Source organism: Crossiella cryophila (assembly GCF_014204915.1).
Lineage (GTDB): Bacteria > Actinomycetota > Actinomycetes > Mycobacteriales > Pseudonocardiaceae > Crossiella > Crossiella cryophila.
This window is the reverse complement of the sequence record NZ_JACHMH010000001.1, coordinates 9,655,077-9,768,573: the sequence shown is the minus strand read 5'-3', so window position 1 is coordinate 9,768,573 and position 113,497 is coordinate 9,655,077. Positions and strand designations below refer to the sequence as shown.

The 113,497-nt window shown below is 71.2% G+C and carries 104 protein-coding genes and 2 tRNA genes; 62 read left to right on the top strand and 44 right to left on the bottom strand.

Annotation, left to right across the window (positions count from 1 at the left end; translation table 11 throughout):
- The first annotated feature begins 47 nt into the window (after positions 1-47).
- Positions 48-791 (top strand): TetR/AcrR family transcriptional regulator, encoded by a 744-nt coding sequence (locus HNR67_RS41990; RefSeq protein ID WP_185009384.1) that lies wholly within the window; start codon positions 48-50, stop codon positions 789-791.
- A gap of 331 nt (positions 792-1,122) precedes the next feature.
- Positions 1,123-1,716 carry a transglutaminase-like domain-containing protein gene (locus HNR67_RS41985; protein ID WP_185009382.1) on the top strand — a complete coding sequence of 198 codons (594 nt, stop codon included), beginning with the start codon at positions 1,123-1,125 and terminating at the stop codon, positions 1,714-1,716.
- Positions 1,717-2,304: 588 nt separating this feature from the next.
- Here HNR67_RS41985 and glgB read toward each other — a convergent pair.
- From glgB to HNR67_RS41965, 4 genes are all read right to left on the bottom strand, one after another.
- Positions 2,305-4,488, bottom strand: a complete 2,184-nt coding sequence (gene glgB, locus HNR67_RS41980) for a 1,4-alpha-glucan branching protein GlgB (RefSeq protein WP_185009380.1) — start codon at positions 4,486-4,488, stop codon at positions 2,305-2,307.
- Entirely contained in the window at positions 4,485-5,861 is a 1,377-nt protein-coding gene (locus tag HNR67_RS41975) for a maltokinase N-terminal cap-like domain-containing protein (RefSeq protein WP_185009378.1), read from the bottom strand. The genes glgB and HNR67_RS41975 overlap by 4 nt, the downstream gene beginning before the upstream one ends.
- Positions 5,858-7,654, bottom strand: coding sequence for a maltose alpha-D-glucosyltransferase (treS, locus tag HNR67_RS41970; protein ID WP_185009376.1), 1,797 nt, complete (start codon positions 7,652-7,654; stop codon positions 5,858-5,860). The genes HNR67_RS41975 and treS overlap by 4 nt, the downstream gene beginning before the upstream one ends.
- Positions 7,655-7,733: 79 nt before the next feature.
- Entirely contained in the window at positions 7,734-9,704 is a 1,971-nt protein-coding gene (locus tag HNR67_RS41965) for an alpha-1,4-glucan--maltose-1-phosphate maltosyltransferase (RefSeq protein WP_185009374.1), read from the bottom strand.
- A 274-nt stretch (positions 9,705-9,978) separates the two neighbouring features.
- Here HNR67_RS41965 and glgP point away from each other — a divergent pair, with 274 nt between their 5' ends.
- The 3 genes from glgP (at position 9,979) to HNR67_RS41950 (ending at position 13,091) form a co-directional block, all read left to right on the top strand.
- A complete protein-coding gene (glgP, locus tag HNR67_RS41960) occupies positions 9,979-12,564 on the top strand; it encodes an alpha-glucan family phosphorylase (RefSeq protein WP_185009372.1) in 2,586 nt (861 codons plus the stop codon).
- Positions 12,565-12,711: 147 nt separating this feature from the next.
- Entirely contained in the window at positions 12,712-12,921 is a 210-nt protein-coding gene (locus tag HNR67_RS41955; protein WP_185009370.1) for a hypothetical protein, read from the top strand.
- Positions 12,922-12,938: 17 nt separating this feature from the next.
- Entirely contained in the window at positions 12,939-13,091 is a 153-nt protein-coding gene (locus tag HNR67_RS41950) for a hypothetical protein (protein WP_185009368.1), read from the top strand.
- Here the strand turns inward: HNR67_RS41950 and HNR67_RS41945 are convergent.
- From HNR67_RS41945 to glgX, 6 genes are all read right to left on the bottom strand, one after another.
- Positions 13,088-13,591 (bottom strand): TspO/MBR family protein, encoded by a 504-nt coding sequence (locus tag HNR67_RS41945; protein WP_185009366.1) that lies wholly within the window; start codon positions 13,589-13,591, stop codon positions 13,088-13,090. The genes HNR67_RS41950 and HNR67_RS41945 overlap by 4 nt on opposite strands.
- Positions 13,592-13,633: 42 nt before the next feature.
- Positions 13,634-14,779, bottom strand: a complete 1,146-nt coding sequence (locus HNR67_RS41940) for a hypothetical protein (protein WP_185009364.1) — start codon at positions 14,777-14,779, stop codon at positions 13,634-13,636.
- Positions 14,780-15,084: 305 nt separating this feature from the next.
- Positions 15,085-16,446, bottom strand: a complete 1,362-nt coding sequence (locus tag HNR67_RS41935; protein ID WP_185009362.1) for an alpha/beta hydrolase — start codon at positions 16,444-16,446, stop codon at positions 15,085-15,087.
- Between the two features lie 86 nt (positions 16,447-16,532).
- A complete protein-coding gene (locus tag HNR67_RS41930; protein WP_185009360.1) occupies positions 16,533-16,931 on the bottom strand; it encodes a rhodanese-like domain-containing protein in 399 nt (132 codons plus the stop codon).
- Entirely contained in the window at positions 16,928-17,470 is a 543-nt protein-coding gene (locus HNR67_RS41925; RefSeq protein ID WP_185009358.1) for a cysteine dioxygenase, read from the bottom strand. The genes HNR67_RS41930 and HNR67_RS41925 overlap by 4 nt, the downstream gene beginning before the upstream one ends.
- 259 nt (positions 17,471-17,729) lie before the next feature.
- Positions 17,730-19,868: a glycogen debranching protein GlgX gene (gene glgX / locus HNR67_RS41920; RefSeq protein WP_185009356.1), complete on the bottom strand. Its 2,139-nt coding sequence runs from the start codon at positions 19,866-19,868 to the stop codon at positions 17,730-17,732.
- 172 nt (positions 19,869-20,040) lie between these two features.
- Between glgX and HNR67_RS41915 the strand changes: the two genes are divergently transcribed.
- The 3 genes from HNR67_RS41915 to HNR67_RS41905 all read left to right on the top strand — a co-directional run bounded on the left by HNR67_RS41915 (position 20,041) and on the right by HNR67_RS41905 (position 22,603).
- Positions 20,041-20,805 (top strand): ABC transporter ATP-binding protein, encoded by a 765-nt coding sequence (locus HNR67_RS41915; RefSeq protein ID WP_246494034.1) that lies wholly within the window; start codon positions 20,041-20,043, stop codon positions 20,803-20,805.
- A gap of 75 nt (positions 20,806-20,880) precedes the next feature.
- Positions 20,881-21,660 (top strand): enoyl-CoA hydratase/isomerase family protein, encoded by a 780-nt coding sequence (locus HNR67_RS41910; protein WP_185011747.1) that lies wholly within the window; start codon positions 20,881-20,883, stop codon positions 21,658-21,660.
- A complete protein-coding gene (locus HNR67_RS41905; RefSeq protein WP_185009352.1) occupies positions 21,650-22,603 on the top strand; it encodes a class I SAM-dependent methyltransferase in 954 nt (317 codons plus the stop codon). The genes HNR67_RS41910 and HNR67_RS41905 overlap by 11 nt, the downstream gene beginning before the upstream one ends.
- Before the next feature lie 1,193 nt (positions 22,604-23,796).
- On the opposite strand, the gene HNR67_RS41900 is transcribed toward HNR67_RS41905, so the two are convergent.
- The 3 genes from HNR67_RS41900 to HNR67_RS41890 all read right to left on the bottom strand — a co-directional run bounded on the left by HNR67_RS41900 (position 23,797) and on the right by HNR67_RS41890 (position 27,283).
- A complete protein-coding gene (locus tag HNR67_RS41900) occupies positions 23,797-25,386 on the bottom strand; it encodes a ricin-type beta-trefoil lectin domain protein (protein ID WP_185009350.1) in 1,590 nt (529 codons plus the stop codon).
- A gap of 107 nt (positions 25,387-25,493) precedes the next feature.
- On the bottom strand, positions 25,494-26,447 hold the full coding sequence (locus tag HNR67_RS41895; protein WP_185009347.1) for a nucleoside hydrolase: 954 nt from the start codon (positions 26,445-26,447) through the stop codon (positions 25,494-25,496).
- Positions 26,444-27,283, bottom strand: coding sequence for a PfkB family carbohydrate kinase (locus HNR67_RS41890; RefSeq protein WP_185009345.1), 840 nt, complete (start codon positions 27,281-27,283; stop codon positions 26,444-26,446). Before HNR67_RS41890 ends, HNR67_RS41895 begins: the two co-directional genes overlap by 4 nt.
- A gap of 44 nt (positions 27,284-27,327) precedes the next feature.
- Here HNR67_RS41890 and HNR67_RS41885 point away from each other — a divergent pair, with 44 nt between their 5' ends.
- Complete coding sequence (locus HNR67_RS41885) at positions 27,328-28,080, top strand: acyltransferase (protein ID WP_185009343.1); 753 nt, start codon at positions 27,328-27,330, stop codon at positions 28,078-28,080.
- Positions 28,081-28,124: 44 nt separating this feature from the next.
- On the opposite strand, the gene HNR67_RS41880 is transcribed toward HNR67_RS41885, so the two are convergent.
- A complete protein-coding gene (locus HNR67_RS41880) occupies positions 28,125-28,718 on the bottom strand; it encodes an AAA family ATPase (protein ID WP_185009341.1) in 594 nt (197 codons plus the stop codon).
- A 121-nt stretch (positions 28,719-28,839) separates the two neighbouring features.
- On the opposite strand from HNR67_RS41880, the gene HNR67_RS43970 reads away from it, so the two are divergent.
- A complete protein-coding gene (locus HNR67_RS43970) occupies positions 28,840-29,250 on the top strand; it encodes an excalibur calcium-binding domain-containing protein (protein ID WP_221490231.1) in 411 nt (136 codons plus the stop codon).
- Here the strand turns inward: HNR67_RS43970 and HNR67_RS41870 are convergent, their stop codons facing one another.
- The 6 genes from HNR67_RS41870 to HNR67_RS41845 are packed head-to-tail and all read right to left on the bottom strand — an operon-like array spanning position 29,251 to position 35,742.
- Entirely contained in the window at positions 29,251-30,507 is a 1,257-nt protein-coding gene (locus tag HNR67_RS41870) for a glycosyltransferase family 4 protein (protein ID WP_185009339.1), read from the bottom strand. It lies immediately after the preceding gene.
- 33 nt (positions 30,508-30,540) lie between these two features.
- Positions 30,541-32,070 (bottom strand): 1,4-alpha-glucan branching protein domain-containing protein, encoded by a 1,530-nt coding sequence (locus HNR67_RS41865; RefSeq protein ID WP_185009337.1) that lies wholly within the window; start codon positions 32,068-32,070, stop codon positions 30,541-30,543.
- Positions 32,067-32,816: a class I SAM-dependent methyltransferase gene (locus tag HNR67_RS41860; protein WP_185009335.1), complete on the bottom strand. Its 750-nt coding sequence runs from the start codon at positions 32,814-32,816 to the stop codon at positions 32,067-32,069. The genes HNR67_RS41865 and HNR67_RS41860 overlap by 4 nt, the downstream gene beginning before the upstream one ends.
- Before the next feature lie 39 nt (positions 32,817-32,855).
- Positions 32,856-33,164: a hypothetical protein gene (locus HNR67_RS41855; RefSeq protein ID WP_185009333.1), complete on the bottom strand. Its 309-nt coding sequence runs from the start codon at positions 33,162-33,164 to the stop codon at positions 32,856-32,858.
- Positions 33,164-34,840, bottom strand: a complete 1,677-nt coding sequence (locus tag HNR67_RS41850) for an alpha/beta hydrolase (protein WP_185009331.1) — start codon at positions 34,838-34,840, stop codon at positions 33,164-33,166. The genes HNR67_RS41855 and HNR67_RS41850 overlap by 1 nt, the downstream gene beginning before the upstream one ends.
- 56 nt (positions 34,841-34,896) lie before the next feature.
- The gene (locus HNR67_RS41845; protein ID WP_185009329.1) at positions 34,897-35,742 is read right to left on the bottom strand and encodes a DegV family protein; all 846 of its coding nucleotides are present in this window, start codon (positions 35,740-35,742) and stop codon (positions 34,897-34,899) included.
- 262 nt (positions 35,743-36,004) lie between these two features.
- Here HNR67_RS41845 and HNR67_RS41840 point away from each other — a divergent pair, with 262 nt between their 5' ends.
- The 7 genes from HNR67_RS41840 (at position 36,005) to mnmA (ending at position 43,587) form a co-directional block, all read left to right on the top strand.
- Complete coding sequence (locus HNR67_RS41840) at positions 36,005-36,787, top strand: electron transfer flavoprotein subunit beta/FixA family protein (RefSeq protein WP_185009327.1); 783 nt, start codon at positions 36,005-36,007, stop codon at positions 36,785-36,787.
- Between the two features lie 20 nt (positions 36,788-36,807).
- Positions 36,808-37,764: an electron transfer flavoprotein subunit alpha/FixB family protein gene (locus tag HNR67_RS41835; RefSeq protein ID WP_185009325.1), complete on the top strand. Its 957-nt coding sequence runs from the start codon at positions 36,808-36,810 to the stop codon at positions 37,762-37,764.
- A 219-nt stretch (positions 37,765-37,983) separates the two neighbouring features.
- Positions 37,984-38,865, top strand: coding sequence for a GNAT family N-acetyltransferase (locus tag HNR67_RS41830; protein ID WP_185009323.1), 882 nt, complete (start codon positions 37,984-37,986; stop codon positions 38,863-38,865).
- Between the two features lie 28 nt (positions 38,866-38,893).
- The gene (locus tag HNR67_RS41825) at positions 38,894-39,799 is read left to right on the top strand and encodes a lysophospholipid acyltransferase family protein (RefSeq protein ID WP_246492713.1); all 906 of its coding nucleotides are present in this window, start codon (positions 38,894-38,896) and stop codon (positions 39,797-39,799) included.
- A gap of 58 nt (positions 39,800-39,857) precedes the next feature.
- Positions 39,858-41,243 carry an MFS transporter gene (locus HNR67_RS41820; protein ID WP_312989329.1) on the top strand — a complete coding sequence of 462 codons (1,386 nt, stop codon included), beginning with the start codon at positions 39,858-39,860 and terminating at the stop codon, positions 41,241-41,243.
- Between the two features lie 18 nt (positions 41,244-41,261).
- Positions 41,262-42,488 (top strand): cysteine desulfurase family protein, encoded by a 1,227-nt coding sequence (locus HNR67_RS41815; protein ID WP_185009319.1) that lies wholly within the window; start codon positions 41,262-41,264, stop codon positions 42,486-42,488.
- A gap of 7 nt (positions 42,489-42,495) precedes the next feature.
- Entirely contained in the window at positions 42,496-43,587 is a 1,092-nt protein-coding gene (mnmA, locus tag HNR67_RS41810) for a tRNA 2-thiouridine(34) synthase MnmA (RefSeq protein ID WP_185011741.1), read from the top strand.
- Here the strand turns inward: mnmA and HNR67_RS41805 are convergent.
- A complete protein-coding gene (locus HNR67_RS41805) occupies positions 43,571-43,867 on the bottom strand; it encodes a SemiSWEET family sugar transporter (protein WP_221490230.1) in 297 nt (98 codons plus the stop codon). The two genes, mnmA and HNR67_RS41805, sit on opposite strands and share 17 nt — an antisense overlap.
- Before the next feature lie 54 nt (positions 43,868-43,921).
- On the opposite strand from HNR67_RS41805, the gene HNR67_RS41800 reads away from it, so the two are divergent.
- A complete protein-coding gene (locus HNR67_RS41800) occupies positions 43,922-45,094 on the top strand; it encodes an ROK family transcriptional regulator (RefSeq protein WP_185009315.1) in 1,173 nt (390 codons plus the stop codon).
- A gap of 182 nt (positions 45,095-45,276) precedes the next feature.
- Here HNR67_RS41800 and HNR67_RS41795 read toward each other — a convergent pair whose 3' ends face one another.
- Positions 45,277-46,179: a pyridoxal-phosphate dependent enzyme gene (locus HNR67_RS41795; protein WP_185009313.1), complete on the bottom strand. Its 903-nt coding sequence runs from the start codon at positions 46,177-46,179 to the stop codon at positions 45,277-45,279.
- 73 nt (positions 46,180-46,252) lie between these two features.
- On the opposite strand from HNR67_RS41795, the gene HNR67_RS41790 reads away from it, so the two are divergent.
- From HNR67_RS41790 to HNR67_RS41775, 4 genes are all read left to right on the top strand, one after another.
- On the top strand, positions 46,253-47,185 hold the full coding sequence (locus tag HNR67_RS41790) for a LysR family transcriptional regulator (protein ID WP_185009311.1): 933 nt from the start codon (positions 46,253-46,255) through the stop codon (positions 47,183-47,185).
- Entirely contained in the window at positions 47,182-47,667 is a 486-nt protein-coding gene (locus HNR67_RS41785) for a hypothetical protein (RefSeq protein WP_185009309.1), read from the top strand. Before HNR67_RS41790 ends, HNR67_RS41785 begins: the two co-directional genes overlap by 4 nt.
- Before the next feature lie 61 nt (positions 47,668-47,728).
- Positions 47,729-48,106, top strand: a complete 378-nt coding sequence (locus HNR67_RS41780; protein WP_185009307.1) for a VOC family protein — start codon at positions 47,729-47,731, stop codon at positions 48,104-48,106.
- A gap of 2 nt (positions 48,107-48,108) precedes the next feature.
- Positions 48,109-48,486, top strand: a complete 378-nt coding sequence (locus HNR67_RS41775) for a VOC family protein (RefSeq protein ID WP_185009305.1) — start codon at positions 48,109-48,111, stop codon at positions 48,484-48,486.
- 48 nt (positions 48,487-48,534) lie between these two features.
- Here the strand turns inward: HNR67_RS41775 and HNR67_RS41770 are convergent, their stop codons facing one another.
- The gene (locus HNR67_RS41770) at positions 48,535-49,701 is read right to left on the bottom strand and encodes a Fic family protein (RefSeq protein WP_185009303.1); all 1,167 of its coding nucleotides are present in this window, start codon (positions 49,699-49,701) and stop codon (positions 48,535-48,537) included.
- Positions 49,702-49,857: 156 nt separating this feature from the next.
- On the opposite strand from HNR67_RS41770, the gene HNR67_RS41765 reads away from it, so the two are divergent.
- Positions 49,858-50,274: a nuclear transport factor 2 family protein gene (locus HNR67_RS41765; protein ID WP_185009302.1), complete on the top strand. Its 417-nt coding sequence runs from the start codon at positions 49,858-49,860 to the stop codon at positions 50,272-50,274.
- Between the two features lie 52 nt (positions 50,275-50,326).
- On the opposite strand, the gene HNR67_RS41760 is transcribed toward HNR67_RS41765, so the two are convergent.
- Positions 50,327-51,679 (bottom strand): cellulose binding domain-containing protein, encoded by a 1,353-nt coding sequence (locus tag HNR67_RS41760; RefSeq protein WP_185009300.1) that lies wholly within the window; start codon positions 51,677-51,679, stop codon positions 50,327-50,329.
- Between the two features lie 175 nt (positions 51,680-51,854).
- Between HNR67_RS41760 and HNR67_RS41755 the strand changes: the two genes are divergently transcribed.
- The gene (locus tag HNR67_RS41755) at positions 51,855-52,880 is read left to right on the top strand and encodes a methionine synthase (protein ID WP_312989323.1); all 1,026 of its coding nucleotides are present in this window, start codon (positions 51,855-51,857) and stop codon (positions 52,878-52,880) included.
- Between the two features lies 1 nt (position 52,881).
- Here the strand turns inward: HNR67_RS41755 and HNR67_RS41750 are convergent, their stop codons facing one another.
- Entirely contained in the window at positions 52,882-54,081 is a 1,200-nt protein-coding gene (locus HNR67_RS41750; RefSeq protein WP_185009296.1) for an alpha/beta hydrolase, read from the bottom strand.
- A 162-nt stretch (positions 54,082-54,243) separates the two neighbouring features.
- Between HNR67_RS41750 and HNR67_RS41745 the strand changes: the two genes are divergently transcribed.
- Complete coding sequence (locus HNR67_RS41745) at positions 54,244-56,136, top strand: glycoside hydrolase family 9 protein (RefSeq protein WP_185009294.1); 1,893 nt, start codon at positions 54,244-54,246, stop codon at positions 56,134-56,136.
- A gap of 43 nt (positions 56,137-56,179) precedes the next feature.
- On the opposite strand, the gene HNR67_RS41740 is transcribed toward HNR67_RS41745, so the two are convergent.
- Positions 56,180-57,115, bottom strand: a complete 936-nt coding sequence (locus tag HNR67_RS41740) for a YeiH family protein (protein WP_185011739.1) — start codon at positions 57,113-57,115, stop codon at positions 56,180-56,182.
- Between the two features lie 96 nt (positions 57,116-57,211).
- Between HNR67_RS41740 and HNR67_RS41735 the strand changes: the two genes are divergently transcribed.
- The 5 genes from HNR67_RS41735 to HNR67_RS41715 are packed head-to-tail and all read left to right on the top strand — an operon-like array spanning position 57,212 to position 62,266.
- Entirely contained in the window at positions 57,212-58,123 is a 912-nt protein-coding gene (locus HNR67_RS41735) for a LysR family transcriptional regulator (protein WP_185009293.1), read from the top strand.
- Between the two features lie 54 nt (positions 58,124-58,177).
- Entirely contained in the window at positions 58,178-58,849 is a 672-nt protein-coding gene (locus HNR67_RS41730; RefSeq protein ID WP_185009291.1) for a hypothetical protein, read from the top strand.
- 41 nt (positions 58,850-58,890) lie between these two features.
- Complete coding sequence (ligA, locus tag HNR67_RS41725; protein WP_185009289.1) at positions 58,891-61,056, top strand: NAD-dependent DNA ligase LigA; 2,166 nt, start codon at positions 58,891-58,893, stop codon at positions 61,054-61,056.
- Positions 61,031-61,525 (top strand): GNAT family N-acetyltransferase, encoded by a 495-nt coding sequence (locus HNR67_RS41720; RefSeq protein ID WP_185009287.1) that lies wholly within the window; start codon positions 61,031-61,033, stop codon positions 61,523-61,525. The genes ligA and HNR67_RS41720 overlap by 26 nt, the downstream gene beginning before the upstream one ends.
- A 9-nt stretch (positions 61,526-61,534) precedes the next feature.
- On the top strand, positions 61,535-62,266 hold the full coding sequence (locus HNR67_RS41715) for a 3-keto-5-aminohexanoate cleavage protein (RefSeq protein ID WP_246492711.1): 732 nt from the start codon (positions 61,535-61,537) through the stop codon (positions 62,264-62,266).
- A 5-nt stretch (positions 62,267-62,271) separates the two neighbouring features.
- Here HNR67_RS41715 and HNR67_RS41710 read toward each other — a convergent pair whose 3' ends face one another.
- Positions 62,272-63,153, bottom strand: coding sequence for an Lrp/AsnC family transcriptional regulator (locus HNR67_RS41710; RefSeq protein WP_312989318.1), 882 nt, complete (start codon positions 63,151-63,153; stop codon positions 62,272-62,274).
- 54 nt (positions 63,154-63,207) lie between these two features.
- Here HNR67_RS41710 and HNR67_RS46055 point away from each other — a divergent pair, with 54 nt between their 5' ends.
- Positions 63,208-63,987: a Rossmann-fold NAD(P)-binding domain-containing protein gene (locus HNR67_RS46055; RefSeq protein WP_185009285.1), complete on the top strand. Its 780-nt coding sequence runs from the start codon at positions 63,208-63,210 to the stop codon at positions 63,985-63,987.
- Here HNR67_RS46055 and HNR67_RS41700 read toward each other — a convergent pair.
- The 4 genes from HNR67_RS41700 to HNR67_RS41685 form a co-directional block, all read right to left on the bottom strand.
- The gene (locus HNR67_RS41700; RefSeq protein ID WP_185009283.1) at positions 63,984-64,616 is read right to left on the bottom strand and encodes a response regulator; all 633 of its coding nucleotides are present in this window, start codon (positions 64,614-64,616) and stop codon (positions 63,984-63,986) included. The genes HNR67_RS46055 and HNR67_RS41700 overlap by 4 nt on opposite strands.
- Entirely contained in the window at positions 64,613-65,659 is a 1,047-nt protein-coding gene (locus tag HNR67_RS41695) for a sensor histidine kinase (RefSeq protein WP_185009282.1), read from the bottom strand. Before HNR67_RS41695 ends, HNR67_RS41700 begins: the two co-directional genes overlap by 4 nt.
- A gap of 10 nt (positions 65,660-65,669) precedes the next feature.
- A complete protein-coding gene (locus tag HNR67_RS41690; RefSeq protein WP_185009280.1) occupies positions 65,670-67,166 on the bottom strand; it encodes an alpha/beta fold hydrolase in 1,497 nt (498 codons plus the stop codon).
- A 145-nt stretch (positions 67,167-67,311) separates the two neighbouring features.
- A complete protein-coding gene (locus tag HNR67_RS41685; protein ID WP_185009278.1) occupies positions 67,312-67,965 on the bottom strand; it encodes an ACT domain-containing protein in 654 nt (217 codons plus the stop codon).
- 187 nt (positions 67,966-68,152) lie between these two features.
- On the opposite strand from HNR67_RS41685, the gene gatC reads away from it, so the two are divergent.
- The 4 genes from gatC to gatB are packed head-to-tail and all read left to right on the top strand — an operon-like array spanning position 68,153 to position 71,742.
- Positions 68,153-68,449 (top strand): Asp-tRNA(Asn)/Glu-tRNA(Gln) amidotransferase subunit GatC, encoded by a 297-nt coding sequence (gene gatC / locus HNR67_RS41680; RefSeq protein WP_185009277.1) that lies wholly within the window; start codon positions 68,153-68,155, stop codon positions 68,447-68,449.
- A gap of 2 nt (positions 68,450-68,451) precedes the next feature.
- Positions 68,452-69,975, top strand: a complete 1,524-nt coding sequence (gatA, locus tag HNR67_RS41675; RefSeq protein ID WP_185009274.1) for an Asp-tRNA(Asn)/Glu-tRNA(Gln) amidotransferase subunit GatA — start codon at positions 68,452-68,454, stop codon at positions 69,973-69,975.
- On the top strand, positions 69,972-70,241 hold the full coding sequence (locus tag HNR67_RS41670; protein WP_185009272.1) for a hypothetical protein: 270 nt from the start codon (positions 69,972-69,974) through the stop codon (positions 70,239-70,241). Before gatA ends, HNR67_RS41670 begins: the two co-directional genes overlap by 4 nt.
- A complete protein-coding gene (gene gatB / locus HNR67_RS41665; RefSeq protein WP_185009270.1) occupies positions 70,231-71,742 on the top strand; it encodes an Asp-tRNA(Asn)/Glu-tRNA(Gln) amidotransferase subunit GatB in 1,512 nt (503 codons plus the stop codon). The genes HNR67_RS41670 and gatB overlap by 11 nt, the downstream gene beginning before the upstream one ends.
- A 66-nt stretch (positions 71,743-71,808) precedes the next feature.
- On the opposite strand, the gene HNR67_RS41660 is transcribed toward gatB, so the two are convergent.
- Positions 71,809-72,930, bottom strand: coding sequence for a PQQ-dependent sugar dehydrogenase (locus tag HNR67_RS41660; protein ID WP_221490228.1), 1,122 nt, complete (start codon positions 72,928-72,930; stop codon positions 71,809-71,811).
- A 91-nt stretch (positions 72,931-73,021) separates the two neighbouring features.
- On the opposite strand from HNR67_RS41660, the gene HNR67_RS41655 reads away from it, so the two are divergent.
- Positions 73,022-73,945 carry a 2-hydroxyacid dehydrogenase gene (locus HNR67_RS41655; RefSeq protein ID WP_185009267.1) on the top strand — a complete coding sequence of 308 codons (924 nt, stop codon included), beginning with the start codon at positions 73,022-73,024 and terminating at the stop codon, positions 73,943-73,945.
- Here HNR67_RS41655 and HNR67_RS41650 read toward each other — a convergent pair.
- Complete coding sequence (locus HNR67_RS41650) at positions 73,939-74,415, bottom strand: winged helix-turn-helix transcriptional regulator (RefSeq protein WP_185009265.1); 477 nt, start codon at positions 74,413-74,415, stop codon at positions 73,939-73,941. The two genes, HNR67_RS41655 and HNR67_RS41650, sit on opposite strands and share 7 nt — an antisense overlap.
- Before the next feature lie 139 nt (positions 74,416-74,554).
- On the opposite strand from HNR67_RS41650, the gene HNR67_RS41645 reads away from it, so the two are divergent.
- Both HNR67_RS41645 and HNR67_RS41640 read left to right on the top strand, forming a co-directional pair.
- Entirely contained in the window at positions 74,555-75,379 is an 825-nt protein-coding gene (locus HNR67_RS41645; protein WP_185009263.1) for an enoyl-CoA hydratase/isomerase family protein, read from the top strand.
- Between the two features lie 123 nt (positions 75,380-75,502).
- Positions 75,503-76,141, top strand: a complete 639-nt coding sequence (locus HNR67_RS41640; RefSeq protein WP_312989314.1) for a DoxX family protein — start codon at positions 75,503-75,505, stop codon at positions 76,139-76,141.
- Between the two features lie 60 nt (positions 76,142-76,201).
- Here the strand turns inward: HNR67_RS41640 and ilvD are convergent, their stop codons facing one another.
- A complete protein-coding gene (gene ilvD / locus HNR67_RS41635) occupies positions 76,202-78,046 on the bottom strand; it encodes a dihydroxy-acid dehydratase (RefSeq protein WP_185009259.1) in 1,845 nt (614 codons plus the stop codon).
- A 9-nt stretch (positions 78,047-78,055) separates the two neighbouring features.
- Positions 78,056-78,454, bottom strand: coding sequence for a PH domain-containing protein (locus HNR67_RS41630; RefSeq protein ID WP_185009257.1), 399 nt, complete (start codon positions 78,452-78,454; stop codon positions 78,056-78,058).
- 279 nt (positions 78,455-78,733) lie between these two features.
- Between HNR67_RS41630 and HNR67_RS41625 the strand changes: the two genes are divergently transcribed.
- The 4 genes from HNR67_RS41625 (at position 78,734) to HNR67_RS41610 (ending at position 82,711) form a co-directional block, all read left to right on the top strand.
- Positions 78,734-80,560: an acetolactate synthase large subunit gene (locus tag HNR67_RS41625; protein WP_185009255.1), complete on the top strand. Its 1,827-nt coding sequence runs from the start codon at positions 78,734-78,736 to the stop codon at positions 80,558-80,560.
- 4 nt (positions 80,561-80,564) lie between these two features.
- Positions 80,565-81,071 carry an acetolactate synthase small subunit gene (gene ilvN / locus HNR67_RS41620; protein ID WP_185009253.1) on the top strand — a complete coding sequence of 169 codons (507 nt, stop codon included), beginning with the start codon at positions 80,565-80,567 and terminating at the stop codon, positions 81,069-81,071.
- Between the two features lie 29 nt (positions 81,072-81,100).
- Entirely contained in the window at positions 81,101-82,114 is a 1,014-nt protein-coding gene (ilvC, locus tag HNR67_RS41615) for a ketol-acid reductoisomerase (RefSeq protein ID WP_185009251.1), read from the top strand.
- A gap of 243 nt (positions 82,115-82,357) precedes the next feature.
- On the top strand, positions 82,358-82,711 hold the full coding sequence (locus HNR67_RS41610) for a hypothetical protein (RefSeq protein ID WP_185009249.1): 354 nt from the start codon (positions 82,358-82,360) through the stop codon (positions 82,709-82,711).
- A 723-nt stretch (positions 82,712-83,434) separates the two neighbouring features.
- On the opposite strand, the gene HNR67_RS41605 is transcribed toward HNR67_RS41610, so the two are convergent.
- On the bottom strand, positions 83,435-83,878 hold the full coding sequence (locus HNR67_RS41605) for a hypothetical protein (protein ID WP_185009247.1): 444 nt from the start codon (positions 83,876-83,878) through the stop codon (positions 83,435-83,437).
- Positions 83,879-84,174: 296 nt separating this feature from the next.
- Here HNR67_RS41605 and HNR67_RS41600 point away from each other — a divergent pair, with 296 nt between their 5' ends.
- The 6 genes from HNR67_RS41600 to HNR67_RS41575 all read left to right on the top strand — a co-directional run bounded on the left by HNR67_RS41600 (position 84,175) and on the right by HNR67_RS41575 (position 89,533).
- Positions 84,175-85,023 (top strand): helix-turn-helix domain-containing protein, encoded by an 849-nt coding sequence (locus HNR67_RS41600; RefSeq protein ID WP_185009245.1) that lies wholly within the window; start codon positions 84,175-84,177, stop codon positions 85,021-85,023.
- Positions 85,024-85,091: 68 nt separating this feature from the next.
- Positions 85,092-85,301 (top strand): DUF397 domain-containing protein, encoded by a 210-nt coding sequence (locus HNR67_RS41595; RefSeq protein ID WP_185009243.1) that lies wholly within the window; start codon positions 85,092-85,094, stop codon positions 85,299-85,301.
- Positions 85,298-85,591, top strand: a complete 294-nt coding sequence (locus HNR67_RS41590) for a DUF397 domain-containing protein (RefSeq protein ID WP_221490227.1) — start codon at positions 85,298-85,300, stop codon at positions 85,589-85,591. The genes HNR67_RS41595 and HNR67_RS41590 overlap by 4 nt, the downstream gene beginning before the upstream one ends.
- A gap of 159 nt (positions 85,592-85,750) precedes the next feature.
- Entirely contained in the window at positions 85,751-87,349 is a 1,599-nt protein-coding gene (serA, locus tag HNR67_RS41585) for a phosphoglycerate dehydrogenase (protein ID WP_185009241.1), read from the top strand.
- A 211-nt stretch (positions 87,350-87,560) separates the two neighbouring features.
- A complete protein-coding gene (locus HNR67_RS41580) occupies positions 87,561-88,166 on the top strand; it encodes a DUF6461 domain-containing protein (protein WP_185009239.1) in 606 nt (201 codons plus the stop codon).
- Positions 88,167-88,492: 326 nt separating this feature from the next.
- On the top strand, positions 88,493-89,533 hold the full coding sequence (locus HNR67_RS41575; protein ID WP_185009237.1) for a 3-isopropylmalate dehydrogenase: 1,041 nt from the start codon (positions 88,493-88,495) through the stop codon (positions 89,531-89,533).
- 193 nt (positions 89,534-89,726) lie between these two features.
- Here the strand turns inward: HNR67_RS41575 and HNR67_RS41570 are convergent, their stop codons facing one another.
- Both HNR67_RS41570 and HNR67_RS41565 read right to left on the bottom strand, forming a co-directional pair.
- On the bottom strand, positions 89,727-90,548 hold the full coding sequence (locus tag HNR67_RS41570) for a phosphoenolpyruvate hydrolase family protein (protein ID WP_185009235.1): 822 nt from the start codon (positions 90,546-90,548) through the stop codon (positions 89,727-89,729).
- Positions 90,545-91,822 (bottom strand): Tm-1-like ATP-binding domain-containing protein, encoded by a 1,278-nt coding sequence (locus tag HNR67_RS41565; protein WP_185009233.1) that lies wholly within the window; start codon positions 91,820-91,822, stop codon positions 90,545-90,547. Before HNR67_RS41565 ends, HNR67_RS41570 begins: the two co-directional genes overlap by 4 nt.
- A gap of 162 nt (positions 91,823-91,984) precedes the next feature.
- On the opposite strand from HNR67_RS41565, the gene HNR67_RS41560 reads away from it, so the two are divergent.
- The 6 genes from HNR67_RS41560 (at position 91,985) to HNR67_RS41535 (ending at position 98,716) form a co-directional block, all read left to right on the top strand.
- Positions 91,985-93,469 (top strand): aminotransferase-like domain-containing protein, encoded by a 1,485-nt coding sequence (locus tag HNR67_RS41560; RefSeq protein WP_185009231.1) that lies wholly within the window; start codon positions 91,985-91,987, stop codon positions 93,467-93,469.
- Positions 93,470-93,711: 242 nt separating this feature from the next.
- A complete protein-coding gene (gene cimA / locus HNR67_RS41555) occupies positions 93,712-95,349 on the top strand; it encodes a citramalate synthase (RefSeq protein ID WP_185009229.1) in 1,638 nt (545 codons plus the stop codon).
- A 121-nt stretch (positions 95,350-95,470) separates the two neighbouring features.
- Positions 95,471-96,253: a trypsin-like serine peptidase gene (locus HNR67_RS41550; RefSeq protein WP_185009227.1), complete on the top strand. Its 783-nt coding sequence runs from the start codon at positions 95,471-95,473 to the stop codon at positions 96,251-96,253.
- A 9-nt stretch (positions 96,254-96,262) separates the two neighbouring features.
- On the top strand, positions 96,263-97,135 hold the full coding sequence (locus HNR67_RS41545; RefSeq protein ID WP_185009225.1) for a trypsin-like serine peptidase: 873 nt from the start codon (positions 96,263-96,265) through the stop codon (positions 97,133-97,135).
- 84 nt (positions 97,136-97,219) lie between these two features.
- On the top strand, positions 97,220-97,924 hold the full coding sequence (locus HNR67_RS41540; RefSeq protein WP_185009223.1) for a response regulator transcription factor: 705 nt from the start codon (positions 97,220-97,222) through the stop codon (positions 97,922-97,924).
- 9 nt (positions 97,925-97,933) lie between these two features.
- Positions 97,934-98,716, top strand: coding sequence for a fumarylacetoacetate hydrolase family protein (locus tag HNR67_RS41535; protein ID WP_185009221.1), 783 nt, complete (start codon positions 97,934-97,936; stop codon positions 98,714-98,716).
- A gap of 121 nt (positions 98,717-98,837) precedes the next feature.
- Here HNR67_RS41535 and HNR67_RS41530 read toward each other — a convergent pair whose 3' ends face one another.
- Entirely contained in the window at positions 98,838-100,151 is a 1,314-nt protein-coding gene (locus tag HNR67_RS41530; protein WP_185009219.1) for an FAD-dependent oxidoreductase, read from the bottom strand.
- Positions 100,152-100,220: 69 nt separating this feature from the next.
- Between HNR67_RS41530 and gltX the strand changes: the two genes are divergently transcribed.
- From gltX to HNR67_RS41510, 4 genes are all read left to right on the top strand, one after another.
- On the top strand, positions 100,221-101,723 hold the full coding sequence (gene gltX / locus HNR67_RS41525) for a glutamate--tRNA ligase (protein ID WP_185009217.1): 1,503 nt from the start codon (positions 100,221-100,223) through the stop codon (positions 101,721-101,723).
- 92 nt (positions 101,724-101,815) lie between these two features.
- On the top strand, positions 101,816-102,565 hold the full coding sequence (locus tag HNR67_RS41520) for an HAD family hydrolase (RefSeq protein ID WP_312989307.1): 750 nt from the start codon (positions 101,816-101,818) through the stop codon (positions 102,563-102,565).
- A 128-nt stretch (positions 102,566-102,693) separates the two neighbouring features.
- Positions 102,694-102,765: transfer RNA gene (locus HNR67_RS41515), tRNA-Gln, on the top strand.
- A gap of 35 nt (positions 102,766-102,800) precedes the next feature.
- Positions 102,801-102,873: transfer RNA gene (locus HNR67_RS41510), tRNA-Glu, on the top strand.
- Positions 102,874-103,276: 403 nt separating this feature from the next.
- Here the strand turns inward: HNR67_RS41510 and HNR67_RS41505 are convergent.
- Positions 103,277-103,978: an IclR family transcriptional regulator gene (locus HNR67_RS41505; RefSeq protein WP_185009215.1), complete on the bottom strand. Its 702-nt coding sequence runs from the start codon at positions 103,976-103,978 to the stop codon at positions 103,277-103,279.
- 67 nt (positions 103,979-104,045) lie between these two features.
- Between HNR67_RS41505 and leuC the strand changes: the two genes are divergently transcribed.
- The 3 genes from leuC (at position 104,046) to HNR67_RS41490 (ending at position 106,962) form a co-directional block, all read left to right on the top strand.
- Positions 104,046-105,461, top strand: coding sequence for a 3-isopropylmalate dehydratase large subunit (leuC, locus tag HNR67_RS41500; protein ID WP_185009213.1), 1,416 nt, complete (start codon positions 104,046-104,048; stop codon positions 105,459-105,461).
- Positions 105,462-105,471: 10 nt separating this feature from the next.
- Entirely contained in the window at positions 105,472-106,074 is a 603-nt protein-coding gene (gene leuD, locus HNR67_RS41495; RefSeq protein ID WP_185011729.1) for a 3-isopropylmalate dehydratase small subunit, read from the top strand.
- A gap of 234 nt (positions 106,075-106,308) precedes the next feature.
- A complete protein-coding gene (locus tag HNR67_RS41490) occupies positions 106,309-106,962 on the top strand; it encodes an HU family DNA-binding protein (protein WP_185009211.1) in 654 nt (217 codons plus the stop codon).
- Positions 106,963-107,060: 98 nt separating this feature from the next.
- On the opposite strand, the gene HNR67_RS41485 is transcribed toward HNR67_RS41490, so the two are convergent.
- The 3 genes from HNR67_RS41485 to HNR67_RS41475 form a co-directional block, all read right to left on the bottom strand.
- The gene (locus HNR67_RS41485; RefSeq protein ID WP_185011727.1) at positions 107,061-107,966 is read right to left on the bottom strand and encodes an NUDIX hydrolase; all 906 of its coding nucleotides are present in this window, start codon (positions 107,964-107,966) and stop codon (positions 107,061-107,063) included.
- A 5-nt stretch (positions 107,967-107,971) separates the two neighbouring features.
- On the bottom strand, positions 107,972-110,104 hold the full coding sequence (locus tag HNR67_RS41480) for an RNA degradosome polyphosphate kinase (RefSeq protein WP_344965222.1): 2,133 nt from the start codon (positions 110,102-110,104) through the stop codon (positions 107,972-107,974).
- A 584-nt stretch (positions 110,105-110,688) separates the two neighbouring features.
- Positions 110,689-110,901: a hypothetical protein gene (locus tag HNR67_RS41475; RefSeq protein ID WP_185009209.1), complete on the bottom strand. Its 213-nt coding sequence runs from the start codon at positions 110,899-110,901 to the stop codon at positions 110,689-110,691.
- A gap of 113 nt (positions 110,902-111,014) precedes the next feature.
- Here HNR67_RS41475 and HNR67_RS41470 point away from each other — a divergent pair, with 113 nt between their 5' ends.
- Positions 111,015-112,613: an LVIVD repeat-containing protein gene (locus tag HNR67_RS41470; protein WP_185009207.1), complete on the top strand. Its 1,599-nt coding sequence runs from the start codon at positions 111,015-111,017 to the stop codon at positions 112,611-112,613.
- A gap of 243 nt (positions 112,614-112,856) precedes the next feature.
- Here HNR67_RS41470 and cofC read toward each other — a convergent pair whose 3' ends face one another.
- Positions 112,857-113,489, bottom strand: a complete 633-nt coding sequence (gene cofC, locus HNR67_RS41465) for a 2-phospho-L-lactate guanylyltransferase (protein ID WP_185009205.1) — start codon at positions 113,487-113,489, stop codon at positions 112,857-112,859.
- Positions 113,490-113,497 lie beyond the last annotated feature (8 nt).

The following is a 113,497-nucleotide window of genomic DNA, read 5'->3' as shown; positions in this document are numbered from 1 at the left end:
CCCGTCGGCTAGGGTGGCTGTCAACCCGGCGGGACTGAGGACGAGCAATGAGTGGTGCGGACAACCCGCTGCCAAGGGCCGATGTGGTGTGGACCCGCCTTCCAGTGGTGGTGGAGCGGGCTCGCAGGCCGGCCTTGACGGTGGAACGGATGGTGGACGCGGCGGTACGGGTCGCGGACGCCGAAGGGGTGGACGCGGTGTCGATGCGGCGCCTGGCCACCGAGTTGGAGACAGGTACGACATCGCTGTACCGGCAACTGTCCGGAAAGGAGGATCTGCTTGAACTGATGGTCGACCACGTCTACGGCGAGTGTGAGTTGCCGGAGCAGCCCTCCGGCGACTGGCGGGCGGATCTGCACCTGGTCGCCATCGCGGGACGGCGGTTGATGCTTCGACACTCCTGGCTCGTATCCGTGCTGGGCAGTCGCCCACCGATCGGCCCGAATGCGTTGCGGCACATGGACTTCGCGCTCGCGGCGGCACACGGAGCGACTGCCGACGTGACCGAGGCATGTGGACTGGTCGACGCGGTGTCGAGCCTGGTGCTCGGCGGTGTGGTCAACGAGGTCGCGGAGCGGGAAGCCCAGCGGCGCACTGGGCAGGACGAGCAGCAGTGGCGCGACACCGTGGGGCCGTACATCCAGCAGGTGGTGGAGAGCGGTCGCTATCCGGAGGTCACCCGGCGCGTGCTTGAGGCGACGGACCGGACGCACGATCAGCAGTTCGAGCTTGGGCTTGAGTTGTTGCTGGACGGGATCGCGATGCGGATCGCCGCTGGCCGGCGGGCTTAGCATCCCTCGCTGCGGGCTGCGGGCTGCGGGCTGCGGGCTGCGGGCTGCGGGCTGCGGGCTGCGGGCTGCGGGCTGCGGGCTGCGGGCTGCGGGCTGCGGGCTGCGGGCTGCGGGCTGCGGGCTGACTCGAGCCAGCGGGCCCAGTTGACCTGGGTGGGCTGGCGACTGGGGTGTGGGCGCGGCTTTGACTGCGGGCTTGGCCGGGCGCTGGGCACCGGGCGCCCGGCACCAGGTGGTGTGGCTGCGGTATTTCGCTGGCTGGCTGGGAATGCGGCTGGTGTGATGCGGTTCGCGGCTATTGACCGGGCCGCTGGGTGTGGGAGGGGTGGCGGTGACTGGGTTCGTGGCTGAGGCGGAGCTGGCGGATTACCTGGGGGACGACGAGGTCGTCGACTTTCGGAATCCGGTGGTGGGTGCCGTGGTGCGGGAGCTGTGGGCACGGCATGGGGAGGGGTATGCGCGGGCTGCGTTCGAGTGGGTTCGGGATGCGGTGACGCATTCGATGGATGCCGGGGATCGGCGGGTTACCTGGCGGGCTTCGGATGTGGTGTCGCAGGGGACTGGGCTTTGTTATGCCAAGTCGCATCTGTTGGTGGGCTTGTTGCGGGCCAAGGGGATTCCGGCCGGGCTTTGCTACCAGCGGCTGGCTGACGGGGGCGGTGGGTTTGTGCTGCATGGGCTGGTGGGGGTTTGGGTGGCGGAGGAGGGGCGTTGGGCTCGGGTTGATCCTCGGGGGGACAAGCCGGGGGTGTTGACCGAGTACTCCTTGGGGGAGGAGCGGATTGCCTTCGCCGTGGATGCCGCGGTGGGGGAGGTGGACTATCCGACGGTGTATGCGTCGGGGCATCCCGCGGTGGTTGATGTGTTGAAGAGGAGTTCGGACTGTGTGGTGCTGTGCGCGGGTGGGCTGCCCGGGGAACTGTGAGTTCGGGGAAGGGGCGCGCGGCTGAGAAGGGGGAGCAGCGGAGGGCAGGGGCGGGGGTGCGAGCGGGTCGGCGGGCAGGCGAGGCAGGCCGGGCATAGGTAGGCAGGGCGAGTAGGGGGGCAAGCGGCAGCCGGGCCAGACGAGGCCGAGCCCGGCCATGCCAGGTGGAGCGGGCCTGGTGGAGCGGGGCGGGACCAGACACTGCGAGGCGGGGCCGTGCTGGGCGGGGCAGAGCCAGGTGATGCCGCGGGTTAGGCGAGAGCGAGATCGGGGGCAGGTGACGCGACAGGGCAGGCGAGGGCGGGGCCAGATGATGGCCAAGCCCTGGCCCGCCGAAGACCGAGCCGGGCTAAGCCGAGCCGGGCAGGGCCGACCCGAGCCGGGCAGGGCCGACCCGAGCCGGGCAGGGCCGGGCAGGGCCGGGCAGGGCCGGGATGGGCCGGGATGGCCCGGGCCGAGCCGGGATGGGGCGGGGTGGGGCGAGCCGGGGTGGGGTGGGCCTGGCCGGGTTGGGCCGGGTCAGACCAAGCCGGGCCAACCCGAGCCGGCTGGACCAAGGTTGGGGCGGGCCCTGTTGGGGCTGGTTGGTCAGGGGCCTTCGTAGGCGAGCCAGACCACGCCGTTGGGGGGGAGTTGGAGTTGGGCTGAGGCTGGGCGGCCGTGGTGGGGGTGGGGGGTGGCTTGGATTCGGCCTAGGTTTCCTACGCCGGAGCCGCCGTAGGTTTGGGCGTCTGTGTTGAGGATTTCTCGCCAGTGGCCGGGGTGGGGGAGGCCGATTCGGTAGTCGTGGTGGGGCATGCCGGCGAAGTTGGCGATGCAGGCGACTGGGGCGGCGGTGTGGGTGTCGTAGCGGAGGAAGCTGAGGACGTTGCCGGCCGAGTCGTTGGCGTCGATCCAGGAGAAGCCTTCGGGGGTGGTGTCCTGGGTGTGCAGGGGTGGGTGGGCGCGGTAGGTGTGGTTCAGGTCCGCGACCAGTTTCTGGATGCCTGCGTGGTGGGGGTCTTCCAGGAGGTGCCAGTCCAGGGAGCGGGATTCTGACCATTCGGCGATCTGGCCGAATTCGCCGCCCATGAAGAGGAGCTGTTTCCCTGGGTGGGCCCACATGAAGGCGAGCAGGGTGCGTAGGCCCGCTGCCTTATTCCAGTGGTCGCCGGGCATTCTGGTCCAGAGGGAGCCCTTGCCGTGCACGACCTCGTCGTGGGACAGCGGCAGGACGAAGTTCTCGCTCCAGGCGTAGACCAGGGAGAACGTGAGTTCGTTGTGGTGGTACGACCTGTGCACCGGGTCGTGCTGGAGGTAGCGCAGGGTGTCGTGCATCCAGCCCATGTTCCACTTGAAGCCGAAGCCGAGGCCGCCCAAGTGGGTGGGGCGGGTGACGCCTGGCCAGGAGGTGGACTCCTCGGCGATCATCATCACGCCGGGGTGTCGCTTGTAGACGGTGGCGTTGAGTTCCTGGAGGAACTGCACGGCGTCCAGGTTCTCCCGGCCGCCGTGGGCGTTCGGCAGCCACTGGCCTTCCTCGCGGGAGTAGTCCAGGTAGAGCATCGAGGCGACCGCGTCCACGCGCAGGCCGTCGATGTGGAACTCGTCGATCCAGTACAGCGCGTTGGCGACCAGGAAGTTGCGGACCTCGGTGCGGCCGAAGTCGAAGACCAGGGTGCCCCAGTCGGGGTGTTCGCCGCGGCGGGGGTCGGCGTGTTCGTACAGCGGCTGGCCGTCGAACTGGGCCAGCGCCCAGGAGTCCTTGGGGAAGTGGGCCGGGACCCAGTCGACGATGACGCCGATGCCGCGGGAGTGCAGGTGGTCGACGAAGTAGCGGAAATCGTCGGGGCTGCCGAAGCGGGAGGTGGGGGCGTAATAACTGGTGACCTGGTAGCCCCAGGAACCGCCGAAGGGGTGCTCTGCCACCGGCATCAGCTCGATGTGGGTGAAGCCGGTCTGCTCCAGGTAGTCGCCGAGTTCCTTGGCCAGTTCCCGATAGTCCAGGCCCGGTTTCCAGGAACCCAGGTGGACCTCGTACACGCTGACCGGGCTGCGGCTCCAGTCGGTGGCCTCGCGGGTGGCCAGCCACTCCGCGTCCACCCACTCGTGCCGGTCCACCGTCACGATCGACGCGGTGGCCGGCGGCACCTCGGCGGCGAAGGCCAGCGGGTCCGCCTTCTCGTACCAGGAGTTGTCCTGGCCGAGCAGCTTGAACTTGTACTTGGTGCCGGGCTGCACGCCGGGCACGAAGACCTCCCACACGCCACTGGATCCCAGCGAGCGCATGGGCGTGGCCAGGCCGCTCCAGCCGTCGAAGTCCCCGCACACCCGCACACCGCGCGCGTTCGGCGCCCACACCGCGAACGAGGTGCCGGTGACCAGGCCGTTCGGCGTCTCATAACTGCGGTAGTGCGCGCCGAGGGCGTCCCACAGCCGTTCGTGCCTGCCCTCGCCGATGAGGTGCAGGTCCAGCTCGCCCAGGGTGGGCAGCCAGCGGTACGCGTCGTCCACCGTCTCGGTGTGGTCGCCGTAGACCACCTCCAGCCGGTAGTCGCCGGGCTGGTGCGGGACCGCGCCGGAGAACAGGCCGATGTCGCCGACCGGGAGCAGCGGGTACCGACCGCCGTCCTGCAACACGGTCACGGCGCTGGCCTGCGGTTTGAGCGCGCGCACCACCGTGCCCTCGGCGTGCGGATGCGCGCCCAGCACCGAGTGTGGATCGTGGTGCGAGCCGGTCAGCAGCCGCCGCACCTCGTCCGGGTGCGGGGCGCAGGCGTCCAGGCTGGTCACGACGGTTCCTCTCCGGAGGTGATCCTGGCGATGGAGGACAGCGGGATGGGCAGCCACTCCGGCCGGTTCGCGTGCTCGTAGGCCACCTCGTAGACGGCCTTGTCCAACTCCAGCGCGCGCAACAGCTCGGCGTGCTCCCGCGGATCGCCCGCCACCTCGGCGTAGCCCGCGCAGAACGCGGTCCGGTTGCGCTGCGCCCACTCCAGCGCCCGCACGGTCAGCTGGTGGTCGTCGCTGTGCCCGACCAGGCGCTGGTGCGCGGCGTAGTCGAAGGAGCGCAGCATGCCCGCGACATCCCGCAGTGGCGAGCGCAGCCGGGCGCGCTCGGCCGCGGGCGCGGCGGGCTCGCCCTCGAAGTCGATCAGCACCCAGCCGGTGGGCGTGCGCAGGCACTGGCCAAGGTGCAGGTCCGCGTGCACATGCTGCACCTCGATCGGCTCGCCGGCGGCCACCGCCGCGTCGAAGGCCTTGCGCAACGCCTCGGCGTGCTCGGCCAGCTCCGGCACCGACTCCAGCATGCCGTCCAGTCTGCGGTGCATGGCCGCGACCAGCGCGGTGAGTTCCCCCGGCGTGGCCAGCCTGGTCTCGGCCGCCCGCCGCAGGTCAGCGTGCACCTCGGCCACCGCGTGACCCAGCCGCCGCGCCTCGCCGGCGAAGTCGCCGCCGACCTCGTCGGCGTGTAAGTCCGCCTCGGCCATCAGGTCCCGCACGCTCGCGGTGGCCATCGCCCAGCCGTCCGCCGCACCCTCCACAAAGGACTGCAGCATGCCCAGCGTGCCGTCCGGCGCGCTGATCGAGCCCAGCGGCGGCGCGATGTGCGCGCAGCCGGCCGCGGCCAGCACCCGGTGCAGCGTCAGGTCCCGGTTCTCCCCCGGCACCAGCTTGCGGAACAACTTGAGGATGTACTGACTGCCGTAGACCAGCGAGGTGTTGCTCTGCTCCACCCCCACCGGCCGCCCGCGCAGCCCGGTGCTCAGCTCCACGCCGGGCTCCGGCGTGAACCGCAGGTCCTCGACCTCCCGGTCGGCCGCGATCAGCCCGAGCAGCTCACCGGCCAGCTCCGGATCGTGCGCGGCGTCGTAACAGCCCCAGCCGCTCGAGTCGCAGATCCGGTGCGTCTCCAGCCAGTCCGGCAGCTCCGGGCGGGCGCCCAGCAGCAGCTGGTACCGCTCCGGCTCGCCGCCCTGGTCCACCTCGACCACGGCCAGCACCAGCGCGGGATCCGCCGCCCGCAACACGGTCAGCCGCCGGGTGCGCACCCCGAGCACCGGCCGGTCCTTGCCGGCGAACCACCGCTGCCCCGGTAGCCAGTCGGGCAGCGCGCCGGTCAGGGCTTCCGGGAGGTCGGTGAGGTCGAGCCGGACTGAGGTCAACGGGCGTCACCACTTTCTGCCGTGGCGGCGATCTGGAACCAGTAGAAACCGTGCCCCGGCAGGGTGAGCAGGTACGGCAGCTCACCGATCGCCGGGAAGTGCACACCGCCGGTCAGCTCGATCGGGGTGTAGCCCGCGAACGCGGACAGGTCCAGCTCCACCGGCTGCGGGAACCGGGAGAGGTTGTTCACGCAGAAGACCACGTCCTCCGGGTCCCCCTCCTCCTCCGGACTCCAGCGCCGCAGGTAGGCCAGCACGCTCGGGTTGGACGAGCCCAGTTCGGTGAAGGTGCCCAGCCCGAAGGCCGGGTGCTCCTTGCGGACCTCGATCATCCGCCGGGTCCAGTGCAGCAGCGAGGAGGTGTTGTTGAGCTGCGCCTCGACGTTGACCGCCTGGTAGCCGTACACCGGGTCGTTGATCACCGGCAGGTTGACCCGGTTCGGGTCGCACTTGGAGAACCCGGCGTTGCGGTCCGGCGTCCACTGCATCGGCGTGCGCACGCCGTCGCGGTCGCCGAGCCAGATGTTGTCGCCCATGCCGATCTCGTCGCCGTAGTAGAGCACCGGCGAACCGGGCAGCGACAGCAGCAGCGCGGTGAAGAGTTCCTGCTGGTTGCGGTCGTTCTCCAGCAGCGGGGCCAGGCGTCTGCGGATGCCGATGTTGGCCTTCATCCGCGGATCCTTGGCGTACTCCGAGTACATGTAGTCGCGTTCCTCGTCGGTGACCATCTCCAGGGTCAGCTCGTCGTGGTTACGCAGGAAGATGCCCCACTGGCAGCCCGAGGGGATGGCCGGGGTCTGGGCGAGGATCTCCGAGATCGGGAAACGGCTTTCCCTGCGCACCGCCATGAAGATCCGCGGCATCAGCGGGAAGTGGAAGGCCATGTGGCACTCGTCGCCGCCCATCTCGGTGGCGCCGAAGTAGGGGACCACGTCAGCAGGCCACTGGTTGGCCTCGGCCAGCAGCACCCGGCCCGGGTACTCGTCGTCGACGACCTTGCGGCAGCGCTGCAGGAAGGCGTGCGTCTTGGGCAGGTTCTCGCAGTTGGTGCCCTCCTCCTCGAACAGGTAGGGCACCGCGTCCAGCCGGAAACCGTCGATGCCCAGGTCCAGCCAGAACCGCAGCACGTCCAGCATGGCCTCCTGCACCGCGGGGTTCTCGTAGTTGAGATCCGGCTGGTGGGAGAAGAACCGGTGCCAGTAGAACTGCCCGCGCACCGGGTCGTAGGTCCAGTTGGAACTCTCGGTGTCGACGAAGATGATCCGCGCGTCGGCGTAGCGCGAGTCGTCGTCGCTCCACACGTAGAAGTCGCCGTAGGGCCCCTCGGGGTCGCTGCGGGACTGCTGGAACCAGGAGTGCGCGTCCGAGGTGTGGTTGAGCACCAGGTCGGTGATCACCCGGATACCGCGCCGGTGCGCCTCGTCGAGCAGGTAGACGAAGTCGTCGACGTTGCCGAACTCCGGCAGCACCGAGCGGAAGTCGCTGATGTCGTAGCCGCCGTCGCGCAGTGGTGAGGCGTAGAAGGGCGGCAGCCACAGGCAGTCCACCCCGAGCCAGCGCAGGTAGTCCAGTCGTCCGGCCAGGCCCCGCAGGTCCCCGGAGCCGTCCCCGTTGGAGTCGGAGAAGGCCCGGACCAGCGCCTCGTAGAACACCGCGCGCTGGAACCAGCCGGGCTCACGCGGGGCCAGCCGGGCATGCCGGAAGTCCTCCGCCTTGGGCTCGACCAGATGACCGTCCGCGGTCAGCGCCTCGCCGGTGTGCGGCACACCCGCTTGGCCGGGCACAGCAGTCATGGATGCCTCCACACGGGACACTCGGGGCTTGGGCAATGACGACCAGCCTTCGTCAACTTCGTGATCAACAGGTTTCGGTTCAGTAGCGTTGGATGGTCACGACGTGGGCGACCGAGTGGTGCGGTTCCAGCCGGACGAAGTTGCCCTGACCCCAGTCCCAGATGTCTCCGGTGACCTCGTCGCGGGCAACGAAACGCTCTCCCCAGTCCATACCCAATGCGGGCAGGTCCAACCACAACGTGCCCTGCTGGCCGTTGTTCGGGTCCAGGTTGACCACCACCACGACGGTGTCCCCGGTGGCCGGATCCTGCTTGGAGTAGGCGATCAGCGCGTCGTTGTCCACATGGTGGAAGTGCAGCGTGCGCAGCTGGTGCAGCGCGGGGTGCGCCCGCCGGATCCCGTTCAGCCTGCGCAGCCAGGGCTCCAGCGAGCGGCCCTCGGCCAGCGCGGCGGCGAAGTCCCTCGGCCGCAGCTCGTACTTCTCCGAGTCCAGGTACTCCTCGCTGCCCGGCCGCACCGCGGTGCCCTCGTACAGCTCGTACCCGGAGTACACGCCCCAGCTCGGCGAGAGCGTGGCGGCCAGCGCGGCCCGGATGGCGAACATCGCCGGACCGCCGTGCTGCAGCGACTCGTGCAGGATGTCCGGGGTGTTGACGAACAGGTTGGGCGTGGCGTCCAGGCAGTGCTCGACCAGGCCCGTGCCGAACTCGATCAGCTCCTGCTTGGCGGTGCGCCAGGTGAAGTAGGTGTAGTACTGGGTGAAGCCGCGCCGGGCCAGCCCGTACATCCGGGCCGGGCGGGTGAACGCCTCGGACAGGAAGAGCACGTCCGGGTGGGACTGCTTGACCTGCCAGATCAGCCAGTGCCAGAAGTCCGGCGGCTTGGTGTGCGGGTTGTCCACCCGGAAGATCCGCACCCCGTGCTCGGCCCAGTGCAGCACCACCCTGAGCACCTCGGCGTAGATGCCCTGCGGGTCGTCGTCGAAGTTGACCGGGTAGATGTCCTGGTACTTCTTCGGCGGGTTCTCCGCGTAGGCGATGGTGCCGTCCGGCCGCACGGTGAACCACTCCGGGTGCTCGGCGGCCCAGGGGTGGTCCGGCGCGCACTGCAGGGCCAGGTCCAGGGCGATCTCCATGCCCAGCTCACCGGCCCGGTGCACGAAGCCCTTGAACTCCTCCAGCGTGCCCAGCTCGGGGTGGATCGCGTCGTGCCCGCCCTCCTCGGCGCCGATCGCCCACGGCGAACCGGGGTCCCCCGCCACCGCCACCAGGCTGTTGTTCGGGCCCTTGCGGTTGATCCGCCCGATCGGGTGAATTGGCGGCAGGTAGACCACGTCGAAGCCCATGCCCGCGATCCGGTCCAGCGCCGCGGTGGCCGTGCCGAAGGTGCCGTGCACCGGCTTGCCCTCGGCGTCCCAGCCGCCGGTGGAGCGCGGGAACAGCTCGTACCAGGAGCTGTACCTGGCGCGCTGGCGGTCCGCCCACAGCTGCTGCCACTTGCCCTTGGTCAGCAGCTCGCGCACCGGGTGGTCGTGCATGATCCGCCGCACCGGTTCGGACAGCGCCAGCGCGATCCGTTCCGGCAGCTGGCGGGCGGCATCGCGCAGGCCGAGCGCGGCCGACATCAGCTGCGCCCGCTCGTTGCGCCGGTCGGGTCGGCGGGCCACCCGTTCGAGCAGCCGGGCGCCGATCTCCAGGTCGTTGTCCAGCTCGGCCGCGCCCTGACCGGCGCCGACCTTGACCTCCACCGCGTGCCGCCAGGTGGCCCACGGGTCACTCCAGGCGTCGATCCGGAAGGTCCACAGGCCCTCCCGATCGGGGGTGATCACCGCCGCCCAGCGGTCCAGGCCGACGCCGTCCGGGACCATCCGGGTCTGCCGGGACACCCGGTCGCCGGGGCCCTTCCAGGTCACGGTGGCCGCGATCGCGTCGTGGCCCTCCCGCCAGACCGTGGCAAACACCGGAACATGTTCGCCGGCAACGGTTTTGGCGGGGAAACGTCCGCAGTCGATGAGGGGGGAGACCTCGTCGATACCGAGCCGACCAGTCACCGGCGCCGCCCTTCGTCACGCTCAGGATTCGGGTAGTTGCAAGCATGCCTGACTCGATCCAGCTCGCCGTCACCGGGCCAGGCGGCTGGATCACACTTATCGGTTAGCCCGCTGTGCGCTGGCGCACACTCATGATGGGCGGGTTCCCCCGAGCGGTCCAGTCCCGACCAGGGCGCCTTGTGCACAGATTCCGGCCTGTGGATCGTGCAATTGTTTGCAGGCTGCGCTGGGAATGTTGCCACCGGTGCGGGGGCGCGGGATATGGTCCGCGTCCGTGAGAGCTTTGCGTCGCTTCACCGTCCGCGCCAGCCTGCCCGAGCCGATCGCCGCGCTGGGGCGACTGGCGACCAACCTCCGCTGGGCCTGGCATCCGCCCACCCAGGACCTGTTCGCCACGGTCGACCCGGCCATCTGGCAGGACACCGGCGGCGACCCGATCCGGCTGCTCGCCCAGGTCCCGGTGGAACGGCTGCAGAAGCTGGCCACCGACGAGAGCTTCCTCACCCGGACCAGGGCCATCGACGACGACCTGCAGCGCTACCTCGGCCAGCCGCGCTGGTACCAGCGGCGGCAGGAGGAGATCGAGGGCGCCCAGGGCGTCGGCGAACAGACCCTGCCCGCCTCGATCGCCTACTTCTCGATGGAGTTCGGCGTCACCGAGGCACTGCCCAACTACTCCGGCGGCCTCGGCGTGCTGGCCGGCGACCACCTCAAGGCAGCCTCCGACCTTGGTGTGCCGCTGATCGGCGTCGGCCTGCTCTACCGCTCCGGCTACTTCCGGCAGTCGCTGTCCCTGGACGGCTGGCAGGTCGAGCACTACCCGGTGCTGGACCCGCGCGGCCTGCCGCTGGAGCCGCTGACCGAGCCCTCCGGCGCGCCGATCCTGGTGCACGTGGCCATGCCCGCCGGCCGGGTGCTGCGCGCGCGGATCTGGAAGGCCCAGGTCGGCCGGGTGTCGCTGCTGCTGCTCGACTCCGACGTCGAGGACAACGACGACGACCTGCGCGGGGTCACCGACCGGCTCTACGGCGGCGACCAGAACCACCGCATCCGGCAGGAGATCCTGGCCGGCATCGGCGGCGTGCGCGCGGTCCGGGTCTACTGCGAGCTGACCGGGCACCCGCAGCCCGAGGTCTTCCACACCAACGAGGGCCACGCCGGTTTCCTCGGCCTGGAACGCATCCGCGAACTGGTCACCACCGAGGCGCTGGACTTCGACCAGGCGCTGTCCACCGTGCGCGCGGGCACCGTGTTCACCACCCACACCCCGGTCCCGGCAGGCATCGACCGCTTCCCGGTCGACCTGGTGCAGCACTACTTCGGCGCGCCCGGCAACGAGTCCGGCGGCCTGCTGCCCGGCATCCCGTCCGAGCGGGTGCTCGCCCTGGGCGCCGAGCAGAACCCCGGCATGTTCAACATGGCGCACATGGGCCTGCGCCTCGGCCAGCGCGCCAACGGCGTGTCCCAGCTGCACGGCAAGGTCAGCCGGGAGATGTTCTCCGGGCTGTGGCCCGGCTTCGACGTCAGCGAGGTCCCGATCGGCTCGGTGACCAACGGCGTGCACGGCCCGACCTGGGCCGCCACCGAGATCAGCAAGCTGCTCGGTGAGTCCGAAGTGGACAGTGGGGTCGGCCTGCGCGGGTTCGAGCCGGTCACCGACGCGGGGCTGTGGGAACTGCGCAGCACGCTGCGCACCCGGCTGGTCGAGGAGATCCGCCGCCGGGTCAAGGTGTCCTGGCTGCAGCGCGGCGCCTCCGCGCTGGAACTGGGCTGGACCAGCTCGGTCTTCGACCCCGAGGTGCTCACCGTCGGCTTCGCCCGCCGGGTGCCCACCTACAAGCGGCTCACCCTGATGCTGCGCGACGCCGACCGGCTGCGCGAACTGCTGCTGCACCCCGAACGCCCGGTGCAGCTGGTGGTCGCGGGCAAGTCGCACCCGGCCGACGACGGTGGCAAGGCGCTGATCCAGCAGATCGTGCGCTTCGCCGACGACGCGGGCGTGCGCCACCGGATCGTGTTCCTGCCCGACTACGACATGTCCATGGCCCGGTACCTGTACTGGGGCTGCGACGTGTGGCTGAACAACCCGCTGCGCCCGCTGGAGGCCTGCGGCACCTCCGGCATGAAGTCCGCGCTCAACGGCGGCCTCAACCTGTCCATCCGGGACGGTTGGTGGGACGAGTTCCACGACGGCAGCAACGGCTGGGCCATCCCCACCGCCGACGGCGTCAGCGACCCCAACCGCCGCGACGACCTGGAGGCCACCGCGCTCTACGAGCTGCTCGGCAACCAGGTCGCCCCGCTGTTCTACGACCGCGGCGAGGACGGCGTGCCCGCCCAGTGGATGGCCATGGTCCGGCACACCCTGGCCTCCCTCGGCCCGAACGTGCAGGCCTCCCGGATGGTCAAGGAGTACGTCGAGACCTACTACGCGCCGGCCGGCCGATCCGCGCACGCGGTGCGGGACAACGGTTTCGCCGGGGCCAAGGAGCTGACCGGCTACCGGCACCGGATGCAGGCCGCGTGGAGCAGGGTCAAGGTGCTCGACACCGAGTTCGCCACCAACGGCAGCTCCGCCACCCCGGTGCTCGGCGCCACGGTGCCGGTCACCGCCAGGGTCGAACTGGCCGGCCTGGAACCGGCCGAGGTCGAGGTGCAGGCCGTGGTCGGCCGGGTGGACGACGCGGACGAGCTGCGCGACGTGGTCACCGTGCCGATGCGCTACGACGGCGACGGGCGCTACTTCGCCGAGATCGAGCTGCCGTACGCGGGCTCGGCCGGGTACACGGTGCGCGTGCTGCCCCGGCACCCGCTGCTGGCCTCGGCGGCCGAACTGGGTCGCGTGGTGCTGGCGGGCTGAGCGTGCCGCCGCACCACCCCGGGCACGACCTCATCGCGGAGGTGGCGCTCCTGCCGGCCGAACGGGCCGAGCCGGGGCGCCACCACATCGCGGCCGGACTGCGGCCGGTGCCGGGAGATCACGCTGGAATACGCGCCGCGGGCTCAGGTGCTGCTGCCCGATCCGGACGCGGCCGACGGCATTCGGTCCACGCCGGTGACCGCGCACCGGATCGAACTGCGCCGGATCGAACAGGACCGCCGCTCCGGCGCCTTCCCCGAGCCACTGGCCGAACGCCCGGTCGCCTTCGGGATCTTCCACGCCCGGGACGAACGCGGGCGGAGCTGCTACCTGTTCGCGCTCTACCTCGTGCACTGAGCCGGGGCCAGCCCCCGGTGGAAGCCGTGCAGGTGCTGGCCAAGCTGCTGCTCGACGACCTCGGGCTGCCTGCCGACACCCGGATCGAGCTGATCACGCACCGGAACCGGCGGCTGACCGCGGCCCGGCCGCACAAGCCGACCGTGCCCACCCTGCTCGCCACCTGCTAGTTCAGCAGCGCGACCCCCAGGTTCAGCGCGGTCGCGTACAGCAGCCACCCGAAGTACGGCACCAGCAGCCAGGTGGCCGCCCTGCTCACCTTCGCCGCGCTGCACAGGGTCACCCAGACCATCACGTCCAGCACCACGATCAGGATCAGGGCGGGCCAGAGCCATTTGATGGCGAAGAAGATCGGGGTCCAGGCCAGGTTGAACATCAGCTGGGTCCACCACTGCCACAGGCCGCGGCTGACCTCGAGCGGGTGGGTGTCGCGGTGCAGCCACAGCTGCCAGGCGGCCAGTGCGATCAGGCCGTACATCACGGTCCAGATCGGCGGGAACATCCAGTTGGGCGGGGTGAAGAAGGGTTTGGGCGCGGTGTTGTACCAGGCCGCGACGCCCGCTCTGGCCGAGATGCCCGCCACTGCCGCGACCAGGTAGCTGGCCAGCAGGAAACCGACCAGGACGACGACGCTGCGCGGTCCGGAGGTCCAGGAGGCGCGTGGCGGCATGTCTGACAGCAGACCGCATCCGCCAGGTGGCGGCAAGCCGGGTCAGGTGACGCTGAGCCGGGCCCTGGTGCCGGCGACCCTCGGCCACCACGGGGCCAGCGTCTCCGCCTCGTCCAGGGCCAGCCGGGCGGCGCGGTTGTCGCCGGTGGCCATCAGGGCCCTGGCCAGGGTGGCCAGGTCGTCGGCGCGGCTGAGGGTGGCGCCGCTGTGCCGGGCGCCGGAGCGGGCCAGCATGGCGGCCCGGTCGGCGTTGCCCGCGAGCAGTTCCAGCAGGGCCTTGGTGCCGGTGAGCTTGAAGCCGGGGTAGCCGAGCTGTTCGGCGTCGTCGACCGCCTGCCGCGCGGTGGGCAGGCCGGTGGCCGCGTCCAGCTGGCCGACCTCGACCGCGTTCGCGGTCAGCGCGGCCAGCGAGGCCAGCGCGAAGGCCAGGTCCCGTGGTTCCTGGGTGGGGTCGGAGACCAGGCCGATGGTCAGCGCCAGCGCCTCGGCGTAGCGGCCGCGGGCCTCCAGCAGCGCGATCCGGGTGGCGGTGGTGGTGCGTCGGCCGGGGTGTTCCCTGGAGAGTTCGGCGGTCAGCGCCTCCGCGGTCTCCAGGTCGCCGCCGTTGACCGCGTCGATGGCCTCGTTCACCAGTGGCGCGGACTGCCATTCGGCGACCCGGTGCTTGGGCAACCTGGGTAACTGGAACAGCAGCCACCCGGTCGAGGTGGTGCCCGCGTCCCGGCGCGGCAGCAGGCAGTACACGCCCGCGGCCAGCGCGCCGACCGCCAGGCCACGGCCGAACGGGGCGTCCACGACGGCGAAGGTGGCCGCCGCGGCACCGGCGCCGCACACCGCCGACACCGCTCCGGCCAGCCACATCCGGGACTGCGCGGGCGCGGCCCCCGGTCCGACCGAGACGCCGAGCAGGATCGGCAGCACGCGCAGCGACACCGTCCGGCGCGGCGTCCGCAGTTCGTAGACCCGGGCGCCAAGGCCGAGCACCACGTCATGCACCCGCACCCGCAGGGCCAGCGCGCCCAGCAGCAGGCCGAGCTGCAGCGCCATGAGTTCGGCCAGCATGCCGATCACCGCGCCGAGCATGCCGACCACCGCCGGATCGAGCGCACGTTCCAGGGCCACCACGGCGATGGCCGCGGAGGCGATGAACATCCGTCCGGGTCGGATCGGGCGAGTCAGGGAGCCCATGCTTTCGAGACGGTACGCGGTACTCGCCGGTTCCGTCGGGCGTCTGGACGTATCCGAGGGCGACGAGGTGTGCCCGATGGGGCAGTGGCGATCCCCGCTGGTGAGCGTGGGCGTGCTAGCGGGTTCCGGGGCTCACCTGCCCGTTGTGGCGGCCGGACGGGCAGCGGAGAGCGCCCGGGGGCTGGTGCGGACCAGACCGGAACTGGTCAGGGCCGACAGCGGTCGGCCCCGGCCCCGCGGCGCAACCCAATTGCCGCCCGATCGGGCGCGTTCGCGGTGGCCGCGGGGAAAAGGGCTGGACAGCGTCACGGGCAGCGGAACTCCGGCGGCGGCAGCGTGCCGTCGAGCAGGTAGGCGTGCACCCGGTCCCGCACACAGCGCTCGCCGCTGAGGTAGAGGCCGTGCTTGCGGCCGGCCACGGTGATCAGGGAGCTGCCCGGCAGCATCCGGTGCACCCGCTGCGCGCCGTCGTACGGCGTGGCCGGATCCTCGGTCGCGTTGGCCAGCAGCACCGGCGGCAGGCCGGCGGGCTGGAAGCGGTGCGGCGGGTTGCTCGCCGGGACCGGCCAGCCCGCGCACTGCCGGGCCTGGAACCAGACGAACGCGGCGGAGAGCCGGGGTTCGATCCGCTCGGCCCGCCGCACCAGCTCGGCCAGCCCGGTGAAGTCGGCGGGATCGGTTGGCAGGTCCAGGCACAGCTGGGCGCGGCCGGGCTGCAGGTGACCGGGACGCAGCACGTCCGGGCGCAGGAAGCCGGAGCCGTCGCCGCGCAGCGCTTCGGCGAGCAGGTCGAAGCGCTCGCCGAAGAGGTAGAGCATGCTCGCGAGCCGGATGTCCGCAGGCGTGGCAGGCCCCGAGCCGGTGCGGACCAGCCGGTCCCACAGCCGCAGCGGATCACCCGGCACGCAGCGCTGCTCCCGGCACCAGTCCCGGAAGCGGTCCAGCCGCCCGGCCATCCGCCGCGCCCCGCTGAGCATGGATTCGGCGAAGGGCTCGGTGTGGTCGAGCACGCTGTCCAGCGCCATCGCCTGGACCCGGTGCGGGAACAGTTCGGCGTAGGCCTGGCCGACCAGGGTGCCGTAGGAGTTGCCGAAGTAGCGGATCCGCTGCTCGCCAAGGGCCGCCCGGATCGCGTCCACGTCGCGGGCCACGTCGGTGGCGGCCAGGTGCGGCAGCAGGGCGTCGTCGCCGCAGGTCCTGGCGAAGCCACGCAGGCGGGCCTGGTGCGCGGTGTGCTCGAACTGGCTCCCGGTGATGCCTAGGTCGTCGGTGGCGGTGGCCGGATCGCAGCGCAGCGGGGCGCTGGCGCCCAGGCCGCGGACGTCGAAGACGACCACGTCGAAGGACTCGGTCAGCTCGGCCAGCCGGGCCCGGCGGGCCGGGTCGGTGGCCCAGGGCAGGCCGGGGCCGGGGCCGCCGAACTGGGCCAGCACGGTGCCGCGCCGGGTGGCCGGGTCGCGGGCCGGGACGCGGGCCAGTGCGAGGTCGAGCCGGCCGGCCTGGGGCGCGGACCAGTCGCGGGGGACCGGCAGGGTGGCGCACTGGACCTGCTGGTCGCCGCAGGGGGACCAGGACAGCGCGGGCGTGCTGCTCGCCGCGGCGGGCATGGCCGCCGCGGCGAGCAGCACGCCGGTGAGGGACAGGGCGAGCACTGACAGGCGAGGCATGCGACCGAGCCTGGCGGCCGCCGCCGCGCACCGGCTCAGGGACGTCCCGGAGCCGATCCCCGAGCCGGACCCGGGGGTGCTGCTGGTCAGGGCACCGCTGGCGTGCCGCCCGGCACCACCGGCAGACCGGCCGCCTTCCACGCCCGGAACCCGCCGACCAGGTCGGTGGCCCGGCGCAGGCCCAGCCGCCGCACGTCCCTGGCGGCCAGGCTGGAGGAGTAGCCCTCGTTGCAGACGATGATCACTGGCCGGTCGGCGTCGAGGCCCGGCAGGCGCCACTCGCTCCGCGGGTCCAGCCGCCACTCCAGCACGATCCGCTCCACCGGCACCGCGTCCGGGATCTCGCCCTCGGCCGAGCGGTTGGCCAGCGGCCGGATGTCCACCACCAGCGCGCCCGCCTGACGCAACTCCTCGGCGGCCGCCGGTTCCACCCGGTCCAGCACGGACCTGGCCTCGGCCAGCAACTCCTCGACGGTCTGGGTCATCGGCTCTCCTCCAGCGGCGTGCGCGGCTCGGGCACCGCGACGTACTCGGCCAGCGTGGCGTACTCGGTGGTCGGCAGCAGCGGCGGCGAATAGGCGTGCACGCTGGCCGCGCCGGGCACGTTCAGGTTGCGCACCTGGTGCGCGCGGCCCCGGCCGAAGGCGACGGTGGCGCCGGTGGCCCGGTTGGCCGAGCGGATCGGCCCGCCCGGGTAGCGGTAGTCCTCGCGCAGTTCGCCCTGCAGCACGGTGAACGAGCCTGCCGCGCCGCCGTGGTCGTGCGGCAGGGTGCCCTGGCCCTGGGACCAGGACAGCAGCCACAGCTCCACGCCCTCGGTCAGCGCCAGCCGCGCCCACCAGCGTTCCTCGGTGCCGAATTCCAGGATGGACAGCAGCGGCGTGGTCAGCTCACTGGTCACCGTGGTGGTCAGGCCGCGCAGTTCCTGCGGGGTCCACAGCGGGCGGCGCGGGTGCAGCAGATCGTGCAGGTAGGGCAGGTCCAGCGCCGGGTGGATCTCCGGCCGGGCCAGGGAAGTGGTCATGTGCTCGCTCCAGGTCGCGGGTGGCTTCGATGGGTGCGGAGCCAGACGCGGCGCGGCGCAGGCCCGGGACGCGCGCACGCGTGCGGACCTGCGAGAAGGGGGAGAGACGCTGAGCGGAGAGAGGGCTCAGCGGCCGCGCCGCGTCAGCGGACACGCGCCGCTGGCGACCCGGAGCAGGTCGACAGTGCGGTCACGCCACAGCGGCGGGCAGATCATGAGTCGATCGTGCCAGAAACCTGACCCTGTTGTCAGCGCCATCTCATCTGGTGGCCCGCAACAACATCAATGTGCGCCCCGGCACGGGCAGCGGGGTGCCCGGCGCGAGCGGTCCGGGCAGCGTGGGCGCGCCGTCCGGCGACCCGGTGTCGAGTACCTGCTCGAAGCAGCGCGCGTACTCCGGGCCGGGCAGCACGAACTCCACCGGCGCCGGGTCGGCGTGCAGCACCAGCAGCCAGGAGTGGTCCTCCACCAGTTCGCCGGAGCGGGTGTGGCTGCGGCAGTCCGCGCCGTCGATCCACATGCCCAGGGAGTGCCGGGAGCCGTCGAACCAGTCCGTCTCGGCCATCTCCTGGCCGTCCGGGCGCAGCCACACCAGGTCCGGCTCGTCCTCCGGGGTGGCCCTGCCCTCGAAGAACTCGGTCTGCCGCAGCGCGGGGCACTGCCTGCGCAACGCGATCACCCTGCGGGTGAAGGAGAGCATCGCGAAGGCGGGCGAGCCAGGCAGGGTCGGCCCGGTCCAGTCCAGCCAGGAGATCTCGTTGTCCTGGCAGTAGGCGTTGTTGTTGCCGCCCTGGGTGCGCCACAGCTCATCGCCGGCGGTCAGCATCGGCACACCGGTGGCCAGCAGCAGCGAGGACATCAGGTTGCGGGCCTGCCGGGCACGCAGGGCCAGCACCGTGCCGTCGGCGGTCTCGCCCTCCACGCCGTGGTTCCAGGACCGGTTGTCGTTGGCCCCGTCCCGGTTGTCCTCGCCGTTGGCCTCGTTGTGCTTGTCGTTGTAGGAGACCAGGTCGCGCAGGGTGAAGCCGTCGTGCGCGGTCACGAAGTTCACCGACTGCCACGGCCGCCTGCCATCGTCGGCATACAGGTCGGAGGACCCGGTGAGCCGGTAGGCCAGATCGCGGACATCGGTGCTGGTGCGCCAGAAATCCCGCACGGTGTCCCGGAACCGGCCGTTCCACTCCGCCCACTGCACGCCGAAATCGCCGACCTTGTAGCCCTCGCCGGTGGCGTCCCACGGCTCGGCGATCAGCTTGCGCTGGCACAGCAGCGGGTCGGTGGCGATCGCGGTGAGCAGCCCGGCGTGCGGGTCGAAGCCGCCGCCGCCCGGCCTGCCCAGCACGCTGGCCAGGTCGAACCGGAACCCGTCCACGCCGAGTTCGCCCGCCCAGTACCGCAGCGAGTCGGTGACCAGCCGGACCACCGTGGGCGAGCCCGCGTCCAGGGTGTTGCCGCAGCCGGTGAGGTCGAAGCCGCCGCCACCTGGTCCGTGCAGGTAGTAGGCGGGCGCGTCCAGGCCGCGGAAGCTCAGTGTCGGGCCGTCCAGGCCGCCCTCGCAGGTGTGGTTGAACACCACGTCCAGCAGCACCTCGATGCCTGCCGCGTGCAGCGCGCTGACCATCTCCCGGAACTCCTCGACCTCGCGGCCGGGTTCGCTGGCGTAGCCCGCGTGCGGGGCGAGGAAGCCCAGGGTGGAGTAGCCCCAGTAGTTGTGCCGGCCGGCCCTGGCCAGCGCGGGCTCGTCGGCGAAGGAGTGCACCGGCAGCAGCTCCACCGCGGTCACACCGAGCCGGACCAGGTGCTCGATGACCACCGGGTGCGCCACGCCCAGGTAGGTGCCGCGCAGGTGCGGTGGCACGGCCGGGTGCCGCTGGGTGAAGCCGCGCACGTGCAGCTCGTAGACGACCGTCTCCTCCCACGGCACCTCCGGCCGCGGCCCGGTGTCCGGCCCGCCGGGCGCGGTGACCACCGAGAGCGGCACGCTGCCCAGCGAGTCGACCGCGGACGGGATGCCGCTCATCGGGTCCTCGCCCAGATGGCCCAGTGTCGCGTCCAGATCGGTGACGGTGCCGCTGATCCGCCTGGCGTAGGGGTCGAGCAGGATCTTCGCCGGGTTGCAGCGCACCCCTCGGTAGGGCTCGTACGGGCCGTGCACCCGGTAGCCGTAGCGCTGGCCGGGGGTCACGCCGGGGATCAGGCCGTGCCAGACGCCGAAGGTGCGCTGGGTCAGCTCGTACCGGCGTTCCACCAGGCCAGTCGGCCCGTCCTCGACCAGGCACACCTCGACTGCCTCGGCCGATGCCGAGGCCACCGCGAACCGGACGCCGCCGGGTTCGGGATGCGCCCCGAGCGGGAACGGCCTTCCGGCGAGCACCTGGGTGTCGACCTCGGCAGTCATGCCCTTGATCTTGCCTCCTCCGGGGCCGGTTGCGGGAGCGCCGAGCGGTCGGCGTGCCTCCCCGGTGGACGGGCCCGGGAGCGGGATGACAAGAATGGGGTCCGTGACCGAGCACGGCGGGCTGCCGGCCAGCGGGGCCAACGGTGTCGATGTAACCGATCTGGTGGTGCGCATGGACACCGTGGGTGTCCGAAGAGGGCGCACCACGCTGGTCCGTGGAATTGACTGGCGGGTGGAGCTGGACGAGCGCTGGGTGGTGCTTGGCCCCAACGGGGCGGGCAAGACCACTCTGCTGCGGCTGGCCGGCGCCGAGATGCATCCGACCTACGGGACGGTGCACATCCTCGGCGAGAAGATCGGCCGGACCGATGTCTTCGAGCTGCGCCCGCGGATCGGCTTCTGCTCGGCCGCGCTGGCCGCCAGGGTGCCGGGTGAGGAACTGGTGCGTGACCTGGTGGTCAGCGCCGGGTACGCGGTGCTGGGCCGCTGGCGGGAAGACTACGACCAGCAGGACACCCGCCGCGCCGACGAGCTGCTCAAGGCGATGGGCATCGCGCAGCTGGGCGATCGGACCTTCGGCACGCTGAGCGAGGGCGAGCGCAAGCGCACGCTGATCGCCCGCGCGCTGATGACCGACCCGGAGATGCTGCTGCTGGACGAGCCGGCGGCCGGGCTGGACCTGGGTGGCCGGGAGGACCTGGTGGCCCGGCTCTCCGAGCTGGCCATGGACCCGGACGCGCCGGCCATGGTGCTGGTGACCCACCACGTGGAGGAGATCCCGCCCGGCTTCACCCACGCGCTGCTGCTGCGCGAGGGCGGCGTGGTGGCCCAGGGGCTGCTCGACGACGTGCTGACCGAGGACAACCTCTCCGCCGCGTTCGGTCAGAACCTGACCTTGCAGCGCAACGGGGACCGGTTCTTCGCCTGGCGGAAGTGAGCGCCGGAGCCAGCCGGGTTACTGCGCGGTAGCCTTCCTTTCGCAAGCATGGGTCAGCGCGAGGAGGGCACCAGCGTGGGTGAGTTCGTCAGGCTCGAAGTCGACGGTGGGGTAGGCACCATCCGGTTGGACCGGCCGCCGATGAACGCGCTGAACAAGCAGGTCCAGGAGGAGATCCGGGCCGCCGCGGTGGAGGCATCCACCAGGGCCGACGTGCGCGCGGTGATCGTCTACGGCGGCGCGAAGGTCTTCGCCGCGGGGGCGGACATCAAGGAGATGGTGGACATGTCCTACGCGGACATGGCCGCCAGGGCCGGGGCGCTGACCTCGGCGCTGTCCTCGGTGGCGGAGATCCCCAAGCCGACCGTGGCCGCGATCACCGGGTACGCCCTCGGTGGCGGGTTCGAGCTGGCGCTGTGCTGTGACCGGCGGATCGCCGGGGACAACGCCAAGGTGGGGCAGCCGGAGATCCTGCTCGGCATCATCCCCGGCGCGGGCGGCACCCAGCGGCTGGCGCGGCTGGTCGGGCCGAGCAAGGCCAAGGACATCATCTACACCGGCCGGTTCGTCGGCGCCGAGGAGGCGCTGCGGATCGGCATGGTGGACGAGGTGGTCGGGCCGGATGACGTCTACGCCGCCGCGCTGCGCTACGTGCAGCCGTTCCTGACCGGTCCGGCCGCCGCGCTGGCCGCGGCCAAGGCCGCCGTCGACGGCGGGCTGGACAACGACCTCAACAGCGGACTGAAGCTGGAGAGCCACCTGTTCTCCGCGCTGTTCGCCACCGAGGACCAGAAGATCGGCATGCGTTCGTTCGTGGAGAACGGTCCCGGAAAGGCGAAGTTCGTTGGCCGCTGACCCCACCCCCAATCCGCACGCCACGGCCGAGCAGGTCGAGGCCGCCTGGCAGGACCCCAAGCTCGCCAACGTGCTCTACCACGACTGGGAGGCGGGCACCTACGACGAGAAGTGGTCCATCTCCTACGACGAGCGCTGCATCGACTACGCGGTCGGCCGGTTCAAGGCCGCCGCCGGTGACGCCGGGCCGTACAAGCACGCCATGGAGCTGGGCTCGGGCACCGGTTTCTTCCTGCTGAACCTGATGCAGGGCGGCGTGGCCGACAAGGGCTCGGTCACCGACCTCTCGCCCGGCATGGTCGAGGTCGCCTTACGCAACGCCAAGGGCCTGGACCTGGACGTGGACGGCCGGGTCGCCGACGCCGAACGCATCCCGTACGAGGACGAGAGCTTCGACCTGGTGGTCGGGCACGCGGTGCTGCACCACATCCCGGACGTGCAGGCCGCCTTCGCCGAGGTGCTGCGGGTGCTCAAGCCCGGCGGCAGGTTCGTCTTCGCCGGCGAGCCCACCAAGGTCGGCGATTTCTACGCCCGCCGCCTTGGCCGCCTGACCTGGTGGCTGACCACCAACCTGACCAAACTCCCGATCCTGGACACCTGGCGGCGCCCCCAGGAGGAACTCGACGAGTCCTCCAGGGCAGCGGCTCTGGAATCCGTGGTCGACCTGCACACCTTCGACCCGACCGAGCTGGAGCGGATGGCCCGCGCGGCCGGTGCGACCGGCGTCCGGGCCAGCACGGAGGAGCTGACCGCGGCCCTGTTCGGCTGGCCGGTCCGCACCTTCGAGGCAGCGGTGCCGAGGGAGAAACTCGGCTTCGGCTGGGCCATGTTCGCCTACCGCACCTGGCAACGCCTGTCCTGGGTAGACGAGAAACTCCTGACCGGCCTCATCCCCCGCGAAGCCTTCTACAACGTCCTGATCACCGGCACCAAGCCCGAATAGCCCCACCCGCCTCGCGACGAGCGGCCACCCACCGCTCGTCGCGAGCCGAGGCCCGCCGCCCGATAAGCACCCCCCGCTCACCGCACCAGCGTGCTGATCGACACATACCCGCCCACCCCCCTGGGGCACCCTGGCGACATGACGCTGGCTGGGGCCCTGGCGCCCAACGAGGTGCTGACCCGCTACGCGGTCTCCGCCCGCCCAGAATGCCCAATAAGCCCCGACGGCAGACACTGCCAATCCGCCACCGGCGCCCCCATCTGCCAATTCTGCGGCGCCCCCATGTAAACCCCCCCACCCCCGCCCGGCGTGTTGGCCGTTGTCGTACGGAGTGTTGGCCGTTGTGGGACGGCATGTTGGCCGTTATGGGACGGTGGGCGGGCGAAGCCCGGAGCGGGGAGCGTTGGGGGCAGGCGGGCGAAGCCCGGGAACGACGCGGCTAGGCGGTTCACACGCGCCGCGACCGGGCTAAGCCCGCACAGGCGGCCGGGGTGGCTTTTCAAACATCCCCGAGCGGTTCCCCCATCCCCGTCAGCCTGGAGAGGACACACCACATCCCGGCAAGCGGCCGCTTAACCTGCCGCCGCCCTAGCCTCCCAACCGCAACGGCGGTCGCTTGCCGGGATGTGGTTTGGTATCGGAAGGCTGACGGGGATGGGGGAACCGTACGAGCACTGCGGTCTGTGCTCTTGTCTTTGACTTTCCCCCCCATCCTTTGATTCCTGCCCGTCCGGCGAGGACGCCCTTGACTGTCGCTCGGGTACCTCAGCAACAGAGGCCAACAACGCAAAGATCAAGAGCGGAAAAGATGGCCTCGCCGGCCGGGCAGACCACCGGAGGGGGGTGCACAGATCAAGAACCGGCATGAGCAGGTTGCGGGGCGGGGTTTGTGCTGCCGGGGCCGGTTCCAGCGTGGCTCCGAGGGCTCGCGTGTTCTCCGCACGGCCTTCCGCAAGCCAACCACACCTCACCGAGCGGCCCCCGTTGCGGATTCGTGGGCAGGCGGCGGCAGGTTGCAGGGGCCACTCGGCGAGGCGCGGTCAGCAAGCTCCAGGCCGTACGGAGAACACACGAGAACCCTCGTCGTGGGGTTTTCACCCCAAACCCAAACCCCGCCCCGTCCCACAACGGCCAACACGGCGTACAAGAACGGCCAACACTCCGTACGAGAACGGCCAACACGCGCGGGCGGCTTAGTAAGCGCTGGTCGGGATCCAGTCTGAGTGGCCGAACCCGACGCCGCCCGTCTGCGGCTCGAAACTCCAGCTCTGCCCAGGATCCGCCGGGTTGCACGCAGCCAACTGCACCGCCGCCCCCGGAGTCTCCGCCACCGGCGCCAGACACACCGCCGGATTCGCCGTGGACCGCAGCAACCCCTCCACCACCGCCCACCGCTGATTCGCCGCCCCCGTGCACTCCTGCAACTGCGCCGCCGCCCCCGGCGCCACCGCCGGACCCGCCGGACCCACGCACCGATCATGGTTCAGCTCGATGTGCAGCGACGCTGTGGCTGGGTCTCGCCAGAAGCCCTGGTTGCCGCCGCCGGTGCAGTTCCAGGCCAGCAGCCGGTAGCCGACCCTGGTCGAGTAGCCCTCGGAGTCCACGCACAGGCTGGTCTTGGTGTTGCGGAGTTGGCGGAAGTCCAGCAGACCTCGGTACAGCGTCGCGGTGCCGGTGCTCGCCGGATCCACGCAGGTGGCCTCGGACCAGCCGGGGTTGGCGTAGAAGGCCGTCAGGCAGTCGCCGTAGGCGGTGTGGCCGGCTTCGTTGGGGTGGAAGGACTGCTGGCTGCCGACGAAGGTCAGGCCGCGCGCCCAGGGTGTGTCCGTGCAGACCTCGTGGCCGTGCAGGAGGCGGCTGGTGTCCAGGTAGCGGACGCCGGTGTTCTTGGCGGCCTGGCGGACGGCGCGCTCGAACAGGGGGACCACCTTGTTCCGGCCGAAGGCCTGGTCCTTGAGGTAGATCAGGCAGCCGCCCTGGTCCCAGCCGGGGAACTTCGGGTTGTCCTCGACGTCGGGGCTGAACGGGCTCGGGTAGCTGCCGAGCACGAACTGGTAGTCGCCGTCGCCGTAACCCGCGTCCCGCATGGTCTGCCGGACGCTGGCGATGCCCTTCTCCAGCGACGCCTGACTGCTGTTGATCCGCTGCTGCATGACGTCGGTGTAGGTCGGCCAGCAGTTGCCGATCAGCAACAGCCTGCGGCCCGCGCAGTCCTTGGCCAGCGGGCCGAACTCCAGCCCGCCGTGGTCGTTGGCGCCCGACATCAGCCAGATCAGCCGGATCCTGGTGTTGCGGGCCTTGATCGCCAGGCTGTCGCCCTGGTTCAGCTCGTCGAACTGCTTGGAGCCGCTGCGGTACACCAGGTGCGTGCTCTCCGCGCCGGAGCACGCGAGGTTGAACCTCAGTTCGGTGTCGAACCGAGCCTGGTGCACCGCGGCGTCCACCGACCGGTGACAGAAGTTCACCGGTCCGTCCGTGCCGGGTTCGTAGTTGCCGACGCCCTCACCCGAGACCTGGCTGTCGCCGATGCTCACCACCGCGGACTTGCGCTGTTCCAGCGCCCGCAGCTCAGGGCTGCCGTACAGCGCGGTCGACTCGCCCGCGCGGATCTTCTCCAGGTCCGTCGGCAGCTCCGCCACCGCGCGCACCCTGGCCGCGGCGGCCGGGGCCTGGACGGCGAGCAACCCGGCCAGACAGCCCAGCAGCAGGGCCAGGCCGGTCAGTCGGCGGGACGGGACGTCGGCGGCACGGACGCGGGCGGTGGAGCGGGCGGTCGTGAACACCCCACCCTTGTCGCACGTCCGGCACAGCGGTGGAACCCTCGGGGACGCCGGGTCACCCGAGGGATCCACGCATGTACCCGGCAGGTTGACCCTTGCCGGTGCAAGTGTCAGCGCGTAGCCGCTATACCGGCGGTCAGCCGGTCCAGCACAAATCGGCTGACCTCGGCCACGTCGGCGTCCAGCAGCACGTCGATCCGGCGGCCGGTGGCATCGGGCATCCGGTTGCCGAAGGTCGCGCCACGGCCCGCTCCGGTGCCGCAGTCCACCTCCACCGGCAGCGCGGTCCGCCGCAGCATCCCCGGCCGGGCCGCCTCCAGCACGGCCAGCACGTCGTGCAGCGCGACCTCGTCCACCCCGTAGAAGGCCAGGTACTGCCGCCGGTAGTGGTCGACCACCCTGGCCAGCGTCTCGGCCGGACCGCCTGCCGCGGCCAGTTCGGCCAGCCAGGCGCCGTCCACCGCGCAGCGCAGGGTCAGGTCCAGCGGCACCAGGCTGGTCGGCACGTCCTCCTCGACCAGCACCCGGCGGGCCGCCTCCGGGTCGCTCCAGATGTTGAACTCCGCGGCAGGCGTGGTGTTCCCGGCGGCCAGCCCGCCACCCATGATCGAGAGCCGGCCGATCCTCGGCTTCAGCTCCGGGTAGCTGGCCAGCAGCAGCGCCACGTTGGTCAGCGGGCCGATGGCCACGATGGTCACCGGCGACTCGGCCGCGCGCAGGGTGTCGGCCATCAGCTGCACCGCGCCGCGCGGGTCCGGCTTGGCGGCGGGCTCGGGCAGCAGCGCGGACTGGCCGCCCAGGCCGTCCGCACCGTGCCAGCCCTCCGCGCGGAAGGCCGCCGGGTAGACCAGCGGGCGGTCCGCGCCAATGCCGACCGGGATGTCCGCCCGGCCGAGCAAGGTGAGCAGCCGAAGGGCGTTCGCGCTGGTCAGCTCGGGTCCGACATTGCCGAACACGGTGGTCACCGCACGCAGGTCCAGCTCGGGGCTGTTCACCGCGAACAGGAACGCGACCGCGTCGTCGATACCGGGGTCGGTGTCCAGGATCAGCGGCGTCGGGCTCATCCGAGCACCTCCTCGACCTCGGCGCGGGTGGGCAGCGCGGGCTGGGCGCCGTGCCGGGTGGCGGTGAGCGCGCCGACCGCGCAGGCCCGGCGCAGCGCCTCGGTGTCGGAGTGGCCTTCCAGCAGGCTGAGCATCAGCGCGGCGGTGAAGGCGTCCCCGGCCGCGGTGCCGTCCACCGCGGTCACCCGCGGCGGCGCGGCCTCGGCCACGGTCTGCCCGTCCCGGCGCAGCTCAGCGCCCTTGGCGCCGTGCGTGATGGCCACCGTGCGGGCCAGCCCGATGTTGTCGATCTGCTCGAACTCGCTCTGGTTGACCACGACCAGGTCGGCCCGGCGCAGCACCGCGTCCGGCACCGGGCGGGCCGGGGCGGCGTTGAGCGCGAAGAAGCCGGTGGCGTGCTCGGCCGCGGCGACCACGGCCGCCTCCGGCACCTCCAGCACGGTCAGCACCCCGTCCGCGCCGGTGAGCTGCTCCGGGCGCACGCTCAGGTGCGCGTTGGCCCCTGGCACCACCACGATGGTGGTCTCGGCCGACTCGTCGACCTGGATCAGCGCCAGCCCGGTCGGCCCCGGCACCTCGGCCAGCTCGGACAGGTCCACCCCGTCCGCGCGCAGCAGGGCCAGCGCGTCGGCGGCCAGCGCGTCGTCGCCGACCGCGGCCACCAGGCGCACATCCGCGCCCAGCCTGCGCGCGGCCAGGGCCTGGTTGGCCCCCTTGCCGCCGGGGGCCTGGGCGTAGTGGGTGGCGGTCAGCGTCTCGCCGGGACGGGGCAGGGCGGGCAACCGGGCGATGAGATCGAGGTTGACGCTGCCGACAACGGTGATGGATACAGGCACGGCCCCTATCCTGCCTATTACTGGCCCGTTAGGGTCTCGATTTCATGACGAGCATGTGGGGCGCGCCGCTCGCGTCGCGTCTGGGTTCGTGGCGGAAGTCACGGCGGGACCCCCGGCAGGCCAAGTTCCTGACCGTGGCCTCGCTGCGCTGGGTGATCAAGAACCGCGCCTGGACGCCCTGGTACCTGGTCCGCTACTGGCGGCTGTTGAAGTTCCGGCTGCTGAACCCGCACGTGATCCTGCGCGGCATGGTCTTCCTCGGCCGCAAGGTCGACCTGCACTGCCGACCCGGCTACGGGCGGCTGGAGATCGGCCGCTGGGTGCACATCGGCGACGGCAACGCGATCCGCTGCCACGAGGGTTCGCTGCGCATCGGCGACAAGGCGGTCTTCGGCAAGGACAACGTGGTCAACTGCTACCTCGACATCGAGATCGGCGCCTCCACCCTGGTCGCGGACTGGGTCTACATCTGCGATTTCGACCACGTCACCGCGGACATCCACCAGCCGATCAAGGACCAGGGCATCGTGAAGACCCCGGTCCGGCTGGGCCCGGACTGCTGGCTGGCCACCAAGGTCACCGTCCTGCGCGGCACCAGGATCGGCCGCGGTTCGGTGCTCGGCGCGCACGCGGTGGTCAAGGGCGATATTCCGGAGTACTCGATCGCGGTCGGCGCCCCGGCCAGGGTGGTCCGGGACCGGCGCGCGGACTACGAGGCGGACGCGGCCCGGCGCAGCGCCGTGGCCGACATGGCCCGCAAGGCCAAGGAGGCCATGCGGCAGACCCAGGGCGAGTAGACCCGGTCAGGCGGCGCGGTCACCGGCCGCGCCGCCCGGCCTGCTCAGCCGACCTTGATGTGCCGGAGCTGGACCTGCCAGCGCCGCAGCTGGGCGGTCAGCGCGTTGTCCCGGTTGGGCAGCAGCCGCAGCCCGGCCCCCGCGGCCACCAGCTCGGCGACCTCGGCGACGGTGCGGTCCACGGTGGGCACGTGCGTGGCGAAGAGCGGATCGGCCAGCGCGGCGGCACAGCGGTCGTACTGCAGCGCGGCCCAGCCGTTGCGGGTCTCACCCCGGCTGCGCAACCGCCGCAGCAACAACTCCCGGTCCGGCACGACCAGCGTGTGGTGGCTGACCTCGTGCCCGCGCTCGCGCAGCCAGCCGATGATCTCCTCGTAGTAGGCCGGATTCACCAGCGTCATCGGCACGATCACCACCCCGGCCGCGTCCGTGGCGATGCGGTCCAGCATCTCCCTGGTGCCGGTGCGCCACAGCGGGATGTCCTGGAAGTCGGCACGGCTGTCCTTGGGCATCATCCGGTGCATCCCACAGCCGAGGTGCTCGGGATCGGCGACGTGACTACCGGGCAACCGCCGCTGGATCTCGTGCGCGACCTGGGTCTTGCCTGCCCCGAATGTTCCGTTGATCCACAACAACATGCCATCGAAGCTACCCGGACCAGGATCTGGTATCACCCGTTCGGTCCAGCGCTACCCGGCGGAGGGCGGCTTAGGGTGCTGCTTCCTGTCGTCGTCGGGGCTGAACAGCGCGAGGTGAACCGTGGCTGTGTCCCGATTGTGGCTGGTGGCCGGACTGTGTTGGGGAGGCGCGGTGCTCGTCGGTTGTGCCTCGCCGCCCGCGGTGCAACCGCCCCGGGTGCCGGAGACCTCGTTCAACACCACCACAACCACCGCAGCGGCAACCACCACCACGACAACAACTGTTCCGGCGCCCCCGCCGGTGCCGTCACAGCCGCCCCCGCCGCCCGTGCCGCAGACCTCGGCCAGGCCGCCAGCGCCGCCGCGGACCACCCCCAAACCGCCGCCTCCGCCACCGGCACCGAAGACCGACCGGCGATACCGGACCTGCAAGGAGGCCAAGGCGAACGGTCTTGGTCCGTACTACCTCGGCGTTGATCCGGAGTACCACTGGTACAAGGACGCCGACCACGACGGCAAGGTGTGCGAGTAACTACTCCCGGCCGAAGACGTTGCCCGAGGGGATCTTCGGCCGCCCCAGCACCGGATGCGGACGACGGCTGGTCGCCGCGTACACCGCCGCCGTGTCGGCCGCGATCAGATCCCAGTTGAAGTCCGTGGACAGCCGAGCCTTGGCCGCCTTCGCCCGGCGTTTCGCCGCGGCCGGATCATCCAGCACCGCACGCACCGCGCTGGTCAGCCCGTCCAGATCCCCCGGCGTGAACGACAACCCGGTGCGCCCGTCGCGGACCACCTCGCCCAGGCCGCCGGCGGTGGAGGCGACCAGGGGGGCGCCCGCGGCGGCGGCTTCCAGGGCGACGATGCCGAAGGGTTCGTAGCGGCTGGGCAGGATGACCGTGTCGGCGGCGGGGAGCAGGGCGGAGAGGGCCTGGTCGGAGAGGTGGCCGACGAAGTCGACGGCCCGGCGGACGCGGAGTTTGCGGGCCGCGGCGACCAGGTGGGGTTCGTGGATTCCCTTGCCGGCCACCACGAGCCGGGCGCCGGGGTGCGAGCGGCGGATCCGGGGGAGGGCGGCGAGCAGGTCCTGGACGCCCTTCTCCCATTCCAGTCGGCCGAAGAAGAGCAGCAGCGGCGCGCCGCCGGGGGCGTGGGTGGCGCGGGCGCGGGCCACCTCGGTCTGGTCGACGCGCCAGCGGCGGGGTTCGATCCCGTTGTGCAGCACGGTGATCAGCTCCGGCTCGACCTCGAACAGGTGCAGTGCCTCATCGCGCATGGCGGCCGAGCAGGTGATCATGCCGTCGGAGCGGTTGGCCAGCCACCATTCCACCGAGTGGATCTGCTGGTTCAGTGTGTGGGACAGCCAGCCGCTGTGCCTGCCGGCCTCGGTGGCGTGGATGGTGGAGACCAGTGGCGCGTCCGCGGCCTCGGCCAGGGTGATCGCGGCGTGCGCGACCAGCCAGTCGTGCGCGTGCACCACCTGCGGCCGCCACTCGCGTAGCAAGGCCAGGCCGGTACGGGTCATCGCGTGGCCCATGGCCAGCGTCCAGGCGACCAGGTCGTCCTCGAAGGTCAGGTGCGCCGGGTCCTCGGCCACCCTGACCACCCGCACGCCCTCGCCGACGACGTCCTCGCCGGGGTGGGTCACCGCGTCCGTGCCCGCGGGCTGACGGCACAGCACCACCACGTCATGCCCCTGGGCGGCAAGGCTTTTCGCCAGTGCGTGCACGTGACGGCCCAGGCCGCCGACCACCACCGGCGGGTACTCCCAGGACAACATCAGCACGCGCATGCGGACCCGTTCCTCCCCGTTGCTGCCGACAACCTACCCACCGGACCCGGCCCGCAGCCCACGCGCGTCCAGCTGACCGAACAACCCGTCCGGCGCACGCAGTTCCGCGGCCAGTCGCAGGGCCCGTCGCCGATCGCCCTCGGCGAGCAGCCGGGCCAGCTCGTGCGCGTGCCCGCCGTGGATCTTCGCCCGCCGCCGCGCGTAGTCGGCCGCGGAGTCCTTGGTGACCATGAACGCCCAGTCGCTGGACAGGCTCAGCAACGCCTCCCGCACCAGCTGGTCGAAGGCGAGGTCGCGAGTAGTGCCGGTGAGCGAGGAGTCCACTGTGGACAGTACTCGGCGTTGCAGGTCCGCGCCGTCGGTGACCAGGTCGGCCACCTGCTCGCCGTCCCAGACCCGCCAGTCCTTGCCGGACCCCCAGGAGGAGGCTGGCAGATCCACCGGCGTGCCGAGGTGGCCCGCGTCCAGCGCGCCGCGCAGCGTGGTCACCCGCACCCCGGCCTCGGGCAGCGCGCGCAGCACCGCCTCCAGCCAGGCCGGGCCCTCATGCCACCAGTGCCCGAACAGCTCGGTGTCGTAGGCGGCCACCACCAGGCCCGGTTTCCCGTCCCGCGCGGCCAGTTCGGTCAGCCTGCGCACCACGGTGTCCACGAAGTCGGCGGCGTGCCTGGCCACCGCGGTCGCGGCCAGCTCGGGGTCGTAGGGCCGTTTCTGCTCCGGCGGCACGTGTTTCCCGGTGACCCTGGAGGGTTTCAGCCCGGACGGGTGGTCGTAGGTGTGGAAGTCCCGGTACGCCGGATCGCCGGGATACCCGGCCTTGGGCGACCACACCCGGTAGGTCACCTCGAGATCCCGCCCGAAGCAGATCACCTCCGAGGAGCCGACCGGCCGGGCCGCCGCGGTGTCGCCGTGCAGGGCCGGACCGTCCACCAGGAACCGCCGCACCCCGGCCGCCGCGTACCCGGTCTCCATGCCCGGCGCGTACCCGCACTCCGGCGCCCAGATCCCCTCCGGCGCCCGCCCGATCCGGGACGCGGTGTCCGCCAGCCCCAGTCGCAACGCGAAATCCCGCAGCCGCGGATCCAGCAGCGGCTGGAAGGGGTGGGTGGCCGGACCGCCCAGCAACTCGATGATCCCGTTGTCCGCCAACGGTCGCAGCACCGGGGAGAAGCCGTGCCGCCAGCGCGACTCGAACTCGGCCAGCGTGTCCGATGCCTGCCGGTGCTCGGCCGCGGCCAGCTCGCGCAGCAGCGGATCGCCGTGCCGCCACTGGGCGCCGGCGAAGTGCGCGCGGTTGAGCCAGGAGCCCAGCCAGTGGTGGTAGGCGCGTAAGGAGTAGGGATCGTCGAGCTGCGCGGCCAGCACCGGCGTCACGCCCAGCGTCAGCACGTCCCGGCGGCCCTCGGCGGCGAAGCGATCCAGCATCCGCAGCAGCGGCTGGTAGGAGTGCGCCCACGCCTGGTAAAGCCATTCCTCGCCGACCGGCCACACCCCGTGGTGACTCAGCCAGGGCAGATGGCTGTGCAGCACCAGGCTGAAACTGCCGATTGGTTCCGCGCTCACGGCCGCACCGCCACGGCCACCAGGTCCAGGCTGGCGTCGATGTCCTCGGCGTGGATGGCGAAGTCCCCGACCCCGACCCCGGCCACATCGCCCAGCAACGGCTCCGGCCACGGCCCGTCCCCGCCGAGCACCACCGCCACCTGCGCCTCGATGATCGACCCGCCGTGCGCGGCGTCCAGCGCGCGCAGCCGCGGCCCGTGGTGCAGCCCGGCCAGCAGCTCCACCCGGAAACCCGCCGCGCGCAACAGCTCGTCCAGCTCGGCCGCGGCCAGTTCACGGGTGTGGAAGGGGTTCAGCGGGGTGTCCCGGCCAGGGGAGAAGGTGATCCGGTTCGGCGTGGTCAGCAGCAGCCGCCCACCCGGCCGCAGCACCCGCAGGCACTCGGCCAGGAACCCCGGCTGGTCCCACAGGTGCTCGATCACCTGGAAGTTGGCCACCACGTCGATCGCGCCGTCGGCGAAGGGCAGCGCGACCAGGTTCCCGCGCAGCACCGACACCCGCGGATAGCACTTGGCCACGTGCGCCACGGTCAGCTCGTCGTAGTCCAGCCCGACCACCCGCGCGGCCACCGAGGCGATCAGATCCGCCCCGTAGCCTTCCCCGCAGCCGGCCTCCAGCACGGTCGCGCCCGCGCAGTGCGGCAACAGCGCCGCGTAGGCCGCCTCGTGCCGACGGAACCAGTAGTTTTCCTCGGCGATGCCCGGGACAGTGCGCTCACCGGTGAGCGGCAGCGATTCGGCGGTCACCCGTCGTACCCTACCGGTCAGTAACTCCAGGTACGAGGGTCAGCCTCCGGGGAACATGCCCGCGCTGCGCAGATCGGCGTCGCGGTACTGGAGCACCGAGTCCGACCCGGCCTTGGCGAAGCGCCGGTACCGCCGGGGCACCACCTCGGCCGCCTCCCGGATCGAGGCGTCCACCTCCCGGTACTTCGGGGTGAACGCCTGGCCCAGCGCCCCGGCGCCGAGTGCGGGCAGGAACCCGTCCAGCTTGGCCCGCGCACGCTCCCAGTCCCGCAGGTACCCATCCGCGTTGTCCCGCAGCGATCGCATCGAGGTGTCCACCGCACCCAGGTCCATGTCGGCCGAACTCATCAGTTGCCTCCCAGTCCGCCGGTGGTCAGGTTCGCCCAGGGGTTGATCGGCGGGCGCTCGACGATGTCGTCCTGCTCGCCCGCGATCAGCGCGGCGATGTTGTGCACGCTGGTGCTGCCCCTGGCGGTGTACCCGGAGTGGCCGGAACCGGCGGTCAGCGGCCCGGCGTCCTCGCGGTAGCGCGGGGGCACGGAGCCGGTGTCGCCGCTGATGGAGGGCAGGCCGGTGCCGGGATCGCCGCCGAAGACCCCGGGATAGGTGACCGGGTCGTCCGGGTTCTCCTGCACCAGGATCCGGTCAGGGGACAGGCCCACCTCGGCCGGATTCGTGGTGCCGAAGCCGGGGGAGCCCCAGATCGCGGCCCGGTCCACGCCGGTGCCCTGCATCAGGGCCAGGCCGGTGGTGGTGGAGCCGTAGGAGTGGCCGAGCGCGGTGAGCTGCGGGTCCACCGCGCGGGCCCCGTCGACCCCGCGCAGGAAGCCGGCCAGGTTGTCCGCGCCCGCCCGCGCGGCCTTGTCCAGGGCCACCGTCTGCGTCGGGTCGGTGAGGCTGTCCAGGGTGATCTGCGGCGCCTGGTAGCCGAGGAAGGCCACCGTGGCCACGGTCTCGCCCTCCCGGTTGTTGTTCTTCAGCACCGTCTCGGTGCGCTCCTTGAGCACCGCCAGGTCGTTGTCGTAGCTGTCCAGCGAGCCGTCCACGGTGGTGGTCAGGCCGGGAGTGAACACCGCGACCTGGTCGGCGTTGTCCACATCGCCGTTGCCGATGGCCGCCTCCACCCGCTCCTTGTCGGTGGTGAGCAGCAGCAGGCTGCGGCCGTCCTTGTTCGCCACCTGCTCCACCACGTCCAGCGAGGCGAGTTTGGCGTCCAGGATGGCCAGCCGCTTGCGGTGCTCCTCGGCCTCGGCCTGCCGCTCCCAGTACAGGAACGGCTTGTCCGGGTCGTTCTCGTACTGCCGCACCAGCTCGTCCCGTTCGGCCCGCAGCCTGGCCTGTTCCTCGGGCAGCCGGTTCATGTTGGCCTTGTCCCGGTCGGCGAACGGGATGCCGTCCCGGTTGCCGACCAGCTCCGGGTGCTCGGCGATGATCGTGTCCCGCTGCTCGTCGGTCAGGTTCTTCCACCACTGCGCGGTGGCCTCCGGATTGTTGCCCGGCGGCGGTGGCGGGAACTTCGCGGCCGGATCGGGCAGCACGATCGCGGTCTGCCCGCCGCGGATCCGCTCGGCGGCGGAGTCGACCAGTTTGGCCACGTTCTCCGCGACCGCGGTGGCGTAGATCCCCGGCGCGGCGGCCCCGGCGGGGGTGGCGGCCAGCAGCAGGGTCTTGAGGAAGTTCGGCGTGCTCTCCTCGATGTACTGGGCGATGGACTGCTTGGTGCCGCGCACCTCGGCGGCGAAGCGGCCGGCGTCCTCGCCCACCCGGCGCATCTCGTCCTGGACCCGGCGGAACTCGGCGGAATCACGCAGCTTGCCCGACAGCGCCTGCCCGGCCGGATCCGCCCAGATGCCCGGCACCTGGGCGCCGGTGTGCTCGGCCCGGTCGACGGTCTCACTGAGCCGGACCGAGTTGTCCGTCCACTGCCGGGACAGCTCCTCGGCCCGGTCCTCGTCGGTGTCCGGCCACGGCACCTGCACTCGGACCAGCCACCACAGCGGGTTGGACGGCTCGGCGATCGGCATGCCGGAAGTCTCGGATCACCCGGCTGCCTGGAGAACGGGCTGGCAGCAAGCTGCCGTCAGCGCAGCGGGGAGATCGTCACGCCCAGCGCCCCGGGCCCGACGTGTGCTCCTATTATCGAGCTGACCTGCGTCAACAGGAACTCGCGGCCGTAGCTGACCCTGGCCTGGAGCTGTTCGAGCAGGGAACGGGCGCGATCAGGTGAGCCGAAGTGCTCCACCGCCACGTCCACCGGCCGGTCGCCCGCCCGGTCCACCGCGGCCTGCACCAGCTTCTCCAACGCCCGGTCGGCGCCGCGGACCTTGCTGAACGGCACGATCTCGCCGCGGTGCAGGGTCAGCACCGGTTTGATGCCCAGCGCGGTGCCGATCAGGGCCGAGGCGGCGCCGATCCGGCCGCCCTTGCGCAGCCAGTCCAGGGTGTCGACGTAGATGAACTCGCTGGCGTGGTGGCAGCGGAACTGGGCGACGTCCTTGACCTGGGCCACGGTCGCGCCCGCACCCGCCGCCTCGGCCGCGGCCAGCGCGCCGTAGCCAAGGCTCATCCCGCAGGACTGCGAGTCGATGATGTGCACCGGGATCCGGGACTGGGCGGCGGCCTCCTTGGCGGCTTCCAGGGTCTGCGAAAGCTCGCCGGAAAGATGTACGGACACCACGGCCTGCGCGCCCCTGGCCGCGGCTTCCTGATAGGTCCAGAAGAAGGCGGCCGACGGCGGCGGCGAGGTGCGCACCGGGATCTGGTTGCGCATGGCCTCGGCCACCTCGTCCGGCGGCAGGTATGCCTCGTCGCTGGCCTTCTCGCCCACCTGCAGCTGCAGCTGGACCACGGAGATGCCCATCCGTTCGGCCAGCCCCGTCGGCAGGCAGGCCGTCGAGTCAGTGACCACTGCTACTCGCCGGTACATGGCAGGCCACGCTAGACGCCGTATTAAAGGTTTGCATCCAGGGAAGCGGTTTCAGTTGGCTAACTCGCCCCTGTGGGCATCCAGATGGTGAGCACTGTCACGAATCGGGCCTGCTGGGGCCACCTTGCAGGCAGATTACTCACGGGTAACATGCAGGTGGTCGAGGCCACCGTGCGTTAGGGGCTTTCGACGTGGGAAGGTTCGCGAAGATCCTCCCGCACAGGTGGATGCCGTCCTTGGTCTCGGAGGTCGAAGAGGACCCATGAACATCGTCGTCCTGGTCAAGCAGGTGCCTGACACCTATTCCGAGCGCAAGCTCACTGAAGCCGACCACACGTTGGACCGTGACTCGGCCGACGCCGTGCTCGACGAGATCAACGAGCGCGCGGTCGAAGAAGCCCTCCGCATCCAGGAGGCACACGGCGGCGAGGTGACCGTGGTCGCCATGGGCCCCGAGCGCACCACCGAGGCCATCCGCAAAGCCCTGTCCATGGGCGCGGACAAGGCCATCCACCTCACCGACCCCGCACTGCACGGGTCCTGCCAGGTGACCACCGCCAAGGCGCTGGCCAAGCTGGTCAGCGGCATCGAGGGCGTGGACCTGGTCATCGCGGGCAACGAGTCCAGCGACGGCCGCGGCGGCGCCGTGCCGGCCATGGTCGCCGAGGTGCTCGGGCTGCCGGTGATCACCCAGGCCAGCAAGGTCGAGCTGGATGACACCACGGTCAAGGTGCAGCGCGTGACCGACGAGGGCCTGGCCTTCGTCGAGGCCACCCTGCCCGCCGTGATCAGCGTGACCGAGAAGATCAACGAGCCGCGGTACCCGTCCTTCAAGGGCATCATGGCCGCCAAGAAGAAGCCGGTCAGCTCGCTGTCCCTGGCCGATGCCGGGATCGACGCGGGCGAGGTCGGCCTGGCCGCCGCCAGCACCAAGGTCGTCGAGGCCGCGCCGAAGCCCCCGCGCTCCGGTGGCCAGAAGATCGAGGACGACGGCACCGGCGGCACCAAGATCGTTGAGTTCCTGTCCGCGCAGAAGCTCGTCTGAGTAGCAGAGGAGGAAGACCCATGTCAGAGGTACTGGTCCTCGTCGACCACGTGGACGGCGAGATCAAGAAGTCGTCCTTCGAGCTGCTGACGGCCGCTCGCTCACTCGGTGAGCCCAGCGCGGTCGTGGTCGGCTCGCCCGGCACCGCGGCCAAGCTGAAGGAGGCCCTCGCGGGCCACGGCGCGGCCAAGGTGTACGTGGCCGAGTCCGAGGAAGCGGCCACCGTGCTGCTCTCCCCGCAGGTCTCGGTGCTCGCCGAGCTGGCAGGCCGGGTCAGCCCGGCCGCGGTGCTGGTCTCGGCCACCATCGACGGCAAGGAGATCGCCGGTCGGCTGGCCATCCGGATCGGTTCGGGTGTGCTCACCGACGCGGTCGACGTGGCCGCCGACGGCACCGCCACCCAGTCCGTCTTCGGTGGCGCGTACACGGTGAAGTCCCAGGTCACCTCGGGGGTGCCGATCATCTCGGTGCGTCCGGGCGCGATCGAGGCGTCCCCGGCCGACGGCGCGGCCGTCGAGGAGGCCGTCACGGTCCCCGCCGCGGGTGACCGGGTCGCCAAGGTCACCGGCAAGGAGCTGGTGGTCGGCGGCGACCGCCCCGAGCTGTCCGAGGCATCCGTGGTCGTCTCCGGCGGCCGTGGCGTGGGCAGCGCGGAGAGCTTCGCCGTGGTCGAGCAGCTCGCGGACAGCCTGGGCGCCGCGGTCGGCGCTTCCAGGGCCGCCGTGGACTCCGGCTACTACCCGCACCAGTTCCAGGTCGGCCAGACCGGCAAGACGGTCGCCCCGCAGCTCTACATCGCGCTGGGCATCTCCGGCGCGATCCAGCACCGCGCGGGCATGCAGACCTCGAAGACGATCGTCGCGGTCAACAAGGACACCGAGGCGCCCATCTTCGAGATCGCCGACTTCGGCATCGTCGGGGACCTGTTCAAGGTCGCCCCGCAGCTCACCGAGGAGATCGGCAAGCGCAAGGGCTGAGCCCCTGCCGGGCACTTAGCCCGACAGGATGAAGTTGACCTCCGAGGGGGTTCCGGCGCCGGAAACGGCCGCCGGAACCCCCTCGGTCATGTCTCGCCAGCTCACGCGGGTTTAACACTCAGGGTCTCCCCGGAGGCGGCACAGGGTCTTCACCGATTTTCCACCGACGCGTCATCGAATGGACTTTCCTCGGGCCGAATGGGCGGGTACACCGAGTGCATGACGCAGTCCAGACTGCTGGTCAGCACCGCCGCCAAGGGCGCGGACCTGTCCGATGACGCTCCGCGCTACTCCCTACTGGTGGCCAGGGACAGCGAGGAGGTGCGCGCCGCGCAGCGGTTGCGCTACCGGGTTTTCGCCGAGGAGATGGGCGCCAACATCTCCTGCCGCACCGCGGGCGTCGACGAGGACTACTTCGACGAGTTCTGCGACCACCTGGTGGTCAGGGACGACCGGAGTCAGGAGATCGTCGGCACCTACCGGATGCTGCCGCCCGAGCGGGCCGCCGCGGCCGGGCGCCTGTACTCCGACACCGAGTTCGAGCTGAGCGCGCTCAACCCGCTGCGGGAGAGCCTGGTGGAGGCGGGGCGCTCCTGCGTGCACCCGGACCACCGCACCGGGTCCGTGGTCGGGCTGGTGTGGGCGGGCATCGCCCGGTACATGCTGCTGTCCGGGCACTCCTGGCTGGCCGGTTGCGCCTCGGTGCCGCTGACCGACGGCGGGTCCTACGCGGCCAGCGTCTGGGACATCGTGCGCACCCGGCACTACGCGCCCGAGGAGTACCGGGTCACCCCGCGCAACCCGTGGGACCCCGACGGCGTGGAGCGCATCCCGCAGGCCACCCTGCCCGCGCTGCTCAAGGGCTACCTGCGGATCGGCGCCTGGGTGTGCGGACGTCCGGCGCACGACCCGGAGTTCGGCGTGGCCGACATGTACGTGCTGCTGTCCATGCAGCGGGTCGACCCGCGCTACCTGAACTTCCTGCTGGGCCCGGAGTTCGCCCAGCTGCGCAAGGGGCAGGGCGCGCTGCCGCCGGAACCGCGGACCGGGGCCACGCCTTCGGGTAGTGCTCAGCCGCCGGTCAGGCGCGGTTCCCCCTAGGTTCAGCCGGACTGGTCACAGTGAAGCCATGACCGCTGGTCCCGTAGAGGCAATGCACTCCTGGATGCCGCACTCGCCGTGCGGGGCCTGGTGCCTGCCGGCCGGGGACACCTTGCCGAAGGTGTCCCCGGCCCGGCGCGCACTGCGCCTGGTGACCCTGGCCGCGGTGGTCCTGACCGGACCGCTGTGCGCCCTGACCCTGTCCGTGCTCGGCCCCAACGGCCGGGCGGCGGTGCTCCGCGGCTGGTTCCGCATGGTGCTGGGCGCGCTCGGCGTGCGGCTGCGGGTGTACCGGCCGGGCGCGCTGAGCGTGGCCGAGGAGCGGCGCAGGCCGCGCGACCGCGGCGTGCTGGTGGTGGGCAACCACAGCTCCTGGCTGGACATCGTGGCGCTCAACGCGCTGCAGCCGGTGCGCATGCTGGCCAAGGCCCAGGTGCGGGACTGGCCGCTGATCGGCGCGCTGGCCGCCCGCGCGGGCACCTTCTTCGTGGACCGGCCCAAGCTCTCCACCCTGCCGCGGACCGTGGCCGAGGTGGCCGAGGCGTTGCGCGCCGGATCGGCGATCGGCGTCTTCCCCGAGGGCACCACCTGGTGCGGGCAGGCCACCGGGCGCTGGCGGCACGCGGCGTTCCAGGCCGCGATCGACGCGGGCATGCCCGCCCGGCCGGTGGCGCTGCGCTTCGTCGTCGGCGACCGGATGACCACCGCCTCCGGCTTCCTCGGCGAGGAGACCCTGCTGACCGCGCTGCTGCGCACGGCGGCGCTGCGCGGACTGGTCGTGGAGGCATCCGTGCTGCCGCTGATCACGCCGGAGGGCCACGACCGCCGCTCGATGGCGGAAGTGGCTGAGGCTGCGGTGACCGGCGCGCTGGGGCAGGCTCCGGCCCGGCGGCAGGTCGGGCACGGCAGGCCCGGGGTGCCCGTGGCGGCGTGACCTGCGCCGCGGAAAAAGGGCTGGACCTCCACCGCACTGGAGCATGCAGAGTGCTTCCGTGACCTCGACGACGAGTACCCGGCCCCCGTCCGCGCTCTGGGCCCCCGACCGCCGGGCCACCACCACCGGCCTGCTGCTGCTGATCACCCTGGCCGCCTTCGAGGCAATGGGCCTTGGCACCGCGCTGCCCACGATCATCAAGGATCTCGACGGCGCGTCCCTGTACTCCTGGCCGTTCACCGCGTTCCTGGCCGCCAGCATCATCGGCAACGTCTTCGCCGGCCGGGTCTCCGACCGGGTCGGGCCGGTGCCGGGGATCGTCGCCGGTCCCGCCCTGTTCTTCATCGGACTCGTGGTGGCCGGCACCGCGGACACGATGACCCAGCTGCTCATCGGCCGGGCCTTCCAGGGGCTGGGCGCCGGTTCGCAGATCGTCGCGCTCTACGTCATGGTCGCCATCGTCTACCCGGAGCGGGACCGGCCCGCGGTCTTCGGCGCGCTGTCCGCGGCCTGGGTGGTGCCCGCGCTGGTCGGCCCGACCGTGGCCGGGGTGCTGGTGCAGTACCTGCACTGGCGCTGGGTCTTCCTCGGCCTGGCCCCGTTCGTGCTGATCGGCGCGCTGCTGCTGGGCCCGACCCTGCGCGCGCTGCGGGCCAGGGAACGCGCCGACATCCCGGCCACCCCGCGCAAGTGGCTGCCGCTGGCCGCCTTCGCCGCCGGGGTCGGCCTGCCCGCGCTGACCTGGGCCAGCCAGCACCCGGAGTGGTCCTCGCTGCTCATCGCCGCGGTCGGCCTGGTGCTGCTCGCCCCCGCCCTGCGCCAGCTGCTGCCCCAGGGCACCCTGCTGGCCCGGCGCGGCCTGCCGGTGACCGTGCTGCTGCGCGGCATGCTCTCCGGCTCCTTCTTCGCGGTGGAGTCCTACCTGCCGCTGACCCTGACCTCGGTGCACCACTACTCGCCCGCCACCGCCGGCATCCCGCTGACCGTGGGCGCGCTTGGCTGGTCCGCGGCCTCGATGTGGCAGGGCCGCTACCCGGACATGCCCCGGCACCTGCTCATCCAGCGCGGGTTCATCCTGATCGCGATCAGCCTGGCCGCGATGGTCTTCGTGGCGCCTTCCTGGGGACCGTCCTGGCTGTCCATCCCGCTGTGGATGCTGGCCGGTTGCGGCATGGGCCTGGCCATGGCCAGCACCTCGGTCAAGGTGCTCGGCATGTCCGAACCCGGCGACCGCGGCTTCAACTCGGGCGCGTTGCAGATCTCCGACCTGCTGCTCCAGGCCACCTGCGTGGGCATCGGCGGCGTGCTGCTCAACCTGCTGGGCTCGACCACCAACCCGACCACCGCTGTGATCGTGCTCAACCTCCTGATGGCCGGGGTCGCCACAATGGGGGCTTTCCTGTCGACCCGGTCTACCCTTGACGGTGTCAATGCTCGACCCTGACAAGCAGGTCTTCGGCAGATGAGCACATATCTCGACCACGCGGCGACCACCCCGATGTTCCCGGGAGCGGTCGCCGCGATGAGTGAGGCGTTGTCCGGACTGGGCAACGCCTCCTCACTGCACTCCGCGGGCCGTCGCGCGCGCAGGCTGCTGGAGGAGGCGCGCGAGGACATCGCCGCCACCTTCGGCGCCCGGCCGTCCGAACTGCTGTTCACCGGCGGCGGCACCGAGAGCGACAACCTGGCGGTCAAGGGCATCTACTGGGCCCGCCGCCAGGCCGATCCGCGCCGCCGCCGGGTGCTCGTCTCCGCGGTCGAACACCACGCCGTGCTGGACGCCGCCGAATGGCTGGCCACGCACGAGGGCGCCGAGATCACCTGGCTGGAGGCCGACCGCACCGGTCGGATCCGGCCGGAGACCCTGGCAGCCGCGATCGGGACCGACCCGGACAGCGTCGCGCTGGTCAGCGTGATGCTGGCCAACAACGAGGTCGGCACGGTCAACCCGATCCGCAGCCTGGCGCAGGTCGCGCACGGGCACGGCATCCCGCTGCACAGCGACGCCGTGCAGGCCGCCGGGGTGCTGCCGGTGGACTTCGCCGCGCTCGGCGCGGACGCGCTCACCCTCACCGGGCACAAGTTCGGCGGCCCCTACGGCGTCGGCCTGCTGCTGTTGCGCCGGGACACCGCCTGCACCCCGCTGCTGCACGGCGGTGGCCAGGAGCGCGAGGTCCGCTCCGGCACCCTGGATGTGCCTGCCGTGCTCGGCCTGGCCGCCGCGGCCCGCCAGGTCGCCGCCGAACGCGAACACCGCGCCAGCGAACTGCTCGCGCTGCGCGCCGACCTGGCCGCCGCGGTGCTGGCCGCGGTGCCCGACGCGATCCTCAACGGGGACAGCTTCGAGTCCACTGTGGACGGTATGCCGGGGCGGCTGCCCGGCAACGCGCACTTCACCTTCCCCGGCTGCGAGGGCGACAGCCTGCTGATGCTGCTGGACGCCAAGGGCATCGAATGCTCCACCGGCTCCGCCTGCACCGCGGGCGTTGCCCAGCCCAGTCACGTGCTGCTGGCCATGGGCGCGGATCCGGCCGGGGCCCGCGGCTCGCTGCGGTTCTCCCTCGGCCACACCTCGACCGCCGCCGACGTCGCCGCGCTGGGCGCCGCGATCGGACCGGTGGTGGCGCGGGCCCGTAGCGCCGGACTGGCGGGCCTGCGGCGTTCGGTCCGACCCCCGGCAGGAGTCTGAGATGACGATGCGAGTGCTGGCCGCGATGAGCGGCGGGGTCGACTCGGCGGTGGCCGCCGCCCGTGCGGTCGAGGCGGGGTACGACGTGACCGGGGTGCACCTGGCGCTCTCGGCCAAGCCAGGCACGCTGCGCACCGGCTCCCGCGGCTGCTGCACCATCGAGGACTCCCACGACGCCCGCCGCGCCGCGGACGTGCTCGGCATCCCGTTCTACATCTGGGACTTCGCCGAACGCTTCACCGAGGACGTGATCGAGGACTTCGTCGCCGAGTACGCGGCCGGTCGCACGCCCAACCCCTGCCTGCGCTGCAACGAGAAGATCAAGTTCGCCGCGTTGCTGGACAAGGCGATCGCGCTCGGCTTCGACGCGGTGGCCACCGGCCACTACGCCCGGCTGGCCCAGATCGACGGCCGCCCCGAACTGCGCCGCAGCGCCGACGCCGGCAAGGACCAGTCCTACGTGCTGGCCTCGCTCACCCCCGAACAGCTCAGCCACGCCATGTTCCCGCTCGGCGGCTCCACCAAGACCGCGGTGCGCGCCGAGGCCGAGACCCGCGGCCTGTCCGTGGCCAACAAGCCGGACAGCCACGACATCTGCTTCATCCCCGACGGCGACACCCGCAAGTTCCTGCGGAACAAGCTCGGCGCCCAGCCGGGCGAGCTGGTCGACGACGAGACCGGCGAGGTGCTCGGCGGGCACGAGGGCGTGCACGGCTTCACCATCGGCCAGCGGCACGGGCTCGGCCTGGAGCGGCCCGCGCCGGACGGCCGCCCGCGCTACGTGCTGTCCCTGGAACCGGTCTCCGGCACCGTCCGGGTCGGCAGCCGGGAACGCCTCCAGGTCACCGAACTCGTCGGCGACCGGATGATCTGGCCCTCCGGCGTGCCCCTGGACGGTCCGGTGGAGTGCGTGGTGCAGGTGCGCGCGCACGGCGGCATCGCGGGCGCGGTGGCCCAGCTGCGCGGCGAGCAGCTCGTGGTCAGCCTGCGCGAACCGCTCGGCGGCGTCGCCCCCGGCCAGGGCCTGGTGCTCTACCGTCAGGACGCGGCAGCCGGTGACCTGGTGCTCGGCGCGGCCACCATCACTCGGACGCGCTGACCAGCGGTTTGCCCAGCTCGGTGCGCAGCTTGACCGACACCAGCACCGAGATCAGCACCAGCGTGATGGCGTTGGTCGTGATGATCACCGGGTCCTCCCTGGCAATGCCGTAGAGCACCCAGGCGAGCACGCCGAGGCCGAGCGCGACCAGGTACACCCAGGAGAAATCGCGTGCGCTCCGGCGTTGCAGGCAGCGCAGCACCTGCGGCAGCCAGCAGGCCGTGGTCAGCAGACCCGCTAACGAACCAATCACCGTGATCACGTAGATACCCCCTGTCACCAGTGCGGATTTTATTCTCAAGCAGAACAAAGTGAGCGTGGCAGGCTTAGGGGTGTGAGCACAACCCCGTTCACCGAGCCCGCGCCGCAGCGGCTGCTGTCGCTGGTGCACCGGCACGGCCCGCTGACCAGAGCGGAGATCGGTCGCAGGCTGGATCTGGCGCGCAGCGCGACCGGGGTGGCGATCACCGAGTTGGAGCAGCTCGGCCTGATCCAGTGCGGCCCGCCGGTGGAGTCACCGCGCCGCCTGGGCAGACCCTCGCCGCAGGTGTCGGTGCGGCCGCGGCCGCGGGTGCTGGCCGCCCAGGTGCGCTCGCGCTCGCTGACCATCGCCGCGGTCGGCCTTGGCCGGGCACTCACCGACCGCACCGAGGTCGTGCTGCCCCCGGCCGAGCGCACGCCCGAGGCGGTCGCGGACCGGCTGGCCGAGCTGGCCCGCCCGCTGTTGCGTCGCTACCCGGGACTGACCGGGCTGGCCATCGCGCTGCCCGCGGTGCTGGACGCGCCCAACGGCCAGATCCACGCCGCCTTCCACCTGGGCTGGACCGACGTCCCGTTCAAGAAACTGCTCGCCGAACGGCTGCCCGGCCTCGCGCTGTATCCGTGCAACGACGGCCACCTGGCCGCGCTGGCCGAGAGCAGGCACGGCGCGGCCCAGCAGGCCAGGGTGGCGGTGGTGCTGGGCAGCGACGACGTCGGCATCGGCGGCGGCCTGGTCCAGCACGGGGTCACCTTCGACGGCAGTGCGGGCCACGCCCTGGAAGCCGGTCACCTGCAACTGGACACCGCCGAACCCACCCGCTGCCCGTGCGGCGCGACCTCCTGCTTCGAGACCCAGGCCGACGCCCGCGCCCTGCTCAAACACGCGGGCGTGCCCTTCACCGACACCACCGACCCCAGCGCCGCGGTGGCCGCCGTGCTGGCCGATCCCACCCAGACCGCGGCCATCCAGGCCACCGCGGACCGGATCGGCGCGGGCCTGGCCGTGCTGGTGACCCTGCTGAACCCGGACCTGGTCATCCTCACCGGCCAGCTGGCCGCCATGCACGACGCACCCGGCGCCCGCGAACGCATCCTGGCCGGGATGGAAACCAGCCACGTGGCCCGCATCCACCCGGTCCCGGTAACCACCGCCGCCCTACCCACCCCGGTCCTACTCGGCGCGGCCGAACTAGCCCTAGCCCCCCTCCTGGCCGCCCCCAGAACCGCCACCACCGCGACCGGCTAACCCCCACCGCGTGTTGGCCGTTCTCGTACGCCATGTTGGCCGAACTCGTACGCCACGTTGGCCAAACCGGTACGCCGAGTTGGCCCAACTCGCCGCTCGGGCAAACCGGGCGTACCAGTTTGGCCAAGCAGGCGTACAAGTTTGGCCAACACGGTGTACGAGTTCGGCCAACACGCTGGGAGTCAGGCCTCGGGTGTCCAGTCCGTGTTGGCTCCGCAGAGCACTACGCAGGGCGCGTCGGTGGGCACCTCGTCCTTGAGCCACAACGCGAATGGCACCGCCGCCGCGGGCTCAACGGCCAGCCGGAACTCCTCCCAGAGCCGGTCCCGCGCGGCCAGTAGCTCCGCGTCGGACACCAGGTGCGACTCCACTCCGGCATCGCGCAGGATCGCGTGGGTCAGCTCCCCGGCCTGGGCCGCGCCCAGCGCGGACATCGCCACCGAGTCCACCTCGGTGTGCACCGGCCGCCCGGCCGCCAGCGCCGCGTGCAGGCAGTGGCAGCCTTCCGGCTCCACCGCGATGATCCGCCGCCCGGCGCCCAGTGCCAGCCCCGCGGCCAGCCCGCCGCCGCCGACCGCGACGAAGATCGCGTCCACCTCCGGCGCGTCCGCGACGATCTCCAGCCCGACCGTGCCCTGCCCGGCGATCACCGCCGGATCGTCGTAGGCCGAGACGTACAACCCGCCCGGCTCGCCGCCCTCCAGCCGGGCCGCCTGGTTGGCGTCCGGGTAGGTCTCGTGCCGGACCACCTCGGCCCCGGTCTCCTTGATCATCCGGACCTTGCTCTCCGCGGCGAACACCGGCACGTGCACCCGGGTCGGCAGGTCCAGCAGCCGGGCCGCGGTGCCCACCGCGTAGCCGTGGTTGCCGCCGCTGACCGTGGCCACCCGCTCCGGCCGCGGGCCACTGAGCAGCGCGTTCGTCGCGCCCCGCAGTTTGAACGAGCCGGTGAGCTGGAGCTGCTCCAGCTTGAGCCACAGCGGCCTGCCGTCCACCGTCACGCGCAGCATCGGCGTGCGCCGGACGTACGGGGCGATCCGCTCGGCCGCGCTGGCCACGTCCGCCGGGGTCGGGAGTCGAGTCATGGCCTCAGCCTGCCCCCGCCCGGCCTTCAGCAAAAGCGATGTCTGCTCGGGGGTTTGTAGCGATACTTAAGGCATGGACGCCGATCGGTTGCGGGTGCTGGTCGAGGTCGCGCACGCCGGTTCGATCAGCGCGGCCGCCGTCCGGCTGTCCGTGACGCCCTCCGCGCTGTCCCAGCAACTGTCCAAACTGGAGCGTTCGGTCGGCGTCCGGCTGCTGGACCGAGGACCAGGCGGCGTGCGGCCCACCGAGGCAGGGGAAGTGCTGGTACGGCACGGCGAACGGGTGCTCGGCGAGCTGCGCGACGCCGAGGACGCGGTGCGCGCCCTGCTCGGCAGCACCCCGGAACGCATCGCGCTGGGCACCTTCGCCACTGCGGGCGCGCTGCTGGTGCCCGCCGTGCTGGCCGAGTTCCGGCAACGCCACCCCACGGTCCGGCTGGCCCTGCTCGACATCGAGCCGCCCGAGGGCTACGGCCTCATCGCCTCCCGCGAACTGGACCTGCTGATCACCCACCGGTACACCGGCGTCACCCTGCCCCCGCTGGGCGGCACCCGGCGGCACCGCCTGCTCAGCGACCCACTGCGCCTGGTCCTGCCGGCCGGCCACCACCTGGCCGGGTCCGACCCGATCACCCTGGCCGACCTGACCGGCGAGGAGTGGATCAGCGGCAGCCCCGGCGTGCCCAACCGGGTCTGCCTGCAAGCCCTCGCCGCGCGGGCGCGGCTGGAGCTGCACGTGGCCTTCGAGACCCGCGACTACGGGGTGACCCTCGGGTTGCTGGGCGCGGGCGTCGGTGTCTCACTGGTCCCGGCCAGCGTGCTCGCCGCCGCCGACACCCGTCGGCTGGTGGTGCGCTCGCTGAGCGGGCTCGCGCCGGTGCGGGAGGTCTACGTGGTGCACCGGCACCGCCCGCTGCCGCTGACCGCGGAGGTGGTGCGACTGCTCACCGCCGCGGGCGCGAAGATGTCCCGGCAGGTGCGTGGCGAGGAGGACGGAACCCCGTGACCAGACGTGAGGAGCGCTCCTACCGGCGCGCCCAGCTGCTCGACGACCCCAGGTTCGAACGTTTCCGCACCCTGACGGCCCGCCGCCGCCTGGTCGGCGCGCTGATCGCGCTGCTGGTCGCCGAGGCCGCCCTGTTCACCCTGGTGCCGGCCGACCCGCTGCTGCTGCTCATCGCCGCCGCGCTGGTCACCGTGGCCTGCGTGCTGTGCATCGGCCTGCTCAAGGCCTCCACCAGGGGTGTGGAGGAGCTGCCCGAACGCAACCTGGACGAGTACCAGCTCGCACTGCGCGGCGAGGTCTACGCCCGCGCCTACCGGATCGGCCAGGCCCTGCTGTGCGCCGAGCTGGTGGTGGTCGGCGCCTGGCTCGGCTTCGCCCTGCCCAGCCCTGGCAAGGGCGTGGTCATCGTGGCCCTGCTGATCCCGTTCCAGCTCGCGGTCGTACTGCCCACCATGGTCGCCGCCTGGCACCGCAAGGTGTAGCTGTCGATTCGGTCGCCGCCCGTTCGTCGGTGTCCCACAGGACCCGAAACCGGAGGCAACCATGACCCTCACCCTGGGCAGCATCCTGCTCGCCAGCACCAACCCCGACCGCCTGCGCACCTGGTACCGGAAGGCCTTCGACGTCACACCGAACCAGGACGGCTTCCTGGTCTTCGGCGGCGTCGCCGTGCTCATCGACCAGCGCGACGACATCGCGGCCACCCCAGCCGAACCCGGCCGCGTCATCCTCAACTTCCACCTCGACAACGCCCGCGACACCGCCGCCCGCCTGGACTCCCTTGGCGTCACCTGGCTCGTCGAGCTGGAAGAGCGCCACGAGGGCATGCTGTTCGCGACCCTGCTCGACCCCGACGGCAACTACCTCCAGCTCATCCAGTTCAGTGCCGCCTACCTGGCCCGCACCGGCAAGGGGAACTGACCATGCTCGGCAACTCCAAGGCCTTCTCCGGCTTCTCCGTCAACGACCTCCGCACCGCCCGCACCTTCTACGAGCAGACCCTGGGCCTGGCGGTGTCGGAGTTCAACGACATGCTGACCCTGCGCCTGGGGACGGGGGCGGAGGTGTTCGTCTATCCCAAGCCGAATCACGTGCCGGCGGAGTACACGGTGCTGAACTTCCCGGTCGAGGACATCGAGGTGGCGGTGGCTGGGCTGACCGCGCTGGGGGTGCGGTTCGAGCAGTACTCGGGGATGACGGACGATCGGGGGATCGCCTGGGGGTCCAAGGACGGGCGGGGGCCGGATATCGCCTGGTTCACCGATCCGGCGGGGAACATCCTGTCGGTGCTGAAGCTCTGACGGGCGGCAGGCCGCGACCCGCTCGGCGGGCGCGGCCTGCCCTGCCGGTCAGCGCGTGCTCAGCCGCTTCCTGGGCTTCGCACCGGTTCCACCGTTCTGGTAAGGGTTTCGCGGCGGGACCTTCGAGGTGACCACCTGGCTCCGGATCGAGCGCAGCTCCTCGCTGGCCACGTAGATCCGGGACTTGGTCTCCCCGTGCGGCGCCAGCAGGCCACTGGCCACCAGCAGCCGGAGATCGCGTGCGGCCGTGCCCGGCTCCAGCTCCGCGTCCCGGCCGTAGGCCGAGCGGCGGACGGTGAGCCCGACCGAGGCGTCGAACAGCGCCAGCGCGGTCCGCTCGGGCAGTTTCCGCTGGGCCAGCACGGTTTCCAGCTCGCGCCACACCCTGGCCGCGTCGTCTGCCCGGCGCAGCACGGTCTGCGCCTGCATGTGGTGCGCGGTCAGGTTGAACCGGATCCAGGCGCTGGTGTCGCGTTCCGGCCGCCAGTAGCCGCCACCGACCTCGGCGAGCGCCGCGTAGTAAGCGTTGGTGTTGCGCCCCAGCCACTCCTCGATGCTGCTGAACTCGGGGGTGAGGATCTTCTCCCTGGCCAGGATCAGGGTTTGCAGTGCGCGGGCCATCCGCCCGTTGCCGTCCCGGAACGGATGGATCATGACCAGGTTCAGGTGACCCAGCGCGGCCCGGACGAACACCGGGCACTTGTCGTTCACCGCCAGGGAATCGGTCAGCGCGCGCATGAGTTCGGGGACCAGTTCGGGTTCGGGTCCCTCGTAGACGACCTCGTCGTGCTCCTCGTCGTGCACGAAGATCGAACTCCGCCGGTACCGGCCGGGGCTCTTGGCCAGGTCGTGGCCGAGCATCATGAAGTGCAGGCTGCGCAGCAACGACTGGTCGAGGCTGAACTCGGTGTCCTCGGCCAGTTGCTGGACGTAGGTCAGCGCGTTGCGGTAGCCGACGATCTCCAGCGAGGTGAGCCGGTCGGCGTCGAGCGGTTCCTCGTCCTCGATCAGGGCCACCGCGTCGTCGAAGGAGACGTCGTAGCCCTCGATGCTGTTGGAGCCGCGGATGGCCCGCGCCTTCAGGTTGCGCCGGAGCTGCCCCTTCCAGCGGCGCGGCTCGCGCAGGAAGTGCCGGAGGCGCCGCCGGAAGTCGTCGATCTCGTCGATGACCCGGAAGTCCTCTGGTTCCAGCTCGGGCACGCGGAACAGCCTCATGAAGCAATCGTCCAGATTGACGATTCATTCGTCAAGATAAACGGATGAACAGTCAATATCACCACCCGGCCGAGCGATCCAGGCGAGGAAACCCTGACGCTCCGTGTCAGTGGATCGGGTTAGATTCCGGGTGAAGATCCACCCGAGAGGACGCCCGTGCCCACCGAAACCCGTTCCGTCATCGAGGAATTCCTGACCCGCGTCGTCGCAGGCGAGGCGGACCGTATCGCCGAACTGTTCGCCGAGGAGGTCGACTGGCAGCTCAACTGGCCGGCAGGCGAACACCCCACCGTGCCCTGGATCCGCCCGCGCCGCACCCGTTCCGACGTCGCGGACCACTTCCGCGAGATCGCCGAGGCGCACACTCCCGGCGCCCCGCCGAGCCGGGCCCCGGAGATCCTGGTCGACGGGGCGGACGCGGTGTTGTTCGCCGAGATCTCGCAGGTCGCCAAGGCGACCGGGCGGGCCTACACGGCGTTGTGCGCCTTGCGGTTCACCGTGCGGGACGGGGTGATCACGCGCTACCACGTCTACGAGGACAGCCTGGCCGTCGCGGTGGCGCTGGGCGGCTGAGGGCCGACCGGCCCCGTGGGAAGGCTCGGGGCCGGTCGGTTTTCTTCCCCGGTCAGCCGGTGAAGCGCTTGAAGGTGTTGACGAACTCGTAGGTGTCCTGGCTGATGCTGCTGCAGGTCGGCGAGATCCCGCCGCCGGGGCAGCCGCCGTTGTCGCGGCCGACCGACCAGAACGCCAGCAGGCCGATCCGGTTGGCGCCGGCCCAGTTCACCAGCTTGGTGGCGTGGGCGGGCAGGAAGACCTTGCCGTTGTAGTTGCGGCCGATCATGGGGGTGACGCCGAGCATGCGCTTGCGGTCGGCGTCGGACTTCTCCGGCCAGATCTCGGCCAGCTGGCGCAGGGTGCTCTCCGCGGCGGCGATCACCGCATCGCCCCAGTCCGGGCGGCTGGTGCCGAACTCCATCGTCATCGGGTTAACCAGGTCCACCCGGACGCCGTTGGCCTTGGCGTTCTTCAGCAGGTCCACGCCAAGGGCCGGGGTGAGGCCGTAGTCGTCGCCCTGGACCATCAGGGTGAAGGCGACCGTGGTGCCGGGCCGTTCGCGCTGGACCTGGGCCAGGGCCTTGTTCATCGTGTCCAGGTTCACCGACGCCTCGATGTCGATGTCCAGGTGCGTGACGCCCAGGGTGTCGATGATCTTCTTGTAGGCGTTGGCCAGCTCGGTCACCGAAGTGCAGGAGGACTCCAGGTACGGACCCGCCGCGCCGCCGGTGGCCACGATGACGTCACCGCCCTGGGCCTTGAGGTCCCTGATCTGGTTGACGATCCGGGGCTCGTCCAGGTTGATCGTGCCGCCCCACTTGGGATCGCAGCCCGCGTGGCTGCCCAGCACGAAGGCCAGGGTGAAGTGCCGCTGGCCGGTCGCGGCGGCCACCTCGGTCAGGGTCGGGCGCTCCTGGGTGATGTCGATGTAGGGCGCCACCCGCGGGCTGCCACCAACCGGCGGTGGGCCCGAAGTTGTTGTGGTGCTGGAGGTTGTGGTGGTGACCGGGGCGCCGCCCGCGCAGGGCGCGTTGTTGATCCGGCAGTTGGCCGGTTCGCTCGCGCCACTCACCAGGAAGCCGAAAGTCGTTGTGCCGCTGGGGTTCAGCGTGCCGTTGTACTCGCGGTTGGTGAAGGTGTAGCGGGTGCCGGTGGCGGTCTGCTGGGCGTCCCAGTAACTGCCGACGGTGCTCCCGCTGGGCAGGTCGAATTCGACCTTCCAGCCGGTGAACGCGGTGTCGCCGGTGTTGCCGACGGTGAACTTGCCCTGGTAGCCGCCGGCCCAGGAGGAGTCCTTGGCGAAGGCGGCGGTCGGGTTGGCCGCGGCCCCGGCGGGGGCCGAGACGACGAGCAGGCCGCCGATGGCGGTCAGGGTGGCCAGCGCCAGGCCGAGGCCGGCGCGGGCGCGTGCTGGTAGAAGCATGGAATCGCCCTCCGCGTGCAGGGGTGCAGAGTCGGCGGCGGTCCGCGTTGTTCAGGGTTGTGAACCGCGTTGGTCCGAACGTAAGTGGCCTGGACCACTCCGTCAATAGGTCTAGACCATATGGATGGGCGGGGTGTGCGCGGCGACCGGTGCGCGTGGGTGGCAGGCTTGGGCTGTGAAGGTGAACCCCGGCACGGCCACCGGTATTGGCTCGCTCCCCGGAACCGACCCCCTGGAGGCGGCGCGGATCGTGCTCGGGGAACTGCCCGAGCTGACCCACCTGCCCGAGCTGCCAGCCCGCGGCGTCGGCGCGGACATCATCGGCCGCACCGCCGGACTGCTGGTCGACCTGGCGGTGGAGCTGGTGCCCTCGGCCTACCGGGTCAGCGCCCGCCCCGGCCGCGAGCACCGCCGCGCGGTGGACCTGCTGCGCACCGACCTGGACGCCTTCGACGAGGCGTGGGAGGGCGTGTCCCCGCGCTCCTCGGTCAAGGTGCAGGCCGCCGGGCCGTGGACACTGACCTCGCAGGTCGAGCTGGTCCGCGGGCACCGGGTGCTCACCGACAAGGGGGCGCTGCGCGAGTTCACCGCCTCGCTCACCGAGGGGCTGATCCAGCACATCACCGAGGTCGGCGCGCGCACCGGCGCGGACATCGTGCTCCAGCTCGACGAGCCCGGCCTGCCCGCGGTGCTGGACGGTCGGCTGCCCACCGCCTCCGGCTACGGCAACGTGGCCGCGGTGCCCGCCCCGGACGCGCAGGCGTTGCTGGCCGAGGTCATCGAGCGGGTCAAGGGCGCCACCGGCGCCTCGGTGGTGGTGCACTGCTGCGCGCCGCGCCCGCCGGTCACCCTGTTCCGCAAGGCGGGCGCGGACGCCATCGCGCTGGACGCCACCCTGATCGGCAAGGCCCCCACCGCGCTCTGGGACGAGATCGGCGAGACCTGGGACGCGGGCACCACGCTGTTCCTCGGCCTGGTGCCCTCGCTGGAACCGGCCACCCCGCCGACCCTGCGCGCGCTGGCCGAACCGGCGCTGCGCCTGGTCGACCGGCTCGGCTTCAGCCGCGACCTGCTCGCCGAGCGCGCCGTGGCCACCCCGAGCTGTGGGATGGCAGGCGCCTCGATGAGCTGGGTGCGTCGCGCGCTGGCGCTGACCAGGGACCTGGGCAAGGCCTTCACCGAGCCCCCGCAGGGCTGGTGAGCTACCCCCGCTCGGCCAGGAAGTCCGTCACGGCCGAGCGGGCGAGCTGGGTCTGGTAGGAGCCCCAGCCCACGTCGAAGGCGTGATCGGTGTAGGGCAGGAAATGCGCCCGGTGCGGCACGCCCGCCTTGCCCAGCGCCTCGTCGAGCAGCCGGGACTGCGACTGCGGCACCAGGAAGTCCCGCTCGCCCTGCAGGATCAGCGTGGGCGGCAGGCCCGCCCGCACGTAGCTGCTCGGCGAGAACGTCCGGTAGCGCTCGGTCTGCTCGGCCGCCGACCCGCCCAGCACCGTGTTCAGGATCGACCGGCCTGCGTCGGTGCCGTCCGGGCCGGTGGCGAAGGCGATCAGGTCGTAGGGGCCGTAGAAGTCCACCGCGGACCGGATCCGGCCCTCTGGCAGGTCGCAGCTGGGTTTGAAGGCGTCGGTGCCGCTGGTGTAGGCGGTCATCAGCGCCAGGTGTCCGCCTGCGGACTGGCCGAACACCGAGATCCGGTCCGGGTCGATCCGGTACTTGGCCGCGTTCGCGGTGATCCAGGCCAGCGCGCACTTGCTGTCCGACACCGTGGCCTGCCAGGCGGTCCCCGGCGGCACATCGCCAGCCATCCGGTACTCGATGTCGAAGACGGTGAAGCCCTGCCTGGTCAGCAGCCGGTTCCATTCCGGGGTCATGCCCCGGTTGCCGCCGGACCAGCCGCCGCCGTGGATCAGCAGCACCGCCTTGCGTGAGTTGGCGTCCTCACTCGGCCAGATGTCCATGTCCAGCCCGTGGCCGCCGGGTGTGGCGTAACGCACCGTGCGTGCGGGGTCCGGCTTGCCGAAGTTCGCCGAGGCCGCGTTGGCCAGGTACTCGCCGAGCCGGACCTGCACGCCCGCCGCCGCCGCGGTGTCCCCGGCGGCGGCCATCGGCACCAGGCCGGTGGCCGCGGACAGCGCCACGGCCAGCCCGGCCGCGGTGGCGGCCGGCCAGCGGTGGCGGCGCAGCGCGAAACCCAGCACGACCAGCGCGAGCAGGCTGAGCAGCAGCACGTGCAGCGGGTAGGCGCGCAGCAGCGTGGCAGGCAGGAACATCGGCTGGCTGTCGAAGAACATCAACCAGCCGGCCGCCAGTGCGAGCAGCAGGAACAGGATCGCCACCGTGGGCAGGAACCAGCCGCGCCTGCGCGGACTGACCTTGGCGGGCTGGGGGTTCTCATCCGGCATCTTTCCCTTCTAGCACGGGGCCGGGCGGCCGTGCCGACTGAGCCGCTGGACGTCTAGTACGGCTACGCATTGACCTTGGGCGATATGTCCGGGAATACTTTCCGCCCAAATAGAGAACTTTATTAACTATTTGGGCCGCCGGCCCAGGAATGCCGAGGGTTCATGCGTGTTCCTCGCCCTGCCCTGCTCCGAACCGTGGCGGTCACCACCGCGGTGGCCCTCGGTGCGGTGATGGTGAGCGCGGCGTCCGCCAATGCGGCCGCCAGTGGCCAGATCCGGCTCGACGGCGTGGGTTACGCCCACGACGAGACCAAGATCGGTTACCTGATGGCCCCCGCGAGCAGCGAGGGCGCCCGGTTCACGGTGGTCGACACCGCGGGCCGCACCGTGCTCGCGGGCAAGGCCGGGGCCAGCCTCGGTAGCTGGAACGCGGGCTACACCGCCGTGCACCCGCTGGACTTCTCCGCGCTCAAGCGGCCGGGCAGCTACCGGGTCACCGTCTCCGGCGCGGTGCAGGCCAGCTCGGCCACGTTCAAGATCGGCACCGCCAGGGAGCTGTTCGGCCCGATCGCGGACAAGACCTTCGACTTCTACGCCGCCCAGCGCGACGGCGGCGATGTGGTGCCGGGCAAGCTGAACCGCCAGCCCGCGCACCTCAGCGACGCCAAGGCCACCGTCTACGACACCCCGAAGTTCCGGCCGGACGACCAGCTCGCCGAGCCGCTCAAGCCGACCGGCACCACCGTCGACCTCGAAGGCGGGTGGGTGGACGCGGGCGACTTCGTCAAGTTCACCTCCAACACCGCCTACACCATCGGCGAACTGCTGCTGGTGCAGCGCGAGGGCAACCGCGACCGCACCCTGGCCAGTGAGATCGACTTCGGCCTCAAGTGGCTGGACAAGGCCTGGGACGAGAAGTCCAAGACCTTCTACGTGCAGGTCGGCATCGGCGTGGGCAGCCCGGACCTGGGCATCCTCGGCGACCACGACGTCTGGCGGCTGCCGGAGACCGACGACAAGCTCCAGGTGAAGCCGGGCGACGAGAAGTACTTCATCAAGCACCGCCCGGTGTTCCGGGCCGCCGCGCCTGGCGAGAAGATCAGCCCGAACCTGGCCGGTCGCGCCGCGGCCGCCTTCGCGCTGGCCGCCCAGGTGGAGGCCCGCCGCGACTTCCGCAAGGCCAGGTACTACCTGGAGCAGGCCGCCTCGGTCTTCGCCCAGGCCAAGACCACCGACGTCGGCCAGCTCACCACCGCGTTCCCGCACTCCTACTACCCGGAGAACTCCTGGACCGACGACCTGGAGTACGGGGCCACCCAGCTCGCGCTGGCCGGCTACGCCCTTGGCGACCGCCGGGCTGGCGACTGGGCCACCGCGGCCACCGAGTGGGCCAAGGCGTACCTGGGTTCCGGTGACCAGGACACGCTGAACCTGTACAACACCAGCGCACTCGGCCACGCCGACCTGGTGAAGGTGTTGCGCACCAAGTGGGTCCGCAACGCGCAGGTGACCGAGGAGCAGCTCATCGGCGACCTCAAGCGGCAGCTGAACAAGGGCGTGACCCGCGCGGCCACCAGCCCGTTCCGCACCGCGGTGGACATCACCGCCTTCGACGTGGCCACCCGCAGCTTCGGCTACGCGGCCACCGTCGAGCTGTACCGCTCGGTGACCAGGGACCGCAGCTACGACGCCTTCGGCTCGCAGCAGCGCAACTTCGCCCTCGGCGCCAACTCCTGGGGCCTGTCCCTGGTGATCGGCGTCGGCCCGCGCTTCCCGTACTGCCCGCACCACCAGGCGGCCAACCTCTCCGGCAGCACCACCGGCGGGGAGAAGATCCTGGTCGGCGGCGTGGTCAACGGGCCCAACGCGGAGGGGAAGTTCGCCAGCCTCGGCGACCTGCCCGGCGGCGGCGTGGAGTGCACGCACCCGATGGCGGCCTTCGACGGGCAGGGCTCCCGGTTCGTCGACGACGTCCGGGCCTGGCCGAGCAGTGAGCCCGCGATCGACTACACCGCGACCGGAACGCTGGCGCTGGGCCTGACCGCCCTGCGCTGAACCGACGTGCTGGTGGCGGCCTCCTGACCCCGACCGGGGGCCGTCACCAGCCCACCAAGGCCAAGCCCGCCAACGAGATCCCGGCCACCAGCGCGGTGGATCCCGCGCCCAGCACCAACGCGCGGGGTCCGGTGGCCAGCAACTCCTTGAGCCGCACCGTGCTGCCGAGGGCGAACAGTGCACCGGCCATCAGCACCGTCGCCGCGGTCTTGGCCACGTCGAGCACCGGCACCGGCAGGAAACCACTGCTGCGCACCAGGATCATCGCCACGAAGCCGAGCACGAACACCGGCGGCAGCCAGCGCCCCTGACGACGGCCCACGATGGCCACCAGCGGCGCGAGCAGCACCACCCGGCTCAGCTTCACCACCACGGCCACCGACACCGCCGCCGCACCCGCGGGCGCCGCGCCGACCAGCACCTGCGCCACCTCGTGCACACTCGCCCCGGCCCAGCCGCCGGTGGCCCGCGCGGACAGCCCGAGCAGTTCGGCCAGCAGCGGCAGCAGAAGCATCCAGATGCTGCCGAACAGGGTCACCAGCGCCACCGCGGTGGCCACATCCCGGTCCCGGCGTGGCACCACGCCCTCCATCGCGGCCACCGCGGCCGCACCGCAGATGGAGAACCCGGTGGCCACCAACGTGCTCAGCCCGGCGGGCAGGCCGAGCCAGCGCCCGAGCAGCCGGGTGCCCAGGAAGGTGCCCGCGACCGTGGCCAGCACCACCACCAGCATGCCGCCGCCGAGGTCCAGCACATCGGTCACCGCGAGTTGCAGGCCGAGCAGCACCACCCCGGCCCGCACCAGCCGCCTGGCCGCCCAGGTCAGTCCGGGACCGCAGCTTTTCGGCAAGAAACCCAGGTTCCCCGCCGCGATGCCCAGCACCACCGCCACGGTCAGCGCGCTCACCGCGGGCGCCACCGCCGCCACCGCCAGCGCGATCGCCACCGCGATGGCGACCACGGCCAGACCCGGCGCCATTGCCGGGCCACGCACAGAAGTCCTCACCACCTCAGGGTCACCCTCCGTGTGACACTCCGGTAGGCCGTCTTCGGCAGGTCGTCATACCCTCCGGTTATGAGCAAGCCGCCGGACCCGGAGTCACTCGCCCTGCTCGTCCGGCTCGCCGAGCTGGGCAGCCTCGGCCAGGCCGCCACCCAGCTGGGCATCAGCCAGCCCGCGGCCAGCAAACGCCTGGCCACCCTGGAGAAGCGGCTCGGACTAGCCCTGGTCGACCGCAGCACCAGGGGATCCACCCTCACCGAGTCCGGCCAGATGGTCACCGAATGGGCCAAACGGGTACTCGCCGAACTGGACGTGCTGCTGCACGGCGCGGCCGCGTTGCGCGCCAGGGTGGCCGCCGAGCTGAGCGTGGCGGCCAGCATGACCGTGGCCGAGCACCTGGTGCCCGGCTGGATCACCGAACTGCGCCGCGCCAACCCCGAGCTGTACGTGGGCCTCCAGGTGACCAACTCCGCCGCGGTGGCCGAACTGGCCCGCCGCGGCGAGGTCGACCTCGGCTTCGTCGAGTCACCCACCGTGCCGCGCGGCCTGCGCACCCGGCGGGTGGCGGTGGACCGGCTGGCCGTGGTGGTCGCGCCGGGGCATCCGTGGGCGAAACGGCGCAGGCCGGTTGGACCGGTGGAACTCGTGGGTACTCCGCTGGTTGTCCGCGAACGGGGTTCCGGCACCAGGGAAACCCTCGAACGGGCGATGGCACGCACTGGAGTGGGTAAGGTCCGGGCACTCGCCGAGCTGGGCTCCACCACGGCCGTGCGGGGCGCGGTGGCCGCCGGATCGGGTCCGGCGGTGCTCAGCGTGCTCGCGGTCGAGGCGGACCTGGCCGACCGGCGCCTGGTCGAGGTGCCGGTCAGCGGCATCGACCTGCGGCGTGAACTGCGGGCGGTGTGGCCGGCCGGCCGGGTGCTGGCTGCGCCGGCGGCAGCATTGCTGGCAGTCGCGACCCGAGCTTCTCGCCCAGCCCGGTGACATCAACGCTACGGTGGGTTCTGATACCGCGATGAGATGTAAGGAATGGCGGCCATGAAACGGTTCCTGCGCAAACTGCGCGGCGGCTTCGAGCCCGACCCGGTCGAGCCAGCCGACCCGCGGGAGGCCGCCGTGCTCTTCTGGCAGCGCTGGAACGACGAGCTGCTGCCGCAGGTGAGCGCCGCGCTCGGGGACAAGGACCCGGGCCGGGTGGAGAACCTGGTGGTCGAGGCGGTCACCGCGATCCACCCCAACCTGCAGTTCGCCGTCGAACGCGGCCAGCAGGCCATCTACGCGCTGGTGCTCAGTGCCCAGGGCGACCCCGACCTGCGGCCCTACACCGACGCCTGGCTGGCCGCGGCGCCCGATCCAGGGCCGATGTGGGAGTTCTACGACGCGGTCCCGCCGGTGCCCGACCCCAACGAGGTCACCGTCAACCTCGGCGCGCACCGGCTGCCGCTGTCCCAGGTGCGGCTGGCCGCGCTGATCGACGAGGAAGCCGGGCTGGTCGACGTCGCGGTGTTCCACCCCGGCATCGCCGCCCTGGACGACGCGGGCAAGGCCGCGATGACCTTCCTGCCGCTGGACGCCACCCTGGGCGAGCGGCTGGCCGGGGACCGGCTGGGCCGGGTGGAGACCGCCGACGCCGAGCCGGAGGACGCCATCACACTGGTCGAACTGCGTGAACTCGTGCGCGAGCTGGACCGCCGACACTCCGGCCGCTGACCGGCCGGAACTGTCGGTGGGGATGACTAGGCTTCCCTACTGTGACCAGGAACGACAGCAGTGAACTAGCCGTCGCGCCGGAGGGCGTGCAGGACCTGTCCGCGGCGGTGCGTGAGCGCCACGCGGAGCTGGCCCAGGAGATCACCGACCACCAGTACCGGTACTACGTGACCTCCCCGATCGTCTCCGACGCCGAGTTCGACCTGCTCTTCCGCGAGCTGCAACGGCTGGAGGCCGAGCACCCGGTCCTGATCACCCCCGACTCGCCGACCCAGCGGGTCAGCGGCAGCTTCGCCACCGAGTTCGTCCCGGTGGACCACCTGGAGCGGATGCTCAGCCTGGACAACGCGTTCAACGCCGAGGAACTCCAGGCCTGGGTGGAGCGGGTGCAGAAGGAGGTCGGCGCGGACGCGCACTTCCTGTGCGAGCTGAAGATCGACGGTCTCGCGGTCAACCTGCTCTACCGGGACGGGCGGCTGGAACGCGGTCTCACCCGCGGTGACGGCCGCACCGGCGAGGACGTCACGCTCAACCTGCGCACCCTGGCCGACGTGCCCGAACGTCTGGTCGGCACGCCGGAGTACCCGGTGCCGGAGCTGGTGGAGATCCGCGGCGAGGTCTTCTTCACCCTGGAGGAGTTCGCCGAGCTGAACGCCGCCCAGGCTGAGGCAGGCAAACCGCCCTTCGCCAACCCGCGCAACGCCGCGGCCGGCTCGTTGCGGCAGAAGGACCCCAAGGTCACCGCGAGCCGCCCGCTGCGGATGATCTGCCACGGCCTCGGCAAGCGCGCGGGCTTCGAGCCGGAGCGGCAGTCCGACTCCTACAACGCGCTGCAGGCGTGGGGGCTGCGGGTGTCAACGCACACCCGTGTTCTGTCCACAGTGGACGAGGTCACCGCGCACATCGCCTACTGGGGCGAGCACCGGCACGACGCCGAGCACGAGATCGACGGCGTGGTGGTCAAGGTCGACGAGGTCACCCACCAGCGCCGCCTCGGCGCCACCTCGCGTGCCCCGCGCTGGGCGATCGCCTACAAGTATCCGCCGGAGGAGGTCACCACCCAGCTGCTCGACATCCGGGTGAACGTGGGCCGCACCGGCCGGGTCACCCCGTTCGCGGTGACCGAGCCGGTCAAGGTGGCCGGTTCGGTGGTCGCGCGGGCCACCCTGCACAACGCCAACGAGGTCAAGCGCAAGGGCGTGCTGATCGGCGACCGGATCGTGCTGCGCAAGGCAGGCGATGTCATCCCCGAGGTGCTCGGCCCGGTGGTGGAGGCCCGCGACGGCAGCGAGCGCGAGTTCCTGATGCCCACCGAGTGCCCGGAGTGCGGGGCCACGCTGCGGCCGATGAAGGAGGCGGATGTGGACATCCGCTGCCCCAACGCCGAGTTCTGCCCCGGCCAGCTGCGCGAGCGGCTGTCCTACTTGGCGGGCCGGTCCGCGCTGGACATCGAGGTGCTCGGCTTCGAGGCCGCCACCGCCCTGGTCGCCTCCCCGGTCTACACCAACGAACGCGACCTGTTCGACCTGGACGCGGCCAAGCTGATCCAGGTCCCGCTGTTCCGCACCATGGCTGGCGAGCTGTCCGCGAACGGGCAGAAGCTGCTGGAGAACCTGGAGGCGGTCAAGACCCGGCCGCTGTGGCGGATGCTGGTCGCCTTCTCCATCCGGCACGTCGGCCCCAAGGCCGCCCGCGACCTGGCCCGCGAGCTGGGCTCGATCGAGGCCATCGCGGCCGCCGACGAGGAGCGGCTGGCCGCGGTGGACGGGGTCGGCCCGACCATCGTGGCGGCCGTGCGCGAGTGGTTCGAGGTGGACTGGCATCGCGCGGTGGTGCGGGCCTGGGCCGAGGCAGGCGTCCAGCTGGCCGAGCAGCGTGACGAGTCGGTGCCGCGCACGCTGGACGGACTGTCCATTGTGGTCACCGGCAGCCTGCCGGGCTTCTCCAGGGACGAGGCCAAGGAGGCCATCCTGTCCAGGGGCGGCAAGGCGGTCGGCTCGGTGTCGAAAAAGACCAGCTTTGTCGTGGTCGGCGAGGCACCAGGATCCAAGTACGACAAGGCGGTGCAGCTCAAGGTGCCGGTCCTCGACGAGGACGGCTTCCGGGTGCTGCTGGAGTCCGGTCCGGCGGCGGCCACCGAGGTCGCCGCGATCGGTGAGGACGGGAGTGCGCGGGATGGGGATGGGGATTCGGGTCCGCAAGGCTGACCCCGGCGAGATCGAGGCGGTCGGCGAGGTCACCGTGGCGGCCTACGCCGCCGCCGAGGTCATCCCGGAGGGCAGCGGCTACGAGGAGAGACTGCGCGACGCGCAGGCCCGCTCGGACGGCGCCGAGCTGCTGGTCGCGGTGAACGGCGAGGGCACCGTGCTCGGCACGGTCACCGTGGTGCACCCCGGCACGGTCTTCGCCGAGATCTCCCAACCGGGTGAGCTGGAGTTCCGGATGCTGGCCGTGGACCCGGCCCAGCGCGGCCGCGGCATCGGCGAGGTGCTGCTGCGCGCGGTGCTGGAACGAGGCCGTGACCTGGGCGTGAGCCGGGTGGTGATGTGCAGCGCGAAGAACATGACCGCCGCACACCGGCTCTACGAGCGGCACGGGTTCACCCGGTTGCCGTCGCGCGACTTCTCCCCGGTTCCGGGAGTCTGGCTGCAAGGCTTCGTCCGGGAACTCAGCTAGGAGCCAGCGATGCTTCCGCTGCTGCAGTGCTGTCCCAACGGCAACCGACCGGCGGAGGCACACCCCGCCGTGCCCATCACCCCCTGGCAACTGGCCAGCACGGTGGCCGAGGTCGCCGAACTGGGCGTCACCTCGGTGCACCTGCACCCACGGGACGCGGTCGGCCTGGAGACCCTGGCAGGCCCCGAACTGGCCACCGTGGTCGCCACCGTGCGCGCCGCGGCCCCCGGCGTGGAGATCGGCGTCAGCACCGGGGCCTGGATCACCCCCGACCCGGTGCGCCGCGCCGAACTCGTCGCGGGCTGGTCCGGCCTGGCCGCCGGCCGTCCGGACGTGGCCTCGGTGAACGTGCACGAACCCGGCTGGCTGGAGGTCTGCGCGGTGCTGCACCGGGCGGGCATCGGCATCGAACTGGGCGTGTTCACCATCCCCGCCGCCGCCCGCCTGCGCGCCGCGGGCGGCCCACCACCCGGCACGGTCCGGGTACTGGCCGAGGTCCAGGAAACCAACCCGGACCGCTCCCTGTCCGCCGCCACCGCCCTGCTCGACGCCCTGGACTTCCTGCCCGACGACCTGCCGATCCTGCTGCACGGCGAGGAGGCGGGCGCCTGGCCGGTGTTCGCCGAGGCGGCCCGGCTGGGGCTGCCGCGGCGGATCGGGCTGGAGGACACGCTGATGCTGCCGGACGGTGAGACCGCCGCGGACAACTCGGAGCTGATCCGGGCCGCTCAGGAGTACTGACCAGGTCAGGGCAGTGCCGGCCCGGCCCGTTTCACCGTGCGGATCACCGGCGCGGTCTCCGCGGTGTGCACCTCGTCCAGCCCGCCCACCCGCTCGGTCAGATACCGGTACAGCGCCCCGGAATCCCGGCAGGCCACCATCGCGGTCAGGTTCGTCCGCCCGGTGGTGACCGCGCTGAAGACCACCTCCGGGTGACCGGCGATCGCCGCGGCGACCCGGCGCAGCGCCGAGGGCCGGACGGTCAGCCACAGCCGCGCCTCGGCCCGCAGACCCAGTGCCGCCGGGGGCAGGTCCACCTCGAACACCAGCACGCCGGCGGCGCGCAGGCCCTCGATCCGGCGTTTCACCGTGGACTCCGACCAGCCGGTGGCGGTGGCGAGTTCGGTGTGCCGGGCCCGGCCGTCCATGGCCAGTGCGGCCAGCAGCGCGTGATCGCCCTCGTCCAGGGCCACCTCGGGGCCGGACTCGCCGAGCAGGGCGTGCGCGCTGACGTCCAGGACCCGGGTGGTGCGCGGCAGTTTGTCCATCAGCAGGGTGTCCCGGGCGGTGTCGGAGCGGGCCTGGACGTTGCAGGAGATCTCGGTGCCGCCGGAGAGCAGGTGCACCCAGAAGGTGTCCGGGCGGCGGGCCAGCGCGGTGGCGATGGGGTCGGCGGCGTCGGGGGTGCAGCGGATGCGCAGGGTCCAGGAGGTGCGGCCGATCAGCGGGCCGTTGACCGAGCCGATCACGCGCAGCAGTCCGGCCGAACGCAGCTTCTGGTACCGGCGGGCCACGGTGTTCTCCGAGACCTCCAGGGCCGCGGCGATCCGGCGGAACGGGGCCCGGCCGTCCACCCGGAGGTGGTTGACGATTTCCCGCTCCAGCTCGTCCAGCATGACGGATTCCACCGGATCACGGTAAGCCACGGGCGGAAATCCGCACCCCGGGGCGACGCTGGCGGCATGACAACACGGATTCTGGTGACCGGGGCGACCGGCAACGTCGGCCGCCAGCTGCTCGCTCAACTCTCGGCCGTGGAAGTGGTTGTCCCGCAACGAGATCGGGTCGATCTGGCGCGCTCGGAGAGCCTGCGGGAGTGCCTGCGTGGGGTGGACGCGGTGTTCCTGCTCTGGCCACTGCACAGCGGCGCTGCCCTGCCCGGCGTGCTCACCGAGATCGCCCGGCACGCGCGCCGGGTGGTGTTCCTGGGCTCGGGCGGGGTGCGGGACCTCAGCATGGCCGGGCAGGAGGAGTTGATCCGGCGCTGCGGTCTGGAGTGGACGGTGCTGCGGCCGAGCACCTTCGCGGTCAACACCCGTTGGTGGGCCGGGCAGATCCGGGCCGGGGATGAGGTGCGCGGCAGTCACGGCGGGCTCGGGATGGCGCTGCTGCACGAGGCGGACATCGCCGCGGTCGCGGTGCGCGCGCTCACCGCGGACGGCCACCACGGCCGGGTGTACCGGCTCACCGGACCCGAGGTGCTCAGCCAGGCCGCGCAGGTGCGGATCCTCGGCGAGGTGCTCGGCCGCCCACTGCGCTGGGTGGAACTCGACCGCCCGTCCGCCCGCGCCCAGCTGCTCGCCGACGGCCTGCCACTGTCCTTTGTGGACGTCCTGCTGGACGCCTACGCGGCGATGGCGGCCCAGCCTGATCCCGAGATCACCGGTGATGTCGAGGCGGTGACCGGGCGGCCCGCCCGCACCTTCCGGCAGTGGGTGGCCGACCACCGGGCCGGGTTCTAGCCCAGGTCGTGCTCGTGCGCGTAGATCACCGCGTGCACCCGGGTGCGCAGCCCGAGTTTGGCCAGCACCCTGGCCACGTGGGTCTTCACCGTGCCCTCGCCAACGCCGAGTTCGGCGGCGATCCCGGCGTTGCTCAGCCCGCGGGCCAAGGCCCGCAACACGGTCCGCTCCCGCCCGGTCAGCGTCGCCAGCTCCGGTCCCGGCGGTGCGGGCGAGAGTTCGGCGAACCGCCGGACCAGGCTGCCGGTGACCTTCGGATCGATCAGCCCGTGACCCTGGTGGGCGGCCCGGATCGCGGTGGTCAGCAGCTCGGGATCGTTGTCCTTCAACAGGAATCCGGCCGCTCCGGCACGCAGCGCGCGGTAGAGGTAGTCGTCCAGGTCGAAGGTGGTGAGCACCAGGATCCGGGCCGGGGTGCCTGCCAGCTCCTCGATCGCGGCCAGGCCGTCCTGATGCGGCATCCGGATGTCCATCAGCACCACGTCCGGGCGCCGCCAGCGGGTCAGGTGCACGGCCTCGGCGCCGTTGGCCGCCTCGCCGACGATCTCGATATCGGGTTCGGCGGAGAGCAGCAGGCGCAGTGCCTCGCGCACGGGTTGCTGGTCGTCGGCCAGCAGCACCCGGATCATCGCGGCGTCCAGGGCAGCACCGCGTGCACCCGCCAGCCGCCCTCGACCGGACCCGCCACGCAGGAACCGCCGAGCAACTCCGCCCGCTCGCGCAGGCCGCGCAGGCCATGCCCCTCGGCCGAGGCCGACCCGCCGGACCCGTTGTCGGCCACCGTGATCGCCAGTTCCGCCCCGTCCCGCCGCAACTCCACCTCGATCTCCGACGCGCCCGCGTGCCGCACCGCGTTGGTCAGTGACTCCTGCACGATCCGGTAGGCGTGTTGCCCCAGCAACTCCGGCACCGGCGTGTCCGCCCCGCGCACGGTGATCCGCGGCCCGCCATGCCCCAGCCGCGCCGCCAGCTCCGGCAGCCGGTCCAGTCCCGGCTCCTCCCGCAGTGCCGCCAGCAGTTCGCGGGTCTCGGTCAGCGCGGTCGCGGACAGCTCGGTGATCCGTTCCAGCGCGCCCGGCGCGGCCGTCGGAACCCGGCTGCCCGCCATGGCCTGCAACCGGATCGCGGTCAGGTGGTGGCCCACCGCGTCGTGCACGTCGCGGGCGATCCGCAGCCGCTCGTCCGCGACCACCCGGCCCAGTTCGGCCCGCCGCAGCAACGCCGCCGAGTGCACCCGCTCCCGGTGCAGCCGCAACGCGGTCCCGGCCGCGATCGGGGACAGGCCCAGCAGCAGCGCCTCGGTGAGGAACGGGGTCGCGGGTGGGGCGGGCGCGGCCAGGCCGTACAGCACGGTCCAGGTCAGCGACAACGTCACCACCAGCGCGAACCGGTCCCGCCGGTGGTAGACGGCGGAACAGAACGCGGCCGCGGTGACCGTGCGGCCGGACCAGCCGGGCAGGCCGGTGCCCAGGAAGGCGATCACCGCGCAGACCAGGGCCACGCCGACCGGGTACCGGCGGCGCAGCACCAGCGGCAGGCTCAGCGCCAGGCTGGCCAGCACCGGCGGCCAGGACAGCGTGCCGCGTTCCAGCAGCACGCCGCCGAGCAGGGCGAGGAAGGCGGCCCCGGCCAGGAGGGCGTCCTGGCGCAGGGGCCGCGACAAGGCGATCACCGGGTCAGTGTCACGGATTGGCCGGGCAGGTCGTGCCGTTCGGCGGAAGTGCACCGGTGGTCAGGTAGCGGTGCACGTGGTCGCGCAGGCAGCGGTTGGCGCCGTAGAGGTAGTTCGCGTGCGCGCCGTCCACCGCGATGTGCCGGGAACCGGGCAGCTGCGCGGTCAGCCGCCGCCCGTACTCCACTGTGGACACCGCGTCGTGGATCCCGTCGGCCAGCAGCGAGGGCGGCCGGAACGCGGGCCGGATCGGTTGCGGGGCAAAGGGTTTCACCGCCGGGAAGCCGGTGCACTTGAGCACGTTCACCCACGCGTGCCGCCAGCCCAGCAACGGCGCCACGGTCGCCCGGACATCGGCCACGATCCGGCTCACCTCGGCGTACCCGGTGGGGTAGGCGAAGTCCGAGCAGTTGATCAGCCGGTTGACATCGGTCTCCACCGGGATCGACGGCACCCCGACCAGCTTGCCGGCATCACCCGCGTCCGCCTCGGCAATGCCCTCGGCCAGCCGCGGCCACTCCCGCTCGAAGTCCACGAAGGTGCTGGAGATGATCCGCGCGGCCGTGCCCGGCCCGCCGTGCACCGCACTCGGCGCCGGGATCGGCTGCTGTTCGGCACGGGCCACCAGCTCGGTCCACACCCGCACCAGATCCCGCCCGTGCAGCGCGCAGGACGGCGTGCGGTCACACCATTGGGCGAACCGGTGCAGGTTCCGCTCGGTCACCGCGGCCCGGGAGGCCACCCAGTCCCGCTGCGAGCGGTTGGTGTGGTCGTAGACGCTGTCCAGGAAGAACCGCCCGGCCCGCTGCGGGAACAGGGACAGGTAGGCCTGCCCGAACACGGTGCCGTAGGAGTTGCCCAGGTAACGCAACCGGGATTCGCCGAGCGCGGCCCGCAAAGCGTCCAGGTCGTGCGCCACCTGCCAGCTGTCCAGCTTCCCGGCCAACGCTCCGGCCGCGGCCGTGCAGCCCGCGCCGAAGGCCCGGCTGCGTTCGGTGTACTCGCGATGCGCGGCCTCGGACGGGAACGCCCACTCCAGCGGCATCGGGGCCGGGGTCGGACAGCTGATCCCGGCACTGCGGCCCAGGCCACGCGGGTCGAACAGGACCACGTCGAACCACTCGGTCAGGTCGGTGAACTGCGTGCGCAGGTGCGGCAGCAGGTCGAGGATCGCGGCGGGGCCGCCGGGGTTGACCACGATGGAGCCGAGGCGGCGGGACTGGTCGCGGGCGGGGAAGCGGGCCAGGGCGAGGTCGAAGCGCGGGCTGCCGACGGCGGCGTGGTCGGTGGGCAGGGGCAGGGCGGCGCACTGGAGGCCGGGGCCGCAATCCCGCCAGGACAGCGCGGGCGTGGCCGCGGGCGGCTCGATCGACTCGGCGGCGGCGAGGGCGGTGGTGTCAGCGGTGGCCGCGGGGCCCGGGGCGGGCAGGGCACTGGCGGGTGGCGCGATCAGCGCGGCCAGCGTCGCGCCGACCGCCGCGGCGAGCACACGAAAGGTCAAGTTCACCCGCCCAGGCTGTCCGCCCGGACGCTCCCGCCGCGTCTGCAATCCGGCAGACGCGAACCGCCGGAACCCGCGCTAACCCGCCCGGCCCCGCGCCGGTCAGCCGGAATCCGCGCCAGATTGCCGAACCCGGTCGCCGGAACCCGAGCTAGTCGGGCAGCACCACCGCGACGATCCCGGCCAGGTGCGCCAGCCGCGCCACCTCCGCCGCCCGGAACATCGGCCCGCCCGGCCGCCCCACCAGCAGCACCCGCTCCGGGTTGCCCAGTGGCGTGGCCGCCAGCTCCGTGCCCAGCTCCTGCCAGGTCTCCGGCACCCACGGCTCCTCGCCGTCGAGCACCGTCGCCTTGTGCAGCGGCAGCCAGGGCAGCTCGATCGCCTTGGTCTCCGGGGCGGCGCTGCTGGCCGCCAGCCGGTACGGGCCGTCGCCGTTGTCGCCGACCACCACCGCCCAGCCGGCCCGGATGATCCGCGGCACGCCCTCGGTGAACACCGCGAGCCCCTTGCGCGGCTCGGCGGCGACCTCCTCGACCAGCTCCAGCTCACGGTGGGTGTTCAGGATGCCCGCGTACGGCCGGACCGCGTCCACCTCGACGCCCTCGACCGATTCCGCCGCGGTGATCAGCACGTCCGGCAACCGGCCCGATGGCAGCTCCACCACCAGGTCGTCGATGGCCACGCCGACCCCGCGTTCGACCACGTCCACGCTCAGGATGTCGGCCCCGATCTCCCCGAGCGCCGACGCGACCGCCCCCAGGGTGCCGGGACGGTCGGGAAGCTGCACGCGGATCAGGAAGGACACGGCCGCCGATTGTCGCAGACCCGGATGACAACGCCGATTCCGCCGTCCACATGTCGAGAGAACCCGTCCAGTTATCCACAGCGTGACCGTCCGACCAACAACCCGTTCGGGACCGCGCATGGGTGCGCCATAGACTCGCCCCGAACAATGCCCCGCATCCGGGCAGCAACTTTCAGGGAGTCCACCAGTGCCCACCATCTCGCGCGACGAGGTAGCGCACCTGGCCAGACTGGCCAGGCTCGCCGTCACCGATGCCGAACTGGACCTGTTCGCCGGCCAGCTGGACGGCATCATCCAGGCGGTGGCCAAGGTCGGCGAGGTAGCCGCCGAGGACGTCCCGCCGACCTCGCACTCGGTGCCGCTGACCAACGTCTTCCGCGCCGACGAGATCGTGCCCTGCCTGTCACACGAGGACGCGCTCGCCGCCGCGCCCGCCAGCGAAGACGGCCGCTTCCGCGTGCCGCGCATCCTCGGGGAGGCGTGATCATGACTGACCTGACCAGGCTCACCGCGGCCGAGCTGGCCGCGAAGATCCACTCGCGTGAAGTGTCCGCGGTGGAGGTCGCCAAGGCGCACCTGGACCGGGTGGCCGCGGTGGACGGCGCGGTGCACGCCTTCCTGCACGTGGACACCGCCGGTGCGCTGGCCGCCGCCGAGGCCGTGGACAAGTCCATCGCCGCCGGCGAGGCCCCCGCCTCCCCGCTGGCCGGGGTGCCGCTGGCGCTCAAGGACGTGCTCACCACCAAGGGCGTGCCCACCACCTGCGGCTCCAAGATGCTCGAGGGCTGGATCCCGCCGTACGACGCCACCGTCACCCGGCGGCTGCGCGAGGCCGGCGTGGTCATCCTCGGCAAGACCAACATGGACGAGTTCGCGATGGGCTCCTCCACCGAGAACTCCGCCTACGGCCCCACGCACAACCCGTGGGACCTGGACCGCATCCCCGGCGGCTCCGGCGGCGGCTCCTCCGCCGCGCTGGCCGCCTTCGAGGCCCCCCTGGCCATCGGCACCGACACCGGTGGCTCGATCCGCCAGCCCGGCGCGGTCACCGGCACCGTCGGCGTCAAGCCCACCTACGGCGGCGTCTCCCGCTACGGCCTGGTCGCCTTCTCCTCCTCGCTGGACCAGGCAGGGCCGTGCGCGCGCACCGTGCTGGACGCGGCGCTGCTGCACGAGGTCATCGCCGGGCACGACCCGCTCGACTCCACCTCGCTGAACGTGCCGGTGCCGCCGGTGGTCGCGGCCGCCCGCCAGGGCGCCACCGGCGACCTGTCCGGCCTGCGCATCGGCGTGGTCAGCGAGTTCAGCGGCGACGGCTACCAGCCGGGCGTGCTGCGCTCCTTCGAGGCCGCGGTGGCCACCCTGGAGAAGCTGGGCGCGGAGGTCGTCGAGGTCTCCTGCCCCAACTTCACCTACGCGCTGCCCGCCTACTACCTGATCGCGCCCAGCGAGTGCTCCTCCAACCTGGCCCGCTTCGACGCCATGCGCTACGGCCTGCGGGTCGGTGGCGACGACCCGTCGCTGGACGCCGAGCAGGTCATGTCGCTGACCCGCGAGGCCGGGTTCGGCCCCGAGGTCAAGCGCCGGGTCATCCTGGGCACCTACGCGCTCTCGGCCGGCTACTACGACGCCTACTACGGCTCGGCGCAGAAGGTCCGCACGCTCATCTCGCGGGACTTCACCACCGCGTTCGAGCAGGTCGACGTGTTGATCTCGCCGACGACGCCGACCACCGCCTTCCGCATCGGCGAGCGCACCGCCGACCCGATGCAGATGTACCTGGCCGACCTCTGCACCATCCCGGCCAACCTGGCGGGCAACGCGGCGATGAGCGTGCCCAGCGGCCTGTCCGACGAGGACGGGCTGCCGGTCGGGCTGCAGATCATGGCCCCCGCGCTGGCCGACGAGCGGATGTACCGGGTGGCCGCGGCGTACGAGGTCGCGCGCAACGACGCCGAGGGCGGTGCGCAGATCCACCGGGTGCCGGACCTCGCGGCGGGCGTGCGGTGAGCGAACGCAGCGAGCGGGAGGACACCCGCCAGGCGGTCGGCCAGGTGCTGCGGGGACTGGAACTGTTCCCGCTGCCCGACGGCTGGACGCCGATCGAGGCGCTCGCGGTGGTGAAGTGCCTTGATGCCAGCGGCACGCCCACCTGGTGTACCCGGCGCACCGCCGGGATCAACGACGAGGAACTGCTCGGGACGATGGTGCTCCAGTCCGAGCTGCTCAAGCGGGACATCCTGTCCGACTGGGAGGACGACGGCGATGACGACTGACGTCACGGCAGACCTGCTGCCCTACTCCGACGTGGTCGAGCGCTTCGACCCGGTGCTGGGGCTGGAAGTGCACGTCGAGCTGCACACCAACACGAAGATGTTCTGCGGTTGTCCGACACAGTTCGGCGCCGACCCCAACACCCAGGTCTGCCCGACCTGCCTCGGCCTGCCCGGCGCGCTGCCGGTGGTCAACGGCAAGGCGGTCGAGTCGGCCATCCGGATCGGTCTCGCGCTCAACTGCGAGATCGCGGAGTGGTGCCGGTTCGCGCGCAAGAACTACTTCTACCCGGACATGCCGAAGAACTTCCAGACCTCGCAGTACGACGAGCCCATCGCCTTCAACGGCTACCTGGACGTGGTGCTCGACGACGGCGAGATCTTCCGGGTGCAGATCGAGCGCGCGCACATGGAGGAGGACACCGGCAAGTCGCTGCACGTCGGCGGCGCGACCGGGCGCATCCACGGCGCCGAGTTCTCCCTGCTCGACTACAACCGGGCCGGCGTGCCGCTGATCGAGATCGTCACCAAGACGATCCACGGCACCGGTGAGCGCGCGCCCGAGGTGGCCCGCGCCTACGTCAGCGCGCTGCGCGACCTGCTCAAGGCCCTCGACGTCTCCGACGTGCGGATGGACCAGGGCTCGCTGCGCTGCGACGCGAACGTCTCGCTGATGCCCAAGGGCAGCACCGAACTGGGCACCCGCTCGGAGACCAAGAACGTCAACTCGCTGCGCAGCGTCGAGCGGGCCGTGCACTTCGAGATGCGCAGGCACGCCGCGGTGCTGACCAGCGGTGGCGAGGTCATCCAGGAGACCAGGCACTTCGACGAGTCCACCGGCAGCACCAGGGCCGGACGGCGCAAGGAGACCAGCGAGGACTACCGGTACTTCCCGGAGCCCGACCTGGTGCCGATCGCGCCCACCCGGGACTGGGTGGAGGAACTCCGCGCGACCCTGCCCGAACTGCCCTGGCAGCGCCGCAGGCGCATCCAGCAGGACTGGCAGCTCTCCGACCTGGAACTGCGCGACCTGGTCAACGCGGGCGCGCTGGACCTGGTCGCGGCCACCGTCGAGGCGGGCGCCTCGCCGGATGAGGCCCGCTCCTGGTGGGTGGCCTACCTGTCCCAGCAGGCCAACACCCAGGGCATCGAACTGACCGCGCTGGCCATCACCCCTGCCCAGCTGGCCAGGGTGATCGTGCTGGTGGCCGAGGGCAAGCTGACCAACAAGCTGGCCCGCCAGGTCGTCGACGGCGTGCTCGCCGGTGAAGGCGACCCGGACACTGTCGTCGAGGCCCGCGGCCTGGTCGTGGTCTCCGACGACTCGGCCCTGCTCACCGCGATCGACGAGGCACTGGCCGCCCAGCCGGACGTGGCCGAGAAGATCCGCTCCGGCAAGGTCGCCGCGGCGGGCGCCGTGGTCGGCGCGGTCATGAAGGCCACCAAGGGCCAGGCCGACGCCAAGCGCGTCCGTGAACTGGTCCTGGAACGCTGCGGGCAGTAACAGCCCCGAGAACACCGCTGCCCCCGGGGAAGTTCTCCCGGGGGCAGCGGTCGTTCGAAGCCTCGCTCAGTCGTTCCCGCCGCCCCCGCCACCCTGCGGCGGCAGCACGAACACCCGGTCGTCACTGGAGACCGGCTTGCCACCGGCCTTGTTCAGCGTGCCCACCCAGGAGTTGCCGTCCGGCGCCAGGTCGACCCCGCCGAGCTGCCCGTAGACGCCCTTCAACGTGGTCTCCGGCCGCCCGGTGAACGCCCCGGTGTTGCTCAGCGCCAGGTTGAACATGCCGGCGCCCGCGGTCAGCGCCACCGAGAGCCGGTCGGTGTAGGCCGCGCAGCCCGCCACGCCGGGGCGGTCCGGCCAGGTCCAGGCCGGGGTGCCCAGCGGCTTGCCCATGGCGAGCTTGTAGACCACGTCCTGCTTGTCGGTGCGGTCGGTGACCCAGGTGCTGCGGTGGTCGCTGGTGCTGCAGATGCCGCCGGGGCTGGTCAGGCCGTTGGCGATGACCGCGCTGGACGCGGTCGGGTTGCCCTCGGCAGGCTTGCCGGAGGTGGTGATCCGCAGGACCTTGCCGGCCAGCGAGGCCGGATCGTTGGCCGAGTTGCCGTTGCCCGCGTTGCCGGTGGCCACCAGCAGCGCGCCGGTGCGGTCCTTGGCCAGCGCGCCGCCGTTGTTGCGCGGACCGCGCGGGATGCCGGTGAGCACCGGCTTGGGGCCGTCGCCCTTGGCGATGCGCACCACCCGGTTGTCCGCGCCGGTGGTGATGTAGGCGAAGACCAGGCCGTCCTCGACGTAGCTCGGCGAGAGCGCCAGCCCGGTCAGCCCGCCGCCGGTGGCGCCGTCCACCGGGATGCGGGCGAACTCGACCGGGGCCTGGCCGGGCTGGACCTTGAAGATCCGGCCGCTGACCCGCTCGGCGGCCAGCGCCGACTGCCCGTCCGGCAGCACCGCGATCGCGGCCACCTGGTCCAGGCAGGTCGCCACCACGGCGGGGTCGAAGTCCTTGCACCCGTCCGGCGGTGGCACCGGGGTGTTCGGCCGCTGCTGCTGGCCCCCACCGCCGCCGCTCCCACCGCCACCACCTGGCGGCGGACCGCCCTGCGGCTGCAGCCGGGGCTGCTCGGTCCAGTCGGCCTGGCGGACCTCGGGGAAACTCGCGCAGCCGGAGACCAGCAGGGCGAGCGCCACCATCCCGACTAGGGACGTCCGTCGCGTCGAACCCGGGGCTGGCATGGTCCCCAGGGTAGGTGGGCGCAGGTGAACCCGGGGTTAGAGTCGGCAGGTGACCCTGACAGTGCTCTTGCCCGACTACCCGGGGGCCGCCGAGCTGGTCTCCGCGATCGACGGGGTGCGGGTGGTCAGCTACGACCCGCAGGACCAGCTCAGCATGCCGGCCGAGGCGGTCGAGGCCGAGGTCTTCGTGCCCCCGTTCCTGGCCTCGCGCAAACTGGTGCCGCTGGCGAAGACCTTCCCCAAGCTCAAACTGGTGCAGCTGCTCAGCGCGGGCGCCGAGGCGTGGATCGGCGCCTTGCCCGAGCAGGTGAAGCTGTCCAACTGCCGGGGCGCGCACGGCGGCAGCACCGCGGAATGGGTGGTCGGCACGCTGCTGTCGATCTACCGCGACCTCCGCGAGTTCGACGCCGCCCAGCGCGCGGGGGAGTGGTCCTACCACCAGACCGACACCCTCCAGGACAAGCGGATCCTGGTCGTCGGCGCCGGTGACCTGGGCCATCAGCTCGAACGCAGGCTGACCCCGTTCGACACCGAGGTCACCCTGGTCGGCCGCACCGCGCGGGAGGGCGTGCGCGGCGAGGACGAGCTGCCCGACCTGCTCGGCCAGTACGACGTGGTGATCGTGGTGGTGCCGATGACCGAGGACACCCGGCACCTGGTGGACGCCAAGTTCCTGGCCTGCATGGCCGACGGCGCGATCTTCGTCAACGCCGCCCGCGGCCCGGTGGTGGACACCGACGCGCTGCTGGCCGAACTCACCAGCGGCCGCCTGCGCGCCGCCCTGGACGTCACCGACCCGGAACCGCTGCCTGCCGGACATCCGCTGTGGACCGCGCCGAACCTGCTGCTCACCCCGCACGTGGCCGGCAGCGTGGCCGGTCAGCACAAGCGTGCATTCACCATCGTGGCCCGGCAGATCGCCCAGTTCGCGGCGGGCCAGGACCCGGACAACCTGATCCGCGGCAGCTACTGACCCAGCCCGGCCGCCACCGGGTTCCAGACGAAGGCGACGTCGGTGGCCGGGACCTGGTTGCCCTCGTCGTCGTGGAAGGCCACGTGCACCGGCTTGTCCCCGTCCGCGGTGCGGCGCAGCACCGTCGGCCCGCCAGGACGGGGCCGGTGCCGGTCCCCCCACTGCTGCAGCGCGCCCAAGACCAGCCGCAGCTCCCGGCCTGACTCGGTCAGGTGGTAGCTCTCCCGGGGCCTGCTGCCCGGTTCCTGGTAGCCGCGCGTTTCCAGCACGCCTGCCTCCACCAGGGTTTTCAGCCGGTCGCTGAGCAGGTTCGGGGCCAGGCCGAGGGAAGCGCGGATCTCGGAGAAGCGGTGCCTGCCCGCGAAGACCTCGCGCAGCACCAGCAGCGTCCAGCGTTCGCCGAGCACCTGGAGGCTGCGCTCGATCGAACAGGCCGGCTCGTCCTGCCGCCGCCAGGCTTCCTCGACCATCGTGCTGCCTCCTCCGGCCGACCCCCTGGTTAGCAGTTTACAACTCAGCATCCGCCGCACCTGGTGACCGGCTCCGGATCGCGCGCTAGACTCTGGATATAGTTTTGCAAGTCAGATTCGGTGCCCAGGGAGAAACGCCATGTCAGATGCCGTCCAGGTGCAGGAGATCTCGCCCGCCCACTGGCAGGTGACCATCGACAACCCGCCGATCAACGTCTTCGACACCGCGGTCATCGAGGGCCTCGGCACGCTGCTGGACCGCATCGAGGCCAGCGAGGAGCTGCGCGTGGTGGTCTTCGACAGCGCCGATCCGGAGTTCTTCCTCGCCCACTTCGACATGAGCGGCGCCTCCGTCGAGGCCGCCCGCGGGATCGGCCCGTCCGGACTGCCCGCGATCTCCGATCTCCTCACCCGCCTGGCCGCCGCACCGGTGCTCAGTATCGCCAAGATCCGCGGCCGGGCCCGAGGGGTGGGCAGCGAGTTCGTGCTGGCCTGCGATGTGCGGTTCGCCAGCCGGGAGAACGCCGTGCTCGGTCAGCCCGAGGTCGGCGCGGGCGTCATCCCCGGTGGCGGCGGGGCGGAGCGGCTGTCCCACCTGGTCGGCCGCGCGCGGGCGCTGGAGATCATCATCGGCGCCGACGACTTCGACGCCGAGACCGCCGAGCGGTACGGCTACGTCAACCGCGCGATCCCCGACGCCGAACTCGACTCCTTCGTGGACGCCTTCGCCTGCCGGATCGCCTCCTTCGACCGCCGCCCGATCGCCTCGGCCAAACGCCTGGTCGACCGGGTCACGCTGCCTGCCGACGAGCACCTGCTGGAGAGCCAGCGAGCCTTCGGCGCCACGCTGGCCTGGCCGGAGACGCAGGCGCGGGTGGCGGCGTTGTTCCGGAAGGGCCTGCAGCAGCCGGGGGACCTGGAGCTGCGTTTCGGCCACCACCTCAACGGGTTGCTGGCCGACTGACCTCGGCCCCAGCGAGGCCGATCTCACAGGCCGGCGCGCTGACCAGCGCCGTTGCCGCCGCCCCCACCCCCACCCCGCCGCCCGGGTCGCCGAAGTGGCCCGGATCACCTAGCCTGCTTGGGCGTGAGCACTCACGACAGCGGCCCCGGCACCAGCGGGGGCGCGCACCACTTCGACGACGCGGGCTACACGTCCACCGGAACCACGGCGGCGCTGCCCGTTGACCAGGCCGGCGGTGCGGACACCGTGCGGCGCAAGCCCTTCGCGTGGAACGGTGGCGCCGACCTCGGGCTGCTCGTCCTGCGCCTGGTGCTCGGTGGCACGTTCATCGCGCACGGCGCGCAGAAACTCTTCGGCGCGTTCAACGGACCGGGCATCAGCGGATTCGCCAAGTTCCTGGAGTCCTTCGGCTTCCAGCAGACCCGGATCCTGGCCTATGTCACCGGGATCACCGAGCTGGGCGGCGGCGCGCTGATCGTGCTCGGCTTCCTGACCCCGCTCGGCGCGGCCGGACTGCTCGGCGTGATGATCAACGTGGTCACGCTGAAGTGGAACAACGGCTTCTTCCTCGGCTCCACCGGCACCGGTTTCGAGTTCGACCTGGTGCTCGGCGCCCTGGCCGCCGCGCTGCTCTTCATCGGCCCCGGCCGGGCATCCCTGGACAACGGTCGCGCCTGGGCGCGCGTCCCACTCCCGTGGGGCGTGCTCTTCCTCCTGGTCGCGGCAGGCTCCTCGGTGATCACCCTGGTAGTCCTCCGCTAACACCCGAACGACCGCGGGCCCGCTTCCTGTCTCGGAAGCGGGCCCGCGGTCGTTTCGCGCTTATTTACCGGGGTCGCGGACCGCGCCGGTGGCGGCCGAGGTGGCCAGCCGGGCGTAGGCACGCAGGGCCTTGGACACCGGGCGCTGCCGGTCCACCGGCTGCCACGGGTTCTCACTGGCGTCCATCTTGGCCCGCCGCTCGGCCAGCACCGCCGGGTCCACCAGCAGCTCCAGCTTGCGCTGGTGCACGTCGATGACGATCTCGTCCCCGTCCTGGACCAGTCCGATCAGCCCGCCGTCGGCAGCCTCCGGCGAGATGTGCCCGACCGAGATGCCAGAGGAGCCGCCGGAGAAGCGGCCGTCGGTGATCAGCGCGCACACCTTGCCCAGCCCGGCGCCCTTGAGGAACGCGGTGGGGTGCAACATCTCCTGCATCCCCGGCCCGCCGGAGGGGCCCTCGTACCGGACCACCACGACCTCGCCCGGCTGCACCTGCTTGCCCAGGATCGCCGAGACCGCCTGCTCCTGGCTCTCCACCACCCGAGCCGGGCCGCGGAAGACCCACAGCTCCTCGTCGATGCCCGCGGTCTTGATCACCGCGCCGTCCTCGGCCAGGTTGCCGCGCAGCACGGCCAGGCCGCCGTCCTTGGTGTAGGCGTGTTCCCGGTCCCGGATGCAGCCGCCAGCCGCGTCGGTGTCCAGCGAGGACCAGCGGTTCTCGGTGGAGAACGCCTTGGTGGTGCGCACCCCGCCCGGCGCGGCGTGGAACAGCTCCACCGCCTCGGCCGATGGCGATTCGGCGCGGATGTCCCAGGTGCCCAGCCACTCGTCGATGTTCGCGCTGTGCACCGTGTGCACCGCGCGGTTGAGCAGCCCGCCGCGGTCCAGTTCGCCCAGGATGGCCGGGATGCCACCGGCCCGGTGCACGTCCTCCATGTGGTAGTCGGAGTTCGGGCTCACCTTGGCCAGGCAGGGCACCCGGCGGCTGACCGCGTCGATGTCGGCCATGGTGAAGTCGATCTCCGCCTCGTGCGCGGCGGCCAGGACGTGCAGCACCGTGTTGGTCGAGCCACCCATGGCCACGTCCAGCGCCATCGCGTTCTCGAAGGCGGCCCGGTTGGCGATGTTGCGCGGCAGCGCGGACTCGTCGTCCTGCTGGTAGTACCGCTTGGCCAGCTCCACCACGGTGGTCCCGGCCCGCTCGAACAGCGCCCGGCGGGCGGCGTGCGTGGCCAGGGTGGACCCGTTGCCGGGCAGGGACAGCCCGAGCGCCTCGGTGAGGCAGTTCATCGAGTTGGCGGTGAACATGCCCGAACAGGAGCCACAGGTCGGACAGGCCGAGCGCTCCACGATGGACAGACCCTCGTCGTCCACGTCCGGGCTGGCCGAGGCGGCGATCGCGGTGATCAGGTCGGTCGGCGCCTGGGCGACCCCGTCCACCACAACGGCTTTGCCAGCCTCCATCGGCCCGCCGGAGACGAAGACCACCGGGATGTTCAGCCGCAGCGCGGCCATCAGCATGCCGGGGGTGATCTTGTCGCAGTTGGAGATGCACACCAGCGCGTCCGCCGCGTGGCCGTTGACCATGTACTCCACCGCGTCCGCGATCAGCTCGCGGGAGGGCAGCGAGTAGAGCATGCCGCCGTGCCCCATGGCGATGCCGTCGTCCACCGCGATGGTGTGGAACTCCCTGGCCACCCCGCCGGCTTCGGCGATCTTCTCGGCCACGATGTCCCCGAGGTCGCGCAGGTGCACGTGGCCCGGCACGAACTGGGTGTAGGAGTTGGCGATCGCCACGATCGGCTTGCCGAAGTCGGAGTCGGTCATACCGGTGGCGCGCCACAGCGAACGGGCGCCTGCCGCGTTGCGGCCGTGGGTGGTCACGCGGGAGCGGAGCGGGGGCACTGCTCCTCCTTAACGGGGTTCGTCAGTCTTGCCGGGTTCGGTCGTGCCGGACTCGCCGAAGCGGCCGCCACTGGCCTGGGCCAGCGCGTCCAGATCGCGCACCCGCACCGCGGGCAGCGTGACCTCGGACTCGTCGGCCAGCACGGCCTTCACGCCGGAGCGCTTGGTCAGTCGCAGCGAGGCGATCTCCGACCAGGCGATGCTGCGGGCGCCGAACATCGTGCGGATGCGCACCTGTTCGGCGTCGACCACGGTCCTGGTGCGGATCACCCACAGGACCAGTGCGATCGGCACCAGGTAGATCACCTGGAGCCCCGGCGCGCCGAAGGCGAGTGGTGTCGCGCACAGGAACAGCAACGCCACCGGAATCATAGCCGTGGTGGGGATCCGGAAAATCAGTCCGCTCACGGAACCGATCCTCCCACGTGCGTGAACACCCCCTGTCGAAGGTTCCTTGTCCCTCGGTCGTGTCCAACATGCGGGAGTACCGTCCCGCAGAGTTGACGCCTGTCCCGGCCAAGTACTAGCGTCGACAGGGTGCAGCGCAAGACTTTCCTCCTCGTACTTCCCAGGCGCGTCGACGCCTAGGAAGCACTCGTCGACGCGCAACCCTCGTATGGCCGACCCGGGCCGACGAGGGTTTTTTGTTGCCCGTAGCTTGCTCACACCGAACACGAGGCAGACCCGATGACCCAGGTGAGGCCCACGCCGCCGCCCCCGCCGTCCCAGGGGGCAAGACCCCGACCGACCCCGCCTGCCGGCGCCCCGGTCCGGGTGACCGGCGCGCAGTCGCTCGTGCGTTCGCTCGAGTCGGTGGGCTGCGAGATCGTCTTCGGCATCCCCGGCGGCGCCATCCTGCCCGCCTACGACCCGCTGCTGGACTCCACCAAGGTGCGGCACATCCTGGTCCGGCACGAGCAGGGCGCCGGTCACGCCGCCTCCGGGTACGCCCACGCCACCGGCCGGGTTGGTGTGTGCATGGCCACCTCCGGCCCCGGCGCGACCAACCTGGTCACCCCGATCGCGGACGCCTACATGGACTCCATCCCGATGGTCGCGATCACCGGTCAGGTGGCCCGCTCCTCCATCGGCACGGATGCCTTCCAGGAAGCCGACATCTGCGGCATCACCATGCCGATCACCAAGCACAACATCCTGGTGACCGAGGCCGCGGACATCCCGCGCGCGATCGCCGAGGCATTCCACATCGCCAGCACCGGCAGGCCCGGCCCGGTCCTGGTCGACCTGCCCAAGGACATCCTGCAGGCCACCACCTCCTTCACCTGGCCGCCGGAGATGCGGCTGCCCGGCTACCGGCCGACCACCAAACCGCACGGCAAGCAGGTGCGTGAGGCGGCCAAGCTGATCGCCGCGGCCAAGCGCCCGGTGCTCTACGTCGGCGGCGGCGTGGTCCGCGGCCGGGCCAGCGCCGAACTGCTGGACCTGGCCGAGCTGACCGGCATCCCGGTGGTCACCACGCTGATGGCCCGCGGCGCCTTCCCCGACTCGCACCGCTCGCACCTGGGCATGCCGGGCATGCACGGCACGGTGGCCGCGGTGGCCGCGCTGCAGCGCTCGGACCTGCTGATCACCCTGGGCGCGCGCTTCGACGACCGGGTCACCGGCCAGCTGGGCACCTTCGCGCCGGACGCGCAGGTCATCCACGCCGACATCGACCCGGCCGAGATCTCCAAGAACCGCAAGGCCGATGTGCCGATCGTGGGCGATGTGAAGGACATCATCGCCGACCTGGTCCCGGCCGTGCGCGCCGAGTACGACGGCGGCACCAGGGCGGACATCTCCGCCTGGTGGACCATGCTCAACGACATCCGCGGCTCGTTCCCGCTGGGTTATGACTGGCCCTCCGACGGTTCGCTGTCCCCGCAGTACTGCATCGAGCGGATCGGCGCGCTGGTCGGGCCGGACGCGGTCTACACCGCGGGCGTCGGCCAGCACCAGATGTGGGCCGCCCAGTTCGTCAAGTACGAGAAGCCCGCCACCTGGATCAACTCCGGCGGCCTCGGCACCATGGGCTTCGCCGTCCCGGCGGCCATGGGCGCCAAGGCGGGCCTGCCGGACACCGCGGTGTGGGCCATCGACGGCGACGGCTGCTTCCAGATGACCAACCAGGAACTGGCCACCTGCGCGATCGAGGGCATCCCGATCAAGGTCGCGGTGATGAACAACGGCAACCTGGGCATGGTCCGGCAGTGGCAGAACCTCTTCTACTCCGAGCGCTACTCCAACACCGACCTCGGCACGCACAAGCACCGCATCCCGGACTTCGTGCTGCTGGGCGAGGCCCTGGGCTGCGCCGGTCTGCGCGCGGAGACCAAGGACGAGGTCGACTCGGTCATCCAGCAGGCGATGGAGATCAACGACCGCCCGGTCGTGATCGATTTCGTGGTGGGCAAGGACGCGCAGGTGTGGCCGATGGTGGCCGCGGGCACCGGCAACGACGAGATCATGGCCGCGCGCGGCATCCGCCCGCTGTTCGACGAAGACGAGGTGTGAGGCGATGACTCGGCACACGCTGAGCGTGCTGGTGGAGAACAAGCCCGGTGTGCTCGCCAGGGTGGCCGGACTGTTCTCCCGGCGGGGCTTCAACATCGAGAGCCTCGCGGTCGGCCCGACCGAGAACCCCGAGGTGTCCCGGATGACCATCGTGGTCGCCGTGGAGCTGCTGCCGCTGGAGCAGGTCACCAAGCAGCTCAACAAGCTCGTGAACGTCATCAAGATCGTCGAGCTGGACCAGGCCATCTCGGTGCGCCGGGAACTGCTGCTGGTCAAGGTGCGGGCTGATGCCACCGTGCGCAGCCAGGTGCTGGAGACCGTGCAGCTCTTCCGCGCCAAGGTGGTCGACGCCTCGCCGGAGGCACTGACCATCGAGGCCACCGGCACCACCGACAAGCTCGACGCCCTGCTGCGCATGCTGGAGCCCTACGGCATCAGGGAGATGGTCCAGTCCGGCATGGTGGCCATCGGCAGGGGCGCCCGTTCCATCACCGCGACCGCGGTCCGTTGAGATAACGCACGACAGGAGAAGCAAGAGCAATGAGTGTCGAGATCTTCTACGACGACGACGCCGACATCAGCGTGATCCAGGGGCGCAAGGTCGCGGTGATCGGCTACGGCAGCCAGGGCCACGCGCACGCGCTGAGCCTGCGCGACTCGGGCGTGGACGTCCGCATCGGCCTGCCGGAGACCAGCAAGTCCCGGGCCAAGGCCGAGGAGGAGGGCCTGCGCGTCCTCACCCCCGCCGAGGCATCCGCCGAGGCGGACCTGATCATGATCCTGGCGCCGGACACCGCGCAGCGGCACATCTACGCCAAGGACATCGCGCCCAACCTCAACGACGGCGACGCGATCTTCTTCGGGCACGGCTTCAACATCCGCTACGGCCTGATCACCCCGCCGTCCAATGTGGACGTCGCCATGGTCGCGCCGAAGGGCCCCGGCCACCTGGTCCGCCGCCAGTTCGTCGACGGCAAGGGCGTGCCCTGCCTGATCGCGATCGAGCAGGACGCCACCGGCACCGCCCAGGCGCTCGCGCTCTCCTACGCCAAGGCCATCGGCGGCAGCCGGGCGGGCGTCATCAAGACCACCTTCACCGAGGAGACCGAGACCGACCTCTTCGGTGAGCAGGCGGTGCTCTGCGGCGGCGCCAGCGCGCTGGTGCAGGCCGGCTTCGAGGTGCTGACCGAGGCGGGCTACGCCCCCGAGGTCGCCTACTTCGAGTGCCTGCACGAGCTGAAGCTGATCGTCGACCTCATGTACGAGGGCGGCATCGCGCGCATGCGCTACTCCATCTCCGACACCGCCGAGTTCGGCGACCTGACCCGTGGCCCGCGCGTGATCACCGCCGCGGTCAAGGAGGAGATGAAGAAGATCCTGACCGAGGTGCAGGACGGCACCTTCGCCCGGGAGTGGGTGGCCGAGGACGACAACGGCCGCGCCAACTACCGCAAGCTCCAGCAGGAGGGCGAAGCTCACCCGATCGAGGAGACCGGCAAGAAGCTCCGGGCGCTCATGTCCTGGGTCGACCGCCCCATCACCGAGACCGCCTGACGTCTGCAACCAGCACAGAGCGAACGCCGTCCACCCGAGAGTGGGCGGCGTTCGCGCTGTTCAGGGGGTTACGGAGGGTGATCCGAGATCCCACCCGATCAGTTCATTTCAATCAGTAATTTGCTTATTTAGCATGGACTTCACAGTGATCCGCAGTCAGCCGGCGGGGCTTGGGACCTCGGCCCGGCAGCAGGGAGACGGCGGAAGCGCCGCCTCATGACGACGCGGGGAGCGTGCAAAGCCATGACCGGCAACATGACCGGTGGCCTGGACGAGTCTGTCCGAACCCACCTGGCCAAGTTGTTCACCCTCATCCACACCCTCGACGACCCGGACGTGGCCGAGCTGGCCAGGGCAGAGATGCCCCGCCTCATCTCCGCGTTGAAGCTCGTGCTGGACGCGCACGAGCCGGACGAGTACGGCCACTGCAGGCAGTGCCAGCCAGGCAAACGCCGCCACCGCCTGCCGTTCGAGCCGTGCCGCGCCTACGACAGCGCCCAGCGCTTCCTGGCAGTGGAACGCGGCCTCCCCCAGATGCTCGTCCAGGCCCAGCACTCGGCCTTCGCCGACAACCGCCCCCGCCACGCCCTGCACTAGCCCCCACCCGCCACCCCACAACAGCCAACACCCAGTCCCACAACGGCCAACACCCCGTACGAGAACGGCCAACACTCCGAGCAAAGCCCAACCCACCCGGAGTGTTGGCCGAAGTCGTACGCCGTGTTGGCCGTTCTTGTACGCCGTGTTGGCTGTTGTCGTACGCGGGGGTGGGCTGTGTGGGAAGTGTTGTTGCGTGGTGTGGGAAGTAGGGGCTACCCGGGATGCGACGAAGGTCGCTTGCCGGGTGGGCATCGCATCCAGCAGGCTGCGCGGCAGCGGCACGGTGGAGTGCCGTGTGCTGGCGATGCCGTCGACCGCCCGTGCGGTAACCCGGTCATGGTCGATGAAGTGGACGCCGCCGTCCTGCACATCGGTAACGCAAGTTGATGCAACCTGCACAAGACCGCTCCGACGTGTCCAGCGAAGCTGATCCGTTCGGCGGCAGCGCTGCGGGCGTCATCACGCAACGTAGTCAGCGGCAGGGGCCGGACAGCATGATCGGCACGGACCCAGGGATGGTCCGTGCCGACCATGTCCGCCACAAAGTCTTCGTCTCGCCACGCCTCCGGGCCGTCTCAGAGCTTTTGCCCGCCTGGCAAGCTATGGCCTGCCTCGGGATCTCCGGCTCGCCACGGAAAACCCGTTCTGGCGCAACCACTTCCGTCAAGCGCCGATCCGCCGCCCGGCAACCCGGCAGCCCGCCCAGCCGCCCGCCTGGGCTCAGGCCACCACGCCAGGCGCCACCCGCAGGCGATGCCGGGCGCGTTGTACGGGGATGTCGTCCTGGCCCGGCGGGGGGCTACTGGGCCAGGACGACAGCTCAGGGGTGGGGGAGTCCTCGACCAGGCAGAGCTGGACGTAGGCGATCCGCCAGGTGGGGCAGGGCCATTCGCCGCCTAGGCCCCAGGCTGGGCGGCATAAGCGGCAGCGTCGGCGCTTTTTCCGGCCGACGGCGCGGTGCTGGGCGAGCAGGAACTGCCAGCCGTGCACGGTGCGCAGCAGGGCGTTGCGGGCGGTGGGGTCGGACTGCGTCGCGGCGAGTTCGGCCAGCTCGGCGAGCCGGGTGGCCACCGCGCGGTAGCACTCGCGGCCGCGGGTCGTGCAGCGATCCGGCGGCTCGTGCACATCCAGGATGGGCCTGCCTGACGACCACACGGTCTCCACCGCCCCTAACTTGAGTAGTCTGCGTCACCGAGCGCTTACGGTTCGTGGCTGCCGTCGATTTCGGAGAGCGACGACGTGGGTACCTAGCGTGCAAGACGGTGCCCCAGAAATGCAACGTACATACTGCGAAAGACACGATCGGGTGAGAGTGTCGTCCTGCAAACCACAAGCGATTGCAGCTAGCTAGCCTGGGCGGGCACACTGCGCGAGTTCCCTCTCACTGCGCGTCACGGCGGGCGGCCGGCACCGCGCCACGGACGCGCCGCGATCTCGCGAACTTGCCCGGAGGCCAGGAGATGTCCACCAGTCACAGCCCGACCGTGCGCAGAAGGCGGCTGGCCTCCGAGTTACGGCGACTGCGCGAAAGCTCGAACCTCACCTGTGAGGAGGTCGCGGCACACCTGGAGTGCTCCGCGGCCAAGGTCAGCCGGATCGAGACCGGCCGCACCGGGGTCAACCCGCGCGATGTGCGGGACATGCTGGTCCTCTACGGCGTCGAGGGCGAGCGGCAGAACGCGCTGATCGACCTGGCCCGGATGGCGAAACTCAAGGGCTGGTGGCACAACTACGGCGACGTGCTCACCGGCGGGTTCGCCGGGATGGAGGCCGAGGCGTCCTCGATCCGCACCTTCGAGTCCCTCGTGGTGCCGGGGCTGCTGCAGACCGAGCGGTACGCGCTGGCGGTCTTCCGCGCGGTGCGGCCCAAGGCCGCGCCCAACGAGGTCGAGCGCCGGGTCTCCGCCCGGATGGCCAGGCAGGGACTGCTCTCCTCCGACCACGGGCCCAAGTACTGGGCCGTGCTGGACGAGGGCGCGCTGCGGCGGCGGGTCGGCGACGCCGACGTCATGCGCGAACAGCTCGACCGGCTGGTGAAGATGAGTTCGCTGCCGAACGTGGAGATCCAGGTGCTCCCGTTCAGCGCGGGCGGGCACGCGGCCTCCGACGGCCCGTTCGTGATGCTCGGCTTCCCCGATCCGCTGGACCCCACCGTGGTCTACGTGGAGAGCCTCACCAGCGCGCTCTACCTGGAGAAGCCGGAGGAGATCCGGTTGTACAGCACGGTTTTCGACCACGTCCGGGCCGCGGCGCTGGGCACCGAGGAATCGGTCGCCCTGATGGCCGCCATGGCGGAGGAACTCGCATGAGCAGGAGGCAGGCCATCCGGCGCTGCGCTCGACCATCGCACCATCTGTTATCCGGCAAGGAGAAAGTCATGTTGGCCAGCTACAACACCGAATCGCTTTCCTGGCGCGTCAGCAGCTACAGCGGCGGCGGCAACAACTGCGTCGAGGTCGCGCTGCCCGCCGCGGCGGCCGCGGTGCGGGACTCCAAGAACCGCGCGGGCGGCGCGCTGACCTTCACCCGCGCGCAGTGGCACGGCTTCCTCGCCAGCGCCCCGGCCCTGCACGGGTCCCGGGCGTGACTGGGCAGCACCCCAGCACGGCAGTGCCCAACAGCAGAGTCCCGGTCTATGACGACAAGGCCGGGATCCGGGACACGCTCGACTTCTCCCGGGCGCGGTGGCTCTCCGGCGAGGAGGACCCGGACGGCACCGGCAAGGTGGAGATCGCCTTCGTCGACTCCGCGGGGACGACCTACATCGGGATGCGCAACAGCGCGCAGCCCGAGGGGCCGATCCTGGTTTTCACCACCAGCGAATGGGAAGCGTTCCTGGCCGGGGCCAAGGATGGGGAGTTCACCGAACCCTGGTGAGTCCGGGCCCCGGTGAACATCGGGTGGAGCGGGGGTGACCAAGCTCGCCCCCGCCACCTGAAACATGCCGGTAACACCGCAGCTAGACTGCGGCTTTCCCGCTCGGGGCACAACGCGGTGACCCGGACCAAGGCAATCCGTCCTCTCAGGAGCGCACCGGTGACCAACCCCAACCGCCCCGTCGTGCTGATCGCGGAGAAACTCGCGCCCTCGGTGCTGGAGGTGCTCGGCGACGACGTCGAGATCCGGCACGTCGACGGCACCGACCGCACCGCACTGCTGTCCGCGGTGGCCGAGGCCGACGCGCTGCTCGTGCGCTCGGCGACCAAGGTCGACGCCGAGGTGTTCGCCGCGACCAGCAAGCTCAAGGTCGTGGCCAGGGCCGGTGTCGGCCTGGACAACGTCGAGGTGCCCGCCGCCACCGCGCGCGGCGTGATGGTGGTCAACGCGCCCACCTCCAACATCGTCTCCGCCGCCGAGCACGCGGTCGCGCTGCTGCTCGCGGTGGCCCGCAACATCGCCCCGGCCGACGCCAGCCTGCGCAGCGGCCAGTGGAAGCGCAGCGCCTACGGCGGCGTGGAACTCAACGGCAAGACCGTCGGCGTGGTCGGCCTCGGCAAGATCGGCCAGCTCTTCGCCCAGCGGATCGCCGCCTTCGGCACCACGCTGATCGCCTACGACCCCTACGTGGCCCCGGCCCGCGCCGCCCAGCTCGGCATCGAGCTGGTCAGCCTGGAGGAGCTGCTGGAGCGCGCGGACGCGTTCTCCATCCACCTGCCCAAGACCCCGGAGACCCTCGGTCTGATCGGCAAGGAGCAGCTGGCCAAGACCAAGAAGGGCGTGCTGATCGTCAACGCCGCCCGCGGCGGTCTGATCGACGAGGCCGCGCTGGCCGACGCCATCCGCGAGGGCCAGGTCGGCGGCGCCGGCATCGACGTCTTCGTCACCGAGCCGTGCACCGAGAGCCCGCTCTTCGAGCTGCCCAAGGCCGTGGTGACCCCGCACCTCGGCGCCTCCACCGGCGAGGCCCAGGACCGCGCGGGCACCGACGTGGCCCGGTCCGTGGTGCTCGCGCTGCGCGGGGACTTCGTGCCGGACGCGGTGAACGTGCAGGGCGGCGGCGTGGTCGGCGAGGAGGTCCGGCCGTACCTGCCGCTGACCCAGAAGCTGGGCGCGGTGCTGGCCGCCTTCGGCGCCAACAAGGCCCCGGTCTCGGTCACCGTCGAGGTGCGCGGCGAACTGTCCACTGAGGACGTCCGGGTGCTGCCGCTGGCCGCGCTGCGCGGGGTGTTCGCGCACCTGGTCGACGAGCAGGTCACCTTCGTCAACGCGCCCAAGCTGGCCGCCGACCTCGGTGTGGACGTGCGGGTGGTCACCGAGTCCGAGAGCGCCAACCACCGCAGCCTGGTCACCGTGCGCACGGTCGGCGCGGACGGCACCGCCTACAGCGTCTCCGGCTCGCTCAGCGGCCGCAACCAGGTGGAGAAGCTGGTCGAGGTCAACGGCCGCAGCTTCGACCTGCGCGCCGAGGGCCACGTGCTGCTGCTGGAGTACCCGGACCGCCCCGGCGTGATGGGCACCGTCGGCACCCTGCTCGGCGAGGCCGGGGTCAACGTGGAGGCCGCGCAGATCTCCCAGACCCGCGACGGCGCGGACGCCACCATGCTGCTGCGGGTGGACCGCCCGGTCGACGCCGGCGTGCTCGAGCCCATCGGCGCCACCGTTGGCGCGCGCACCGTGAAGGCCATCTCCTTCTGACCTGACCCAGATCGGCCAACACCAGGTACGACAACGGCCAACACCCCGTACGACAACGGCCAACACTCGCGGAGGTCGCTCGAACCGCCGCCGGAGTGTTGGCCGTTGTCGTACGTCTCGTTGGTCGATCTGGGCGGGACCGACGGAAGACCGTGGAGTCCGGCGGGTTCTGGTGGCAGCATTCGGCGTATGTGGATCTCCAGGGGTCGGGATGTTCTCCGGCGTGGGTGACGGCGCCGGGGACTACGCGTGGCTGGCCGAGCTGCCGCTGGGGGCGGCGTTCGCGCTGGCCTTCGTGCGCGGGGTCGACGAGGCCGAGGTGCTGCGCCGGTTCGGGGCCGATCCGGACACGGCCAGGCCGATGACGCTGGACGCGATCGACCGGGCGCAGCAGGACGCGCTGCCCGAGTCGTTGCTGCTGGCCGCGGTGACCAAGGTGGGCGACTGGGTGCTGGTGGTGGAGCCGAACGGGTTCCAGTCCACTTTGGACGAGGTGCTCTCGGTGGTCTCCACCGGCGGCGAGGTGCTCTCGGTCTACCGCAACCTGGACGCGGTCGGGCAGATCAGCCACGCGGTGGACGGCGGTCTGCGCACCGCCTTCGACCAGCTGGTGCCGTACCTGCGCTGGGGCAGCCTGCCGGACGCGCTGCTGCCGGTGATGCTGGCGGTCGGCCTCGATCCGGATGGTGGGACCGCGCCCGATCCGGACGCGGCCGCGCTGGCGCTGGCCGAGCGGGTCACCGGGGTCCGGCTGACCCAGGAAACGCTCTCCGGAACGCTGCCGACGGTGGTGCTCTCCGCCCGCGATCCGGAGTGAGACAGAGCCGTCTACTCACCCAGACGAGTGGACTTTGGGCAAACATCGGGCACGCCCCGCTGGTGACCGGTTTCGCCCCCGGAAGCCCGGTTAGGCTGCCATCCTCCCGCCCCACGGCGGGACTTCGTCGGTTGAGACGGGCTTTCCACCCTTCGAAACGGCCAAAATCGGGCTCCCTTGACGGGGGAAACCCGATCGGGTGTCCCGCAGTACGGGAGAGATCGGTCGGAAAGCGTGTCCGGACTGCGTTTTCCAGCCCCTCAGCCGGTAACCTGCGCGCAACGGTTTGTCCCTGTAGGTGGGGCAACTAGCCAGGAGGTGTGTGCATGCGGCTCGCGGTGATCCCAGGAGATGGGATCGGCCCCGAGGTGATCGCTGAAGCGCTCAAGGTGCTCGGTGAGGTCCTTCCGACCGCGGAGATCACCCGCTTCGACCTCGGTGCGGCCCGCTGGCACGCCACGGGGGAGCTTTTGCCTGAATCCGTGCTCGGCGAGCTGCGCCAGCACGACGCGATCCTGCTGGGCGCGGTGGGCGACCCGTCGGTGCCCAGCGGCATCCTCGAACGAGGGCTGTTGCTGCGCCTGCGCTTCGAGCTTGATCACCACGTCAACCTGCGTCCGGCGCGGCTCTACCCCGGCGTGCGCAGCCCGCTGGCCGACTCGCCAGAGGTCGACATGGTCGTGGTGCGCGAGGGCACCGAGGGCCTCTACGCCGGCAACGGCGGCCTGCTGCGCAAGGACACCCCGCACGAGATCGCCACCGAGGTCAGCATCAACACGCTGTTCGGGGTCGAGCGCGTGGTGCGGGATGCCTTCGCCAGGGCCTCCAACCGGCCGCGCAAGCACCTCACCCTGGTGCACAAGACCAACGTGCTGACCTACGCGGGCCAGTTGTGGTCGCGGGTGGTCGAGGAGGTCTCGCTGCAGTACCCGGACGTCTCCGTGGCCTACCAGCACGTGGACGCCACCACGATCCACCTGGTCACCGACCCCGGCCGGTTCGACGTGATCGTCACCGACAACCTCTTCGGCGACATCATCACCGACCTGGCCGCGGCGGTCACCGGCGGCATCGGCCTGGCGGCCAGCGGCAACATGGACGTCACCCGGCGCAACCCGAGCATGTTCGAGCCGGTGCACGGCTCCGCCCCGGACATCGCGGGGCAGGGCGTGGCCGACCCGACCGCGGCGGTGCTCTCCGTCGCGCTCATGCTCGACCACCTCGGCGAGCCCGAGTCCGCCCGCCGGATCGAGGCCGCGGTGGCCTTCGACCTGGCCACCAGGGACCACACGGCGCCCGGCGCGACCTACGCGGTCGGCGACCGGCTGGCCGCGCTGGTGAGTTCCGGGCAGCGCACCGGAGCCTGATCCCACAAGTCCAAGGAGCCCCGATCGTCCGAAGTGGACGATCGGGGCTCCTTGCGTTGATGGGGTGAAGCCCCCCGTGATGACGGGCAACACGGGGGGCTTCGGGGTCGTCCGGTGGGCTGGCGGGCCGCACCGGACGACTGGCAGGCCGACTCGGGTCCTGGGGGAAACCGTCGACGGCCGGGTCTGGGGGTCAGATCGGGATGTTCTTGAACTCCGCCACCCGCGCGGTCAGCGCGATCTCGGTCGGTAGTCGTTCCATCGAGGAGGCGCCGAAGAACCCGGCCACCCCCTCGGTCCTGGCCAGCACGTACTCGGCGTCGGCCGGATCGGCGATCGGGCCGCCATGGCAGAGCACCAGGATCTCCGGGTTCACCGCCACCGCCGCGTCCCGCATGGCCTGCACCCGGGCCACCGCCTCGTCCAGGGACACCGCGGTGGCCGCCCCGATCGAGCCCTTGGTGGTCAGGCCCATGTGCGGCACCAGCACATCCGCGCCCGCCGCGGCCATCGCGGCCGCCTGGTCCGGGTCGAAGACGTACGGGGCGGTGAGCAGATCCCGTTGCGCGGCAAGGCGGATGAGTTCGACCTCCAGGTCGTAGCCCATCCCGGTCTCCTCCAGGTTGGCCCGGAACACCCCGTCGATCAGGCCGACCGTGGGGAAGTTCTGCACGCCGGCGAAACCGAGTGCGGCCAGCTGGTCCAGGAAGTGCGGCATGACCCGGAACGGATCCGTGCCGCAGACCCCGGCCAGCACCGGGGTGTGCCGCACCACCGGTAACACCTCGCCCGCCATCTCCAGCACGATCGCGTTCGCGTCGCCGTAGGGCATCAGCCCGGCCAGCGAACCGCGGCCGTTCATCCGGTACCGGCCGGAGTTGTAGATGATCAGCAGGTCCGCGCCACCGGCCTCGGCGCACTTGGCGGAGAGGCCGTTGCCCGCGCCCGCGCCAATGATCGGCCTGCCCTGTTCCACTGTGGACCGCAATCCGGCCAGGATCTCGCCACGACTCATCGTGCGGGCCCTCCCGCGAGCGCCGCGTTCCCGGTCCGGGCCCCCGCTGTGATCAACTCGTGCAACCGGTCGGCCATCGCGACGGCGAACTCCGGGTCGTTGATGTGCGCGTCGTGCTCGTGCAGCTCCACCGTGCTGCCGGCCAGCGAGGTGCGCAACACCCCGAACAGGGCGGCATCGGCCACCCGGTCGTCGAAGGGCCCGTCCGCGGCGTCGATCGCGGAGACCCCGCGCAGCGGCACGAACAACGCGGCCGGTCCGGTGGCCGCACGCAGTTTGGCCGCGATCCGCCTGCCCAGCTCCCGGTTCTCCGCCGGGGTGGTGCGCATCAGGGTCACGGTCGCGTTGTGCACGTACAGGTTCCGCTCGGCGAAGCGCTCCGGCACGGTCTCCAGCGGACCGAAGTTGACCATGTCCAGCGCGCCGAGGCTCACCACCTGCGGCAGTCCGGCCCGGCCTGCCGCGGCCAGCCGCTGCGGTCCGGCCGAGAGCACTCCGCCGACCAGGTCGTCGGCCAGTTCGGTTGTGGTCAGGTCCAGCACGCCTGCCAGCAGTCCGCTTCCGGCCAGTGCCTCCATCGACCTGCCGCCGGAGCCGGTGGCGTGGAAGACCAGCACCTCGTAGCCGAGTTCGGTCAGCCGGTCGCGGGCGGCGTCCACCGCCGGGGTGGTGACGCCGAACATGGTCGCGGCCACCACCGGCCGCTGCTCCGCGCCGCGCGGGTCGGCGTTCTGCAGTGCGTGCTCGTAGCCCTGGGACATGCCGGCGATCCCGTTGGCGGCGTTGCGCAGGATCAGCTCGGAGACCGAGTTGAGCCCGGCGATGTCCACCACGCTGTACATCATGGCCAGGTCGATGGCGTCCACGTACGGCGTGGTGTCCCCGGAGGCCATCGTGGACACCAGCAGCTTGGGCACGCCCACCGGCAGCGCCCGCATGGCCGCGCTGGCCACCGCGGACCCGCCGGAGCCGCCGAGGCCGATGATGCCGTGCAGCATGCCCTGCTGGTGCAGACAGGTGACGATCGCGGCCGCGCCGGTGGCCATCGCGGTCAGCGCCGCGCCCCGGTCCCCGGCCGCGCGCAGCTCGCCCAGCTCCACCCCTGCCGCCGCGGCGACCTCCCGGGCGCTGATGTCCGCCCTGGTCAACGGATCGCCGAGGACTCCGGTGTCCACCAGCAGCACCGCGCAGCCCGCCGCGGTGATCCGCTCGGCGAGCCAGGCGTACTCAACTCCCTTGGTGTCCAGGGTCCCGACCAGCACCACGGTCGCCAAGGCGAGCGGCTCCTTCCAGCGGAAGTCCAGCGTGAAGTAACGTCGAATGAGGTGTGCGCGACTACGGAGATGATCATTCCGATACGTTGCGGCCCATCAGATCAGAGACTGCTCCGGTCCGATCGGCCCTGAGCAGGCCAATTCCGCGGAGGTGGACTGCGGGTGTCCGCTCGACTGGGCAAATCCGCGATCAGCGTCACCCGTCTGGCTGGACTACTCCAGGGTTGGACCGAGGAAACCGGGTCCCTGCACCGACGGCTGGCACTCGCGATCCGGCAGCTCGTGGAGAGCGGGGAACTGCCAGCGGGCACCCGGCTGCCCGCCGAACGGGCGATGGCGGTCTCGCTCGCGGTGAGCCGGTCCACCGTGGTGGCCGCCTACGACGACCTGCGCAGCGAGGGCTGGCTGGCCAGCCGTCAGGGCAGCGGCACCTGGGCGCGGCGGCCCGGCATCGACTACCCGGCGCCGGAGTCCAGGGCGGGCGCGCTCGGCCTCGGCCGCAGCGGCGCGGTGCCGGCCCCGCTCACCGGCGCGCACCTGCCCAACCCGCCGGACACCGTGGACCTGTCCACCGGCGCGCTGCCCGGCCTGCCGATGGTGGCCGAGATCGCCGCCACCGTGGGCGCGGCCGACTACGCCGGTCTGCTGGACCATCACGGCTACTTCGTCGGTGGCCTGCCCGAGCTGCGGGTGGCGCTGGCCACCCAGCTGGCCGGACGTGGGGTGCCCGCGGCGGCCGAGGACGTCATCGTCACCAGCGGCTCCCAGCAAGCGGTGGACATGCTCGCCCAGGGGCTGCTGCAACCGGGCGATGAGATCGTGCTGGAGGAGCCCACTTACCGCGGCGCGCTGGAGGCGTTCCGGGCCAGGGGCGCCAAGGTGCTCTCGGTGCCGGTGCGCACCGGGCGGCGCGGTCCCGGCGGGGTGGACATCGAGGTGCTGGAGCGGCTGCTGGAGTCCCGCCGCCCGAAGCTGCTCTATCTACTGCCCACCGCGCACAACCCGACCGGCGCCACCCTCGGCCTGGCCGACCGGCTGCGGGTGGTGCGCGCGGCCGCGGCCACCGGGGTGGCCGTGGTGGACGACGGGTCCACTGTGGACACCTCGCTGAGCTGGCCGCCGCCCGCGCCGCTGGCCGCGGTGGCCGCCGAGCACGGCGTGCCCGCCACCGTGTTCTCCGTGGGCTCACTGTCCAAACTGTTCTGGGGCGGGCTGCGGGTCGGCTGGGTGCACGGGCCGCCGGATCTGATCACGCGGCTGAGCCGGGTGAAGAACGCCGCCGATCTGGGCAGTTCGGTGCCCAGTCAGCTGCTCGGGCTGAAGTTGTTGCCGCACAGCGATCACGCCCGGCGGCTGCGGATGGGCCAGCTCTCCGCCGGGCTGACCGCGGCCGAGCAGGCCGCGCACGAGCACCTGCCCGGCTGGGAGTTCGCCCGGCCGCTGGGCGGGGCGGCGCTGTGGCTGCGCGCACCCGGCCGGGACTCGGTGGCGCTGGCCGCGCGGGCGCGCAAGCACGGGGTGCTGGTGGTGCCGGGGCCCGCCTATTCCGCGGCCGAGGGCCTGCGCGAGTGGCTGCGGGTCGGTTACTCGGTGTCGCCGGAGCGGGTCAGGGAGGGAATCCGCAGGCTGGCCGCGGCCGACGACTGACCAGGGCCTGCCGTCGCGTTGTCCCGCGATCTGGGAGCACCCGTCCGTGTGCTGGATATTCGGTGCGGGTGTGTGGCAGCATCCTTGGCGTGACTTCACGTTTCGTGATCATTATTGACGAGCGCGTCGGGTAGTGCCTCTCCAGCACCCGGCGCGCAGACCTCTCGCATTCGCGGGGGGTCTTTTTGTTTGGCCTTCCGACTGTCGAAACCCGTAGTGCCTCCCGCCACATGGAGCCTCCCGTGACCCGCACCAGCCCGGCCGAGACCCCGCTCGGTGACAGCTTCCACGTCTACGACACGACCCTGCGGGACGGCGCGCAGCGCGAGGGCATCACCTACTCGGCCACCGACAAGCTCGCGGTGGCCCGGTTGCTGGACTCGGTCGGGGTGGGCTTCATCGAGGGTGGCTGGCCGGGCGCGCTGCCCAAGGACACCGAGTTCTTCGCCAGGGCGGCGGCCGGTGAGCTGCAGCTGCGGCACGCCGCGCTGGTCGCCTTCGGCGCCACCAGGCGGCCGGGCGCGAAGGCGGAGACCGATCCGCAGGTGCGCGCGCTGCTGGACTCGCAGGCGCCGGTGATCACGCTGGTGGCCAAGTCCGACCGGCGGCACATCGAACGCGCGCTGCGCACCAGCGTGGAGGAGGCGGCCGCGATGGTCGCCGACACGGTGTCCTTCCTCACCGGGCAGGGCCGCCGGGTGTTCCTGGACGCCGAGCACTTCTTCGACGGCTACGCCCACGACCCGGACTGCGCGCTGCGCGTGCTCAGCGCCGGGGTGGAGGCGGGCGCGGACGTCGTGGTGTTGTGTGACACCAACGGCGGCCAGCTCCCGCTGGGCATCGCCAAGACCGTCGCCGAGGTGGTGGAGCGGACCGGTTTCCGGGTCGGCATCCACTGCCAGGACGACACCGCCTGCGCCGTGGGCAACAGCGTGGCCGCCGTACAGGCCGGCGCCACCCACGTGCAGTGCACCGCGAACGGCTACGGCGAACGGGCAGGCAACGCCGACCTGTTCGCCGTGGTGGCAAACCTGGTGACCAAGCTGGACATGCCGGTGCTACCCACCGCTGCGCTGTCCGAGCTGACTCGCGTTTCCCATGCCCTGGCCGAGATCGCCAACATCGCACCCGACGCCCACCAGGCGTATGTCGGGACAGCGGCTTTCGCTCACAAGGCGGGTCTGCACGCGAGCGCGATCAAGGTGGACCCGGATCTGTACAACCACATCGATCCGGCCACCGTCGGCAACGGCATGCGAGTCCTGGTCACCGAGATGGCCGGCCGGGCCAGTATCGAGCTCAAGGGAAAAGAGCTTGGACTGGACCTGGCCGGCCAGGGGGAAGCGGTCACCCGCACCGTGCGCAAGGTCAAGGAACTGGAGGCCCGCGGCTGGTCCTTCGAGGCGGCCGACGCCTCGCTGGAACTGCTGCTGCGCGGCGAGATGTCCACTCCGGACGGTCCACAGGAGACGGTCTCGCCGCCGTTCGTCCTTGACTCCTACCGGGTTGTGCTCGACCACCGCCCGGACGGCGTGGTGATCTCCGAGGCCACGGTCAAGGTGCACGTCGGCGGCGAACGCGTGATCGCCACCGCCGAGGGCAACGGCCCGGTGCACGCCCTGGACGCCGCGTTGCGCAAGGCCCTGCTGCCGCACCTGCCCTGGCTGGCCTCGGTGCAACTCATCGACTACAAGGTGCGCATCCTCACCGAACAACACGGCACCGACGCGGTGACCAGGGTGCTGGTGGAGTCCTCCGACGGCCAGGCCGAGTGGACCACGGTGGGTGTGCACGGCAACATCGTCGAGGCGAGCTGGCTGGCGCTGTGCGACGCGCTGGCACACAAGGCGATGCGGGTGGAGACGCTCACCACACACTGATGGCCTAGCGTTCTGCCTCAAAGGGAGAAGTCGAATCCCGTTGCAGGACAACGACTTCTCCCTTTGCTTAGCATTCGGCGGCGGCCCAGCGGGGCTGTCGCCGAGCTAGGGGAGAGCAAGAATGCGGATCGCACGGATCGTGCCGGTGCTGGCGCTGGTGGTGGGCGCGGCGCTCAGTGGGGCCACCGCGCAGGCGGCACCCGCGGCGCCGGAACGACTGGCCAGCCCGGTCGCACCGGCCGTCGCGGCTGGGCCCGGCACCAAGGACGCCTGGTACTCCACGACCAACGGCAAGCTGACCTATGTGAACGGGAACGGGGAGAACAGCGAGTGCTCGGCCTCCTCGGTCAACAGCCCGAGCGGCCGGGTCGTGGTGACCGCGGGGCACTGCGTGTACCGGGCCTCCACCGGCGGTGTGTCCACGAACTTCACCTACCACCCCGGGTACCACATGGGTGTGCGACTGCCCGCCTTCACCGTGGCCTATGCCGAGGCGGCGCCGCAGTGGCTGCAGGGTGACTACCGGCACGACTACGCGTTCCTGGTGACGAACGACCTGCCGGACGGCAGGCGGCTGGTGGATGTGGCCGGTGCGCACGGACTGATCATCAACAGCGCCTACCGCCAGCAGGTGCACGTCGCCGGCTACCCGTACCGGATGGAGAACGGCGAGGCCCAGTGGTACTGCTGGGGCACCGCGGGCCGGGAGGCCGGCACCAACCGGCACACGATGGGCTGCGACGGCAACGACGGCGCCAGCGGCGGTCCCTGGCTGCGCAACTACAAGCCCAACGGGCTCGGCGACGTGATCAGCGTGACCAGCACCAACCCGAACAAGATCAACCACGCGCCGTACTTCGGCCCAGAGGCCAAGGCCCTGTACCTGTCGGTCGCCAACCGCTGAGGGGGAGACATGCGTTTGCTTCGAGCTGCCCTGGGCGCGGCCCTGGTGCTGAGCGCGACCCTGGCCGGCGGTGCGTCCGCCGCGCCCGCGGCGAGCGTGGAAATGGCCGTGCACGAGGTGGGCGGGGGTTCCTCGACCATGCGGGTGCCGCTGGCGACACTGTCCGCGCTGTCCGAGAAGGTGCCACCGGCCGCGCCGCGGAAGGCCGCATCGGCCGCCGGGATCTACTCCCTGACCAACGGCAAGACCGCCGCCTGGACCGGTGACGGCAAGATCCAGGGGTGCTCGGCCTCGGTGGTCAACACCCCGAGCAGGCGGGTGCTGGTCACCGCGGCGCACTGCCTGTACCACCACGGAATGGCCCGGCCCTGGATCCAGACGATGCGGTTCGTGCCCGGCCTGGAGCCCGACGCCAACGAGGATCCGTTCGAGCCGATCGGCGGCTTCGAGGCCGCCCGGTTCGTGGTGCCCAAGAGCTGGACGCTGGTCCAGGACCGCAAGTGGGACTTCGGTTTCGTGATCATGAAGGACCGGCCCAACGGCGACCGGGTCGGCGACCTGGTCAGTTCGCACGGTCTGTGGTTCAACGCCCCGCACAGCCAGCAGACCCAGGTCGTCGGTTACCCGATCACCGTGGAACGCGGTTTCCGGCAGGTGTTCTGCGGCGGGATCCCTGGCCGGATCGCGGTGGACGACGCGCACATCATGCGCTGCGGCCTGGGCGGTGAAGCCAGCGGCGGCCCGTGGTTGTACGACTACGACGCGAACGGGCTGGGCCTGGTGATGGGGGTCACCAGCGAACACCACTCCGGCGGCGACAACACCGCGGCCTATTTCGGTGACCTCGCCCGCAGCATCTACGACCAGGTCAAGGATCTGTAGGCACCGGAAGAGCGTGCCGCACAGTCCACACAGGATTGTGCGGTGCGCTCGCTTTCCGGCCCCCGGTTGGTCGACACTGTCCGGATGACGGAGGGCGCGCGCATCCTGGTCGTCGACGACGAGCACTACCTGGCCGACCTGGCCGCCAACGCGTTGCGCCGGGCCGGGTTCCAGGCCGAGGTGGCCGGGACCGGTGGGGCGGCGCTGGCCGTGGGGCTGAGCAGGCGGCCCGACCTGCTCGTGCTGGACCTGCGGCTGGCCAAGGGGCCTGGGGGTTCGCTGGCTGATCAACTGCGCCGGTTCGGCTGCTCGATCCCGGTGCTGTTCCTGCTCGGCCGGGACGCCACCCAGCAGGACAAGATCACCGGATTGTCCGTGCCCGGTGCCGACTACCTGGGCAAACCGTTCAGCCTTGGTGAGTTGGTGGCCCGCTGCCGGGCGGCGTTGCGGCGCAGTACCGGGGCCGGGTCGCCGCTGCTGAGCTGTGCGGGGCTGCGGCTGGACGAGGACGCGCACCTGGTGCTGCGGGACGAGACCAGGGTGGATCTGAGTCCGACCGAGTTCCGGCTGCTGCGGCACCTGCTGACGCACCAGAACCGGGTGCTGACCAAGCAGCACATCCTGGACCACGTGTGGGAGTACGACTACGCGGGCGAGGACTCGGTGGTGCCGACCTACATCAGCTACCTCCGCCGCAAGGTCGACGCCCGGCGCGAGCCGATGATCCACACCATCCCGCGCACCGGCTACGTGCTACGTCCCCCGACGCCGCCTGCCGGGCCGTCGTAGGGTGATCCGGTGCGTATCGCTCGTGTAGCCCACCCCGAGGGCATGGCCTTCGCCGCGATCGAGGGCGACCTCGACGGCCCGGCCGATCAGCTGACCGTGGCCGAGATCGCCGAACACCCCTTCGGCCAGGTCCAGTTCACCGGCAGGCGCTGGCCGCTGGCCGACGTCCGCCTGCTGGCGCCGATGCTGCCCAGCAAGGTCGTCTGCGTCGGCCGCAACTACGCCGACCACGCCAAGGAGATGGGTGGCGAGGCCCCGGCCAGCCCGATCATCTTCCTCAAGCCCTCCACCACGGTGATCGGCCCGAACGTGGCGATCAAGCTCCCGGCCAGTTCCGAGCGGGTGGACTTCGAGGGCGAGCTGGCCGTGGTCATCGGCCGCCCGTGCAAGGACGTCCCGGCGGCCAAGGCCAGGGAGGTCATCCTGGGCTACACCATCGCCAACGACGTCACCGCGCGCGACCAGCAGAAGGCCGACGGCGGCTTCGGCAGGGCCAAGACCTACGACACCTTCTGCCCGCTGGGCCCGTGGGTGGAGACCGTGCTGGACGCGGCCGACGTGGAGATCAAGACCGAGCTGGACGGCGAGGTCAAGCAGGACGGCCACACCGCGCAGATGGTGCACGACATCCCGGCGCTGATCGAGTTCATCTCGCACATCATGACCCTGCTGCCCGGCGACGTGATCCTCACCGGCACCCCGGCAGGCGTGGGCCCGATGCGACCGGGCCAGACCGTCGCGGTCTCGATCGAGGGCCTCGGCACCCTGACCAACCCGATCGCCGCGAGGTAACCCCCCACAACGGCCAACACGGCGTACAAAAACGGCCAACACTGCGTACGACATCGGCCAACACTCGGGGCGGGGTTTTCGCTCTTGGAGTGTTGGCCGGTTTCGTACGGTGTGTTGGCCGTTATGGGCGGTGTGTTGGCCGTTTTTGGACGTCTGGGTGGGCGTTGTGGGGCGGGTTAGGGGTGGGGGTGGGGTGGCGGCGGGCGAAGGTGGGGGCGTGTTCGGGGCGGGGGCCGATGCCGACCACGTAGGCCGGGATGCGCTGGAGGATCGGGAAGCGTTGCATCAGCGCGATGGGTTTGGGCATGCCGGCGCTGGGGTTGATCTGGCTGCTGAGAGTGCGGCTGAGCAGGCGTTTGTGCACGAAGCGCTGCAGGCTCTGGAGTACGACCGTTGGCAGCCAGCGGCGGCGGCGCACCCTGGCCAGGTCGGCGGGGCGGACCCGGCCGCGGCGTAGTGGCGTGGCGAGCAGGCGGGCGGTGGCCACCGCGTCCTGCACGGCCAGGTTGATGCCCACCCCGAACACCGGTGACATGGCGTGCGCGGCGTCGCCGATGCACAGCAGGCCGTCGGTGTGCCAGCGGTGCAACCGGTTCAGCCGGACGTCGAGCAGCTTCACCTCCTCCAGTGACTCCACCGTGTGCATCCGGTCGGCCAGCCAGGGGATCAGCGCGCTGATCCGCTCCCGGAAGGCCTGCACCCCCTCGGTGCGCACCTGGGCGTCCGAGCCCTTGCGGATCAGGTAGGCGGTCTGGAAGTACTCGCCCCGGTCGATCAGCACCGCGGCGTGGCCCGCGGTGAACCGGCCGATGCCGCCTGCCGGGTCCCCGTCCTGCCGGGGCAGCCGGAACCACCACACGTCCATCGGCACGCCGAACTCCCTGGTCGGCAGCCCGGCCGCGGCGCGCGCGATCGAGTTGCGGCCGTCGCAGGCCACGGTCAGCCCGGCCCGCAGCTCACCGCTGATCCCGGTCTCCCGGTCGCGGTGGCGCACGCCGACGACCTTGCCGTTCTCCCTGATCAGCCCGGTGACCTCGGTGTTCATCCGCAGCTCGAACCCGGGTTCACGCCTGCTCGCCGCGGCGAGCAGGTCCAGGAAGTCCCACTGCGGCACCAGCGCGATGTGCTTGTGCCCGCCGGGCAGGTGGCGCAGGTCGCCGATGGGCACGATGCCGTCCGCCAGCTGCACCCGCAGCCGGTCCACCCGCCGCTGCGGCACCTTGGCGAACTCCTCGCCCAGCCCCAGCTCGTCCAGCAGGGTCAGCGTGGACGGGTGCACGGTGTCGCCGCGGAAGTCCCGCAGGAAGTCCCCGTGCTTCTCCAGCACCGTCACCCGCACCCCGGCGCGGGCCAGCAGCAGGCCCAGCACCATCCCGGCCGGTCCGCCGCCGATCACGACGCACCCCGTGGCGCCCTGGTCAGTCATGGTGATCATCCCCTTTTCAACGCTTGTTGAATAAGGTCAGGATCCTCTGGGGCAACCGGTTCGTCAACCACCGATCGGATGAGTAACCTCTCCGCCGTGAATGAGGTCCGCGTGCGCTTCTGTCCTTCCCCCACCGGCACCCCGCACGTGGGGTTGATCCGCACCGCGCTGTTCAACTGGGCCTACGCCCGCAACCAGGGCGGCAAGCTGGTCTTCCGCATCGAGGACACCGACGCCGCGCGGGACTCCGAGGAGTCCTACGAGGCCCTGCTGGACGGGCTGCGCTGGCTCGGCCTCGACTGGGACGAGGGCCCCGAGGTCGGCGGCCCGCACGCGCCGTACCGGCAGAGCCAGCGCCGGGAGATCTACCGCGAGGTGATCGCCAAGCTGGTGGCCGCCGGCGAGCTGTACGAGTCCTTCTCCAGCACCGAGGAGGTCGAGGCGCGGCACCGCGCGGCCGGTCGCGATCCCAAGCTGGGCTACGACAACTTCGACCGCGACCTCACCGAGGAGCAGAAGGCCGCCTTCCGCGCCGAGGGTCGCGAGCCCGTGCTGCGGCTGCCGATGCCGAACGAGGACATCACCTTCACCGACCTGGTGCGCGGCGAGATCACCTTCCCGGCGGGCTCGATCCCGGACCAGGTGCTGGTGCGCGCCAACGGCGACCCGCTCTACACCCTGGTGAACCCGGTCGACGACGCGCTGATGCGGATCACCCACGTGCTCCGCGGCGAGGACCTGCTGCCGTCGACCCCCCGGCAGATCGCGTTGTACGCGGCGCTGCGGCGGATCGGGGTGGCGGAGTACACGCCGCGGTTCGGGCACCTGCCCTTCGTCATGGGCGAGGGCAACAAGAAGCTGTCCAAGCGGGACCCGTCCTCGAACCTGTTCCACCACCGGGACCGGGGTTTCCTGCCAGAGGGCCTGCTGAACTACCTCGCGCTGCTCGGCTGGTCCATCGCCGAGGACCGGGACGTCTTCACCATGGCCGAGATGATCGAGGCATTCGACATCGGCAAGGTCTCGGCCAACCCGGCCCGGTTCGACCTGAAGAAGGCCGAGGCGATCAACGGCAGCCACATGCGGCTGCTCGCGCCGGCGGACTTCCGGGAGCGGCTGGTGCCGTATCTGGTGCAGGCTGGCGTGCTGCCCGCGGAGCCGACGGCTGAGCAGCTGGAGCTGCTGGCGGGGGCGGCGCCGCTGGTGCAGGAGCGGGTCGGGCTGCTGGCCGAGGCGGCCGGGATGCTCGCGTTCCTGTTCGCTGAGGAATCTGAGTTCGAGGTTGAGCCGGAGTCCGCGGCGAAGGCTCTGGGGGCGGACGCTGAGCCGGTTCTCCGGGCTTCGGTGGAGGCGTTGACGGGTCTGGCGGAGTGGAAGACCGAGGCGATCGAGGCGGCGTTGAAGGCCGCGCTGATCGACGGACTGGGGCTGAAGCCGCGGAAGGCGTTCGCGCCGGTGCGGGTCGCGGTGAGCGGTCGCACTGTGTCACCGCCGCTGTACGAGTCCCTCGAACTGCTGGGCCGGGACCGCTCGCTCGGGCGGTTGAACCGGGCGCTGGAGGCGGTCCCCACCGCCTCCTGATTACTCAGGATTACCACTTGACCGTGCCAGCCGGGCAAATGTCACCTCTTTAGCAGTCTCGAACACGGCTGGTACGCGTCTAACCTCACCGGGTGACATCCGCGTTAGCGTTCTCCGCTGCCCCGCAGAAGGTCGGCCAAATCCGAGCAGTGTGCTTCGACATCGACGACACACTGGTCGACTATGCGACTTCGGCCCGGCTCGGTTTGGCCGCGTTACTCGGTCACGACAACGGGTGGTCAGCCTGGGAACGCGCAACGGAATGTCAGTTGGCCCGCCTCATTGCCGGCGAGATCGACTACGACACCATGCGCAAGGAGCGCTCGCGCACCTTCTTCGCCGATCTCGGTGAGTTCATCTCCGACTCAGAGGCAATTGCCCGCGAGGAACGCCGGGTGGCCGCCATGCGCCGCGCCTGGCGGCTCTTCGACGACGCCGGGCCGTGTCTGGAGTGGTTGCGCGGGGCCGGGCTGCGGATGGCCGCGATCACGAATGCCAGCGGGGCGCTCCAACGGGTGAAGCTGGCGGACTGCGGGCTGGCCGAGTACTTCGAGGAAGTCGTCATCGCGGGCGAGCTGGGGGTCGCGAAGCCGGACGAGGTGATCTTCCACACGACCTGCGCCGCACTTGGGATCGCTCCAGAGCAAGCGGTGCATGTGGGGGACCGGTTGGACTTGGATGCGGTCGGCGCCCGGGATGCGGGGATGTACGGGGTGTGGCTCGACCGGAGCGGGGATGGGGTTGTCGATCTTCCGGCACGGGTGTCGGTGATCGGGTCCCTGGAACAGCTTCCGGAGCTGTTGGTGTGCGAGCTGGCGGAGGCCCCGCTGCGAGTGCGTTGAGCTGGGCAGAAGGGGTTCCCGGGGGGTCGATTAGGTATTCGCTGGGATCGTGGTCTAGTATTCATCTCAGCACGGCGGACAGCGACAGAGACTCCGGAACGGAGCCCCTGGGGTTGGCCATCGCGCGATGGGGTATGGTGTAATTGGCAGCACAACGGATTCTGATTCCGTTAGTCTAGGTTCGAGTCCTGGTACCCCAGCAGGAGGAAGCCTAGTAATAGGAATCCTCTAGCTAGGCCCCGTCGTCTAGCGGCCTAGGACGCCGCCCTCTCAAGGCGGTAGCGCGGGTTCAAATCCCGTCGGGGCTACATCGGTGGGAGCGGCCTGATCCGGAAGAACTGGATCAGGCCGCTTTCGCATTTTATCCCGGGGGCTCGAGCCCCCGGACCCCCACGGTGCGGTGGGTTGCGGAACCAGCGGGGTTCTATTGATTTCCATCATTGTTTTGGCCTAGCCCTTCGGGCTGGCCTGTTGCTCATTGTTTTGGGTCCTCTTGTGGGGCTTCTTGGGGATGGTCGCTCATGGGCTCTCGGCCTGGCGGCCGAGTCGTGGGGCTGATGCTGGTTTGCAACCGGGGCGTGATGTGGGTCACGGACAAGAGTGGCCCCAGCTGCTAGGGCAGCTGGGGCCGAGGGGCTGTGCGTGTGTTGGCCGTTGTGGACGCCTTGTTGGCCGTTGTGGGGCGTTCGGGGTGTCCGGAGGGTCTCTGGGCTAGAGGCGGGACTGTAGGGCTTCTGCGGCGGCTAGGAGGTCTGCGGCCCAGCGGGCGCCTGGGCGGCGGCCGATTCTGTCTACTGGGCCTGAGACTGAGACTGCGGCTACTACCTGGCCGGTGCTGTCTCTTACGGGGGCGCTGACGCTGGCTACGCCTGGTTCGCGTTCTGCGACGCTTTGGGCCCAGCCTCGGCGTCTTACGTCCAGGAGGGTTCGCTCGCCGTAGACGGCGTCGGCCAGGACTGCGCGTTGGGTGGTTGGGTCGGACCAGGCGGCCAGGACTTTGGCTCCGCTGCCGGCTGTCATGGGGAGGCGGGAGCCGATGGGGACGGTGTCCCTTAGGCCTGCGGGGGGTTCTGCTGAGGCGACGCAGACTCTTTGGGTTCCGTCTCGGCGGTAGAGCTGGACGCTTTCGCCGGTGATGTCCCGGAGTCTGGGGAGGACGGCTGAGGCGGCGTCGAGGAGGGGATCCGTTACGCCGCCTGCCAGTTCGGCCAGGGCGGTGCCTGGGCGCCAGCGGCCGTCGGGGCCTCGCTGGAGGAGGCGATGGACTTCAAGGCCTACTGCGAGGCGGTGTGCCGTTGCCCTTGGCAGGCCTGTTCTTTGGCACAGCTCGGCCAGGCCGCAGGGGTCTGTTGCCACCGCGTGCAGCACTGCCACTGCCTTGTCGAGTACTCCGATGCCGCTATGCTGTCCCACGAGCCGATACTAACTTCCCGGTATTTGGGAAGTCCAGCGTTGTTTTCTTACCTCGAGCGGAGGAGCGATGGGACGCACGCTCGCGGAGAAGGTGTGGGACGCGCATGTTGTGCGTCGGGGCAGTGGGGCTGAGCCCGATCTGCTGTACATCGATCTCCACCTGGTGCATGAAGTGACCAGTCCGCAGGCGTTTGACGGCCTGCGGTTGGCGGGGAGACCGGTTCGGCGGCCGGATCTCACGATCGCCACCGAGGACCACAACGTGCCGACTGTGGACATCGACAAGCCGATCGCGGATCTGGTGTCGCGGACGCAGGTGGACACGCTTCGGAAGAACTGTCAGGAGTTCGGGGTCCGGCTCCACCCCATGGGGGATCTGGAGCAGGGCATCGTGCACGTGGTCGGGCCGCAGTTGGGGCTGACCCAGCCTGGGATGACTGTTGTCTGTGGGGACAGCCACACGTCGACGCACGGTGCCTTTGGGGCGTTGGCGTTCGGGATTGGGACGTCTGAGGTCGAGCATGTGCTCGCCACCCAGACGTTGCCGTTGCGGCCGTTCAAGACGATGGCCATCACGGTCGAGGGCGAGCTGGCCGAGGGGGTCACGGCCAAGGACCTGATCCTGGCGGTGATCGCGCGGATCGGTACCGGTGGGGGGCAGGGGTATGTCCTGGAGTACCGGGGCAGTGCCATCACCACGCTGTCCATGGAAGCCCGCATGACGGTGTGCAACATGTCGATCGAGGCGGGCGCGCGGGCGGGGATGATCGCGCCGGACGAGACCACGTTCGAGTACCTCGAGGGGCGGCCGCATGCCGCCGAGGGCGCGGACTGGGACACCGCGGTGGAGTACTGGAAGTCGTTGCGGACCGATGACGACGCGGTCTTCGACGAGGAGATCGTGCTTGACGCGGCGGAGTTGGCGCCGTTCGTGACCTGGGGGACGAACCCGGGGCAGGGGCTGCCGCTTTCGGCTTCTGTGCCGGATCCCGAGCTGATCGTGGATGAGGTCGAACGGACTACTGCGGAGAAGGCGTTGGCCTACATGGGGCTGACCGCCGGGCAGCCGCTGAAGGAGATCGGGGTGGACACCGTCTTCCTCGGCTCCTGTACCAACGGACGCATCGAGGACCTGCGCGCCGCCGCCGCCGTGCTCAAGGGGCGCAAGGTGGCCGAGGGCGTGCGGATGCTGGTGGTGCCGGGGTCGATGCGGGTGCGCGCGCAGGCCGAGGCCGAGGGGCTGCACACGGTTTTCAGCGCGGCGGGCGCGGAGTGGCGGCAGGCCGGGTGCTCGATGTGCCTTGGCATGAACCCGGATCAGCTCAAGCCGGGGGAGCGGTCGGCCTCGACCTCCAACCGGAACTTCGAGGGGCGGCAGGGCAAGGGCGGCCGGACGCACCTGGTGTCCCCGTTGGTGGCCGCGGCCACGGCCGTAACCGGACACCTGTCCTCGCCCGCGGATCTGGCCGGAGAGGGGTTCTGAGATGGGTGCGATGAAGCCGTTCACCACGCACACGGGCGTCGGGGTGCCGCTCCGACGGTCCAACGTGGACACCGACCAGATCATCCCGGCGGTGTACCTGAAGCGGGTCACCCGGACCGGATTCGAGGACGGGCTCTTCGCCGCCTGGCGCAACGACCCCGAGTTCGTGCTCAACGCAGAGCCCTTCCGGAACGGCTCGGTCCTGGTGGCCGGACCCGACTTCGGCACCGGCTCCTCCCGGGAGCACGCGGTGTGGGCGCTGGGGGACTACGGGTTCCGGGCGGTGATCTCCTCCCGGTTCGCCGACATCTTCCGTGGCAACTCCGGCAAGCAGGGTCTGCTCGCCGCCCAGTGTGAGCAAAGCGACGTCGAGCAGCTCTGGAAGCTGCTGGAGGCCGAACCGGGCACCGAGGTCACTGTGGACCTCGAGTCGAAGACGGTGCGAGCCAAGGAGTTCCAAGCGCCCTTCCAGGTCGACGACTACACCCGCTGGCGGCTGCTGGAGGGGCTCGACGACATCGGACTCACCCTGCGACACGCCGAAAGTGTTGATGCGTTCGAAAAATCGCGGCCAAGTTGGCTGCCGAGGACCCTTCCGGCCCGCAGCGGCTGAGAAATCCGCCTTCGCCGGACCTGAATCCCCTGGTGGGGAAGGGGATTCAGGTCCGGAAACGGCGGGCCCCGAACCCGCCCATTCCACCGCCCGGAGTACCTCGGACGGGCGGAACTCCGCGCGTCGCAATGGATTTTTGGGCGTGGCGCGTGGAAAGTATTGGCGCTTGGCCTTACCGTTGCCTTCTAGTCGGCCTGAGTTGTAGGGCCGTAAGCGTCCTGGGAGGGACTGAAGGTGAACAAGGCCCAGCTCATCGATGCGCTCGCCGAGCGTCTTGGCGACAAGAAGACCGCCGGCACCGCAGTCGACGGCATCGTCGACGTCATCGTCCGCGCTGTCCACAAGGGTGACAAGGTCACCATCACCGGCTTCGGTGTTTTCGAGAAGCGGGCCCGCGCGGCCCGCACCGCTCGCAACCCGCGTACCGGTGAGACCGTGAAGGTCAAGAAGACCAACGTCCCCGCATTCCGCGCCGGCACCACGTTCAAGAACGTGATCAGCGGCACCACCAAGCTGCCGAAGGCCGCCGCTGCCCCCAAGGCCGCCGCTGCCAAGGCCGCTGCCCCGAAGGCCGCTGCCGCGGCCAAGACCACCGCCACGCGTACCGCGCGGGCGACCGCCACCGCCACCAAGGCGCCGGCCACCAAGGCCGCCGCCAAGCCGGCGACCACCCGCAAGGCTGCGGCTGCGAAGCCCGCTGCCGCCGCCAAGGCTGCCGCCCCCAAGGCCGCCGCGGCTGCGAAGAAGCCGGCCGCCGCCAAGGCGACCACCGCCAAGGCTGCCGCCCCCAAGGCAGCTCCGGCGGCCAAGAAGCCGGCCGCTGCTGCGAAGAAGCCCGCAGCCGCCAAGGCGCCGGCCGCCAAGAAGCCGGCGGCCCGCAAGAAGTGAAGTCACGCCTGAGGCGGTCCTGACACCCAAACCGCTTCGGGAAGACTGAGATAAGGCCCCGCCGGGACGCCGGCGGGGCCTTTCTTTTGTGCCTGGGATCAGTCGCGGACCGGCGGCAGCGGGGTTTCGCAGTAGTCCGCCGCGAGCAGGGTCGGACCGGCCGGATCGGCGTCGAAGGTGAGGATCCAGGTGCTGCCCTTGCGGCTGGGGAACTCGGTCAGCGGCAGGCCGGCTTTGACCGCCAGCCGCTCCACCAACTCCGGGATCACCCCGCCCTGACTGGAGACCACCGCGGCCCCATCGGCGGCGATGGCCAGGAACCGGCGCACCCCCGCGTCCGGGTCCGGCCAGAAGCCCTCCTCGGCCAGCAACCACTCCTCGGTGATAGGCAGCCCCAGCTGCTCGGCCAAGGGCTCCACGGTCTGCGCGCAACGCACCCTGGGAGCCGCGTAGAGGCGCTGCGGGGCGAAGGCCGGCAGCATCCGGCCGAGGCAGCGCGCCTGGTGCGTGCCGGAGGGTGTGAGCGGGCGCAGCTCGTCCGGCCCGGCCCACTTCTCCCGCTTGCCCGCCTTGGCGTGCCGGACCAGCAGCACGGTGCGGACGCGGGCTGGCAGCGCGGTGAAGGCGTCCAGCACCACCCGGTCGTGCTCATAGCTCAGCAGCGCGCGGGCTTTGTCCGCGCTCAGCCAGCGCAGTTCGTCGACCTCTTCGTTCGGGACGAAGTCCCCGCCAATGGCCTCGGCGGAGTAATAGGTGACTCTTTTCGGCCGCGTATTTCCGTCCTTAGTGGACACCTCATAGTGCGCGGCTGGCAGCATCCGGCCCAGTACCGCGTGGTAACCGGTCTCCTCGGCGATCTCCCTGACCGCGGTCTCGGTCAGCGTCTCGCCGGGGTCGCACTTGCCCTTGGGCAGCGACCAGTCGTCGTAGCGCGGACGGTGCGCCACCGCCAGTTCCACGCCTGCCGGGGTTTCCCGCCACAGTGCGGCGCCAGCCGCGTGCAGCGCGCTCACGCCTTGGCCCCGTGCCTGCGCAGCATCTCCTCCTGGTGGTCCAGCACCCGGTCGCCCGCCTGTGGCGAGGGACTCCAGTGCCCGTTGGGTTCCAGCTCCCAGCAGCGGGTGGCCGGGTCCATGCAGGAGTCGAACATCACGTCCAGGTCGTGGGTCAGCTTGGGATCGGCCACCCGGACCATCACCTCGATCCGGCGGTCCAGGTTGCGGTGCATCATGTCCGCGCTGCCGAACCAGTGCTCGTTGCCGCCGCGGAAGTGCACCACCCTGGAGTGCTCGAGGAAGCGGCCCAGGATCGAGCGCACGGTGATGTTCTCGCTCAGTCCAGGGACGCCTGGTTTGAGGGAGCAGATGCCGCGCACCACCACCTCGATCGGCACCCCGGCCTGGGAGGCGCGGTAGAAGGCGTCGATGACCTGTTCGTCCACCAGCGAGTTGACCTTCAGCCGGATCCCGGTCCGCTTGCCCTGCCTGGCCAGCGCGATCTCGGCCTCGACCCGCTCGATGATGCCGCGGCGCACGCCGTAGGGCGCGACCAGCAGGCTGCGGTAGGTGTGCTGGCGGGAGTAGCCGGTGAGCACGTTGAACAGGTCGGTGAGGTCCTGGCCGATGGCGGGTTCGGCGGTGAGCAGGCCGATGTCCTCGTAGAGCCGGGCGGTCTTGGGGTTGTAGTTGCCGGTGCCGATGTGGCAGTAGCGCCGGATGGTGGAGCCCTCCTGACGCACCACCAGCGCGGTCTTGCAGTGCGTCTTGAGGCCGACCAGGCCGTAGACCACGTGCACGCCCGCGCGTTCCAGCTGCCGGGCCCACTTGATGTTGGCCTGCTCGTCGAAGCGGGCCTTCAGTTCCACCAGCGCCACGACCTGTTTGCCTGCCTCGGCCGCGTCGATGAGCGCGTCCACGATCGGCGAGTCACCGGAGGTGCGGTAGAGGGTCTGCTTGATGGCCAGCACGTGCGGGTCGGCGGCGGCCTGTTCGATGAAGCGCTGCACGCTGGTGGAGAAGGAGTCGTACGGGTGGTGCACCAGCACATCGCCCTCGCGCAGGGTGGCGAACACGCTCTTGGGTGTCTCCCCCTCGCTGAATGCCTGGTGCGTGGCAGGCACGAACGGCTTGTCCTTGAGTTCAGGGCGGGCCAGGCCGTAGAGCTGCCACAGGCAGGACAGGTCGAGCAGGCCGGGCACCTCGACCACGTCGTGCGGGTCCACCTCCAGCTCGCGCAGCAGGAGTTCGAGCATGTGCTCGCTCATGGTGTCGGCGACTTCCAGGCGTACCGGCGGGCCGAACCGGCGGCGGGCCAGTTCCCGTTCCAGGGCTTGCAGGAGGTCCTCGTCCCGGTCCTCCTCGACCTCGAGGTCGGCGTTGCGGGTGACCCGGAACACGTGGTGCTCCAGCACGTCCATGCCCGCGAACAGGTCGGTGAGGTGGGCCGAGATGAGTTCTTCCAGCGGCAGGTAGGTCGCGGTGTCGGCGTCCCGGTCGAGTTCGACCCTGACCAGCCTCGGCACGTTGTCCGGCACCTTGACGCGGGCGAAGCGTTCCTGGCCGCCCTCGGGATCCCGCACGGTGACGGCGAGGTTGAGGGACAGGCCGGAGATGTAGGGGAAGGGGTGCGCCGGATCGACCGCGAGGGGGGTCAGCACCGGGAAGATGTGGTCGCTGAAGTAGTTGGTCAGCCGCAGCCGGTCCGGGTCGTCCAGGTCGTCCCAGGCCACGATGCGCACCTGGTACTTCTCCAGTTCGGGCTGGATCTGGTCCAGGAAGGTGCGCGAGTGCAGCTCGACCAGGTCCTGCGCGCGGGTGGAGATGCGGGCGAGTTGTTCGCGCGGGGACAGGCCGTCGGCGCTGCGCACGGACAGCCCGGTCTCCTCGCGGCGCTTCAGCCCGGCCACCCGGACCATGTAGAACTCGTCCAGGTTGGAGGCGAAGATGGCCAGGAACTTGGCCCGCTCCAGCAACGGTTCGGAGACGTCCTCGGCCAGTGCGAGCACCCTGGCGTTGAAGTCCAGCCAGGAGAGTTCCCGGTTGAAGTACCGGTCGTCGGGCAGGTCCTTGATGGTGGGCGGTTCGGTCACCGCGGGCGGCGCGGCCGGGGATGCCTTGGGCGGCGCGGATTCCACCGGCGGCACGACCGGGGTGCCCTGGCGCGCGGTGCGCACGCCCGCGGCGACGCCGTTGGTGGCCGGGGCGGCCGTGGCGGTGGCGCTGGCGGTGCGGCGCTGGGCGGCGGCGGTGCGGCGGGCGGTCGCGGGTTTGGCGACGGGCTTGGCCGGGGTGCGCCGGGCGGTGGTCGGCTTGGCCGCGGCGGGTACGGCGGCCACGGTCTGCGGGGCGGCGGGTTTGCGGTCGGTGGGCAGGGCCACCGCCGCCGGCTGACTGGGTGTGCGCCGGGTCCGGCTCCGCGGGGCCGGGGCGGCCGCGGGTTCCGGTGGGGCCTCGGCGGGTTTGCGGGTGCGCCGGGCCGCGGGTTTCACCGGTTCGGGCGCGGGGGAGTCGGGCGGCGCGGCGGGGGTGGTCTTGCGTCCCCGCTGGGCAGAGGTGGCGGCCTTCGCGGTGGTGTTCCGAGTGGACGATCGGGCGCGACCCGGTTTCGTCGTCGGGTCGGTCGGCTTTTCCTCGCTGCGGTCCGTGCTCACCCGGCCATTGTTGCTGACGGGGAGGGTTATCGCGCCCTGCGCGTGGTGGGAACCGCCTGCTCGGTGTGAACTTCGGATTAAGCGGGCGGAACCGGCGGGCGTACCGCTGTGACCTGGCCCTCCGTCCGGTCCAGGGTCACCCGCTGCCCCGGCCGGGGCGCGAGCCAGCCACCGGCGGCCACCGCGGCGGCCGGGGCGTCGACCAGGAGGCCGTCATCGCGCAGCGCGGTGAGCGATCCGTCGGCGTGCACGGTGTGCACGGTCGCCTGTTCCGGTCCAGGTGATCCCATGCCCCGGGAGCCTAGTGACAACGGCGAATGACCTACGACTAACGGCTGTTGCCGCAGGCCGGGGCCGCTGCGAGGGTGCGGGGAGAGCCGTTGAGGAAGAGGGGATCCCCACGATGAAGACGCTGGTGGTGCTGACCGCCGCGCTGGCCACCGCGCTGACCGGGGGCGGTTTCGCCGTCGCCGGTCCGGCGCCGCAGGCCGCGCCGTTGTCCGCCGCGCAGTCCGCCGCCGCCGAACTGCCCGAACTGCAGGCCGCTTCCGCCAATGTCGAGGTGGTCGACCGGCTGCCCGACACCAAGGGCGCGATCTCGATCAACTACACCACCTACCGCGCAGGCTGGCGGAAGAAGGAGGTGATGTTCGTCAGTGGTGAGTTCGGCCTCAAGTCCTACGACGTGTCCAATCCGGACAAACCGGTGTTCCTGGATCACCTGGAGAACGCGGCGCTGGCACTGCCCGGCGACGATGTGACCAAGCGGTTCTGGGAGAACGAGGACGTCGACGTCGACCACAAGCGCAAGCTGGTCTTCATGGCCCGCGAGCGCAGCGCGTTCGGGCGCCAGGTCGGCGGGGAGCGGCCGACCGGCGTGTACATCCTGGACGCCAAGGACCCGGCCGACCTGAAGCTGCTCAGCTTCGCCGAGATGGGCACCGGGCACACCACCACCTGCGTCAACGACTGCCAGTACCTGTGGACCGCGGGTTACGACGGCACGCCGACGACCGACCCCGACCTGTACAAGCGGTCCGGGAAGATCTTCGTCACCGACATCCGGGACCCGCGCAACCCGAAGACCTCGGCCACCTACGTGGACCTCAACCGCAACCAGGGCAAGACGCACATGACCCACGACGTCCAGGTGGACGCCACGGGCATCGCCTGGGTCGCGGGCACCGGCGGCACCCGCGGCTACCGCACCTCCGGCTGGCACTTCGACCCGCTGACCAAGCGGTTCCGCGAGGCCACCGCGAACAACCCGATCCCGTACGCGGGCGGCGGCGTGCCCACCAAGGACATGCCCAGGGCGTTCAGCCACAACTCGATCCGCCCGGTCGGCGACCGGCTCGACGACGGTCCCAGGCCCTCGGCCAAGCACCCGGCCGGCAGTCTGCTGCTGCACACCGAGGAGGCATTCGGCTCGCCGACCTGCGCCGATCAGGGCCGGTTCGTGATCTCCTCGCTGAAGGGCTCTGGCAAGGGCGAGTCCTGGCAGGCCACCGAGCAGAAGCCGTTCCACCTGGAGACGGTCAGCGTGTGGAGCCCGCACGACCAGGAGGGCACCATCACCGACGCGGGCTGCTCGGCGCACTACTTCGACATCCACGACCGCGTGGTGGCCTACTCCTTCTACGGCCAGGGCACCCGGTTCATCGACATCAGCGACCCGGCCAAGCCGTTCCAGATCGCCTACTACCGGCCGGAGGCGGCGGTCTCCTTCTCGCCGTACTGGTACAAGGGCCGGGCCTACATCGCCGACATCGCCCGCGGGGTGGAGATCGTCAAGCTGACCAAGGGCGCGGACGAGGCGCGCGAGGCCGGCCAGGAGGTCGTGCTCAAGACCAGCAAGCCGGTCGACGGCGCGGTGCTGACCACCACCAACCGCTCCGGCAGGCTGCCGCTGGCACCGGACCCGGACTACGGCTGGGCCTGCCCGATGGTGCTCCGCCGCGGCGGCCAAGGCTGCACCGAAGGCGCCGCCAGCTGCTGCTGACCCGTCCCACCCCAACCAACCCGACGTACAACAACAGCCAACCTGACGTACAAGAACGGCCAACACGCCGTACAAGAACGGCCAACACACCGTCCATTCGGGCCAACACGCCGGAGGCGTTCCCACCCTTCCGGCGTGTTGGCCGTTCTTGTACGCAGTGTTGGCCGTTGTCGTACGGTGTGTTGGCCGTTCTGGGACGGTGTGCTGGCCGTTGGGGGACGGTGTGTTGGGGGTTGTGGGGGGTTAGGCGGCTGGGGTGAGTAGGCGGGCGGTGTGTTCGCCGAGGCCGATGGTGGCGGCGGCGAGCAGGTCCTCGGCGGTGTCCACGTCGCAGCGCAGGGAGGGCCAGGGGCCCAGCAGCTCCGTCGCGCCGGAGGCCGCGTGGGCCGTTGCCGAGCCGGGGCCGAAGCGTGGGTCCAGTGGGCCGTGGCCGGCCAGCAGCAGGGTGGTGCCGGTGCCCTGGCGGTCCGGGCAGAAGGCCCGTTCCGGGGCGGCGGCCAGGGCCGCGTCCAGCTCCTCGGGGCGCAGGGCGGGCAGGTCGGCCTGCAAGGCGCCGATCCGGCAGTCCGGGTGGTCCTGGCGGAGCAGCTCAGCGCCGTAGGCCAGGGCCGCGTTCAGGCCGCCTGCCACATCCGGCACCGTCTCCACGCCCAGGCCGGTGAGCACCTCGGCCACGTGCGGGTCCGAGGTGATGGCCAGCAGCCTGCGCACGCCACGGGCCGCCCGCGCGGCGGTCATGGTGTCGGTCACCAGGGCCAGGGCCAGGCGTTCATGCGCGGTCCGGTCGCCCGCGCCGCCGTCAGCGGCGCCGAGCAGCCTGGACTTGGCCCGGAGCAGAACCTTCACCGGGACCACGAGATCGACACGGTTGGACACCCTGACAT

Excerpts from the sequence above, each read along its gene's own strand:
- HNR67_RS41945 (WP_185009366.1), bottom strand. The coding sequence starts at position 13,591 with ATGCCGCCACGCGCCTCCTGGACCTCCGGACCGCGCAGCGTCGTCGTC.
- HNR67_RS41575 (WP_185009237.1), top strand. The coding sequence starts at position 88,493 with ATGCGGCTCGCGGTGATCCCAGGAGATGGGATCGGCCCCGAGGTGATC.
- HNR67_RS41845 (WP_185009329.1), bottom strand. The coding sequence starts at position 35,742 with ATGTACCGGCGAGTAGCAGTGGTCACTGACTCGACGGCCTGCCTGCCG.
- HNR67_RS41835 (WP_185009325.1), top strand. The coding sequence starts at position 36,808 with ATGTCAGAGGTACTGGTCCTCGTCGACCACGTGGACGGCGAGATCAAG.
- HNR67_RS41840 (WP_185009327.1), top strand. The coding sequence starts at position 36,005 with ATGAACATCGTCGTCCTGGTCAAGCAGGTGCCTGACACCTATTCCGAG.
- gatB (WP_185009270.1), top strand. The coding sequence starts at position 70,231 with ATGACGACTGACGTCACGGCAGACCTGCTGCCCTACTCCGACGTGGTC.
- leuD (WP_185011729.1), top strand. The coding sequence starts at position 105,472 with ATGAAGCCGTTCACCACGCACACGGGCGTCGGGGTGCCGCTCCGACGG.
- HNR67_RS41850 (WP_185009331.1), bottom strand. The coding sequence starts at position 34,840 with ATGCCGATCGCCGAGCCGTCCAACCCGCTGTGGTGGCTGGTCCGAGTG.
- HNR67_RS41610 (WP_185009249.1), top strand. The coding sequence starts at position 82,358 with ATGACCGGCAACATGACCGGTGGCCTGGACGAGTCTGTCCGAACCCAC.
- HNR67_RS41745 (WP_185009294.1), top strand. The coding sequence starts at position 54,244 with ATGCGTGTTCCTCGCCCTGCCCTGCTCCGAACCGTGGCGGTCACCACC.
- HNR67_RS41715 (WP_246492711.1), top strand. The coding sequence starts at position 61,535 with ATGCTTCCGCTGCTGCAGTGCTGTCCCAACGGCAACCGACCGGCGGAG.
- HNR67_RS41815 (WP_185009319.1), top strand. The coding sequence starts at position 41,262 with ATGAGCACATATCTCGACCACGCGGCGACCACCCCGATGTTCCCGGGA.
- HNR67_RS41925 (WP_185009358.1), bottom strand. The coding sequence starts at position 17,470 with ATGACCACTTCCCTGGCCCGGCCGGAGATCCACCCGGCGCTGGACCTG.
- HNR67_RS41650 (WP_185009265.1), bottom strand. The coding sequence starts at position 74,415 with ATGGTCGAGGAAGCCTGGCGGCGGCAGGACGAGCCGGCCTGTTCGATC.
- HNR67_RS46055 (WP_185009285.1), top strand. The coding sequence starts at position 63,208 with ATGACAACACGGATTCTGGTGACCGGGGCGACCGGCAACGTCGGCCGC.
- HNR67_RS41660 (WP_221490228.1), bottom strand. The coding sequence starts at position 72,930 with ATGGTGGCGCTCGCCCTGCTGGTCTCCGGCTGCGCGAGTTTCCCCGAG.
- HNR67_RS41780 (WP_185009307.1), top strand. The coding sequence starts at position 47,729 with ATGACCCTCACCCTGGGCAGCATCCTGCTCGCCAGCACCAACCCCGAC.
- HNR67_RS41750 (WP_185009296.1), bottom strand. The coding sequence starts at position 54,081 with ATGCCGGATGAGAACCCCCAGCCCGCCAAGGTCAGTCCGCGCAGGCGC.
- HNR67_RS41940 (WP_185009364.1), bottom strand. The coding sequence starts at position 14,779 with ATGGGCTCCCTGACTCGCCCGATCCGACCCGGACGGATGTTCATCGCC.
- HNR67_RS41830 (WP_185009323.1), top strand. The coding sequence starts at position 37,984 with ATGACGCAGTCCAGACTGCTGGTCAGCACCGCCGCCAAGGGCGCGGAC.
- gltX (WP_185009217.1), top strand. The coding sequence starts at position 100,221 with ATGAGTAACCTCTCCGCCGTGAATGAGGTCCGCGTGCGCTTCTGTCCT.
- HNR67_RS41930 (WP_185009360.1), bottom strand. The coding sequence starts at position 16,931 with ATGACCCAGACCGTCGAGGAGTTGCTGGCCGAGGCCAGGTCCGTGCTG.
- HNR67_RS41530 (WP_185009219.1), bottom strand. The coding sequence starts at position 100,151 with ATGATCACCATGACTGACCAGGGCGCCACGGGGTGCGTCGTGATCGGC.
- HNR67_RS41770 (WP_185009303.1), bottom strand. The coding sequence starts at position 49,701 with ATGAGGCTGTTCCGCGTGCCCGAGCTGGAACCAGAGGACTTCCGGGTC.
- HNR67_RS41895 (WP_185009347.1), bottom strand. The coding sequence starts at position 26,447 with ATGAGCCCGACGCCGCTGATCCTGGACACCGACCCCGGTATCGACGAC.
- HNR67_RS41990 (WP_185009384.1), top strand. The coding sequence starts at position 48 with ATGAGTGGTGCGGACAACCCGCTGCCAAGGGCCGATGTGGTGTGGACC.
- treS (WP_185009376.1), bottom strand. The coding sequence starts at position 7,654 with ATGACTGCTGTGCCCGGCCAAGCGGGTGTGCCGCACACCGGCGAGGCG.
- leuC (WP_185009213.1), top strand. The coding sequence starts at position 104,046 with ATGGGACGCACGCTCGCGGAGAAGGTGTGGGACGCGCATGTTGTGCGT.
- HNR67_RS41730 (WP_185009291.1), top strand. The coding sequence starts at position 58,178 with ATGAAACGGTTCCTGCGCAAACTGCGCGGCGGCTTCGAGCCCGACCCG.
- HNR67_RS41600 (WP_185009245.1), top strand. The coding sequence starts at position 84,175 with ATGTCCACCAGTCACAGCCCGACCGTGCGCAGAAGGCGGCTGGCCTCC.
- HNR67_RS41790 (WP_185009311.1), top strand. The coding sequence starts at position 46,253 with ATGGACGCCGATCGGTTGCGGGTGCTGGTCGAGGTCGCGCACGCCGGT.
- mnmA (WP_185011741.1), top strand. The coding sequence starts at position 42,496 with ATGCGAGTGCTGGCCGCGATGAGCGGCGGGGTCGACTCGGCGGTGGCC.
- HNR67_RS41935 (WP_185009362.1), bottom strand. The coding sequence starts at position 16,446 with ATGCCTCGCCTGTCAGTGCTCGCCCTGTCCCTCACCGGCGTGCTGCTC.
- glgX (WP_185009356.1), bottom strand. The coding sequence starts at position 19,868 with ATGACTGCCGAGGTCGACACCCAGGTGCTCGCCGGAAGGCCGTTCCCG.
- HNR67_RS41880 (WP_185009341.1), bottom strand. The coding sequence starts at position 28,718 with ATGTTGTTGTGGATCAACGGAACATTCGGGGCAGGCAAGACCCAGGTC.
- HNR67_RS41540 (WP_185009223.1), top strand. The coding sequence starts at position 97,220 with ATGACGGAGGGCGCGCGCATCCTGGTCGTCGACGACGAGCACTACCTG.
- HNR67_RS41470 (WP_185009207.1), top strand. The coding sequence starts at position 111,015 with ATGAAGACGCTGGTGGTGCTGACCGCCGCGCTGGCCACCGCGCTGACC.
- HNR67_RS41885 (WP_185009343.1), top strand. The coding sequence starts at position 27,328 with ATGACGAGCATGTGGGGCGCGCCGCTCGCGTCGCGTCTGGGTTCGTGG.
- gatA (WP_185009274.1), top strand. The coding sequence starts at position 68,452 with ATGACTGACCTGACCAGGCTCACCGCGGCCGAGCTGGCCGCGAAGATC.
- HNR67_RS41855 (WP_185009333.1), bottom strand. The coding sequence starts at position 33,164 with ATGAGTTCGGCCGACATGGACCTGGGTGCGGTGGACACCTCGATGCGA.
- HNR67_RS41550 (WP_185009227.1), top strand. The coding sequence starts at position 95,471 with ATGCGGATCGCACGGATCGTGCCGGTGCTGGCGCTGGTGGTGGGCGCG.
- HNR67_RS41825 (WP_246492713.1), top strand. The coding sequence starts at position 38,894 with ATGACCGCTGGTCCCGTAGAGGCAATGCACTCCTGGATGCCGCACTCG.
- HNR67_RS41760 (WP_185009300.1), bottom strand. The coding sequence starts at position 51,679 with ATGCTTCTACCAGCACGCGCCCGCGCCGGCCTCGGCCTGGCGCTGGCC.
- ilvN (WP_185009253.1), top strand. The coding sequence starts at position 80,565 with ATGACTCGGCACACGCTGAGCGTGCTGGTGGAGAACAAGCCCGGTGTG.
- HNR67_RS41625 (WP_185009255.1), top strand. The coding sequence starts at position 78,734 with ATGACCCAGGTGAGGCCCACGCCGCCGCCCCCGCCGTCCCAGGGGGCA.
- HNR67_RS41720 (WP_185009287.1), top strand. The coding sequence starts at position 61,031 with ATGGGGATTCGGGTCCGCAAGGCTGACCCCGGCGAGATCGAGGCGGTC.
- HNR67_RS41570 (WP_185009235.1), bottom strand. The coding sequence starts at position 90,548 with ATGAGTCGTGGCGAGATCCTGGCCGGATTGCGGTCCACAGTGGAACAG.
- HNR67_RS41545 (WP_185009225.1), top strand. The coding sequence starts at position 96,263 with ATGCGTTTGCTTCGAGCTGCCCTGGGCGCGGCCCTGGTGCTGAGCGCG.
- HNR67_RS41645 (WP_185009263.1), top strand. The coding sequence starts at position 74,555 with ATGTCAGATGCCGTCCAGGTGCAGGAGATCTCGCCCGCCCACTGGCAG.
- HNR67_RS41580 (WP_185009239.1), top strand. The coding sequence starts at position 87,561 with ATGTTCTCCGGCGTGGGTGACGGCGCCGGGGACTACGCGTGGCTGGCC.
- HNR67_RS41475 (WP_185009209.1), bottom strand. The coding sequence starts at position 110,901 with ATGGGATCACCTGGACCGGAACAGGCGACCGTGCACACCGTGCACGCC.
- HNR67_RS41915 (WP_246494034.1), top strand. The coding sequence starts at position 20,041 with ATGGACACCGTGGGTGTCCGAAGAGGGCGCACCACGCTGGTCCGTGGA.
- HNR67_RS41740 (WP_185011739.1), bottom strand. The coding sequence starts at position 57,115 with ATGGCGCCGGGTCTGGCCGTGGTCGCCATCGCGGTGGCGATCGCGCTG.
- HNR67_RS41795 (WP_185009313.1), bottom strand. The coding sequence starts at position 46,179 with ATGACTCGACTCCCGACCCCGGCGGACGTGGCCAGCGCGGCCGAGCGG.
- ilvC (WP_185009251.1), top strand. The coding sequence starts at position 81,101 with ATGAGTGTCGAGATCTTCTACGACGACGACGCCGACATCAGCGTGATC.
- HNR67_RS41870 (WP_185009339.1), bottom strand. The coding sequence starts at position 30,507 with ATGCGCGTGCTGATGTTGTCCTGGGAGTACCCGCCGGTGGTGGTCGGC.
- HNR67_RS41735 (WP_185009293.1), top strand. The coding sequence starts at position 57,212 with ATGAGCAAGCCGCCGGACCCGGAGTCACTCGCCCTGCTCGTCCGGCTC.
- HNR67_RS41775 (WP_185009305.1), top strand. The coding sequence starts at position 48,109 with ATGCTCGGCAACTCCAAGGCCTTCTCCGGCTTCTCCGTCAACGACCTC.
- HNR67_RS41700 (WP_185009283.1), bottom strand. The coding sequence starts at position 64,616 with ATGATCCGGGTGCTGCTGGCCGACGACCAGCAACCCGTGCGCGAGGCA.
- HNR67_RS41595 (WP_185009243.1), top strand. The coding sequence starts at position 85,092 with ATGTTGGCCAGCTACAACACCGAATCGCTTTCCTGGCGCGTCAGCAGC.